The following is a 103,111-nucleotide window of genomic DNA, read 5'->3' as shown; positions in this document are numbered from 1 at the left end:
AAGATCGCCGTCGGGATCGGGTTCGTGTCCGCCGTGGTCGGAGAGATGGTCGGGTCCACGAAAGGGCTGGGGTGGTACGTCACGCAGTCCCTGAACCAATTCGACATGACCGGAGGCGTGACGTCGCTGATCATCATGGCGGTCCTGGCGCTGATCCTGTACAGCATCGTCGGGGCCATCGAGCGGCGCGTGTGCCGCTGGCAGGCCAGCTCCACCGCGGCGAGGACGGTGCCGATGTGAACCGGGTCCGTCCGACCGTCGCGCAGGCGGGCGGCCGCTCGCGCGCCGGCGTCGAGTGGCTGCTGCGGCAGGATGGGCGCACGGCCACGGTGATCGGGCCCCGAACGCCGCAGCCACTGCAGGCCTCCGTCGACGCTGTGGACGTCGCCCTCGATCACGCGATCCTCAACGACGTGGACGCGATCGTTCCCCCGGACTCGGCGTTCGCAGACGTTCGCGACACGTCCGGTTGGTACGTGGGCCCTCTGACGGACGCCGGCTGATACGCACGCGCTCGCCGCGGCGGCTCCATCGGTGGATCGGCGCCGCCGGGGTCCGACGGAAGGCCCCTCCGCGGCGGGCACGGGTGCCGGCGTCCCCCGGGGGTCGGCAGTCGGCGGAGCGGGGAAGGGTTTTCAGGAGGACTGGCATGGGTGACGAGACGATCGCGGCCCGGCTGGGCAAACTCGAAGACGAGCGGGACGTCGTACGAACCTTGTATCGGTACGGGCACGCCCTCGACTATGGGCCCGAAACCGCGTTCCTGGACGTGTTTACGGAACACGGCACGTGGACACGCGTCGCGGGGCGGAAGCCCGCCCGCAGCTTCGAGGGGACGCACGGACTGGCCCAGATGTTTCGCGATCACACGCACGCGCCGGAGTTCTATCACAAGCACGTGGTGGTCAACCCGCAGGTCGACATCGACGGGGATACGGCGACGGCGCTCAGCTACCTGATCTTCGTCAATGACCACCCCGACGGGCCGTACATCCGGGCGTTCAGTCGCTGCCGGGACCGGCTGGTGAGATGCCCCGACGGGCGGTGGCGCATCGAAGCGCGCAGGGCGGAACTGGAGTCCTGGGCGGACCGGGACTTCCCTCCGGCGCCGTGGACGACCCTGCCGCCGGAAGTCCGATAAGAACACGCCGGGTGGAGACGCGAATCATTCTCGACGCGAACAGGGGGAGTTGTAAAGATGAGTCAGCGGTCCGGCAAGCGAGCGGTGGTTGGCACGATCGATGCGGGCGGCGTGTACTGCTCCCGCGCGGCCGCGGGAGGAGGCTTTGTCTTCCTCGCCGGCACCGCGATGGACGAAACGGGGCGGCTGGCCGACGCCGCGAAGCCTGCACCGCCGTACGAGTACTCGGACGCCGCGCAGGCGCGGGCGCAGACGCGGTACCTCTTCGGGAGATACCGGGACCTGCTCCCGACGATCGGGTCCTCCATCCTCGACATCGCCCAGCTCGAACAGTACGTGAAGCTGAAGGTCCACACGGACGGGTACTTCAAGGTGGCCCTCGGGCCCGAGTTCATGGACAAGTCCCGGCCGGGGGGCGCGACGGCGGAGGTCGGGCGGTACGTTCCCGACGAGGCAGTCATCAGCATCACGGGTCTGGCGATCGTTCCGGACGAGGCCTCGGGGCTGACCAAGAGCTACCCCGGGCTCGATCCCTCAAAGCCTGCTGGCCAATTCCCCGAAATGGTCGCGGCCGGCCCGTACCTCTTCACGACGTACTATCCCACGGACAGCAAGACCGGGATCCATCCGTCCGTTCGGACGGAAGATTGGAATTGGCGGGGGAGCGAGATCCGCAACGAGGCCGAGTACGGCGTCGAGGTCATGAAGACGCGACTGGCCGCCGTGGGGGCGTCCCTCGCCGACATCGTGGACTACACGCTATTCTTGGCCGACGCCCGCGATCTCTACGAGTTCGACCTGGCCTTTGGTCAGGCGCTGGGCCAGCCCGCGCCGACCCGGACCGTCATCCCGGCACACGGATTCGCGAACCCGCGGCGAGAGGGCGCGGTCGGTCACGCCCAGGGCGCCCTCCGCATGGAGGCGCAGTTTAGGTGCCTGCGGCCCGGGCACGGCGGCGAGAAGGTCGTCGTTCCGGGGCCGGGCGCGGGGTTCGGGTATCAATCCGCCGCGATGCGCGCCGGGCCGCTCCTCTGGATGTCGAGCCAGGTCGCCGACCAGGAGCACCGAGGCGCCGGTGCCGCGCGGGAAATCACCAATATCTTTGAGAAGATTGACACGACGTGCCGGAACGGCGGCACGACCCTCGGAAATCTCTTGAGGCTTCGGGCGCTGGTGACGCGACCGGACGACGCGCTGGCTGTCTACGCGGCGCTGCGGCGCGCCGTGCCGAGCGATCCGCCGGCGGTGTGCGTCGTGGTCGTGCCCTCGCTGTACGTGAGTGGATGCTCGATCGCGCTGGATGCGGTCGCGTACGTCGACCACACGTGACCGCGCAAATGGACGGAGAACGACTCGGCGCCGGAGGGGCTCATGAGCATTGAGCTGACGGACGACCAGCGGCTGATCTGCGAGGCCGTGCGGGACCTGTGCGCCAAGTATCCGGACGCGTACTGGCGGACGCTGGACGAGACCAGCGCCTACCCCGACGCGTTCATCGAGGCGCTGTCCGCGGGCGGCTGGCTCGCCGCGCTGATCCCGGAGGCGTACGGCGGCACCGGCCTCGGGATCATGGAGGCGTCGCTGATCCTCGAGGAGATCAACCGCTCGGGCGGCAACGCCGCCGCCTGCCACGCGCAGATGTATATCATGGGGACGCTGCTGCGCCACGGCAGCGAGGCGCAGAAACAGCGGTGGCTGCCGGCGATCGCGTCGGGCGCGCTGCGGTTGCAGGCGTTCGGCGTCACGGAACCGGGCGCCGGTTCGGAGACGACGCGGATCCAAACCTCCGCGGTGCGGCGGGACGACCGCTACGTCGTGAACGGGCAGAAGGTGTTCATCTCGCGCGCGGAGCACTCGGACCTCATGCTGCTGCTCGCGCGGACGACCCCGTACGACGAGGCCGCGGACAAGACGCGCGGGCTGTCGGTGTTCATGGTGGACCTCAAGGAGGCCGTGGCGCGCGGGGCGATCCAGATCAAGCGGATCCGGACGATGCTGAATCACCACACGACCGAGCTGTTCCTCACCGACCTCGAGGTGCCGGCCGAAAACCTGATCGGTGAGGAGGGGATGGGGTTCCGCTACATCATCGACGGCTGGAACGCGGAGCGCATTCTAATCGCGGCGGAGTCGATCGGGGACGGGCGGTGGTTCATCGAGCGGGCGACGAAGTACGCGACGGAGCGCGTCGTGTTCGGGAAGCCGATCGGGGCGAACCAGGGCGTGCAGTTCCCGCTCGCGCTGGCGCACGCGCACCTCGAGGCGGCGAACCTGATGCGGTTCCACGCGGCGGCGCTGTTCGACCAGGGGAAGCGGTGCGGGGCGGAGGCCAACATGGCGAAGCTGCTCGCCGCGGACGCGGCGTGGGAGGCGGCGAACGCCTGCCTCGACACGCACGGCGGGTTCGGGTTCGCCGCGGAGTATGATGTCGAGCGGAAGTTCCGCGAGACCCGCTTGTACGCCGTGGCGCCCGTCAGCAACAACCTCGTGCTCGCCTACCTCGGCCAGCACGTGCTGGGCCTGCCCCGGTCCTACTGATTGGCCCGCCGCCGCGCGGGCACGCGGAGGGGAGGAACGGGATGACGCGGACGATCGCACAGGGCCGCTACTACGAGGACTTCCACGTGGGGGACGTGTACGAGCACCCGTACGGGCGCACGGTGACCGACGCCGACAACATCTGGTTCACGAACCTGACACTCAACACGAACCCCCTGCACTTCGACTACGCGTTTGCCGCGCAGACGGAGTTCGGCCGGCCGCTGGTGAACAGCTGCTTCACGCTGGCGCTCGTCACGGGGATGTCGGTGATCGACATCAGCGAGAACGCGTTCGCGAACCTCGGCTGGGACAAGGTCCAGCTGCCCGCGCCGGTGTTCGTCGGGGACACGCTGTACGCGGAGAGCGAGGTGCTGGAGATGCGCGAGTCGCGTTCGCGACCGACGGTCGGCGTCGTGCGGTTCCGCACGCGCGGCTACAAACAGGACGGCACCGTCGTGATCGAGTACGAGCGGACGATCATGGTGTACAAGCGCGGGCAGTCCCCCCGCCGCGCGCGTCCCCGCCCGACGGGCGCGGCGTAGCGCGATGCCGGGCATCCTGGACGGGGTCCGCGTCCTCGATCTCACACGGAACTTCGCCGGGCCGTGCTGCACGCAGATCCTGGGCGACCTGGGCGCCGACATCGTCAAGGTCGAGCGCCCCGGGCCCGGCGACGACACGCGGGACTGGCGACCGCCCGACTGGAACGGCGTCAGCACGTCGTTCATGGCCTTCAACCGCAACAAGCGCAGCCTCGCCGTGGACCTCGACGCCCCGGACGGGCAGGCGATCGTCCGCCGTCTCGCGCTGCGCGCAGACGTGCTGGTCGAGAGTTTCCGGCGCGGTAGCCTGGCGAAGCGGGGGCTGGACTACGAGCGCGTGTCCACCGAGAATCCCCGGGTCGTGTACTGCTCGATCAATGGGTTCGGTTCAACGGGGCCGCTCCGCGACCGCCCGGGGTACGACCCGGTCGTCCAAGCCTACTCCGGCATCATGAGCATCACCGGGGAGCCGGGCCGGCGTCCCCTCCGCACCGGACCGTCGATCGTGGACATCGGCACCGGGATGTGGTGCGGGCTGGCCGTGGTCGGTGCGCTGTACGCCCGGGAGCGAAGCGGACGGGGTGCGAGGATCGAGAGCAGCCTGCTCGAGACCGGCGTTGCGTGGGTCGGCTACCACTTGATCGGGTACTTCGCCACGGGCCGGGTGCCGGGACCGGTCGGGTCGAGCGCGTCGATGATTGCGCCGTACGAGGGCTTCGCCACCCGCGACGGGCACCTCCAACTGGCCGCCGGGAACAATGCGATCTTCGCTCGATTGTGCCGCGTGCTCGATCTGACGGAGTTGCCGACCGACCCGCGGTTCCGCACCAATGCGGACCGCGTCGCGCACCGCGAAGCGTTGCACGAGATCCTGGAGGCGAAGTTCGTCACGCGGTCCGCGCGGGAGTGGGAGGAGACGCTCTCGGCCGAGGAGGTGCCGTGCAGCTGCGTCCGCAGGCTCGACGAGGTCACGCGGGATCCGCAGGTCGCGGCCCTCAGCATGTTCCCGTCCGTGCCCCACCCGGCGATCCCGGACCTGCGGCTCGTCGACCAGGCGTTTCGAATCGACGGCGACCGGGCGGCGCGGCTCGACCCGCCCCCGAGCGTGGGCCAGCACACCGACGAGATCCTCGCCGACTGCGGGTACGGGGCTGCGGAGATCGCGGACCTGCGGGGGCGCCGGGTGATCGGATAGCGGCGTCAGGCCGCTCCGCCCCAGCGGATCGTGCACGCGCCCCACGTGTAGCCGGCGCCGAACGCCACCATCACCCCGAGGTCGCCGACGCGCACGCGTCCCGCCTGGACGGCCTCGTAGAGCGCGACCGGAATCGACGCCGCCGACGTGTTCCCATACCGCTGCACGTTGACGAAGAACTTGTCCATCGAGACGCCCAGTCGGACCGCGACGGAATGGATGATCCTGAGATTGGCTTGGTGAGGAATGACGAAGGCGAGGTCTTCCGCGGCGAGATGCGCGCGGCGCAGGGCCTCCGCCGCCGCCTTGGGCATCGTCTGCACCGCGAATTTGTAGACCTCGGGTCCGTTCATCGACAGATAGTGATCACCGCGTTCGACCGTCTCGTGCGACGCGGGGAGCCGGCTGCCGCCGGCCTTGAGGTTGAGATGATGCCGTCCCTCGCCGCACCCGCCGAGCGCGAACGACAGAAACCCGCTCCCCTGTTTGGCCGGGCGCAGCACGGCGGCACCCGAGGCGTCGCCGAAGAGCACGCACGTCGAACGATCACGCCAGTTCGTGATGCGGGAGAGCGTGTCGGCCCCGACCACGAGGACCGTCTGCGCCTGGCCGGACACGATCGCGCCGTGCGCGACGCTGAGGGCGTAGACGAAACTCGAGCAGGCGGAGGAGACGTCGAGGCACCCCACGGTGCGCGTCCCGAGCCGTTCCTGAAGCAGGCACGACACGTTTGGGAACGACATGTCGGGAGTGGCCGTGCCGACGATGATCAGATCGAGATCGCTGGGGCCGACACCGGCGGCTTCGAGAGCTTCCTTTGCCGCGCCGAGGGCGAGGTCCGAGGTGGCCTCTCCCGCCTCAGCGATCCGGCGTTCCTCGATGCCCGTGTGACTGCGGATCCACTCGTTGGTCGTGTTCACCGTGACGGCGAGGACATCGTTGGTCAGGACGTGCTCGGGAACGTACCGTCCCAACCCCACGATGGTGGATCCGGTCTCCATGAGCGGTGCCTCCGTCGTGCGTGCGTCTGGTCGGCGCCGTGACGTCGGGGGCACGGCTGCGTCCCGTTGGAGCCCGGCCGGGGCCGCGTCCTTCGGAGATCGTCACGCCCGTTCCGGCCGTCTCTCGGGCCCCGAAGCGTTTCGTCGGACAGCGCAGGCGCCGCGAATCCATCCGGAGCCCTTGGGCGCGTTGCGCGGCGGTGAGCTCTGACGCGTTCGGGCGGCGGAGAGCCGACCCCCACCAAATTCAAAGCGTATCGTATTTCGAGGACCCGCACAAGGGCTCGCAGGCGATCCGTGACAAACGCCGCGCGATGGCAGAGGAGCCGTTTGCCCCTCGCCAGAACCCAGGCGCGGACGGGCGTACGGAAGACCGCTCCGTTGGAGGGGAAACGTGAGCTTGTACTACGAGGACGTCGAGATCGGACAGGTGTTCGAGAGTCCCGGCAGGACGATCACGGAGGCGGACGTGGTCGCGTTCGCCGCGCTCTCGAGCGACTGGAACCCGATCCACACCGACGCGGAGTTCGCCAAGGCAACACCGTTCGGGCAGCGAATTGCCCACGGCAACCTCTGCATCGCGATCGCGATGGGACTGGCGGTTCGACTCGGTCTGTTTACCGAGACGACGATCGCGGTGCCTGGGCTGGAGTGGTCGTTTAAGGCGCCGGTTTTCATCGGCGACACCGTTCACGTCCGGATGCGGATCGCGGGGAAACGGCTGACGTCGAAGGGGGACCGGGGGCTGCTGGAGCGCCGGATCCAACTCGTGAACCAGCGCGGCGACATCGTGCAGGAGGGGACCGCGCCCCTGCTCATCAAGGTGCGGTCGCCCAAGAGGGAGGGGTGACGTGGATCCGCTGTTGCACGACCGGGTCTCGTTGATCACAGGCGCGGCGTCGGGGATCGGCCGGGCCGTGGCCCTGCGATTCGCGGCGGAGGGCAGCGACGTCTTTGTGTTCGACCTGAACGAGTCCGGAGCGCGCGAGACCGCGGACGCGGTGCGCGCGCTCGGGCGCCGCGCGGGCAGCGCGCGGGTCGACGTGTCCGACGCGGCGCAGGTCGAGTCCGGCGTGGCGGACGCGGAGGCGGCGTTCGGCCGGATCGACGTCCTCGTAAACAACGCCGGCCTCACGCGCGACTCGACGATCGCGAAGATGGCGGAGCCCGACTGGGACCTGGTGTTGGACGTGCACCTGAAAGGGACGTTCCTGTGTACCCGGGCGGTCGGCGCGCGGATGCGCAAGGCGGGGCGCGGCGCGATCGTGAACCTGTCCTCGATCTCCGCCAAGTTCGGCAACTTCGGCCAGGCGAACTACGCGTCCGCCAAGGCGGGGATCGTCGCGCTCACGAAGGTGACGGCGCGCGAGTATGCGCGCTATGGCGTGCGCGCCAACGCGATTCAGCCGGGCATCATCGACACCGCGATGACGCGTGTGCTCGGGGAAGAGGTGCTCGCGAAGCGCGCCCAGGAGACCCCGCTCGGCCGCATCGGGCGGCCGGAGGAGGTCGCGAACGTCGCACTGTTCCTGGCGAGCGACCTCGCAAGTTTCGTCACGGGGGTCGTCATCGAGGTGACCGGCGGGCGTCATATGTAGCCCGCGGCGGTCGCACAGGGCCCGGCCCGCGCGCCGGAGAAGGCTACGGCGGACGACTCACCCTTCCGCCGAGGTGCCCGGGATGGACGACCTGAACGCGTTGAAGACCAAGGTGTGCGCCGAAGTCGATGCGATGCGCGAGACGTTCGTCTCGCTGAGCCGGCGGATTCACGCAACACCCGAACTCGGGTTGCAGGAGCACCAGGCGGCGGAGTGGCTCACCGGGCTCCTCCGCGAGCACGGCTTTGCGGTGACGCAGTCGGTCGCGGGCATGGAGACGGCGTTCCGCGCCCAGGTGAAAGGGGCGCAGGCGCGACCCCACGTCGCGCTGATCGCCGAATACGACGCGCTCGCCGGCGTCGGCCACGCGTGCGGCCACAACCTGATCTGCATGGCGAGCGTCGGCGCGGGGGTGGCGCTGCACCGCGCGATTCCGAAACTGCCCGGCACACTCACGGTGCTCGGCACGCCCGCCGAGGAGACGATGGGCGGCAAGATCCCCATGGTCGACCAGGGCGTGTTCGAGGGCGTGGACGCGGCGATGATGTTCCACCCGTCGCGGAACAACTGGTGGGTCCGCGGCGCGCTCGCGGCGCAGGGGCTGACGGTGACGTTCCACGGGAAAGCCTCGCACGCCGCCGCGGCGCCCGAGAAGGGCATCAACGCGCTGAACGCGCTGCTGCTGACTTACCACGCCATCGACTCGCTCCGCCAGCACGTCACGAGCGACGTTCGCATCCACGGGATCATCACGAAGGGCGGCGACGCCCCGAACGTCGTGCCGGCGCTGGCCCAGGGCGAGTTTCTGGTGCGCGCAAACACCCGCCCGGCGCTCGTGGAGGTGATGGCGCAGGTCAAGCGCTGCGCGGAGGGCGCCGCCGCGGCGACCGGCGCGCGGGTGGAGTTTGAGCAGGGGCTCGTGTACGCCGAGCGCAACAACAGCCCGGTGCTCGCAGGATTCTTCGGCGAGAACATGGAGCGCCTCGGCGTCCACGGCGACCAGCCGCCCGCCCAGGGCGGCGTCGGATCATCCGACATCGGCAACGTCAGCCTGGTCGCGCCGACGATCCACCCGTACCTCTCGATCACCGACGACGCGGCCGGCCACACGCCGGAGTTCCGCGACGCCTCGACCTCCGAGCGGGGGTACGCCGCGATGCTGAACGCCGCCAAAGGCCTCGCGATGACGGCCCTGGACGTGATGTACAGGCCGGGCGCGGTGGAGGAGCTGTGGACGGCGTTCCGGGTGAGCCAGCGCGGATGATCGTGGCCGGCGCGGGGATCGTCAGGCGCTGCCCCGGCGTTCCACCAGGTAGAGCGACGCACGGCATCTGACACGCACCCGGAGGCATCCCGTTGGCCAAGGAATCTCTGTCCCGTCCCGCCCCGTCCACCACCGCACCGTTTCTGTATCGCCCCCTGCGCATCCGGGGCGTGACGCTCCGGAACCGGATCGTCGTCTCGCCGATGTGCCAGTACTCGTGCGAGCGCCGCGACGGGATCGCGACGCCGTGGCACCTCGTGCATCTCGGCACGCGCGCCGTCGGCGGCGCCGGGCTGGTGTTTACCGAGGCATCGGCCGTCACCCCTGAGGGCCGGATCGCTCCCGAGGATCTCGGCATCTGGTCCGACGCCCATGCGGAGGCGCTGGCGCCGATCGCGGCGTTCGTCACATCGCAGGGGGCCGCGGTCGGCATCCAACTCGCGCACGCCGGCCGCAAGGCGAGCACCGCGCGCCCGTGGGAGGGCGGCGGCGCCCTCACCGACGCGCGGGGCGGGTGGACGCCGGTCGGGCCCAGCGCGGTCCCGTTCAGCGACACCTACCGGACGCCCCGGGAGATGAGCGAGCGCGACATCGCCGGCGTCGTTCGGGCGTTCGCGGACGCCGCCGAGCGGTCGAAGCGGGCGGGGTTTCAGGTGATCGAGCTGCACGCCGCGCACGGCTACCTGCTGCACGAGTTCCTTTCGCCGCTGGCCAACCGCCGCACCGACCGGTACGGCGGCAGCTTCGAGAACCGGACGCGGGCGCTGCTCGAGGTCGTGGACGCCGTGCGCGGCGTGTGGCCGGAAGACCGGCCGCTGTTCGTGCGGATCTCGTCCACCGACTGGGTCGACGGCGGGTGGGACTTGGACCAGAGCGTCCGTCTGGCTGCGACCCTCGCGGCACGTGGCGTGGACGTGATCGACGCGTCCGGCGGCGGGATGTCCCCGGCGCAGCAGATCCCGCTGCGACCCGGCTACCAGGTGCCGTTCGCCGAGCGCGTCCGGCGCGAGGCCGGGGTCGCCACGATGGCGGTCGGTCTGATCACGACCGCGGAACAGGCGGAAACGATCCTGGCCGAAGGCCAGGCGGACTTGGTGGCGATGGCGCGGGAGCTGCTCCGAAATCCCTACTTCGCATTGCACGCGGCGGCATCGCTCGGTCATCCCGAGGGCGCCGTCTGGCCGCCGCAGTACGTCCGCGCACGGCCGTAGCCGGCGCGGCGCGGGGCGCGCGCCGCGAACCGCATCACGACAGGGAGGATCGCGCCATGCCGTCTTGGGAAACGCGCGGCATCGACAGTGTGCCGAGCCCGCGCACGGTTGAGGAGTCGCTCGCCCGGCTCGACGAGATCGTCAGGTCCGCCGGGCTCACCGTGTTTGCCCGTATCGACTTCAGCGGCGACGCGGCGCGTGCGGGACTCACGATGCGCCCCGCCCAGCTGCTGCTGTTCGGAAACCCGAAGGCCGGGACGCCGCTCATGGTGGCGGCGCCAAGCGTTGCGCTCGACCTCCCGTTGAAGGCGCTCGTGTGGGAGGACGCCGAGCGGCACGTCTGGATCTCGTACAATACGCCCGCCTACCTGAAAGAACGGCACAGCGTGCCCGACGACTTGATCGGGAACATCGCGGGGATCGCGGCGCTGGTGCGGCGCGCGGTCGCGTAGGCGTTGCGGGATCTATGCAGACGTTGACGACCCTGGACGACATCCGAGCCGCCCGCGCGGTCATCCACGGGCGGGTGCACCGGACGCCGCTCTTCACCTCGCGAATCCTCGGCGAGCGCGTCGGGGTACGGCTGTTTCTCAAGGCGGAGAACCTCCAAAAGACGGGGTCGTTCAAGCCGCGGGGCGTGCTCAATAAGCTGCGGCACCTGTCGGACGACGAGAAGCGCCGCGGCCTGATCACGATCTCGGCCGGCAATCACGCGCAGGCGCTGGCGTACGGGGCGGCCCTGGAAGGGTTGCGCGCGACGGTCGTGATGCCCGGTCACGCGAGCGCGACGAAGGTCGCGGCCTGCCGAGCGTACGGTGCCGAGGTGGTGCTCGGCGGCACCATGCACGAGGCGTTCGAGAAGGTGCACGAGTTGCGGGACGCCCGCAACCTCACGCTCGTGCATCCGTACGACGACCCCGCCATCATCGCCGGCCAGGGGACCGTGGGGCTCGAGATCCTCGAGGACCTGCCCGACGTGGACGCGGTCGTCGTCGCGATCGGCGGCGGGGGGTTGATCTCCGGCGTGGCCGCCGCCGTCAAGCTGAGCCGGCCCGGCACGCGCGTGATCGGCGTGGAGCCGGAAGGCGCGCCCACGCTCTGGACGGCCCTGCAGCACAACGCGATCACCCGCCTCGAGTCGGTGAACACCATCGCCGACGGCCTGACCGCGCCCGTCGCGGGGGAGTGGACGTTCGCCGCGGTGCGGCGGTTCGTGGATGAGGTGGTGCTGGTCTCCGACGCGGAGATCGGCGGGGCGACGGCGGCGGTGCTGCAGTACGCCAAGTTGCTCGTGGAGCCGGCCGGGGCCGCCGGGCTGGCCGCGCTCTTGTGCGGGCGGATCAGGTTCCCTGCGGGCGCCCGCGTCGCCGTCGTCTTGAGCGGCGGCAACGTGGACTGGAAGGTGCTGCAGAGCTTATTCTAGGGCGCGCGCCTAGGGGTGACGATCCAGGAACGCCGCGATCGCGCGCACGGCCCGGTCTGGAGCCTCCTCCTGCAGGAAATGGCCGACATCCTCGAGTTCGTGGGTCACCGCGTGCGGATACTGTCGCTGCCAGCTTCGCAGCACCGCGGGGGTCAGCACAGGATCCCGCATGCCCCAGAGGAGCAGCACCGGGATGCGCGCGAACGCGGCCAGCCCCGCTTCGATCCGCTTCATCTCCGCGTAGGATGGGTCGGTCTCCGCGACGGGAATGTCCCTCGTCCAGCACACGAGCGCCAGGCGCGACGCCGGGGTAGGGAATGGCGCGAGGTAGGCATCCAGGACCGCGGGCGTGAGCCGTTCGCGGTGATAGGTGGTTCCGACAAGGGCCGTCTCCACGTAGCCGTTCTTGTCGAGCACAAACCGTTCGCCTTTGCTCGACCGGATGATCTCGAGCAGGCGCGGCAGCGGCCCGCCGGGCCACGGTGCCGAGGCCCACGTGTTCATGAGAACGAGGCGCTTGATGCGTGCCGGATGCCGGATCGCGAATCCGAGCCCGACCGGCCCGCCCCAGTCGTGGACGACGAGCGTGATGCGGTCGAGGTCGAGCGCGAGCAGGAGGGTCTCCAGATTCGCCCGGTGATGTTCGAGCCGGTACGGATACGGCGCGCCGGGGACATCCGATTTGCCCATTCCCATGTGATCCGGCACGATGCATCGCGCGCGGCGCGCCAGCGTCGGGATGAACGCGCGGTACAGGTAGCCCCACGTCGGATCGCCGTGCAGCAGGACGATCGGCTCGCCCGCGCCCTCGTCGACGAAGTGCATCTCGAAGCCGTTGATCGTGCGGTACCGCGGCGCGAACGGGAACGCGCCGCCGAACGTGTCATCCGCGAGGCCGCGCATGCGCGTGTCGCTCCCTCCGGCGGCGGGGGTGCTCGTGTCTGCTCTCTTTTCAGGGTGGCGGGGCCGCGTCGCGATCGACCCTGAGCGCCCCGCAGCGTTCCCCCAGCCCGCCCGGTCTCGGCGCGTGCGACCCGGCGTCCGGGCATCGAGATCGCCCCGCCGTCAGTGGCCCATCACGCCGATTTCGAAGACCTGGTTGTAGAAGAGCAGCTTGCTGTCGAGTTGGATGTAGAAGAAGATTCCGAGTTGGCGATAGATGAGGATCTTGTTCTTGCGTGCGTTATCGACCGCGACGGTTGAGGGCGCACCCAGAGCCGCCCGCACCTCCGCTTCAGAGCTCCCGATGTGCACGTTCTTCAGGGTGGCAAATCGCGTATCGTTGAGCGCCCAGAGTCGATCCACCATTCCGCCCTTCGTCACCTCGGCGCCGATGCCGTCGTTCCGCGGGGGCTGGTACCAGCGTACGATCGTTGCGCCGCCGTTCTGCTGGTTCGTGCTCGCGGGTGACCCAAGAGCCGACCGCGCCTCCTCGACTCGCATCCCGAGTTTTGCCGCGCCGATGCGCTGCCCCGGCACGATGACGAAATGGTCCGCTGAAACCGGGACCGACGCCGCCGCCGCGGTCCGCGGTGGCGGCGGAGCCGGCGGTGCTGTCCGCGGCGGTGTCGGAGCCGGCGGTGGTGTCCGCGGCGGTGTCGGAGCCGGCGGCGGTGTCCGCGGCGGCGTCTGCACCTGGGTCGGCGCGGGAGCGGGTGGCGGCTCCTGCGGCGGGGCTGTGGTTGGGGAAGGCGGTACCGACGCTGCTGTTTTTGATGTTGCCGGGGCTGGTGTCGGTTGCCCCGGTTGCGGCGCCCCCGTTCCCCCCACGCCTCCTGCGGTGACCGATGGCGATGGAGCCGTTGAAGGCGGCGACGCAAGGACCAAAGGCGGCCGTGCAGGCGCAGCGGGCGGCGCAGTCGATGCCGGCTGCGGTTGCGCCGCGCGGCGTCTCAGGGCTTGAGCCAGAAGTGGCCTCGCTGCGTCCGCCGGAGCCGCATAGGCGGTCGCGGCATCCGTGCTCGGGAGTTGCCCGCGCACCACGCCGACCACGTGGCCGGCCAGATTGAGTATGGGCCCACCCTCGCCCCCGAGTCGCTGCTTGGGTTGGAACAGCAGTACCCCATCGCGAAAGCCCTTGATCGTCGCTTCCGTGACAAGGATCGCTTGGGCCTGTGTGTCCCTGTCCGGCGACTGCGTGATCAGGGCGGCGACCGAAGGGAAACTGAAGGCTAGCGCGTCGTCTCCCGCCCACGCCGACGATGCGTCGTCGATCTGCAGTGGCACCACCGTCGAATCCGGAATCGCCAGGATCGCGAGATCGCTGCTCGCATCAGCGGCGGCGATCGTCGGTTCCAGCCATGCCGATTGCGGGAACTTGACGCGGAGTTGGGAAGATCCGGCGACGACATGATACGATGTCACGGCGATCCCCCGGTCGATGACGAACGCCGCCCCCGAGACCGTGCCGGATGGATGATCTGCGAGGACGATCCCGATGCTCGGTCGGGCCTTCTCGACGATCGTTCTGAGGGCCGGAGTCGAGACCTGAGAAAGCCCGAAGGCACCGGCCAGAAAGCCGGCGAAGATCTCAAACAGCAATGGGATGATGCCTAGTACCAGTAGGGGCATGGGCTCCTCATTCTTCAGGCGAGTGTACTGCCCATTCCGTCCACTCCGTGCGTGTGCGAATTGCCCTCGGTGACTAGCTTATCGTACCGGTCTCTCGATTCCTCTCGGGTTGGATCGGAACCGCGACGGGTATTGTGTATTTCTGGGAGCACGCGCCATCCTCCTCGGCCAATCCGCCGGAGGGTGTCAGCGGGTCCACCGGATCGTCGGGCACGCTAGGCACACGGAATCGGTCGGATCAAACCCTGGTGTGATGGAATACGAGGTCCAAGCCGCTCCTGGGTCAACCCGCGACGACGTTGGCTCCCACAGGATCGGCTTCTCAGAATCCAGAACATGAGAGCCGGCGCATGCGTGCCGGACGATCAGGGCATGCGGCCGGCCGTACTCCGAATGCCTCGAGGAGCCAGCATGACCGACCTCGCTCTCTGCGTCGACGGCTTGATGGAGCGGGCGACGCGGCTGCTCGACCGGTTCTGCCGCCAACCGAGCGTCTCTGCGGAGGGCGTGGGGATCTCCGAGATGGCGGAGCTGCTGGCGCAGGAGATGCGCGGCCTCGACATCGACACGGCGGTGCACACGACGCCGGGAGCGCCTGTGGTCGTCGGCTGCGTTCCCGGAGGCGGCACCCAAACCCTGCTGTTCTACAATCACTACGACGTACAGCCGGCGGATCCGCTCGACGAATGGGTCACGCCGCCGTTCGAGCCGCGTATTCGAGACGGCCGTCTCTACGCGCGCGGGGCGACGGACAACAAGGGCAACATCGTCTCCCGGCTGATGGCGCTCGAAGCGCTTCGAGCGGCGGGTCCGCTGCCGTTGACCGTCAAGTTCCTGGTCGAGGGCGAGGAGGAGACCGGCTCGGCGCACCTGCCGGCGTGGGCCGCGGCCCACACGGCCCTGCTCGCGGCCGACGCGTGCGTGTGGGAGGACACGTTTCGCGACGAACCGGACGTCGCGACGATCACCCTCGGCAACAAGGGGATGTGCTACGTCGAGATCGAGTGCGACACGGCGAGCGTGGATTTCCACTCGTCGTACGCCGGCATCTATCCGAACGCGGCATGGCGTCTCCTGGAGGCGCTCGCGACGCTGCGCGGACCCGACGGGCGCGTCGCGGTCGAGGGGTTCTACGGCGATGTCCGTCCCCATACGGACGAAGATCGGGCGCTGCTCGCGAAGCTGCCCCCTATCGACATGGCGGGACGCCGCCGCACGTTCGGCCTGTCACACGTGCCGTATCCCGACGGCCGCGACGCCCGGAGGGCGCATCTGACGGAGCCGACGTCGAATCTGGCCGGATTCGAGGCGGGGTACCACGGCGCCGGCTCGAAGACCGTCGTCCCCCGGCGGGCGGTCGCAAAGGTCGACTTCCGGCTGGTGCCCGATCAGGATCCGCAGCGGGTCCTCGACGGGATCAAGGCGCACCTGGGGCGGCGCGGGTACGACGACCTCCGAGTCACCCTGCTGAGCGGGGCTCCGCCGTCCAAGACCCCGCCGGGCCATCTGAGCCGGACGATGGAGGCGGCGGCGCTCGCGGTCTACGAGCGCCCGGCGCAGGTGGAGCCCTGGGGTACGGGTTCGACGCCGAACTGGATCGCTTCCGAAGTGCTGGGCGTGCCGACCGCGGCGACGGGGGTGGGAATCGCCGGAAGCAACACCCACGGGCCCAACGAGAGCCTAGGTCTGGAGGACCTTCGGAAGGGGATCCGGTACATGGCCGAGATCATGCGCCGGTTCTGATCGACCGGCGTCGCGGGCGCCGGGCGTCGAGACGATCCGGTTCACGAGGAGGCGCGATGAAGATCACCGGTATCGACTGCCACGTGCTCCTCGACCCGGGCATGGACGTCGGCGCGACGAGCTCCGCACAGGACGACATCGTGGTGGAGATCCACACCGACGAGGGCCTCACCGGGATCGGCGAGGCCGACGTCAACCCCTGGATCGCGCGTGCGTGCATCGAGGCGCCCGGGACGCACACGATGGGGCTCGGCCTCCGCGAGATGCTGATCGGCCAGGATCCGCTCCAGGTCGAGGCGCTGTGGGAGCGATTGTACGTCGGCTCCGCGATGAACGGGCGGCGCGGCGCGGTCGTCCACGCGATCGGCGCGCTCGATATCGCGCTCCACGACCTCCGCGGCAAGGCCCTCGGCAAGCCGTGTCGCGAGCTGCTGGGCCCGGTGCGCGCCGCGCCGATCGTGCCGTACGCGTCGCTGCAGCCGGAGGTCTCCGAGTTCGACGCGTACCTTGAGTCCGTCGTCGCGTGGGCGCGCGAGGCGCAGCGTCGTGGCTTCACCGCGGCGAAGCTCGAGATCACGCCGACCGGTCCGTACGCCCACAAGGGACTCCGGGCGCCGTACGCGCGGATGGTCGAGCCGATCGCGGCCGTGCGCGAGGCGGTCGGGCCGGCGTTCACGATCATGGTGGACGTGCAGTACGCGTTCCCCGACGCCGAGACGTGCCTCGCAACGGTCCGCGGCTGGACGGACTACGACATCTTCTTCCTCGAGACCCCGCTGGCGGCCGACGACCTCAACGGGTACGCGCGCGTCAGCCGGGAGCAGCCGATTCCGATCGCCGCGGGCGAGTGGCTGGCGACCCGTTTCGAGTTCCTCGAGCTCATGGATCGGGGCCGGATCCGGGTCGCGCAGCCGGACGTTGGGCGGGTCGGCGGCCTGACGGAGGCGCGGCGCGTCTGCGACCTCGCCGGCCGGCGCGGCCTGGCGATCGTGCCGCACGCTTGGAAGACCGGGATCTCGATCGCCGCTGCGGCGCACCTCGCCGCGGTGACGCCCCACTGCCCCTTCATCGAGTTCCTCCCCGACGAGTTGTGCGAGTCCGCGCTCCGCCGGGAGCTGGTCCGCCGGGGACCGCGGATGGTGGACGGTGTGGTGCAGCTGCCGGACGCACCGGGGCTCGGCGTCGAATTGAACCGGGACGCGCTGGCGCGGTTCGAGGAGGCGGCGGCGAAAGCTGCGCGCTCGGCGGCGCAGGGGAGGGTGATATGACCGACATGCGCGCGATCAAACACCTGATCGTCCTGATGATGGAGAACCGGTCGTTCGACTACTACCTCGGAGCGTTGACCCTCGAAGGCCGGACGGACATCCACGGGCTCACGCGCCCGTTGCCCGCGGTCACGGACCTCGCCGGCAACGCCGTGAGCGCGTGGCAGATGGACGCGGCGTCCGTCCCCCCGGTGCTGGAGGTTCCCGATCCACCGCACGGGTGGGACGCCGCCCACGCCGACTGGAACGACGGAAAGAACGACGGCTTCGTCGTGCAGTACCAGCGGAATCCGTCGACGTCGACGGCCGACGCCAAGACCCCGATGGGGTACTATACCCGCGCCACGCTGCCGGTACTGTACGCGCTCGCCGACCGGTTCACGGTCTGCGATCACTGGTTCGGCTCGGTGCTCAGCTCGACGTGGCCCAACCGGAAGTACCTGCACTCGGGCAAGCGGGACGGCGACAACGATACCCAGACGCTGCCCCCGTTCCCGGGCTTTCAGACGACGCCGCTGTACCACGTGCTGGAGGACTGCCTCGAGGCGGACGGGTCCGGGCGTACGCTGACGTGGAAGTGCTACTTCTCGGATCTTCCGTTTCTCGCGTTCTGGTACCGGTTCGCGGCGAGCCACGGCAGCAACTTTGCGCACGTCGGGGACTTCGTGGCGGACTGCCGGGAGGATCGGTTGCCGACGATCAGCGTCATCGATCCGGCGTTCACGGTCGCGGACGACCACCCTGCGCACAACCCGCGGCTGGGGGAGAAGTTCATCGGCCTCGTCGTGGACGCGTTGACCAACAGTGAGAGCTGGGCGAGCAGCGCGCTCGTCATCCTCTACGACGAGAACGGCGGATTCTACGACCACGTGGCGCCGCCGCCGTGCTTCGAACGCCCGCTATCGCCGGACACGCCGCTTGGATTTCGCGTGCCGGCGCTCGTGGTCAGCCCGTACGCCAAGAAAGGTTGCTGTCATACCACGTTCGACCACACGTCGATCATGAAGAGCATCCACGTCCGATGGAACGTGCCGTTTGGGCCCGAGTTCGGCACGCGCTGGCAGGCCGCGCCCGACATCTGGACGGACTGCTTCGACTTCACCCAACCTGCGGTGCAGACCGGGACCTACACGGGCGCACCGATCACCGACATCAACTGGGGGACGGGGGTCCACGACCGGATGGTGAAGCCGCCCGATGTGCTGGAAGGCCTGCTGGAGCGCATTTTCCTGCTCCCGGAGCTCAAGGCACTCGACCGGCGGGCGCAGGTCTACGACACGCTGGGATCGTTCGAGCAGTCGGTGGTCACCACGAAGCGCATGACCGACATGACCCGCGGCCCGCAGCCGTAGCTCCGAGCACAGGCCTTCGCGCGCCGGGTCAACCGCGCGGAGCGCCCGCGTCTTTGGGCGCGCCCGGTGGCGGCGCGTCCAGCCAGGCGCGGATGACTGCGGCCAGGTGGGCGCGCGCCTGCCGTACGATCTGTTCTCCTTTTTCGAGCGACGCCTGGCGCACGTATCCGGCGTACCCGTCCCAGGGCGTAGGCGCGGACTCGACCAGCACGTAGGGACGGTCGGTCGCGAGGGCCGGCCGCGGCGGAAGCTCGGGCGCGAGGTCCAGCTCGACCGCGTCGTGGGCGAACGCCCACGCCGCCGCGGTCTCATAGGGACCGCCGTGCCCCCGGCCGCTGTGGCGCTCGAACATGCGCTGCGCGTCGGTCTCCGGCGGGGCGACCATCTGCCACCAGTTCACCAACAGCAGGCTCGCGGTGTGCTTGCCCGAGACCCACTCCATCGCGGCCCGCGCGACCGACATGTTGGCGTCGTGGGCGTTGAGCAGCAGCACCCGGACGAATCCGGCCTGGAGGATCCCCTCGAGCACGTCGCACAGGTACTCCAGCGCGACGCTGGGGCGGATCGCGACCGTTCCCGGATACCCGCGCGTCTTGCCGGGGCACGCGGCGTACGTGACCGCGGGGTACGCCACGGCCGTAAACTCGCCCTCGAGGGTCCCGGCGAACCCCTCGGTCAAGATCAAGTCCGTACCGAGCGCGAGGTGCGGCCCGTGCCACTCGACGCTGCCGAGCGGCAGGACGGCGAAGTCGGCGCGCCCGACCCACTCGGCCAGACGTCCCCCCGGAATGTGTGCGACCGCGTGCACGACGGCCATCGTGATGTGCCTCCCTCCGGTTCGCGCCGCACGGGCTCAGCCCATCGGCAGCGTGCCGTTTCGACTCGGTCCCCGCACGATCGTGAGCACGACCAGCACGATCAGGACTTGAAACACGCCGTATGCGGCCGCGGTGCCGAACTGAAACGAGTACAGCTCGTTGTAGATCGCGACCGACAGCGGCCGGCTCGCCGGCGTGTAGATCAAGATCGACGCGACGAACTCACCGACGCCCTGCGCGAACGCCAGCAACGCCCCGGCGAGCACGCCCCGGCCGATCAGCGGCAGCGTCACCCGCCTGAACGCGTACCACCAGGACGCGCCGAGGTTCGCCGCGGCCTCTTCAAGCGCCGGATCGAGCTGCGCCATCGTGGCCGACGTCGAGCGGAACACCAGCGGGAGGCCGCGGACGAAGTACGCCAGCGGCAGGATCCAGAACGTGCCGACGAGGATCCGCTCCAGGCTGAACACCGACGGCTGGTTGAACGCGGTGATCAGGTTGATGCCGACGACCGTGCCGGGCAGCGCCCACGGCAGCATCACCGCGATGTCCAGCAGCCCCTTGCCCCGGACGGCCAGCCTGGCGATCACGTACGCTGCGGCGACGCCCAGCAGCACGTCCCCCAGCGTCGAGAGCGTGCTCATGTCGAGGCTGTTGCGGATCGGCAGCCACGTCTGGCGGTCGGTCACCAGGCGCGCATAGTTCTCGAGCGTGTACACCGGCGGGAGGACCTGGACGGTCCAGGTCGCGTCCTTCGAGAACGAGATCAGGACCAGCACCAGGATCGGCGCGATCAGGATCAGGACGAGCAGTGCCGCGGCGGACACCACGAGTGCCCGCCCCATCGGGTGCCGCACCTCGGCGCGCGCCGCCGCCGTCCCCTTGGACAGGCTGCGGTAGATGCGCCGGCCCTGATACCAGCGCATCGCGATCAGGAACCCGATCGAGACCGCCGACAGGATTGTGGCCTGCGCGGAGGCGAGCGCAAGATCGCCGTTGGTCCGCGAGATGTAGATCTGCATCGTCATCGTGCGGTCCACGCCAAAGATCAGCGGCGCCGTGTACGACGCCATCGAGACCATGAAGACGAGGAGCGACCCGGCGACGAGCGCCGGGGTCAACAGGGGCAGGATCACGCGGGTCCAGACGTGCCAGCGGCCCGCGCCGAGGTTGCTCGCGGCTTCTTCGAGCGACGGATCCAGGCCGGCGAGCGCGGCAGCGGCGGCGAGGTAGAAGTACGGGTACATCGTAAACGTGTGGACGACGATGACGCCCACGAGGCCGCGCAGCGCGAACGGCGCGGCGTGGAGGTGGAAGATCGCCTGCAGGCCGCGGGGCACGATGCCGCTCTCAGCGTACAGGAACACAAAGGTGTAGACGCCGATCAGCGGCGGGAGCGCCAGCGGCACCAGCGAGACGATCTCCAGGGCGCGACGTCCGGGGAACTCGATCCGGTTCAGGAGGAACGCCAGCGTGACCCCGACGCTCCCGCAGGTGAGCACACTCATGATCGAGATCCACAGGCTGGTTCGCAGCGACTCGAGGTTGGCCGGGTGCAGGAGCGAGAAGAACGCGCGGTACTGCTCGAACGTGAACCCGTGCGCTCCGGTGACGCCCTCGCGGAACGTCGCGAGCAGCGGCAGGACGACGTAGCCGTACAGCGTCACGGCGACCGCCGCGACCGCAGCGTACGAGATCCACGGCGAGGCGGCCCGCGGGAGTGCCGGCCGGCCTGCGGCAGGCTCCATCACGACGCGACCACGTAGATCTGGGCCACCGCCAACCGGAGCGTGGTCCCGGCCGCGTACGCGTCCAGCCCCTCGCGCGGAAGCCAGACGGTCCAGTCGCGGCCGCCGGCGGCGACGGAGTACTCGGTGTAGGCGCCTCCGAACTCGTGGCGTCGCACCGTGCCCGCGAGCACGTTCCGCGTCTCGCCGGGCGCGGCCACACGAAACGCCTCCGGACGGATGGAGAGCAGCACCCGGGTACCAGTCGCCGGTCCGGGGCCCGGCCGCCCGTCGAGCGGGACCTCGAGCCGCAGCCCGTCGCCGGCGTCCACGGTACCGGAGCGTCCCGACGCCGCGACGAGCGTGCCCTGGACGAGGTTGTTCTTGCCGATGAACTCGGCGACGAACCGTGTCGCCGGGCGGTAGTACACTTCCGGGGGCGTGCCGATCTGGTGGATCTCGCCGGCGGACATGACCGCGATTCGGTCGGAGACCGCCATGGCCTCGGCCTGGTCATGAGTGACGTACACGGTGGTGATGCCGGCGGCGGTCTGAATCCGCCGGATCTCGGCCCGGGTCTCCTCGCGCAGTTTGGCGTCGAGGTTGGACAGGGGTTCGTCGAGCAGCAGCACGTTCGGCTGGACGACGAGCGCGCGCGCGAGCGCCACCCGCTGCTGCTGGCCGCCGGAGAGCTGGTCGATCCGGCGGCCCTCCAGGTGGGTGAGGCGCACCTGCGCCAGCGCCTCGCCGACCCGTCGCCGCAGGTCCGCCGCGGAGACGCGCCGGATCCTGAGGCCGAACGCGACGTTCTCGAACACGCTCAGGTGCGGAAACAGCGCGTAGTTCTGGAACACCATCGCGGTGCCGCGCCGGTTCGGCGGGACGCGCGTGACGTCCTGCTCTCCGAACACGATCCGGCCCGCCGAGGGCAGGAGGAACCCGGCGAGCATCCGGAGGATCGTCGTCTTCCCGCACCCGGACGGCCCGAGGAGCGTGAAGAACTCGCCCGGGGCGACGGCCAGGTCGGCGTCGCGCACGGCGGTGGTGCCGCCGGGGAACGTCTTCGTGACGTGCTCGACGGCGACCCTAAGCAGACGCCCGCTCCTTCCGCGTGGGCCGACGTCGCCGGCCGGCTAGCGCCCGCCCTTGCCCTTGATGTTCTGATCCCAGTACTGGATCCACTCCTGGTCGTGCGCCGTGATCAGGCTCCAGGGCACGTCCATCGTCTTGAGGCGCAGGGTCTTCAGCCACGCCGGCTGCGGCATCGATCCCATCGGCGTCGTCGAGATCTGATAGAATTCTGCGGTCAGCGCCAGGCGAACCTCCGGCGTGTACAGCAACTCCAAGAATCGGTCCGCGGCCTGCGTGTGCTTCGTGCCCTTCACCTCGGCGACGCCGTCCACGAGCACGGGCGCGCCGCTCTTCGGCATCACGTAGTCGAACGGCAGCTTCTGCTGTTCCTTCTCGATCAGGATGTCCTGCAGATCCCACACGCTCACGAGGCCCTCCTGGCGGGCGATCGCGAGGTAGAGGGCGGTCGGGTCGGCCGCGTAGGACTTGGTGTTCGCGTCGAGTTTGCGGAGCCAATCGTACCCGCGGTTCGGATTGTTGTCGACCTTGTAGAAGCGCGCGATCATCGAGTCGAAGATCGTGTGCATCGTCCCGGACGGCGCGACCCCGCGGATGATGATCTTGCCCTTCCACTTGGGATCGAGCAGTTCGTCCCAGTCCTGCGGCGCTTCGTTGGGCTTGAGCGCCTGGGAGTTGTACATGATGACCTCGGGCAGCAGGATCTCTCCGTACCACGTGCCGTTCGCGCCCTTGTCCTGGGCCGGGATCTGGCTCGCGAACGACGGCTTCGTCGACGCGAGGAGCCCTTCTTGCGCGGCGATCTCAAACGCCTGCTGCGTTCCACCCCACCAGATGTCCGCCTGAGGGTTGGCCTTCTCGGCGCGCACCCGCTCGAGTTCCTGCTGGGCGCCCATGTTCAGGACCTGGACGTTGCCCTTGTACTCCGGATACCGCTCCTCGAACTTCGCGACAACGTAGTCGAAGATCGCCTTGTCGCGCGCCGTGTAGATGATGAGCGTGTTGGCGGCCTGCGCCAAGCCGCCGGCCGGCACGGACACGACGAGCGCGAGCAGGAGCACGAACCCGGCCAGCCATCCTGTAGATCGATGACGCCGAATCATCAGAAGCCACCCCCCTGATTGTCTCGAGCAGACATGCGTTCTCCGACGGTCGATTGACGCTGCGGTTTTGTTGATGGGCCGGCGTCTGAATCGCATCTCGCCGATCCGCGTGTTCTGACCGGGTCCTCCACGCCGCACCTGCGCGCCGGCGCTGCGGCTTGACATTCAAGATCGGGCTCTTGTACGATCGGGATATACTTTCTTTCTATTCATAAGAAAGATATCCATCCATGCGACCCGTTGTCAAGAGCAACACCGTTGCCAGAGAGATTAACCGGCTCGCGGTGATCCACGCGCTCAGGGCGCGAGGACTGGTCTCGCAGGCCGAACTGGCCCGCATCACCACGCTCAGCGCCCCTACGGTGCTCCGCGTGATTCGGGGGCTCGCGGCCGAAGGCCTGGTGACGGTCGAAACCAAGGGGCGATCCAGCGGCGGTCGGAAACCGCTGCTGCTTCGGTTCAACGCGACGATGGGCTACGTCATCGGGGTGGACGTCGGCGGCAGCCACCTGGCCGGGGCGATCGCAGATCTCAGCGGGCGGGTCGTTCACACCGTCAACGTCCCGATTGTACTCGAAGGGTCGTCGCTCGCGGCGCAGCGGCTGTACGACGCGGTGCGAGCACTGCTTGACGCGAGCGGGGTCCCATCGACCCGCGTGCGGGCGATCGGCGTCGGGGTGCCGGGGGTGACGCGCGGCGGTGTCGTCGTTCATGCGCCCGCCGTCGGCTGGCGTGACGTCGCCCTCGCCGCCGAGCTCGAGACGCGCTTCGGCGCGCCTGCGGTGGTCGAGAACGACGCCAACATGGTCGCGCTCGGCGAGTTCTGGTTCGGCGCGGCGCAGGGAACGAGGAGTGCCGTGTGCGTCGTGATCGGCACGGGCATCGGCGCGGGCATCATTCTCGAAGGCGAGCTCTATCGGGGACGCCGCGAGGCCGCAGGCGAGGTCGGCTTCACCGTGTTCGACCGGCGGTACGTCGGGACCCCGTTCACCGAGTTTGGATGTCTGGAAACGTTCGCGGCGGGACCCGGCATCGCCCGGCGGGCGCGCCAGGTCGTGGCCCGCGGCGGCGGAGGCCGGATCGTGGAACTCGCCGGCGCCCCCGACGGAATCTCCGCGCTTCACGTGTTCGCCGCCGCGCGCGACGGGGACCCGGATGCGCGCGAGATCGTGGCCGACACCGCGGACGCGCTTGCGGTCGCAGTGGCGAACATCGGCGCGCTCCTCGATCCGGACATGATTGTCCTCGGCGGAGGCGTGATGCGGTCGGCCGATCTCATGCTCGACCGCATCCGCGCGCACGTCGCCGCGGCGCTGCCGGGCGGCCCGGCCATCGTTCGAGCGGAGTTGGGCGATCAGGGGACCGTGATGGGCGCGGTTGCGCGGGCGCTCGTCTTCGAGCCGGCGCTGCCCGCGGGGCCGGCGGAGGGTCGCGAGGGCGCGTAGCGAGGACGCACAGGGAGTTCCGGGGTCCCGGAGAACGTGTGCATGCAGCCGGGCCGCCCGGAGACGCGGCCGCCCCGCCTCGGAGGACGCAGTCGTGAGCGAAGGGGTATCCGGAAGCCGAGATCTCAGGGACCGCTATCGCACGGCCGTGCTCAAGCCGATCTTCGACGCCTGGAAGGCCGATCTCTACCCGGTGCTGATCGAGGCGAGCCGCGCGCACGTGGTCACGCTCGCCTCGGGCGGCGTCCTCACGCAGGACCAGGCGGCGCGGCTCCTCCATGGGCTGGAGGTGCTCGCTGGGGTCCCGCCCGCCTCGCTCGAATACGATCCCGACGTCGAGGACGTGTACTTCTTCGTGGAGCGCGCGCTCGCCGGGCGGCTGGGGGCCGACGTCGCGGGCAATCTCCAACTGGCCCGCAGTCGCAACGATTTGGACGCCGGCGCGTTTCGGATGATCGTCCGCGGCCGGCTCCTCGCGGTCGTCGATGCGACGCTCGGGCTCGGGCGGGCGGCCGCGACACGCGCGCGTGACGGCCGCGACGTGCTCCTGCTCGCGCGCACCCACGGCCAGCCGGCGCAGCCAACCACCGTGGGACACGTGCTCGCCGGGTACGCCGAAACGGTGCTCCGCGATCTCGCGCGCTACCGGTTCGCCTATGATCAGGTGAACCGGTCTCCGCTCGGCGCGTGCGCGCTCGCGGGGACCGCGTTCGCGTTCGACCGCCGCGACACCGCACGCCTGCTGGGGTTCGACGGGCTCGTCGAGAACACGTACGACGCCGTGGTGGGCGCCGATTACGCGCTCTCGGCGCTCGCGGCATGCGGCGTGGCGCTCGCCGGCGACAGCCGGCTGCTGGCCATGGTCGAGGCGTGGGGCACCGGTCCGCGGCCGCTGGTGACGATCGACCCGGGGTTCGTCCAGATTAGCAGCATGATGCCGCAGAAGCGGAACTTGGTCTTCGTCGAGCATCTGCGCGCGCGCGCCGCGCGCGCGGCGGGCATGCTGGCCGGCGAGATCGCGGGCGTGGCCGCGACCCCGTTCGAAGACGACAATCGCGCGACGTCGGAACTCCAGGCGGACCTCTGGCGCACGCTCGACGACGCGGCCGACGTCGCGCGCGTCCTCGACCTCGCGCTCATGTCCATGACGATCGGTCCCGGCGCGGCCCCCGAGGAGATCGTGGCGTCCGGGGCGACCGCGACGGAGCTGATGGACGCGATGGTGCGCCGGTACGGCACGTCGCAGCGCCAGGCGCACACCGTGGTGTCGGCGATGGTGCATCGCGCGCCGGATCCGCGGACGTGGACGCAGGAGTTGATGCGCGCCGTGACCGGCGACGTGCTCGGGCGGCCGGCGGCGTTCGAGACCGCCGAGCTGCAGGCGCTGCTCGACCCGCGCACGTTCGTCACGACGCGGACGAGCGTCGGCGGACCGGCACCGGAGAAGATCGACGCGGAGCTTGCGGCGGTCGGCCGGTCGCTGGACGACACGGAGCGATGGACCGCCGGGGCGCGGGAGCGACTCCACTCTTCCCGCGCGCTGCTCGAGACCCGGTGCGACGAGATCGCTCGGGGGCGGCCGGGCGGCTCGTGATCCCGCGCGCGGCGCCGGGCGCTCAGTTCGACCCCGCGATGGTGGACGGCACGTCGAAGACTTGGTAGACGAGCGTGTAGGTGACGCCGAAGGTCCGGTTCGCGCCGCCCCCGCCGTTGTTGTACACGAGATAGTTGAGGCACACGGTCGCCGGCGGAGCCTCCAGCGTCAGGGGCTTGATCAGCTGGCTCGGTACCGTGTCGTCGATCTGCGCGAACTTGTTCGGGTCCTCGGGCGGGATGCCCCGTTCCCAGGACAGCCAGGCGAGCATGTGCAGCGGGCGCTGGACATCCAACGTGACCCGCACCTCCGCGAGGACGGCGGCGTGGGGCGGCGGGTCTACGCACGCGCTCCCTTCGCGTTCCTCGTGTCTCCCCGGACCGATGCCGCTCCCCGAGTGCCCGAGCGTCACCTCCTTTGATGACGTGAGCGGCAACGGCAGCCGGCCGAGGGTCGGGGCGCGCTCCGCGAGCGGCTTCGCGAGATCGATCGGAACGGCGAAGTTGAAACTCTGGGCCCCGCGCAGCGAAGCGTCGACGATGCCGATCACCCGCCCGTCGGCCGTCAGCACAGGCCCCCCGCTCGCGCCCGGGTTGATCGCGGCGTCGATCTGCAACATCCCCTCCTGGGTGCGGAGCGCGCTCACGATTCCCTGCGTCACCGTCACGGTCGGGTGATCGGGCGACGAGAGCGGATAGCCGACCACCGCGATCGCTTGCCCCAGCTGGACGGCGGTGGAATTCCCGAGCGTGAGCGGAGAAACGCCTGCCGGCTGCAGGTCCGCGGCGCGGAGCAGCGCGATGTCGTGGTCGATGTCGATCCCGACGACATCCGCAGCGACCGCCGCCGCACCCGGCAACTGCACGGAGACCTCCGTCGCCTGCTGCACGACGTGCAGGGCGGTCAGTAGCACGCCCGGCGCGATCACGAAGGCGCTCCCGCCGCTCATCGGTTTCCCGTCCGCGTCTTTCGCAAGCACGAACGCCACCGACGGCGTCACTCGCGTAACGAGGTCAACAAGAGGCTGCGCACTGCTCCGGTCAGGAACAGTGCAGGTCACCAGCCAGCACACCGTCGCGAGGGCGAGCCACCGCCGCATCTCCGTCTCCTTCATGTCCCCTGGGTCCGGTGATGAGTTCGTGTTGGGGGCCGCCGACTCCTGATGGTGGGCGGGGTACGCGCGCCAATTCGTGAATACTCGTCGGGGCACCTAGCGACGGCACATACCGCCACGCTATCTCGCGATGCACAGCGACGGCGCGGCTAGGTGCGCCGTGTCGCTGAGGACCTTGAATAAGTGCCTCTGCGTCCTGCGCGGCTCCCAAAGGCTCCGTGGAAAGATCCGCAGGCCGGGGATCCATTTCGTCGACATCGCACCGCATGAGTCTTCAATCGGCCCTGCAACGGATGGCCGAGTAGGACTCTGAGGACAGACCGACCCGCGCAAGTGGTCCAGTGGTTTGCGTCTGATGAGCGTGTGCGTGAGAGGAAGGACACGTCCTACTGTAAGGTATCGCGGGACCCAACAGGGAAAAACAGGGGCTAGGGCGGCCATCCGGCGGTGGATGCGAGGGTCACGACACTACCCCCAACGCTTCTCTGTTGGAGAGCCTGTAGGCCTTGAAATGCCTGTCGAGTGTAAATATCCGCGACAGGCTCCGTGCTTCCGCAAGGGCAATGAGTGAGGCGTCGGCGAGGTCCATCGGCACATCCTGATACTTGTTTCATGAGCGCTGCCATGCGGCGTGTTTCATGATACGAGGCCTGGGCTATCTCGAGATCCCCACGGGTTACGAGATCCCACAGGATCGCTTGTCCCTTCGGGGGTTCGGCGTGCCCGAGCAAATACATCGCCTCGGTGAACGCCGGCCAGGTCGTCAGCATCGGGGCGGAAAGCCACGCGGCCTGCCTCACGCACGCATCGTGGTCACGGTCCTTCTTATCGAGCAGCGCGACGAGGGGGCTCGCATCCGTCAGGATCATCTCGTCCGTCGCGCGTGATGCTTCCTTGCGACGAGCTCCGTAAATACGCGCCCACTGTCTCGCGCCCGCAATTTCCCTGAGGATATCGTGCCGATCACGTCACCGAGGCGATCGCGTAGATTCGCCGACAGCCGAGCATCACAAGACTGTGCCAACGCCTGCCGGATAAACACCGATCGGCTCACGCCCGCGCGCGCTGCAGCTCGATCAATCTTGGCCTCTAGCTCGGCAGGGAGCCGCACGCTCCCCATGAGAGGCTCCTCCTACGACGGCTGACGGCCTCAGGCGCCTCCCACAGGCCGCGTCGTGCGCACCGGCGAAGTCGAGGAAAGGCAGGCCGATACCGGGACCGCGGCGGAGGGTCGGACGTGACTCAGATCGCACAGGAGCCGCTCTTCTATTGTGGCGACGACGTGCACCAGGCGAAGATGCGCAAGGTGCAGGATGCGCTCCGTCGCCGAGGACTTGACGCGTTGCTGCTGCTCAAACACGACGCGGTTCGATACGTGACGGAGTTCTACGCAAAGGGATACCGGCCTTTTCTCGATATCGAGTACGCGGCGCTGGTGCCGTGCGGGAAAGAGCCCGTCCTCGGGTTCACGGTCGCGGGGGAAGAGCGGCGAATCGCCGTGCGCAGCCGGGTGACCGACGCGAGGCGTCTGCCAGGGTTGCACGAGTGGCCGCACGCGCTGGCGGCGATCCTGACGGATTATGGGTTGACGGGCGGGCGGGTCGGCTTCGATCTGATGCCGCAGTTCGTGCACCAGGGTCTCCGCGACCAACTGCCGCGCCTGGAGTTGGTGGACGCCTCCGGGGTGTGGGTGGACCTGTCGGCCGTCAAACACCCGCTGGAAGTCGAGTTGATCGAACAGGCGCTCAGGATCGCGCAGGAAGGTACGGCGGCGGCCGCCGCGGCGGTCGCGCCCGGCAAGACCGAGATCGAGGTGTCCGCAGCGGGGGAGTACCGCATGCGGCTACTCGGGTCCGAGATGAACCCGTTCATCCCGGTCGTGGCCTCGGGCGCGAACGCGGCGATCTGGGAGCGCGTGGCCACGACCCGCCGGATCGGGTCCGGCGAGATGGTGATCCTCGACTTCGGATGTGTCCACCGCGGGTACACCGGCGACGTTGCGCGGACGATGATCGTGGGAGAGCCGACCTCGCGGCAGCGCCAGCTTTACCGCGCGGCGCACGACGCCCTGCGGCAGGCGATCGCCGCGGCCAAACCCGGCGTGTTGTGTTCGGACGTCGACCGGGTCGTGCGCGCCGCGGTGCGGGATGCCGGATTGGAGAAGTACGGCCAGCACTGGGCCAGCGGCCACCAGCTCGGGTTCGGATTGCACGGCGAGCCGCTCGTCGGACCCGGCGTCGATGTCCCGCTCGAACCCGGGATGGTGATCAGCCTGGAGCCGTCCCTGTACACGTACGACGACCTGTCCGTCGGAGGAGTCGAGCTCGAAGACACCGTGGTGATCACGGACACCGGGTGCCGCGTACTGACGAACCTGCCGTTCGACGAGAACCTCCTGCGTTGAGCGCCGCCCGTGCGTTATTCCGCGGGCATCACAAACTGGTAGGGCGGCTCGAGCGTCTCGGTGGCCTCCACCCGCTGCGCGGCCAACGCGGCCTTCACGAGCGTGAGCCGTTGAAAAATCGCCTCGGCGTCTGCGTCGGTCAGGGCGAGCCCCTGTGCCGCGGCCTCGGCTTTGAGCCACTCTTTCGTGAACGCCGTCATGCACGCACCTCCAGCATCGGGCGCCGCGTGTGCCACTCCGTGGACTGCTCGTAGGCGTGGCCGATCCGAAACAGCGTGCCCTCGTCGAACGCCCTGCCGACGAGCTGCAGGCCGACCGGAAGCCCGGCCGCGGTGAAGCCGCACGGGAGCGTGAGGGCGGGGTGGCCGGTCAGGTTGAACGGGATCGTGCCCCAGGTCGTTTCCGGCGGCGTGCGGTTCTGAACCTCGACGGGGATCCCCGCAAACGGCATCGTCGGGGTGACGATCGCGTCCACGCGCGCCAGCACGGCGTTGACCTCGCGGGTCCACACCCCGCGGAGCTGCGCGGCCTGCTGGTATTCGGCGGCGGTGAGGAACGCGCCCGCGGCGATGCGCTGGCGGGCCCGCAGGCCGTAGTCCGCGTACCGCGTGCGCAGGCGCCCCGCGTGCGCGCCGTAGGCTTCCGCGGCGAGCAGCGCCCAGCCGACGAAACCGATCTCCGTGGCCCGCGGCAGGTCCACCGGGACCGGCGTCGCGCCGAGGGCCTCGAGCTGCCGCAGCGCCGCGCGCACCGTCCGATCGACCTCGGGGTCGAGTTGGTCGTAGAAGTGCTGCTGCGGAATCCCCAGCCGGAGGCCTTTCACGCCGCGGCCGAGCTCGGTCGTGTAGTCGGGGACCGGCACCCCCGACGAGGTCGGGTCGTGCGGATCCGCGCCCGCGAGTGCCCGAAGCACGAGCGCGCAGTCGCCGACCGTCCGGCACATCGGGCCCACGTGGTCCATGCTGAAGCTGAGCGGGAACACGCCGTGACGGCTGACCCGGCCGTACGTGGGTTTGAGGCCGGCGACACCGCACAGCGCGCTCGGAATGCGGATCGAGCCGCCGGTGTCCGAACCCGTCGCGACGACCGCGAGACCGGCGGCGACGGCGTTCCCAGCGCCGCCGCTGGAGCCGCCCGAGTAGTGCGTCGTGCCCCAGGGGGTCCGGGCGGTGCCGAAGAGGTCCATCGTGCCGATCGCGAATTCGGTGGTGTTGGTCTTGCCGAGCACGATCATCCCGGCGTCCGCGAGCCGGCGGACCACCGTCGCGTCCGCCTCCGGGACGAAGTCGAGCATCGTCTTCGAGTGGCACGTGGTGCGCACGCCGCGCGTGAAGACGATGTCTTTGTGGGCGATCGGAAGGCCGTGGAGCGGCCCGCGGCGGCGCCCGGCGGCGATCTCGCGTTCCGCCGCGCGCGCGTCCGCGAGGGCGGACTCCCGGCAGACCGTGATGTAGCTGTGCAGCGTGTCGTTGTACCGGTCGATGCGGTCGAGCAGCGCCGTCACGATCTCGACCGGCGAGACCCTGCGGTGGGCGATCTGCTCGGTGAGGACAGTCGCCGGCAGGAAGCACAGCTCAGCGTCCACGGAAACCTCCTTGAGTCGCGTGCGGTCCTCGGATAGCGAGGTTCTCCGTTCGGCAGGACGGGTTCCTTCGCAGCCGGCGGCACCGTTCGCCCCCGGGCCATGAGAACACCGCCGAGGGAGAGGACCAGGAGTTGTTCGCGCGCCTCGCGTCGAACGAACCCACACGGGCGGCGCGTCGCCCACATCGCACGTCAAGGAGGATCCCGTGTCACAGGTCGAGCAGAGGCTCGCGGCGATAGGGCTCGCGCTGCCCCCCGCGCCAGCGCCGGTCGCGAACTACGTCGGCGCCGTCCAGGTCGGTGATCTGGTCTTCGTCTCCGGCCACGGTCCGGTCAAAGACGGAAAGCTCACGTACCGCGGCAAGCTCGGTCGGGACTTCTCCGTCGCCGAGGGGTACGAGGCCGCCAGGCTCGTGATGCTCAACGCGCTTGCGTCGCTGCGCGCCGTGATCGGCGACTTGGACCGCGTGAAGCGCGTCGTCAAGCTGCTGGGGATGGTCAACAGCACGCCGGATTTCTTCCAGCAGCCCGACGTGATCAACGGGGCGTCTGATCTGCTCGTCGAGCTGTTCGGCGACCGCGGCCGCCACGCGCGTTCCGCGGTCGGCATGGCCGTGCTGCCCTTCGACATCGCGGTCGAGATCGAGATGATCGTGCAGGTGGCGTAGCCCGCGCTGCGCCCGTCCGGGTCGCGTTACCCCCGGCCCGGTTCGAGCGCCGCGTGGATCTCTTCCGCGGCCAGCACCGTCTGCATCTGCACCGTGTGCGCGAAAACAAACAGCTCCCCGTAGATCGTCTCGTCGGGAAACTCCGTGATCAGGGTGAGCGGGGTCGGCGCCCGGTCGTCCTCGACGACCTGGCAGGGCACGTCGTGATAGACCGGGGAGGACAACTCGCCGGCGTGGGCGCGGTAGGTCTCGAGCTGGGTGCGGTTGAACGCGGCGAGGCCGGGCGCGGCCCCGAGCCGCTCGGTGAGTCGGGCCAGGAAGGCCGCCGCGCGATCGGCCCAGGCGCGATGGTGACGCAGGATCAGATAGAATCCCTTGGGCACGGCCCACAGGTCGAACCCGCGCGGGAGATACCCCGACATGGGACGCGTCCACTCGTGCGCAGGATACCCGTGCAGATTGATGTGCAACGCGGCGCCGCTCAGTTGCAGGGCCTCCAGCCGGGCCGCCTTCTCGTAGAGGGGCTCGTGCGACCGCGACTGCAGGTCGTCGCCGAGCGCCGTGTACCGGGCCGCGTGGTGCATGTGCCGCGGGTGCTGCGCGCAGAGCAGGCGGTGCAGCGCGTAGCCGTCCGGATTCTCCGACGGAATCAGCGCGAAGTGCGCGCCGGGTGTCGCGGCGAGGCGTCGGGCCGCGCGCAGCGCGCCGACCACCCCGGACGTTTCGTTCGCGTGCTGTCCCGCGGTCACGAGGATCGCCGGATGCGTCCCGGCGTGGTAGGTGCCGGCGACCGCGCGGCCCTGCCGCGACGTCGCGGAGAACCGCCGGCCTCCGAGTGCCGATAGCTCCGCCGCCAGCTGGTCGGCGCTCAACGGCCGGTCGGCCGTCTCGAGCGGGACCGCGGCCTGCGGCGGCGGCGTGGCCCTGAACGGCTCGAGCGCGACGCGCACCCGCGCCGCCCCGTCCGCGTACCGGATGTCCGGGATGATCTGCCCCGGTTGGGTGGTTCGATCGTCGATTCCCCGGCCGGCGCGGCGCTTGAACCACTCGAGCAGGGAGAAATAGACGTCCTCGTGCAGGGCTTCGGCCGTGCTCACGCACTCCTCGAGATAGGGCAACCGCTGTTCGGCGCCGGGGATGTCAGCGCGGATCACCAACTGCTCGAAGTACGGTTCCTGCGCGCCCCAGGGGTGTGCCCCGACCGCGGCGATGACCTTGTGGAAGGCCGTCTCGAACTCGGTCTCAAGCGGTCGATCCGCGTCCCCGGCGCCGTCGCGGGACCCGGTGATCCGCAGCCAGCCGGTCGGCGACAGCGTGCGTTCGCCGAGGTGGTCCTCCCGGACGAGGTTCGGGGCGAAGACCTCGTGGACGGTGGCGTTGCGGTCGCGATATTCGAGCTCGACGCGGTAGGACAGGGCGGCCTCGCCCGGCAGCCAGCGCGCGTCGGTCCCCTTCAGCAGCGCCGCGAGCGGGAACGCCTCGACGAGGAATCGCCGACCGTGCGCGGCGTCGTGCACAGGGTACCGGATGGTGGCGCGCCGCAGGTCGGCGATCGCCACGTCCTCCAAGAAGAAATGCAGGAGCGGCTTGTACGCGCTGCGTACCCTCGCGACCACGCCGGCCGCGGACAACCGCTCCTCGGCCGCACGGCGCTGCGCGGCTCCCTCGAAGACCCAGATCTCCACGCGGGCGCCCCGGAACGTGTCGTCCCGCAGCCGCTCCGTCACCTGATCGAGCGTCCCCGGGACGCGTTCGTCCAGCAGCACCGTCATGGCGGCCTCCTTAGCGGAACGCATCGCCGCCCACAGGAGCGTGGACCGGGCGCCCCCGCTACTTTCGCAGGGGCGCCGGGGTCTCCTTGGCGAAGCGGTTCCCGTCGGCCCACGCGTCCTCAATCCTCCTCGAGAGGTGTCGATCCATGGACGATCTGAACGCGCTCAAAGATCGTGTCTGCCACGAGGTGGACGGCCTGCGCGACGACCTCGGGGCGCTCAGCCGGCGGATCTTCGAGCACCCGGAGTTTCAATTCGAGGAGCGCCAGGCGTGCGCGTGGCTGAGCGAGTTCCTGAAGGCGAACGGGTTCGACGTCGAGACGAACGTCGCCGGGATGGAGACCGCGTTCCGCGGACGCGTCCGCGGAACGAAGGAGCGCCCGCACGTGGCCCTGCTCGCCGAGTACGACGCGTTGCGGGGGTTGGGCCACGCCTGCGGGCACAACCTGATCTGCACCGCGAGCGTCGGCGCCGCGGTCGCGCTGCACCGTGCCGCGCCGTCGCTGGCCGGCGTACTCTCGGTGCTGGGGACGCCGGCGGAAGAGGGCGGGGGCGGTAAGGTTATCATGGCGGAGCAGGGCGTCTTCGGCACCATGGACGCGGTGATGATGTTCCACCCGTCGCGGGCGAACTGGTGGGCGCGCGGCGCGCTCGCCTCCCGCCGGCTGACGATCAAGTTCCACGGCAAGTCGTCCCACGCCGCGGCGATGCCGGAGCGCGGGGTAAACGCGCTCAACGCGCTGATGCTGACGTTCCACGCGATTGACTCGCTCCGCCAGCACGTGACGAGCGACGTGCGCATCCACGGGATCATCACCCGGGGCGGCGACGCGCCGAACGTCGTGCCCGAGTTCGCCGAGGCGCGGTTCAGCGTGCGCGCGGCCACGCGGGCGGCGATGGAAGAGGTGCTGGTGAAGGTGAAGCGGTGCGCCGAGGGCGCGGCGATCGCGACCGGCGCCTCGGTCGAGATGGACACGGGCGTCACGTACGCGGAGCGCAACAACAACCCGGCGCTCGTCCGGTTCTTCGGCGAGAACCTGGCGCGCCTCGGCGTGCCGGGCGAGGAACCGCCGAGGATGGGCGGCGTCGGGTCGTCCGACATCGGCAACGTCAGCATGATCTGCCCGACGATCCACCCGTACCTCGCGATCGGGGACGGCGACCTCGCCGGGCACACGCCCGAGTTCCGCGAGGCGGCGGGCTCGGAGCGCGGCCGCCAGGCGATGATGAACGCGGCGAAGGGCCTCGCCATGACGACGCTCGACGTCATGTACCGGCCGGGGGCCGCGGACGAGGCGTGGAAGGCGTTCAAGGCCGATGTCGCCGCCGCAAACTGAGGAGCGCGGAACGTACGGAGGGGCACGCCGGGCGATCCCGGTGTGCCCCTCCGCGTTCGTCAGACGGACGGTCTGGGCTACGCTCTCGCGCGAGGAGCCGGCATCGGCGGCCGCCGCCTGTGCCAGTCGGTTGCCTGTTGGAACGCGCGTCCGAGATCGATCACGGTCGCGTCGTCGAACGGCCGGCCCACGAGCTGGACCGCCGCCGGCAGATCGCTCGCGCTGAACCCGCACGGGACGGACAGGCCGGGCAGGCCCGCGAGGTTCCCCGCGGCGGTGAGGGCTGCGTTTCCCTTGGCCGGCGGAAACGCCGACCCGCGCCTCGTCGCGCGCTTGCCTGCGCGCGCCGGGCGCCACTCCGGGTCGATCGGCTCGTCGATGCGCGGGGACGGGGCCGGGCGGGACGGCGCAAGGATGACGTCCACCTCGCCGAACAAGCGCGCGAACCCCTCCTGCAGCAGCCGCCGGACCCGCATCGCGTTGAGGTAGTCGCGGGCCGACACCTCGAGCCCCGCGACCAGGCCGATCGCCTGCCGCCGATCCGCGAGCTCCCACACACGCCCGCTTTCCACGAGATCCTGGAACACCGTCGACCCCTCGGCGCGGATGATGATCCGCGCCACCGAGTCGATCGGCAGCGGTGGGAGCTCGACCTGCCGGAGCTTGACGCCGAGGCCGCGGAACGCCCGCAGCGCGTCGTTCAGCGCCGCGCGGAGCGACGGCTGGGCGGTCTCTTCGAAATCCACCGGTGCGTATCCGACCCGCAGTTCCGATGGTTTTCGCGGCCGGCGGTTCATACGGAACCCCCGGCCGGCCGTTCCGGGATCGCGCGGGTCGGCGCCGGCGATCGCCTCCAGCACCAAGCCGCAGTCTTCGGCGCTGCGGCACATTGGGCCGAGCTTGTCCATCGTCCACGACAGCGCCATCGCGCCGTACCGGCTCACGAGACCGTAGGACGGCCGCAGCCCGGTGACGTTGCACCCGGACGACGGCGAGAGGATCGAGCCGGAGGTCTCGGATCCAATCCCGAACGGCACCATGCCGCCGCCGACCGCCGCGCCCGTTCCGCTCGACGAGCCGCCCGTCCAGTGGTCGCGGTTCCACGGGTTTCGAGCCGGACCGGTGAGGGACGCGGACGGATACCGGTACCCGCCGCCGCCCGCCAGCTCGATCATCGCGAGCTTGGCCGCGAGCACCGCGCCGGCCTCGCGCAGCGACACGATGACGGCCGCGTCGTAGTCGAACACCTGACGGGCGTAGGGTTTGGCGCCCCACGTCGTCGGCACGCCGCGCAGCGTCACGAGATCCTTCGCGCCGTACGGGATGCCCGTGAGGGGTCCGGCGCCGCGCCCGCGTCGCAGCAGGCGGTCGGCGTTGCGGGCCTCCCCGAGCGCGTGCTCCGGCAATACCCGGGCCACGGCGTTGTACCGCCGACCGACCGTGGACAGGCGATCCAGCGCAAGCCGCGTCAGCTCGACTGACGAAATGCGGCGCCGCCGCAGCGCCGCGTGCAGCTCGCCGATCGTGGCGAAGAGGGGGTCGTTCACGGCAGCGTCCTGAACAGCGAGGCCGGCTCGACCGCCATCGGGATCGGCGTGTTGCGGACGACCCGGCCGGACAGGGTCTGCAGCCGGATCACCTCGCGCAGTTCGGCGTGCCGCGTGCGCGTGGCCCGCCGTGCGGCGCGGCGGGTGCGCGACGTCGTGGCCTTCGATCGGGACGTGCGTCTTCGCGTTGTCATGGCACATCACTACCACGCGGCAACCGGGTTGTCCTGGGGCGCCCATGCGGTCCATTTCGGCAGCGCCGCCGTCGCGCAGGGCGCACGCGCGCGGTCGTTGAAGCGATCGGCGGTGGGCGCCTCGACCGCGGTCCGCGCTCGAGACGGTACCGAGGCGCGGCAGAAGATCACACGGGTGGAGCGACCGGCAGCGGTCAGGAGGAGAACCGACGTGTCCGACGTCGATCAGATCACGCGGCAGGTGGAACTCAAACGCGACACGTTCGTCGCTCTCGCGGACGAGATTTGGCGTCTCGCCGAGCTTCGGTTCAACGAACACAAGTCCGCGGCCGCACACGTCGCCGCGCTCGAGGAGGAAGGGTTCCGCGTCACGCGCAACGTCGCGGGGATCGAGACCGCGTTCGTCGCCGAATCCGGGAGCGGCGGTCCCGTGATCGGATTTCTCGGCGAATACGACGCGCTCGCGGGCTTGAGCCAGGACGCAGGCGTCGCGGAACCGCGCACCGCCACCCCGGGCGGGATCGGGCACGGCTGCGGCCACAACCTGCTCGGGGCGGGCGCGGCGCTCGCCGCGGTGGCGCTCCGCAACCATCTCATGGCCACCGGGATCAAAGGGACGGTACGGTTCTACGGCTGCCCGGGAGAGGAAGGCGGCTCCGGCAAGGCGTTCATGGCCCGCGCCGGTGCGTTCGACGACCTCGACGTCGCACTCTCCTGGCATCCGGGCAGCTTCGCCGCGGTGATGTCGCGCGGCTCGCTCGCGAACATCCAGGTCTACTATCGATTCCGGGGCCGCGCCGCCCACGCCGCCGGCGCGCCGCACCTCGGCCGGAGCGCGCTCGACGCGGTGGAGTTGATGAACATCGGCGTGAACTTTCTGCGCGAACACATGCCGTCGAGTGCCCGGGTGCACTACTCGATTACCGACGCGGGCGGCATCTCGCCCAACGTGGTGCAGCCGAAGGCCGAGGTGCTGTACCTGATCCGCGCCCCCGAAGTGGCCCAGGCGCAGACCCTGTTTGCCCGCGTGCGGAAGATCGCGGAGGGCGCGGCGCTGATGACCGAGACGGAGCTGGAGGTCGAGGTCGACAAGGCGTGCTCCAACCTCGTGCCCAACACCGTGCTCGAGCGCGCCATGGACGAGAACTTGACGCGCATGGGCGGCGTCGCATTCGACGCGCAGGACGCGGCGTTCGCCGAGCGGATCAGGCAGACGTTGACGCCGGACGACATCGGGTCCAGCATCGAGACGCACGGCACGCCGGCGGCCCAGGCCCACGGGCTGTACGGGTTACCGGTGCCGCTCGAAGGCCCACCGCGTCTGCTCAGCGGGTCCACCGACGTGGGGGACGTGAGCTGGATCGTGCCCACCGCGCAGATGTGGGGCGCCTGTTACGCGGTCGGGACGCCGTTTCACTCCTGGCAGATGGTCGCGCAGGGCGCGTCGCCCGCGGCACACAAGGGCATGGTGCACGCGGCCAAGGTGATGGCCGCCACCGGACTGGACGCGGTCCGCGACCAGGAGCTGCGGTTACGTGCGAAGGCCGAGCTTGCGGAACGCACGGGGGGCCAGGGCTACCGGTGTCCGATCCCGGACGATGTCGTGCCCGCGCCGCTCCGCCGCGCCCGTACAACCTAGAAAGTTCCGGAACCCCGCAGGGCACCCTCGGTCGCCCGGCTGTCGGACCCGGTGCCCATGCGGTCACCGGTGTAACGGTCGCGTCTCTGCGGGGAGGGACCCCCGCCGGCGCGACGAACCGTCTGCACGCGCTACCCGCACCGGCGGGTCTGCTCGGTCGTCTTCTCGTACGCATCGGGAGGTGTGGAGATGTCTGACGAGCGGCGCGACAGGTCCGAACGTCTGCCCCGGCGGGAACTCTTGCGCCGTGCGGCGATCCTGGCGGCCGCCGTCCCCGGGGCCGGCGCGGCGTTCGCGGCCGCACCGCCGTCGGCGTCGCTCGCGGCCGGCGCAGCGCCCCGCCGCGGCGGGACCCTGACCGTGGGGCTGGACTCGGACGCGACGACGCTCGACCCCGGATACAGCACCGCCGAAGTCGATCGTCAGATCTACTACGGTTTTTTCGACGGGCTGGTGGACGTTGATGCGCAATTGCGCATCGTCCCGAAGCTCGCCGTAAGCTGGAAACCCCTGAACGACACGACCTGGGAGGTCAAGCTCCGGCCGGGCGTCCGATTCCACGACGGAACCGTGTTCGACGCCCAGGGCGCGAAGGCGAACTTCGATCGCATCCTCGACCCCAAGGCGGGGTCCCCGCGCCGCGGGGAGATCCCCTACGTGGAGGCTGCGGAAGCCGTGGACGCCGCGACGCTGCGGCTGCACCTCACGGGTGCGTTTGCGCCGCTGCCGTACTCGCTGTCGGGGTTTTCCGGGTTGATGATCTCGCGGGCGGCGATCGACAAGTACGGGAAGGACCTCGCGAGCAACCCGATCGGCACCGGTCCGTTCTCGTTCGTGCGCTGGCTCAAAGGCGACCACATCGACGGCAAGGCGTTTGCGGACTACTGGCAGAAGGGCCGTCCCTACGTGGACGCCATCCGCTACGAGGGGATCCCCGATCCCGAGGTCAAGGCGAACGCGGTTCGGAGCGGCACGATCGACGCCACGGAGAACCTGCTCGCGAAGGACACCGGAGCGCTCCAACATGACTCGGGGCTGCAGATGTATGCGCGGCCGGGGTTGTCCGTCGCCTCGCTGCGTCTCCAGCTCGCAAAGCCGCCGTTCAACAACCGCGCGCTGCGCGAGGCCATCGGGTGGGCGGTGGATCGCGGGGCGATCAACCGGATCGTCTACTACGGGATCGGCGCGCCGGCCAGATCGTTCCTGCCGCCGACCGCGCTCGGCTACGATCCGGCGTTCAACCCGTTTCCGCAGCGCGACCTGGTGAAGGCCAAGGCGAAACTCGCCGAGGGCGGGCAGCCGCACGGGTTCGCCGTGCAGGTCCAGATCCTGAACAACCCGGAGATCATCCAGCTCGCGCAGGCGATCAAGCAGCAACTGGCCGATGTCGGGATCGATGCGCAACTCGTGACGCTCGACAACGGGACGCTGCTCGGCCGGCTGGTGGCCGCGGATTTCGCCGCGTCGATCATCACGTACTTCGGGACCCTCGATCCGTTCCAGGGGTTCAGCCGGTTCTTTCTCAGCACGAGCAAGCTCAACGTGTACGGGTACAAGAGCCCGGAGTTCGACGGGCTGCTGGCCAAGGCCGCCGCGACGGCGGACGCCAAGGCGCGCGCGGCGCTGTACTCCCGCATGGACCGGCTCGTGGGGACGGACCTGCCGTGGGTGTTCCTGCGGTACCCCGACTACACGGAGGCGCTGCGCACCCGCGTGCAGGGGTACACGTATATCCCGGACGGCGGGATGCGCTTCACCGACGCGTGGTTGACGTCGTAGCACGGTGACCCGCCGCCGGCCCCGAACGCGATGATCGTGTATGTCGTCCGCCGTCTTTTGGCGACGGTCCCGGTGGTCGTGCTCGTGACGGTCATGGTGTTTCTGCTGCTGCACATCACGCCAGGCGACCCGGTCGTGATCATGCTCGGCGAGGAAGCGTCCCCCGACACCGTGGCCGCGCTCCGCCACGCCCTCGGCCTCGACCAGCCGTTGCCGGCCCAGTACGGGACGTGGCTGTGGCACGCGGCGCACGGGGATCTCGGGGCGTCGCTGCGGACGCACGATCCCGTCGGCGCGCTCGTGCTCGCGCGCTATCCGACCACGCTCGAGTTGTCGGCCCTGGCCATGATCCTGTCGCTGTGCATCGCCATCCCGGCGGGCGTGCTCAGCGCGGTGCGCCGCAACTCCTGGCTCGACGTGCTCGTGACGCCGCTGGCGATCTCCGGGATCTCGATGCCGAGCTTCTGGCTCGGCATCCTGCTGATCTGGTTCTTCTCGGTGCTGCTGCCGTGGTTTCCGACGGTGGGGTTCGTGCCGCTCGGCGTCAGCCTCGCCGGCAACCTCCACACGATGGTGCTGCCGGTCGTGACGCTCGGCGCCGCCCTCGCCGCGATCGTGATGCGGATCACGCGCGCGAGCCTGCTGCACGTCCTGCAGCTCGACTACGTGCGCACCGCCCGCGCGAAGGGGGTGCGCGAGCGCGGGGTCGTGCTGCGCCACGCCCTGCGCACGGCGCTGATTCCCGTGGTGACCGTGCTCGGGCTGCAGACGGGGAGCTTGCTCGGCGGTGCCGTGATCGTCGAGACGATCTTCGCGCTGCCCGGGGTCGGGCGCCTGATCGTGGACGCGATCTTTGCGCGTGACTTTCCCGTCGTGCAGGGGGCGGTGCTCGTGCTGGCGCTTTCGTTCATCCTCGTGAACCTCGGGGTCGATCTCGTCTACGCGCGGCTGGACCCGCGGATCCGCTACCAATGACTCGCGCGCGCGGACGTGCACCTGGCGATCCGGCGGCCGCGGCGGTGGGGGCCGCACCGCGCGACGTCGGGCGCGGCCGCGCGTGGCGCCGCTTTTGGCGCTCGCGCCTGGCCGTGCCGTGCGCGGTCGTGGTCGCGCTCGCGATCGCGGCCGCCCTCGGCGCCCCGTACATCGCCCCCGGCAACCCCGTGCGCGGCGACCTGTCCGACGCGCTGCTGCCACCCTCGCCGGCCCACTGGTTCGGCACCGACGATCTCGGCCGAGACGAGGTGGCGCGCCTCATCTACGGCGCGCGTGTCTCGCTCGTGGCCGGGATGATCTCCGTCGGTATCGCCGCGGCGGTGGGGGTACCGCTCGGGCTCGCGGCGGGGTTCGCCGGCGGGCTTCCCGACGAGGCGATCATGCGGGCGGTGGACGCGATCTTGGCGTTTCCCGCGCTCGTGCTTGCGCTCGCGATCAGCGCCGCGCTGGGGCCGGGGCTCGTCAGCTCGATGCTGGCGATCGGATTCGTGACGATCCCCGCGTTCGCCCGTCTGACGCGCGGGCAGGTCCTCGCCATCCGCCACCTCGACTTCGTCGAGAGCGCCCGCGCGGTGGGCGCCGGCGCTCTCCGGCTTCTCGTCGGCCACGTGCTCCCCAACGCGCTCTCCCCGCTGGTCGTGCAGGCGAGTCTCAGCGTCGCGTTCGCGATCCTGACCGAGGCCGGGTTGAGTTTCCTCGGCCTCGGGGTCCAGCCGCCCATCCCGAGTTGGGGCTCGATGCTGCTCACCGGCAAGAACTACCTGACGACGGCGCCCTGGCTCTCGCTGGTGCCCGGCGCCGCGATCTTCCTCACGGTCGTCAGCTTCAACCTTCTCGGCGACGCGCTCGACGACGCCCTCGACCCACGCCGGACCGCAGGCAGCGAGCGCTCGACCTAGCGTGCGTCGCGCCGCCGGGACCAGGACCCGCCGCGTCTCGGACGAACTTGTAGTGGAAGTACTGTGACGTCCCACGGTCGTGGCGGGACGCCCGGGGAGGTTCGAGGATGCGGGAGCGCACGAAACCGAGCGGTCGGGCAGGGTGGATCGGTGCCGCGGCGGCCGCCGCGGTCATCTTGGTCATCGCCGGGGCAGGCGCTGTGGCCGCGCCGGTGACGGGCGGGACCCTGACGATCGGGCTCGAGGCGGATCCGACGATGCTCGACCCGCACGCGTCTGCGGCCGCGGCGACGTATCTGCTCGGTAGCCTGAATGTCTTCGAGAGCCTCCTGTACCAGAGTCCCGACGGCAAGCTCAATCCGTGGCTCGCGACGAGCTACCGCATCTCACCGGACGGCAAGACGTTCACGTTCGTCCTGCGGCAGGACGTGCGCTTTTCGGACGGCACGCCGTTCAACGCGGACGCGGTGAAGTGGAACTTCGACCGGATCGTGAACCCCAACTTCAGGGCCGGCGGAGCGCTGTCGAGTTTGGTCGGGTACACGGGCTCGACCGTCGTGGACGATCACACGGTGCAGGTGCACTTCAAGGACCCCTACGCGCCGTTCTTGTCGTACGTCGCCGGCGGCACGCTCGCCATCCTGTCGCCCAAGGCCACGGCCGCGCAGACGCCGCAGCAGACGCAGCGGGGTCCTGTGGGCAGCGGTCCCTTCACGGTGACCGAGTACGTGACGAACGATCACCTGACGTTCGTCAAGAACGCCGCGTTCACCCGTCGTCTGCCGTGGAGCGACCATCAGGGAGCGCCGTACCTCGACCGGATCGTCTGGAAGATCGTGCCGGAGGCCGAGACCCGCGCGATCACGCTGTCGTCCGGCGAGACCCAGATGATCTACGTCCTCGGGTACGGCACGTCCGGCTCGATTCTCACGCAGCTGCGGAAGGACACGCGGCTCGTCGAGGACACGCGCCCGTTCCCCGGGTCGGCCTACCTGTGGTTGATCAACGTCCGCCGCCCGCCGACCGACGACGTGCGGGTGCGTCAGGCGCTTCTGTATGGCATCAACCGGCGGGCGATCATCGCCTCGGTGTACCGGGGTCTCGGGTCGCCGGCGTGCGGCATGGTGAGCCACGTGATGCTGCAGGACCCTGGTGCCTGCGCGTACTATCCGTACGACCCGCGCAAGGCGGGCGCGCTCCTCGACGAGGCGGGGTGGAAGATGGGTCCCAACCACGTCCGCCTGAAGGACGGCAAGCCGCTCCAGATCGTGATCAACTCCCTGAATCTCGGCGGCGGCGACCTGCCCGACATCGAGCCGGTGCAGGCCCAGCTGCTGGAGCTCGGGTTCGACGCGAAGATCAAGAGCCAGGCGTTCGGACCGCGTACGGACGATAACTTCAAGTGCGCGGACAACTTGGGGACGATCTTCCTGCGGGCGAACGATCCCGACACGCTATACGCTCTATTCTCCACGGCGAACATCGGCACCAACTTCAACTGGTCGTGCTACTCGAACGCGGACGTGGACCGGTTGCTCGCGGAAGGGCGCAGCACGTTGGATCCGGCAAAGCGGCAGGCGGTCTACGTCCGCTTGGACCACATGCTGCTCGACCAGGCCGTGGCGATGCCGATGATGGACGAACTGTCGGTGTGGGTTCGCCGTTCGACCGTCCAGGGCGTGAAGTACAACTACTCGACGTTTCCCGCGTTCAGCGACGCGTACGTGACGAAGTAGCCCCATTAGTAGCCCCACCGACAGGCCCCTGCCGCCCGGGCCGATCCGGCCGCACGCCGCCCGGGCTCACGCATCGGCGCTCCCCCAACCGCGCGTCCGACGAAGAGAAGCGCCAGCAGCGCCGCGCCCAGATCACCGATCCCGCCGACCGCATGCCGAGTCCCGCGAGCAGCGGAGACATCCCGAGGATCGTCTGAAGGGAGACGCTGGTGATCAGCATCTGACCGTTCCATGCTGTCGGACGGGGTTATGCGGATCTCCAAACCGGCCAGATTGACAAGGCGCGATGGGTGCGATAACATATCATCGAACTCTGATGTATCATATGGCTACGGTATCAGGGAGACGCGGCGCGTGTCAATGCCGAACAACGGTGATACGGAAGCGATCGTGGACCCGCGGGCTCTCGCGCTCGCTCAGGCGCTCGCAGATCCGCTTCGGTTGATGATCCTCCACGCGTTGATGGGGGGGCCGGCGGCGGTGTCGGAGATCGTGTCGGCGACGGGCGAGGCGCAGCCGAAAGTGTCCAACCACCTAGCGTTGCTGCGGCAGCGCGGGCTGGTGCGGGCGACCCGCGCGGGCCGGCAGATCGTCTACGAGCTGCGCGACGCTTCGGTCGGCCAGCTCGTCGAATCGCTCTCTGCCGTTGCCGGGGCGTCGCGGCCGGCCACCCGAAGATCTGCGCCGATCGTCAACGCGCGGACGTGCTATGACCATCTGGCGGGCCGGCTCGGCGTGGCGGTCTTCGACGCGCTCGTCACGCGGCGGGCGATCGTCCCGCCAGATCCGTCCGGTGGGCCGGTCGAGCTGGGGCCGGCGGGCGCGGAGACGTTCGGTGCGCTCGGCGTGGATCCGCTGGCGCTGCGGCGGGAGCGGCGTCAGTTCGCGACGGCATGTCTCGATTGGACCGAACGGCGCCCCCACCTGGGCGGCGCACTCGGCGCAGCCCTGTGGGCGAAGTTGCTGGAGCGCGGGTGGGTGGTGCGCCGACCCGGCACGCGCGCCGTGATCCTCACGGAGACCGGCCGGCGGGCGCTGCACCGGACCCTGGGCATGAGGGCGGCTGCGGGGTAAGCGAATGACCCCGGTCCGTCTGGGCACGACGCTCCTGGTTCCCTTTCGCGTTGGCGCACTGATGCCGGACCTGTGCGTCGCCGGGGACCCCGAGGTGCTCCGCCCGGTCCTCCCCGAAGGAACGCCGCAGGAGCGTCTCGGCGCGCTGTGCGGTGCCGTCGCGGAGCGCATCGCCGCGGGCGGGGTTGGCGTCGCGTACGTCGGTGACTGCGTGCTCACGCTCGGCGTGCTCGCCGGGCTCGAGCGGCGCGGCGTTGCGCCGCGCGTGATCTGGCTGGACGCCCACGGAGACTTCCACACGTGGGAGACGACCCGGTCCGGGCATCTCGTCGGCATGCCGCTCGCGATGGCCGTGGGGCGGGGCGAGCAGACGATCGTACGTGCGGCCGGATTGACGCCGGTCGCCGAGGAACGCGTCCTGCTGGTGGACGCGCGCGATCTCGACCCCGGCGAGGACGACGCGGTCGCCGCGTCGCGCATGCGCCGCGTCACCGTGGATCAGCTTCGGCGAGCGCCGGTTCCGGACGGACCGCTCTACGTGCACCTGGACATCGACGTCGTGAACCCGGTGGAGATCCCCGCGGTTAACTATCCCGCGCCGGGCGGGCCCTCCGCAGAGCAGGTGCGCGACGCGTTGGCGCACGTCGCGGAGACGGGACGCGTCGCGGCGCTCAGCGTGACGTTGTGGGAACCGCGTCTGCCTGGCGCGAGTCAGTCGGCCGCGGCGGTGGCGCGCCTCGTCGAACCGTTCCTGGCTACGTCTCCTCCTTCGCCCGACGCTCGTCGAGCACCGCCTTGAGGATCCGGAACGCGTCGGTGGCGACCGGGAACCCGGCATAGAGCGCGACCTGCTTGCACATCGCGATGAGCGCCGCGGAGGTGACGCCGATGTTCAGGGCGCCGCGGAGGTGACTCTCGAGCCCGCGCTCCCGCCCCAGCGCGGTGAGGACCGCGCAGGTGATCAGGCTCCGGGTGCGCAGGTCGATCGTCGGGTCGCCGTAGACGCCGCCGTACGCACTCTCGAGGATGAACTCCGCGTACTCAGGGTCGAGCGCTCGGAAGACCGCGATCCTGCTCTCCCGGTCGGGCCACAGCGTCTTTCGGATCGCGATGCCGCGCTCACGCAGCTCGCGGTTCGTCACAGCCCCCCTTGACCGCTTCGCCGTCGCCGGCGCGGCGCGCGTCTAGCCGAACAGTCGCTGCTTGCGGAGAAGCGCCCGCAGGGTCGTCAGTTTCCCGATGTGATAGCCGCGGTGGACGCAGTTGAAGACGAGCATCTCGCCCACATTCGAGTAGTTCTGCCCCTCCACCGGCTTGCTGTAGTCGGCCGTCGCCGCGAGGTGGAGCAGGGCCGCCTGCGTGCCGTCGAGTGCTTTCCGGACGTCCGCAAGCGGCGGATAGGAGGCCCGGCCGCCGCTGCCCATCTTGAACAGATCCCCGTACGCGTCCGGGACCACGGACGTGCCGCCGGCCCGCTTGATGACGGCGGCGTCCACGAGCACCGTGTGCCCGAGTTGCCACGTGGCGCCCGTCAATTGTCCGGCGAGGACCTGCCCGGCCTCCTCGTCCGTCAGGTCGCCGACGCACCGTTGCAGGCGATCATATGTGGATTCGAGCCCTCTCCGTACTATTGATGCGGCATCCATGCGCTGACCGTCCTTCCCGGCGCCCCGCGACACACGGGCGCGCCTGCGTAGGTTCCGCGCCTGTGGTTCGCTGGGGATTGGCTCCGGACCCTGCCGGGCCCGGGCTCGGCGTCGCACCGTTCGCGGTGTTCCACCGTGTCACTCTTTTCACGGAGTGGGGCAGTATCCCGGAGGGATGGGGTTGCGGGGGATCGCGGGGTTGGTCGCGCTGGGGCTGCTGGCGGGCGCAGGAGTCGGGCCCGCCGCACCGGTGCCCCGCGCGCACGCGAGCGCCGTTTCCCAGGGGGTCGTGCGGACCGGCGGCCCGCTTCCCGCGGCCATAACCGCGGTCGTCGTCGTTCCGGTGGTGCCCGAGACGCCCGTCCCCGTGGTCGCGCCGCGTCCGCCGCACGGGCCGGACCCCGCGGTATTTCAGCTGGTCACGATGACCCGCGCCAACGGCACGTACCACTCCGTCACGGCCGGCACGGCGTTTTTCGTAGACTCCGACGGGAACGCGCTTACGAACAGTCACGTCGTGTACGCGGCGTATAAGGATCCGGCCCACTACCAACTGCTCGCGATCATCGGAGACGAGTTCTACAGCGCGGCGACGGTGTGCGCGAGCGTGCTGGCCGACGCGCCGGTCAACCGGCCCGTCCCCGTGCCGCTCGGCCGGGACGTGGCGCAGATTCGAGTCATCCCGTCCGTGTTCGAGTTCGACCGGATTCGGGATCCCCGCGCGGGCGTCATCTACCTGGCACACCGCTCGACGTTACCGCGATTCGCGTCGCTCACGCTGGGCAGCGCGCCCTCGGTGGGGGAGGCGGTGCGGGTCGTCGGCTACGGGGAAACCGAGAGCCCCACGGTCGCCGACGAGCAGTGGACGGCCACCGGCGCGGTGAGCAGCCTGGCCACAGCGGAAGACGGTACGCCCATCTTCGAAATCGTGTCGGAGAATCGCCCTCGGCCTGGCAACAGCGGCTCGCCGGTGCTGGACGATCAAGGTCACGTGGTCGGCATCTACACGTGGAACGTCGCCGAGAGCGCCACGGTCGGGGCGGCGATCGCGAGCGCGGCGCTCGCCCCCGCCTGTCCGTAGACGATCCGGCCGGCCCGCGCTACTGGACCTGTGCTCTGGCCGCCACCGCCCAGGTGTCCTCGACACGCCCGCGGCGTGTCGCGACGAGCCGTTCCGCGAGGTTGACCGTCGGACAGACATGGGTGGGAACGAGATGGACCAGGTCGCCGACCCGCAGCCGGCGCGCCTCCTCCGTGAGCTGCACGCGCCCGTGCTCCTCCCAGAGCTGGTCGACCTGGCAGTCCGGATAGTCCCGGAGGACGCCGTAGCTCCGGCCCCGGCTGCTGAACGGACCCGTCTCCGCGGTGAGCACCTTTGACCCCGCGTCGAGAATGGCCACGTCGCGGGACGGTCGGCTGATCACGCGCGCAAGTACCGTGAGCGCGCACTCCTCCGGTTTCGCCGAGCCCCACAGCACCTGTGTGGCATCGTTGAACACATAGGTCCCGGGCCGGATCTCCGTGATGCCCGCAACACGCGCCGCCGCGCGTCCTGTCGGGGTGGAGCCCACGCTGACCTCGTCCACCGGGATGCCGGTGGCGCGGAGCCGCTCGGCTTCCCGGACCATGATCTCGCCCTCTTCCCGGCCCGCCGCGTCCAGGTCGGGGCGGTACCCGCGGTACGTGAAGACGCCCGCGATGCGGAGGCCGCGGAGGTGCGCGACCTGGTTGGCCAGCGCGAGCAGCGGTTCCCCGGGCGCGGTGCCGCATCGCCCCAGGCCCGAGTCCACTTCCAACATCACGTCCAGCGTAACCCCGGCGTTTGCGGCGGCGCGCGCGAGCGGTTCGGCGCCGTCGACCGAGTCGACGCCCACGCGAACCCTGATCTCGCGGGCGAGGGCGAGCAGCCGGGGCAGCTTCGGTCCGCCGATGACCTCGTAGGCGAGGAAGATGTCCGCGATGCCGGCGCGGGCCATGACCTCGGCCTCGCCGATCTTCGCCAGCGACAACCCGGTCGCCCCGGCCGCCAGTTGGCGCTTCGCGATCTCCACGCACTTGTGCGTTTTGCCGTGGGGACGAAGCCGTACCCCCGCGTCCCTGGCGTACGCCGCCCACCGTGCGATGTTGCCCTCCATCCGATCCAGATCCACGATCAGCGCCGGGGTATCCAGCGTCTCGATCGCCTGCGCGGGTGCGATCACAGCCGACATCAGCGTGCCTCTCCGTTCCGGCCGTGGCGGGCGGCCAGCCACACGGTTTTGGTCGGCGCGGGGGTGCGCCGCCGCTGCGGGACCTCCGCCGGATAGCCGGCGTAGAGCATGCCGATGATGCGTTGGTCCGGTGCGAGCCCGAGAAACTCCCTCAGCGGGGCATACTCGCGAAGGCCGCCCGAGCGGAAGTAGGTGCCCACGCCGTCGCTCCACGCCGCCAGCATGACCGCGTAGGCGGCGCTGTACGTGGCCCACACGTCTTCCTCGCCGAGCTCCGGGTCGTCGGACGGCCGGCAGGCGAAGAGGATGATCGCCGGCGTGTCGGCCGCGGACGCGTAACTCTTGTCGAGTGCCGGCTGCGCCTCCGGGGCCTCGGGGTTCGGCAGGCGCGAGCGCTGGAACTCGCGCCGAAACTCCGCGAACCGGCGCTTCGCGTCGTCCTCCAGCACGTAGAACGTCCACGGCTCCGTGACGCGGTGGTTGGCCACCCACACCGCGGCGTCGAGCCACTTCTCGATCAGGGCGCGCGGGACCGGCTCCGGCTTCATGCGCGTGATGCTGCGCCGGTTCCGGATGACGCGCAGGACGGCCTCGCTGGCGCCGTGGTCTGTCGACACAGGGTCCTCCCGTGGGCGGGCGGTCGCGTTCCGTGTACGGTGCGATGTTGCTAGGCGGTGGTCGGCTGCACCCGCATGTGGTTGAGATGCTGCTTGACGATCGGTTCGAGCTCTTCCCACTCGATGGCCGTCTGGCGCCCGGCATCGAACTCGTGCAGCATCCAGTCGTGGATCTCCTGGAGGCCGGGGTCGTCCTTCGCGGGCTCGATGCCCATGTGCTGTTTGATCAGGAAGATCAGGCCGGCCACGCCGGAGTCCTTGGTCAGGGACACCTCGAGCGGCCGTCCGAGGAGGGTGGGCACGTCGAACGGCGCGTACATCCACCAGAACTTGTTCAACCCGTCGGCGTGGATGCCCGCGCGCGTGCGGTGGGCGTCGCGGCCGTAGAGCGGGTACTTGGCCGGCAGCGGCTCGCCCATCTCCACGTACAGCGTCGCGAGGCCGTTGAGCGCGGTGAAGTCGGGCCGCGCCTTCGGGAAATAGCCCATGCCGATCAGGTGCAGCAGGACCTGCTCGAGCGGCGCGTTGCCGGTGCGCTCGCCCTTGCCGAGGCAGGTGCCGTTGATCGCCCCGCAGCCCTCGCGGACCGCGCTCAGGCAGTTCGCGACCACAAGACCGGTGTCGTTGTGGGGGTGGAACTCGAGGTCCTCCGGGTGGAGCCCGATCTTGCGAAGCTCCCGGAAGATCTGCGGCACGCTGCGCGGGAGCGCGACGTCGTCGTACGGCAACCCGAGCCCCATCGTGTCGCAGACGCGAAACTTCGGCCGCCGGGCCGGCCCGTACGGGGCCGCCGTGTCCATGACCGTCTCGATGAACGCGAGCATGAAGTCCATCGAGGCCCGCGTCGCGTCCTCGAGGTGCAGCCTCGGACGGATTCCCGCATCCAGCGTGATCTTGACGGCATCGAGGTACGTGTGGGCGGCCTGGACGCGGCCGCCGGGCTTGAATTTGTGGAACGTGTGATAGTCGGAGGCGGACGCCAGCATGCCCGTCTCGCGCACGCCGAGCGTCTTGATCAGCTCAACGTCCTTCACCGACGCGCGGATCCACGTCGTGGGTTCGATGGGGGCGCCGCTCCGGTACCGCTCAAGTGCGCCTTGCAGCGCCGCGCGGTCGGACCCGCGGTAAACGAAGAACTCGGCCTGGCGAATCGCGCCCGAGTTTCCCGTGAACTGGCACAGCAGATCGTAGATCCGAAGCCCTTGGTCCGTCGTCAGCGGGAGTCCGCCCTGCTGGCCGTCGCGGTGCGTCGTCTCGGTCGTCCAGGCCTCCGCGGGCAGCGTCGCCGGCCGTTGCGTCCACAGATACTGCGGGAAGTCGTCCCGCGGGTAGCTCTCGAGGAAATAATCCGGCGCCTGCGGATCGGTGATCTTCGCCACGACACCCTCCTCGTCGCCGGCCGGTGTATCCGGCCGCACTCCCCGCGCGAGCGGCCTGCCAACCGCGCCGCGTCACATCTGTAGTATAGCGCCGGGCCCCCGCCGCCGCCAGGTGCGCCGATCAGTCCGCCGCCATTGCGTCGCCACCCGGCTGCGGGCGCCGCACGCCGCGCAGCACCAGCGAGAGCGGGAGGCACGCGAAGAGCACGATCGCGATGATGGCGAACACATAGTCGTATGCGACGACCTGGGACTGCTGGCTGATCAGGGCCTGGAGCGCCGCGAGCGCCCGCCAGTGCGCGGTGGTGGGATCGCTTCCCCGCGCCACGAACCCGGCCTGGAATGTCTGCCACCAGCGCATGAAGGTCGGGTTGTACGGCGAGGCGTACCGGACGAGCGCGGCGCTGGCGGTCTGAATCTTGTGGTCCAGTAGCGTGACCACGATCGCGGTCCCGAAGCTGCCACCGAGTTGCCGGACCAGGTTGTAGAGGCCGGCGGCGCTCTGCATCTGCGCCCGTGGGATTGCCGAGAGCGTCGCCGTGGACAGGGGCACGAACATGAACGCAAACCCGATGCCCTGCAGGACCTGCGGGACGAGGATCTGCAGCTCCGGCGTCGACAGGTTGAACCGGGCCATGAGCAGGCCGGACGCGCCGCTCAGCACCAGCGCGAACGGCAACATCAAGGCCGCGCCGAGGCGATTATAGAGGAGGCCGGCGATCGGCATCATGAAGACCATGGTGAGAGAGCGCGGCATCAGCGTGAGCCCCGCGCGGGTCGCGCTGTAGCCCAGCAGGTTCTGTAAGAACAACGGGAGCAGCAACAGGCTGCCGAACAGCGCGAGCCCCAGGATGCCGATGATCATCGACCCGGAGGCGAACGACACGTTCCGCAGAATGCGCAGGTTGACCGCGGGATCGGGCACCCGGAGCTCCCACGCGATAAACGCCGCAAGGGCGAGCGCGGCGACCACGGCGAGGACGACGATGAACGAGCTCTGGAACCACCCGTCCGTCTCGCCCTCCTCGAGCATGATCTGCAGCGCCGCGAGCCCGACCGACATGAGCGCGATCCCGATCCCGTCGATCTTCCGGAGCCCTCGCGCCCGCATGTACGGGGGATCTACGACGAACAGGTAGCCCATGATCAGCCCGAGGATGCCGATCGGGAGGTTCACGAAGAAGATCCACGGCCACGAGAGGTTGTCCGTCAGCCAGCCGCCGAGCGTGGGCCCGACCGCCGGTCCGAGCAGCACGATCATGCCGTACAGCCCCATCGCCTGTGCCTGTTGGGACCCCGGGAACGTCTCCCGCATGATCGCCTGCGCCGTCGGCTGCAGCGCGCCCCCGCCGAGCCCCTGCAGCACCCGAAACGCGATCAGCTGGCCGAGGTTCCGTGACAGCCCGCAGAGCACCGACGCGATCGTGAAGATGGCTACCGCGAGCAGGTACATGTTCCGGCGGCCGAGGACTGAGGCGACCCAGGCGGTGAGCGGCATGATGATCACGAGCGAGATCAGGTAGGACGTGATGACCCACGTGACCTCCTGCGTCGTGACCCCGTACGTGGACTGAATGTGCGCGAGCGCGACGTTGACGACGCTCGTGTCGATTGCGCCCATCATCGACCCGAACAGCACCGAGGCCGTGACCAGCCAGCGGTTCGCGCCGGCCGGCTGGTCACGGCCGCCGATAGTCGAGACGAGTGTTGCGCTCACGGGTCCGGCGTTGTCGTCTGATCGACGTGGCGCGTGTCGATCGTCACCTCTGCCGACAGGCCGATAGGCAGCTGCCGCCCGGCCGGAAACTCCGAGGGGTCCAGCGCGATCCACACGGGCACGAGCTGGACGACCTTGACGAAGTTGCCGGTCGCGTTGTCGGGCGGGAGGAGTGCCGTGGTCGATCCGGTGGTCGCGGTGATGCTGACCACGTGCCCGTGGAACACCTTGCCGCGGTAGGTGTCCACCGTAACCCTGACAGGGTTGCCGGGGCGTACGTTGCCGAGCTGGGTCTCCTTGACGTTCGCCACCACCCACAGACGGTGGTCGATGGTCACGGCCAGCAGTGGCTGGTTCGTCTGCACGACCGAGCCGATCTGCACCGTGCGGTTCGTCACCCAGCCGTCGGCGGGCGCCCGGATGCGCGTCCGGTCGAGGTTGACCTGCGCCGTCCTGACCTGTTCGGCCGCCTGCGCCGCCTGCGCCTGCGCGACGGCGAGCTGCTCCGCGCGCTGTCGGACGAGCGCGTCGCCCGCCTGGGCCTGTTGGACGTTCGCCTGGGCCTGGGTGATCTGCCCCCGGTTGATCGCGATCGTGTTCTGCGTGACCGTGACCTGCTGGCGGTTCGCCTGAGCCGATGCGAGGCTTGCCCGCGCCTGGCGGAGGCTGTCCTCCGCGGCCCGCATCTGCGCCAGCGCGGTCTCGTACGCGGCCGTGTCACTGTCCACCTGTTGCTGCGCGATCGCCCCCTGCGTCAGGAGCTGGCGATCGCGGTTGAGCGTCTTGCTGGCCGTGTCATAGTTGGCTCTGGACGACTGCACGTTGGCCTGGGCGGTCGTGACGCCCGCCTGCGCCTGCTCGACCTGTGCGGCGGTCGTCTGCTCGACCATCTGCAGTTGCGCGATCGACTGCGGCAGGCTCGGCACGGTGGCGGCGAGCGCACCGCGCGCCGACGACACGCCGGTGGTGTACTGCTGTTCCTGAGCCGTCAGCGCGGCCTGGGCGGCGTTGACCTGGGCCTCGTCGGCCGCGAGGTTCGCGCGCGCCTGATTGAGCGCCAGCCGATAGTCGGTGGGATCGAGCTCCACCAGCACCGTGCCGGTCTTCACATACTCGTTGTCCGACACGTCAATCTTGACTACCGTGCCCGCGACCTGCGAGCTCACGGGAGCGACGTCCCCCGAGGTCTGCGCGTTGTCCGTCCTGACGAGGCCGATGTTGTTCCGCCAGTAGACGACCGCCGCCACCACGATCAACAGCACCACCCCGGCGGCGATCGGCAGTGCCAGACCGCGCGCGCTGCTGCGGGGGGACGGCTCCGCCCGCGGGGGCGCCTGGCGCCCGTTGCCGTCTCGGGGTTGGGATCCGGCCTGAACCCGCACGGCGTCGCCGGACGACGTCGATTGCATGCCGGGACCGGTGGCCTCCCCCGCCTCCGTGCCGGTTCGGGTAGGTGCGTCGCTCATGATTTCTCCCTCGCGTGACCGCGTGCGTCTGGGTCGTCGTCCGACTGGTGCTCCGCCAGCTCGCGAAGCAACTGCTCATGCCGCGTGCTCAACCTGGCGAGGCTCTGCTCCACTTCCTCATGGAGCTTGGCGAGCCGAGCCATGCGTTCGTTGATGATGCGCACCCGGGTCTGGGCCAGGCTGGTCGCCTGTTGGACGAGCCCCAGGCGCGTCGCCGGATCCGTTGCCTGCTCGTAGGCCTGGCGCAGCTCGGCGCGCGCCGCGTCCGCCTGCAGCGTCTCTTTGATCTCCGCCAACGAAAAGCCGAGCAGCGTCTGCAACTCCTTGATCCGGAGCAGTTGCGCGATCTCGGTGTCGGTGAACAATCGGAACCCGCCGGCCGTGCGCCCGGATGGAGAGAGGAGACCCATCTCCTCGTAGTACCGGATTGCGCGGGGCGTCAGGCCGGTGCGCCGGACGATTTCCTCCATGCGGTAACTTGCAGGAGCGTCTGCCACCGCCTCCGGCCGTTCGACTCCGTTGGTGCCCGGCGGGCTAGATGCTTCCTCTATGCCGCTCATGTGGACGTTCCTTTCTCTCGCTACGAGATCTGTACGAGCTTCCCTTAACGTGGGACAAACAATCGGATCATAACACACTTTTCCGTGAGCGTCACATTTCGGCGCGCTTGTTGCCGAGGTGAGGGGACCGCCTTCCAATGGGCTCCAACACCATCTATTACGTAAACGGTAGTTATCGCTGCGGGCGTCCCGGAATGGGAAGGTCAACTATTGCATCGAACCTTCCGCTCATTGTCCGCGTTCTTCCCGGCCAGCTTGATCACGCTCGTCGTGGGACTTCTCTAGAGTTTCTGTTGCTAATCAAGAAACACGGCCGGCCGCCCGACAAAACCCAGTTGGGAGGCGGAACAAGCAAGCGTGTGGTCGATTCCGGGTATCCCGACCGTCATCACGTTCAGGCTGGCAGCCGGTCCACACCGACGACAGCCTCCGCCCACAGGCGGACGCTCTCGTACATACGGGACAACTTCGGAAGGATGCTGGTCTTGCGATTGGCCGGCCGAGTGACACGCTCGACCATTCTGCTGTCAACGTGGCGATCGCGCAGGCGGCTCGTCGACACGGACAGTCGCACACGCAGACCGAAGTGGCGCGCTGCCACGTCATCTGCGATCGGCCGAACGGCGCGAAGGTGTACGCCGAGCAGCCACTCGTCAAGAGCCGCAGTTGCCGGCGCGGCGGACGAGCAGGTGCGGGCCGAGTCATTCTCGGTGCGACCGCCCTCGAAGCCGGCGATTCGGACGGTGTATGCCGGCATCTGTAGTACGTCGACGACTGTGCGCGGTCGGGTTCGGCGATGATGCCGAAACTCGTCAAGGCGTTGTGGCAGTCGCGGGAGGAGGCGTTCCAGGGCGCGCCGCGCGGTCGGACGGTACGACGTGGAAGTGGTTGTCTTGCGAATCTCGAGACTCGTGACGCCGGTGCGCTCGACGCACAGGGTGGCGCTGGCAGGTCGACCCGAACACGGGTTCGCATCGGCGCGGGATGCAGGTTGCAGGCGTGTGCCCCTCGGGTATAGAATCGTCGGTACCGCTCCGCGGTATCATCGAGCCCACCACTTGGGGGGACCGAGCGTGCGACCGACTTGGAGAGGCTACATCAGCTTCGGCCTGGTGACGATTCCGGTCAAGCTCTACACTGCCACGGAGCAAAAAGACGTCCGCTTCCGTTTGCTGCACACCGAGTGTCACACGCCGATCAAGAATCAGCGGTTTTGCCCCCACTGCGACCGCACCATTGAGTGGGCCGATGTCGTCCGGGGCTACGAGGTCAGCAAGAATCGCTTCGTGGTCGTGACGGATGAAGAGATCGAGAAGATCCCGATGGACACGACGGGGAACGTCAACATCGCCGGCTTCGTCGAGCTGCAGGAGATCGATCCGATCTACTATGAACGCTCGTACTACGTGGTGCCGGACGAAGGAGGAGCCAAGGCGTTTCTGCTCCTCGGAGAGGCGCTGCGCGAGGTCAACCGTGTGGCCGTGGGCAAGGTCGTGATCCGGGAGAAGGAACAGTTAGTCTCGCTGCGCCCCTACGACGGCGCGCTCGTGATGAGCACGCTGTACTATGCGGACGAGGTCCGCGCCCTGTCGGGTCTGGACGAACTGCCGGTTGAGGCGAAGGTGCACCCCAACGAGCGGAAGATGGCGGTGCAGCTCGTCGAGAACCTCGCGATGGAGTTTCAGGTCGAAGAGTTCCGCGACGAGTACCGAGACGCTCTCCTCGCGATGATCGAGGCGAAGGGCAAGGGCGAAGAGGTCGCCTCACCCAAGGAGGCGGCGGCCCCGGGCAAGGTCGTGGACCTGATGGAGGCGCTCAAGCGGAGCGTCGAGATGGCGCAGGATCGCAGGCGGCCATCCGGAGCGTCCAAGGCGGGGCGCCCCGCCGCGCCGCAGCGGCGCGCCGCCGGCGGCATGCACGAGCGACCGCGCTGACGAACCAGAGGACCGGCGGCCCCGCGGGGCCGCCGGTCCTCTCACCAGTCGACGTTACGGTGTGGCGCTACTTCCACGTGGCGTAGATGGCCGCCCACTTTTCGTTCGGGGTCACCGTGACGCCCTGGAGGTGGCTGCTCGTCACCATGTAGAAGTCCTGGCTCCACAGGAAGATCCACGGAGCGTCCTTCCAGATCATCTGCTGCGCGTCCTTGTAGATCGCCTGGCGCTTCGCCGCGTCCGTCACGGTCTGCCCATCCAAGAGCAGCTTGTCCACCTGCGGGTCCTTATAGAACGTCGGCGCCAGCCCTCCGGGCGGCCACTGTCCGGAGTAGAACTGCCCGTACAGCTCGCCGTCGGCGTCGAGGTACTGTGTCGCCCAGCCCAGGATGAACATCTGCAGCGGGGTCTGGGCGAGCGGCGTCAGCATCAGGTGCACGTAGGTCGGCCAGTCGGACGTGCTGACGTTGGCGTGGATGCCCACATTCGATAGCTGTGCGGCGACGGCCTGGGCGAACTGATAGTCCTGAATGTACCGTCCGGTCGGCGTGCGGAAGTCGACCGTGAACCCCTGCGGGAAGCCCGCCTCCGAGAGCAGCTTCTTCGCCTCAACGGGGTTGAACGGCCAGCCGCCCGGCTGCAGACGCGTGTAGCCAAAGAGCGCCGGCGTCGTGGGGGACTCCAGCACGTGGCCGAGCCCGAACAGGACGCTGTGGATGATCGCGTCCTTGTTGATCGCGAAGTTCATCGCCTGCCGGACCCGGGGATCCTTGAACGCGCCCCACTGGTTGTTGAGCCCGATGAACACGTCGCGGTCGCTCGGACCGGACACGACCACGAGCGACGTGTCTTTCCGGAGCGCGGGGATGTCGGGCGCCGGCGGCTCAAACGCCATCTGCACGTCTCCTGCGCGCAGCATCGTCTCGCGCGTCCCGGCGTTCGGCACGACCCGGAAGATCACCGTGTCGAAGTACGGCTTCCTCCCCCAGTAGTTGGGGTTCTTGATGAGCGTGATGTGATCGCCGTGGACCCACTCCTTGAAGACGTACGGTCCCGAACCGGCGTCGGACGGGCCGAGCGGGAGCTTGTCGTTGCCGAGCTTCTTCACGGCGGTCGGCGACAGCATCTCGCCGGGCCCGGCGGCGAGCCGTCCGAGCAGCGTGGGGCTCGTCTTCTTGAGGTGCAGCACCACCGTGGACGGGTCGGGCGTGTCGATGCGGGTTGCGTCGATGTCGGTGAAGTAGTACCGGTTGGGATTGCGCACCGCCGGATCGAGCAACCGCTGGATGTTGAACTTCACCGCGTCGGCGTTGAAGTCGGTCCCGTCCTGGAACTTCACGCCCTGGCGCAGCTTGAACGTGTACGTCAGGCCGTCGGGGCTGACCGTCCACGATGTGGCGAGCTGGGGCGTGAGCTTCGTGTACTGCGGTTGTCCCGTCTGCACGCCCGAGCGCTCGTCGTTCGGCCAGAGCAGCGAGTCGAACATGTAGTCTACGATGTTCGAGATCGTGGTCGTGGTCTGACCGGCAGGGTCGAGCGTGTCGGCATCGATGCCGATGGCAACCGTCAGTGTGGTCGGCGCCGCGGCATGGCCGCCGCGAGGAACGGTGAAGAGCGTCAGGGCGACGACGCAGGCGATCAGCAACGCAACGGTAGGGCGTAAGGCCCATCGGTTCATGCGGCTTCCCCCTCCTTACGACTCGTGTTCCGCGGCGGGTCGTTTTTGGTGATTTCCTCGCACCCCGCTGCGCGAGGATTCTTAGGTACGCTCTGCGCGAGAGGAAATCCTCCGGCCCTGGCACCATCTGATCCCAGGCCCGCGCGCCCGGATGTCTGTGACATCTTACGCGCTCCCGCCGTCGGCGGTTCCCTGCCGGCGGCCCGCGGGAAGCCAGCGCAACAGGCCCCCGCGCACTCGATCGATACCATTTGTTCCATGCCACACGGGCGGAACTGTTGCGCGCGCTCGGGCGGACCGCGGAGGCCAGGGAGGCCGATTTGCGTGCAAGCGCCCTGACGGCCAACCCCGCGGAACGGGCGTTGCTCCAAGCGCGGATCGGGCCGGATGAGGAGCGCGAGGCGGTTGCGCCACCGTGAGCGCGCTCGCGGCGACGCGACATCGAGTCCGGACTAGGCAGCGCGGGACTGCCGAAGTAGAATAGGGGCGGTCCGGCGCGGAGGGGTGCGAGAGCCTGGCTGAATCGGGCGGTCTCGAAAACCGCTATACCCGCAAGGGTATCGGGAGTTCAAATCTCCCCCCCTCCGCCAAACTGAGGAGCAACCCCTCCGGCGATCGAACGTGCCCAATAGCGATCGCATGTACTTCACTATTTGGGCAGTCGCTTGGGAACCTCCGACCCGATGCCGCCGTTGTTGTAGGCGCTAGGGTGGTCGAGGATGGTGGGTGATCGCATCGCGTTTGATCACCCGGGTCTCAGGGATCGATGAATCGGGTATAGCCATACCGTGAGGAAGGAGGCAGCTTCGGCGTGTTCAGACAGCGCATCGCGGAGAATGGCTTCACGGTCATCGAGCGCCGAGTACCCCTCCCGATCATTGGAGTGCGGCGCCTGCGAAAGTATCTCTTGGCCTCCCTCATTGTCGTGATGTTGGGAATGGTCGCGTTAGGGTCTGCTAGGGCGCAGACCAGCGACACGGGAACAATCTACGTCTGGAATCGGTGGGGCGGCGATGCCCTCGTCCAAATCGGAGTCTTCGATGACAGTAGCCCGTATTCCCTAGCCAACTGTACTTTGCATCCTCAAGAGTGGTGCTCGATGGTCGTCCCCGCGGGATCACATACGGTTCGAGCCTACGATGTAAACAGCAAACTGCTCCTGGAAGCGCACGGCGCGGTGAGTGCAGGCGGCTGGGTAAGGTGGTGCGTTTCACCTAACCAACCGCAAGATGCTGAATGCCAGCGCTGGTACAATAGCAAGAGCCCATCACCCTGAGACAAATAGGGGATTTAGCGAGTCGTGATACGCGCCACGCGATAGCTTGCAACGTTTCCTTGGGTTATTGGCGCCTCAAAATTCCATGTTCCGCCCGGTTCGAGGTTCAGCGTGTTGGTCGTCGCGTCCCCAACTTGCGCGCCCGATGCATTATAGAGGCTGATTACCACCTCGACGTACGTCAGGGTCGTCGCGGTGTTGTTCTTCACCGTTCCGGCGATGCACCCATAGGACGAGTCGGTGCAACCGGGATGTGGATGCGTTTCGACGAGCGATACTCGTGCCGAATTTGTTCGCCCCGGGTCTTGTAGATGTATCGCGGGCATTGTCTGCAACACGCTTGTCATCCATTCGTGAAAATGATCGCCGGTCCATGTCCCGCGCATCGTGAGCGCGAATGCGCCGAGTATGATCAACAGAGTGGTCAACAAGCCTTTCATGACTGTACTCCCTCCTGGTTAGAGCCCCTTAGCCTCCTCCCGAAGTCGCGTCTCCGACGCGTTTGTGCCGTTTCTCTGCCTATGCCCAAATCTGCCATTCCCTGGTCCAATTTGCGGTCAAGAAATCGGCCCGGTCGACTACCCCGTGATCCCCTCCAACTTCATCGCGGCTGTACTGTACAGGAGCGTTGTCTTTCACCAATCACCTAAGGCATATTGTGTGCTTTGCTCGGCCAAAGCAGCGTCTCCATCGTATGTTGGGTGTCTTGACGTACGTTTCTTAGTGGGGTGGAAGCCGCCATTTACTTTGAGCGATGATTGCCGGCCGATGGCCACCATATTCCCAGATCATGACAAAAATGGGATTCGACTTGGCGGTTAGCGCGAACCGGAGCGAAGAAGCGGCGAGCACATCGCTTCGAGGTGATCCAATCGGCCGGTACGCTGCTCCACCGCTCGACAATCAACGCGCAGGGCCGCATGAACGATGATGATGACCTCACGCGACTGAAATTGGGGCATTCAGGCGGCAATCCTAGCCTGCCGGTCCACCAGTTCCAGTCAAGGGAAGCGAACGATCTGCCTCCAGAGAATCGATCTGTTGCCTCTTGAGAGGCGACGGGAACGACGGCGTACCTACTTGAGGATTCGTCCGAAGATATAGGTATCCAGGTATCTCCCGGTATCGAGGACAATGCCAGCTTTTCGCCTGCCCTCCAGCTGAAATCCATATCGCGTGGCCAGTCTGATGCTCGCGACGTTCTCAACCGCGATTTCAGCCTCGACCCGCTTGTAGCCTCTGTTTTTTGCCTCTTTCAGAACCGCACCCAACAACTTCGTCGCGATTCCTCGTCCAACATAGTCGTGATGGACCATCCACCCGAGCTCTCCCCTGTGTCTCGTCCTTCCGCGTTCCCTCGCAAAGAAGCCACAGTTCCCAATGATCCTATTCTTCTCGGCAACCGCTACGAACACGATCTCGTTCCTCTTGCGCTCCGAGTAGCGTTTGCGGAAACGCTCGATATCCTTCCTACTTCTGAGTCGCGTTCCAGTATATCCCAAGTGACCTTTTCGAAAACTCTCGTTCCAAGAAACAACGAATCCTTCGGCATCGCCTTTCCGCGCGAACCTAATCGAAATCGATGCTGTCGTCATGAATGCGTCGGCGAATGGGACACGTTCTTGATGTAGTCCGCCTCGACGAGCGCCGCGAGTTTCGCCAGTGACGACCGCCAACCGGCCTCGTTGTCGGCGGTCGACACGCCGCGCGGCAGCCCTTCGTGCACGCCGAGAACATCGGTGCCGCCGTCTGCATCGGCAAGCGTGATCGTGATCGTCATCTCGCCGCGCAGCGCCGGATCTGTCGTCTCGAACTCGACCACTTCGACAACCTGCTCATTCGTCGCGAGCCTCACGAAACGGCCGTGAAACGTGTCGGTGTGCGCGGTCGTCTTGCCGGCCCCGGTCGGCGCGTCGTGCGTGAGCGAGATCCGGAACGAGCCGCCGTCGCGGGGGTCGAACGCATGCACGTGGCTGGTCATACCGCTCGGCACCATCCACGTCGCGACCGCGCGCGCATCGAGAAGCGCGCGATAGACGTTCGCGCGGGGCGCGTTTACGCGGCGGCTGATGCGGGTCGAGTTCATGCTCGAACAGTAGCACGGGTCGTGCGCACAGGCAAGAACGTCGTCGCGAGGCGCGCCCCTGCCCCCTAGATCGTGTGCGAGGTTAGGAGGAGGGGGTGGGCTCGCCGTCTGACTGCCTCCACTCAAGGTGCTGCCGGCCCCATGCTCGAACGGCTTCAATGATGGGACGCAACCGGTTCTCGGTGATTGGAGATGCGATACTCCACTCGTGGCGGGACCTCCGCATACACGGCGCGACAGATCAGGCCCTCGTGCTCCAGACCGCGGAGCGTCGCGGCGAGGACCTTTAGGGAGATGTCGGGCATCAGCCAGCGTAGTTCATTGAAGCGGCGCATGCCGGAATCCAGCCAATACAGGCAAATCAAGCTCCATTTGCCGCCGATGGCGTGCATCGCCGCCGTGAGCGGGCACTTCGTCGGCAGAGACAGCGGCGACAAATCAGCACTGTTGACCGCCCGACGAGTGTCCATACGGTAAACTGGCTTATCCAAAGGTGCATTCTTGATCGGTTACGGCCGTTGCGCAATCGTGCTGGAGGAGGTATTAGCCGTGATCATAGAAATGCGGACCTACAAGATCAAGCCCGGGCTCCGCTCGCGTTTCCTTGAGATATTCCGCTCCAAGTCCATTCCGGCGCACGCAGACATCGGGATGAAGATCTTAGGTCCATTTCTTTCCGTCGAAGACCCCGACACCTTCTTCTTCATGCGCGGTTTTCCCGACATCGCTTCGCGTGAGCCGATGAAAGCGCGGTTCTACGAAGGGGAACTTTGGAAGGGCGAACTGGAAAACATCCTGATGCCGATGATCGAGCAGTACGACGTCGTCGTGGTGGAAGACGCAGACGGTCTGATTCATTGGTAGTAACACCGCCAAGGGGGACGTGACGGGCCTTCTCTCGGTCGAACAGCACGAGCGACGTCTAACCGTCGTCTGGCGCGGAAGGCCGCGAAGGGCCCGGAGGCTCGCGCATGGGCGCGACAGCGCCGCACGGGCGCGGCGAGGAAACGCGACATTCCGCGAACGGATCCTCCTGCGGGCGCGAATGATTCGCCGCCACCCGAAGACGGACGCATTCGCCACGCGTTTGGGAGGTCGCACTTCCCGCTACCGCGAGCATCCACGTACAGCCCCGCCCCGTCACCCAAACTCCGCCGGTTGCCGCCCATCACATTCCTGAGACGTCGGTAAAGAATAGCCCATGAGGAGCGGAGTCCGACGGCTGAGGCGCCGTCAACTCGGGCACGAATGATTCGGTTGTCTCGTCGACGCGCGGAGGCTGCTGTTGATGGTGAACGACATCGACACGTTGCACAGCAACGACGCATCGTACCGAAAGTTCTTTGAGGACGTCCCGATGGGGCTGTTTCGCACCACCCTCGCGGGCACCATTCTCGATGCGAATCCCGCGTTCTTGCACATGTTGAACTATCCGGACCTCGAGGCGCTGACCCGGGGGTGCGCGGCTGACCTGTACGTCGATCCGGGCGCGTGGGCCCGTTGGGTGGCGCTCCTCGAATCGACCGGCGCGGTCACCGATTTTGAAAGCCAGCTCCGGCGGCGCGACGGGGAGGCGATCTGGGTTCGGGCCAGCGCCCGCGTCGTGCGCGACGCCGCCGGTCGGAGTCTGTACGTCGAGGGAGCCGCCGTTGATGTCACGCAGCGGAAAGAGATCGAGAGCGTGCTGGAACGCCGCACGACCGAGGTCGAGGCGTTCCACGATCTCGGTCGGCTGCTGCGCGCGGCCCGCAGCGCGGACGAGATGTACCCGATCATTGTGCAGCAGACGATGCGCCTCCTCGCGAGCCAATACGGGGCGCTCCAGCTCCTCAACGAGGACCGCGACGCGCTCATCCGCGTTTACACCGCCGGCATTCCGTTCGACCAACGGTTCGCCGCCTCGATGGAGGACGAGTGGTCAGGGCACGTGATCAAGGTCGGCACCCCGTTTGTGAGCGGCGTGCCGATGAGAGAGACGGTCTCCGCGTCGGCGGACGGCGTTCGCGATCACGAGGTCGGGCCGGTCGCCGTCGTGCCCGTGCGCTCCGAGGATGAAATCATCGGGACGATCGAGCTGGGCCGCTCGACCACCCGCGGCAGCCACCCGTACACCGACGGCGAGGTGCGGCTGATGGAGAGCGTCGCGGAGATCGCCGGAACGGCGATCCGCCGGGCCGATCTCAACTACCACCTCGAGCAATCGTACCTCGACATGGTGCGCGCGCTGGCCCGCGCGGCCGACGCCAGGGACCGCTACGCGGCGGATCACAGCGAGCGGATCGCGTCCCGGGCCGCCGCGATCGCCCAGGCGCTCGGGTGCGAAGATCAGCAGGTGCGGGACATTCGCTGGGCCGGCCTCCTGCACGACATCGGGAAACTCGGCGTCCCCGACAGCATCCTCCAGAAGCCGGGGCCGCTCACGGAGGCCGAGTGGAGCATCATCCGGCAACACCCGTCCATCGGTGAGGACATCTTGCGGCCCGTCGACCGGATGCGGCACGTGGCGACCCTGGTCCGGCACCACCAGGAGCGCTGGGACGGGACGGGCTATCCCGACGGGCTCCGGGGCGAGGACATCCCGTTGGGCGCGCGGATCCTGGCGGTGGCCGACGCGTGCGGCGCCATCACGGACGGCCGAGGCCCCCGGGCGGGCCGCAGCTTGGATGACGCGATCACGGAGATCCGCCGGTGCGCCGGGACGCAGTTCGATCCGAACGTGGTCGACGCGTTTTGCCGGTTGGCCGGAGAGGGGCGCATCGACGGTCCCGCGGCCGACGGCGAGGAGTCAAGACCCGGGAGCTCGGTGACGCCGCCGCGGGAGACCGCGATCGCGCGGTCGCTCTCCCACGCGGAGCGCGTCGGGCGCATCATTCCCGCGATGGCCGACGTGGCGAAACGGCTGCTGCGCCCGCTCGATCTGGCGGTCGTCCTCGACGAGATCCTGGGGCAGATCGAAGAGATCTTCGGCTATCCGGCGTGCGCCGTGTGGTTTGCCGATGCCGAGACCCAGGAGCTGTACGTGACGGCGCAGCGGGGCTACGATCCGGAGGCGGTGAAGGATTTCCGGCTGCGAATCGGAGACGGGATCGCGGGCTGGGTCGCCAAGCACGAACGCGCCTACTACGCGCCGGACGTGGCCACGGATCCGATGTACGTGCCGGGTCCGGTCGGTGCGCGCTCCCTCGTCGTCTATCCGCTCGTGGTCGAGAGTCGAGCGATCGGGGTCTTGACCGTCGCGAGCCCCAACGTCGACGCGTTCCCCAAAGACATTCGCGCGTTCCTCGACGCGTTTGCCGCGCTCGCCGCGCTCGCGATCCTCCGCGCGCAGCGGGACGCCGACCTGCACCGACTCGCCCTGACCGACGCGCTGACCGGGTTGGGCAACCGCCGCGCGCTGTGGGACGCGCTGGAGCGGGAGATCGCACGGGCGCGGCGAAACCGCCACCCGGTGTCCGTCGCCCTCGTGGAGATCGACGCGTTCAAGCACATCAACGACCGCTTCGGACACCTGCAGGGGGACGTGGCGCTGCGCAAGATGGCCGACGTGCTGCGGACGCGAACGCGAGCGACGGATCTGTCTGCACGGTTCGGGGGCGACGAGTTCGTGCTGCTCCTGCCCGACGTGACGAAGCGCACCGCGGTGCAGGTGGCCGAGCGTATCCGATCCCACGTATCCGAGATCGTGCTCCGGGGCGACGCGCGGCTCACCGTGAGCATCGGGGTGGCGACGATGCCCGAGGACGGGGAGACGGCGGAGGCCGTCGTGGAAGGCGCGGACCGTGCCGCGTACGAGGCCAAACACGCCGGGGGAGACCGCGTGCACTGCGCGTGACCGCCCGGCCGGGAGGGAGCGGGCATGGCGGACGCGTCGTTTCGCATTCTCGGGATCCCCGGGAGCCTGAGACGTCACTCGTTCAACCGCGGTCTGTTGGTCGCGGCGCGGGAGGCGGCGCCTCCCGGCGTGGAAATCGCGATCGCCGATCTCGGCGCGATCCCGCTGTACCACGGCGACGTGGAGGTCGAGGGCCTTCCCCCGGCGGTGCGGGACCTGAAGGTGCAGATCCGCGGCGCCGACGCAGTGCTGATCGCGACGCCTGAATACAACTACTCGTTCCCCGGCGTGCTCAAGAACGCGATTGACTGGGTCTCCCGTCCGCCCCAGGAGAACGTGCTCCGCGCGAAGGCGGCCGCCCTCATGGGCGCGGGCGGCCGGTTCGGCACGGCGCGGGCGCAGCTCGCGCTGCGACAGGTGCTCGTGTTCACGGAGACCTACGTGCTGCCCAAACCCGAGCTCTACGTGCCGCATGCGCACGAGAGCTTCGATGCCGAGGGCCGGTTGACCGATCCGCAGGTGCGCGAGCAGCTCGCGTCGCTCATCACCGCGCTCGTCCGGTGGACACGCGCGGTGTCGGAGTTCGGCCGCGGGCGATAACGCGTGCCTGCGCGACGCCAAGATCGCGTTGCGCGCGCCGCGTCGCCGTGCGCGTCTTGACGAGTCGAACACCCACCCGTATACTGCATTCAAACTTCATACCGTGCTGGATGGGTGCTCCCGGTTCGCCGGGAGTAAAAGGGAAGTCCGGTGCGCGATCCAACGGGCGCGTGCGAAACGTGTCCGCGGAGCGCAACGCCGGCGCGGTCCCGCCACTGTAACGGGGAGTCGCTTCGCCGAGCCACTGGCTTGTCTGGGAAGGCGCGAAGCGGTGACGATCCGGAGCCAGGAAACCTGCCCACCCAGCTGCGTACGGCGACCTTCGGCCGAAAGGTAAGTACGCCCGCGGCACTCCTGCCGTGCTGGTCCCCGTGTCTTAGTGTGGGGACTTTTTTTGTTGCAGGGTGTGCCGCGAACGGGGGGGAAGAGGGATGTTCGTCCGTCATGTGCGCGCGCTCGGCTGTTCGCTCCTTCTGGTCGTTGCCATTCCGCTGCTCACGGCCGTACGCGGGCCTGCGCAGGAGGCCCCGCCCGGACCGCCAACGTTCCAACTGCCCGACATTGAGGTCGCAGGGAAGCGCCCGCAGCTGCCGTCCACGACGCCCGCGTCCGTCAGCGTGATCACCTCGGACGAGATCGCCGCGATGGGCGCCCTTACCGTCGCGGACGTGCTTCGCGTGCTCCCCGAAGTGTTTGTCAAGAGCTCCGGTGGGCCCGGTGCGCTCACGACGGTCAGCATCCGCGGCGAGGCGTCGACGCGGGTGCTGGTGCTCGTGGACGGCGTCCCGCTCAACCGGCCCGATCAGCAGTCGGTCGATCTCAGCACGCTGCCGATCCAGAACGTGGAACGCGTCGAAGTCTTGCGGGGCCCGTTCTCGGCCCTGTATGGGAGCTCCGCGCTCGGCGGCGTGGTCAACATCGTGACCCGGACGGCGCCGCAGACGTCGGTGTCGTCACGAGTGGGATCGTTCGGCGAGAGCGCGAACGTCGTCTCCGCCGGCGGCGCGATCGCGAATCTCACGTATCTCGTGCAGGGGATTCTCACCGGCAGCACGGGGTTCGCCACCGACAACGACTACAGCAACTCGACTGTGACGGCGAAGCTCCACTGGACCATGGGCGACGACGCCGGACTGACGCTCACGGTCAACCGGTTCTGGCACGCGGTCGGCACCCCCGGCGCCCTGCCGGCGAGTACCCAGGACCCGAACGCGCGTACGCTCGAAGGGCGGACGCTCGTCGACCTCGCGTGGCACAGCGGCAAGGCGGACGGTCCGGGCACCCTCCTTCGGGTCTACACGCTCGACGACGACATCTCGTTCATCTCGCCGAGCCTCGGCGGCGTCTTCACCCCCTTCGCGTTTCGGTCGGACGACGTGGCCCATGTGTGGGGCGCGCAGGCGCAGGTCGTGCTCGCGCCGCTGCCGGGCCATCTCCTCACGCTCGGCGCCGACTACCAGGGGCAGGCCACGGCGCATACCGACAACTTCCCGACCGCGTTCGGGAACACCGACACAGACCTCGGGCTGTACGTGCAGGACGATTGGCAGATCGGCCCGCGCGTCCTGCTGTCGGCGGGCGTCCGCGGGGACGTCTTTCAACTCTACGGCACGCAGGTGGATCCGCGGGCCGGCGTCGTCGTGCTGTTGAGCGACCGGCTGGCGCTGCGGGTGGGGGCCGGCCGGTCGTTTCGGGCGCCGAGCTTCGACGAACTCGCGCCCTCCTTCGGCGGCAACCCCAACCTGCAGCCCGAGACGGCGTCGTCGTACGACGCGGGAGTGGCGTACACGCTTGCGCCGGGGCTCACGCTCGCCGTGACCGGATACTACACGGACGCCACGAACCTGATCACGTCCGCGCCGCCCAATTTCGCGCCGATGAACGTCGGCCACGCGATCGTCTCCGGCGGCTCGATCGAACTCGTCGGCCGGATCAGCGACCAGTGGTTCATCCGGGCGAACTACACCGACCAGGACGCCCGGGACGCGAACACGAACCTCGACGTTGTGTACGCGCCGCGTCAGCTGGCCAACCTCGAGGTGACCTACGCCGCTTCTCCGGCGACGCGCGTGAACGTCATCCTTAGTTACGTCGGCGATCGGTTCAACGACCCGGCGAACACGCAGCTGGTTCCCGGATACTGGCTGACCTCGCTCACCGTCACGCAGCAGCTCGGCAACGGGTTCGCGCTGCAGGGCGGTGTCGCCAACCTGTTCAATGTTCCGTACCAGACGACGCTCGGCTTCCCGGAACCCGGCACGACCTACTTCATCGGCGCCACGAAGAGCTTCTGACGATGAGCCCCGTCGGGATGGATCTGTGCGCAGCGGCCCCGTGATCGCGGCCGCCCTCGCCGCGGCGCTCGCGGCTGGAGCGGGTGCTGCGGTGTGGCGGCACGCTGGCGTCCCGATCCTGCCTTTCACGGGCGCAACACCGGTCCCCCGGACCTCGAGCGATGCGCCCGGGCCGACCGCGCAACAGGAGGGCGACCGTCCGGCGGCGGGCAAGGCGACGGCGTCCTCGCCGCGTCAGGTCAAGGAGGTAATCCGCCGCCCGTCCGTGTCCGCACCGACGCGCCCGGCGGGCTCGCGTCGGCCCGCGGAGCAACACGGGACCGTGCGTTCCACGCAGCCGACCCCACCGGTCGGGGCGCGGGGGCAGCCGTCCGCGCCGCAGACCGCACGTCAGGCGACTCCGCCGGACTCCGGAGGTTCCGGGGGCGCGCGCGCCCCGTCCCAACCAGCCGCCGGCCCGGTGGCGAACTCAACGGCCCAGTCGGGAGCCCCGGGATCGTCCGGCTCCGGGGCTGCGGGCGGAGCGGAAGGGACCGGGAGCGGAACCGGCGTGAGCGCGACCGGATCCGCTTCGGCCGGCGCGCGGGAGGATGCGAGCCGTCCCGCCGCACGCGCGCCGATCCTCACCCCTCCGCGGGTGATCTCGACCGGGACGATGGCGTATCCCGGGGACGCCTTCCGGTTCACGGTGCGGCGGCAGGATCTCGGAGCGGCGCTTTCGGTCGTAGGGACGGAGGGGACGGTGGCGCTTCGCGTGCTCGTGCTTGCCGACGGCACGGTGCGGGAGGTCGACGCCGTGGAGTCCTCGGGCGCTGGGGTCCTCGACCGGTCCGCGATCGAGGCGGTTCGCGGATGGCAGTTTGCGCCGGCGACGCGCGACGGCGCGCCGATCGACGCGTACGTGACGCTGCGGATACGCTACGTGGTGCGCTGAGCGGCGGGCTCGAGCCGGCCGGCGCGGCGTTCGGCGAATCTGGCCGCGTGCCCGTAGATGGCGAAGAGCGCGAGCGAGTAGCCCACGTCACTGAGCACGGTGTTGCGGAAGAACGGGATCGCGGCGACGTACGACGCCACGAGCCCGGCGGGCGTATGCGGATACAGCGGTCCCAGCCACTCGCCGAAGTTGGTCACAACATAGAAGATGACCGAGGCCGCGACCGAGAACGCGACGACCCGCCCCGCGGGACGGCGCCCCCGCAGCGCGCGTCCGAGCAGCGCGATCAGCACATAGCTCCCGTACACCCAGCCGATCCCCGGGTAGAAGCCCAGCACCGCGTCGGACAACACGAGGGCGGCCAAGGGGACCGCCAGGCCGAGCGCCCCGGGAAGCACGGCACCGCCGAACAGCGCCAGGGCATCGATCGGCGCGAAGTTCCACGGGTGCGGCACGATCCTGAGCACGGCGCCCGCCGCGATGAGCGCGTACGGGAGCGTACCGAGCCAGGCTGCGTCGCGGCGTTGTGGTCCTGCAGGCTTCATGCGCACAGGGGTTCTCCCAGGCGCGGGGCGAATCCTTCGCGGGGAGGACGGGGTCCGGCACACGGATGGGCGCCCCGGCGCGCACACTCAGTTCAATCATGTCCTTTGTCTGCGTGATCACGGATCATACCTATGCGACGCTCGAGCCCGAGGAACGGGTGCTGCTGCCGCTCGGCGTGAAGATCGTCGTCGCGGAGTCGCACCATCGGGCGCACCAGCACGCCGCGCTCGCCCAGGCGGACGCCGTGCTGAATCAGCTGCTGCCGATCGATGCCGACGCGATCCGGGGGATGCACCGGTGTCTTGCGATCGTCCGGTACGGCGTCGGGTTCGACACGGTGGATATGGCGGCGGCGACGGAGGCCGGCATCTGCGTGGTGAACGTGCCCGACTACGGCACGCAGGAAGTCGCGCTGCACGCCATCACGCTCCTGTTGGTCGTGCACCGGCGGATCGCGCGGTACGACGGCGATGTGCGAGCGGGCCGGTGGACCCGCGGCCCGGACGTCGTCCCGGCGATCCACCGGCTGGCCGGACGCACGCTCGGCATCGTGGGGCTCGGCCGCATCGGCAAGACGGTCGCGGCGTACGCGGCGCCGTTCGGCCTGCACGTGCTCGCGTACGATCCGTACATCACGCGCAACGCGGCGATCGACGCCGGCGCCGTGCTCGTGGACTATCCGACGCTGCTGCGACAGTCGGATTTCGTCTCGTTCCATACGCCGCTGAACGCGGAAACCCGGCATCTGCTCGGCCCGGCCGAGCTGCGCCTCATGAAGCCGGATGCGGTCGTCGTGAACACGTCCCGCGGTCCCGTGGTGGACACGGGGGCGCTGGCGAGGGCGCTCCGCGAAGGGCGCCTCGCCGGGGCGGCCCTCGACGTGTTCGAGACTGAGCCGCTCGGAGCGGACCACCCGCTCCGGACCGCCCCGAACACGATCCTCACGCCGCACGTCGCGTGGTACAGCGAGGAGGCCCAGCTGACGCTGAAGCGGAGCGCGGCCGAGGAGGTCGCGCGCGTCGCGCGCGGCGAGTGGCCGCGGTCCGTGGTCAACCCGGAAGTGCGCGAGACGGCGCGCCTCCGGCCCAAGGCGTAGCGCTCGCCCCGGGGGAACTCTCCCCATTCTCGCGGCGTTACAATGGAAGGGGAGAGGGGTAGATCGTTTCTGGGTGACCGTGCCATGATGAAATCACTGACGGTGGGCCTTGGGATCCTGACCGTGCTCGCGGTCACGGCGGCGATGACGCCGACGGGGCTTGCGATGCTCGGCGTGCGTCCCTCGCAGGCGACCCCGGCGGTGTCGGTGATCGCCGATCCGCCCCCGCCGCCTGCGCCCGTCAAGGCGCCGGTGGCGCGCGTGGCGGCGCCGATCGCGCACCATGCCGCCGCTCCCCGCTCGGTCGGGGATCGAGTGGTCCGCACCGCCCCGCGTCCTGCGGCCGCCGCGCCGGCTTCGCCGGGGCTCGGGCAGGCCGGTATCGGCCAGGGGTTGGGTCAGATCGCCAACATCGCGAACATCCTGCTGAACCTTCCCCAAGTGCTGTCGCAGTCGCACGGGGGCGCGTCGGTGTCCTCGCCTGCTTCCGGTGGCGGCGGCGATCCTTCGTGGGCGCCCCGGCGGGACTGGCACCAAGACGGTCCCGACAACGCGCCGGGCGACAATCGACACTGAAATAGCTCGGCAGGCGCGTCGCGAGAACTGAGGAGCCGGGCCGCACGCCCGGCTCCCTGTCTGTCGGCGCGGCCGCCGCCGGCAGCTCAGATCGGGCCTCCGCGAAGGGGAGTCGTTCTGGGTGCCCCGGCGACGCGGCACGACATGCTACAATACTGCCGGGGTGATGGCGCGTGGCGCTCGTGTTTACGTTTCCCTGTGGACGGTGCGGCAAGCGGTACAGCGTCTATTATCCCAAGGCGTTCGTCTACTCGGTGTATGGAACCGGGACCCGCGCGCAGGGGGAGCGCGAGGACGCCGAAGAGATCGCGTCCGGGGCCGTAGACGCCGCGCGGAAGCGCGCCGAAACGTTGGGGAACATCTGGCTGGACGTGAGCCAGCAGCCCAAGATCACCTGCACCTGCGGGAAGAACCTCGATCTGAATCTCGCGAATCACCCTCGGGTGCCCGAGCGGAAGCGCGCGGCGTCGGTCCGCCAGACGGGGGTCATCGCATTCCCGAGCGCGCCCAAGCGACCCCCGGCTGCTTCGTCCTGAGCTCCTGAGGCTCCGACGCGACGATCGTCTGCGCTTCGAGGCAGGATCGGCGTCGCCGCTTGTGCGCCGTCAACGCTCCTGGTCAGGGACCGCGGATGCGAGTACCACCAGTCGGGTGATCTTCACGCCGCGCGGGGTCTGCTCCGCCTCGTATTCGACAGGCTCGCCCGGCTCGAGCCGGCGGCGTCCGGCGCGCCTGACGACGCGGCGGTGGACGAAGACGTCGCGTCCCTCGGCGTCGAGCACGAAGCCGTAGCCCATCCGGCTGTCGAACCACTTCACGGTGCCGCGTTCCACAGCCAGCACTATTGGACGGGTTCGTCCCGTCCCCTGGGGACCCCGTCCGCGGAACCGCACCGCCGCACCGCGACCTTCGGCGCCAGTCCGGCCAGGATGAGATCCACCGACCGGGCCACATCCGTGTGAATCACGAGGAGGTCTCGGCGCGAGACCTCCACGACGCACTCGAACGCGGGCGGCTCCGAGCGTTCCAGCGCGGTGTGCCGTTCGGATCCCCGCGCGGCGGCTTCCTCCGGCGACAGGGTCACCGGCCGGGGGCTGCCCACGAGACCGGCGAGGTCGGGGTTGAACACGACGTCGCGAAGGTGGCGTCCGTGCGCGGTGGCGACGAGCTGCACGCCACGCCGCGCGATCGTGCGGATCACCCGGGCCTCCGCTTCGAACCCGATCTCGTCCACGACGATCGCTTCAGCCCCGTGGTTGACGACCGCCTGCAGCAACACGCGCGCCTGCAGCGCGTCCGCGACGCCCGCCTGCGCGGAGTCGGGCAGCGGAATCTGCAGGCGGCGTGCGCCGCCGATCGCGGGGTGCGGGATCTGGCCGTCTCCGCCGATCTCGTTGCTGGTGTCGGCGATCATCGTTCTCCGGCCGAGGTCGCCGGCCAGCATCGCCGCGGCACTTCTCAGCAGCGTGGTCTTGCCGGCGCCGGGCCCGCCGACCACGAGGAGGCTCCGGCGGGCCGCCAGCAGGTCGGCGATCGGGCGCGCCGCGCCGGCGACCGTGCGTCCGGCCCGAAACGTAAAGCCCACGATCTCGTGATACCGGTCCCGAATGCATGCGATCCGGTGCAGCGTCCGCTCGACGCCCGTCCGGTTGTCGTCGCGGAACCGCGTGACGCGTCCGAGGATGTACTGCAGATCGTCGTAGCCAACTTCGCCGGAGAGCGTCACCTCGCGGCAGCCTGTTCGGAGGCGCGCCCGCGGAGGCCGTCCGAGATCCACGACGAGCTCTTCGAGCGCCTCGGTGTCACGTGGGGCGATCTGCGCGACGATCCATGGAGGGACGATCGCGAGCAGCGATTCGATCTCTCCGCCGGGAGGTTCGGGAGTCACAGATTCGTGGTCGGTGCCAGACGGTCGACGCCGGCGAACGACGGTTCGAACGTCAGCGGCAGGCGCGCGTCGCCCGCGTCGTCGGCGGGCGCGAGCGGGAAGAGCGAGAGGACCACCTGCACCGACCGCGCGGCGGGGTTCGGCGCCTCGATCACGCCGGTCTCCGTGGCACCGTGCGGCAGCGCGTCCGGCCGGCTCTGGTCCGCGCTTGCGCGCGCGAGCGCGTATGGGACCAGCCTGCCGTTCACGCGCACCAGCACACTCGTGGGCCGGATCGCAAAATCGCCATCGCCGTGATTCGTGATCTGGTAGCGTATCAGCACACCGTCGGGGAGCCGTGCGACCTGGAACACGGCGGTGACGTCTCCGATGGTCTGGCGCGCTTGAAGCACCGGGGCGCCCGCGGGCCGTTCTGCGATCGGGTCCGGGTGAGCCGGCTCACTCGGACCCGGGGCCGGTGAGGCCGCGCCCTCCGGGCCCGGGCGGCGTCCGGACGGTGTCTCCGGTGTCGGGATCGTCGAACCCGCCGGCGCACGCGATTGCGGCGCCGAGGCCGCGGCCGGCGGCGGCGACGGGCGGGGGGCCGCGGTTGGAGCCCCGGCAACCGGTGGCGGCAGCGCCGCCCGTCCGGACGATGTGGGTGGCGAGGTCGTGCTCGCGGTAGGAGGCGGCACCGCCGCGCCCCGCGCACCGGTGACCACGTACACGAGGTCGGCGGTCCGGAGCCCGGGGCCGACCTCGAGGTCCCACACGGTCGTCAGGTTGCCGAGCCAGACGACCATATTGGTCGCGCCGGAGGAGCCCTGCGGCTGCAAGATAAGATCGTAGACGTCCTGCCCGTGTTTGACTGCGGTGGCGGTGACCAGTCGCGGATCCCCGATGGCGACCGTGTCGATCCGACGATCGGCCCGAAGAACGGTGGCATAGCCGGGTTGCAGCCGAAGCGACGTCCGCGTGCCGGAGCCCGCATATACGGTCAGTGGGGGAGGTTGAGGGCCTGCGGTTGCTGCGGTCGCGGCGAGCGCTAGCCCCAGCGCCAACGCCGCACCCCTGGCGGCGCCGTGCGGCTTCATCCCCGTTCCTTCAGGAACTGCTCCATGCGTTCGGTGCCCCACTGCGAGATGTTGCGTCCCTCCATGAGCAGCTTGCTCTTGAGCCGGCGGATCTTGTCCAGTTCGAGCGGGACCGCGATTGCGGCCAGCATGTTTCGATCGACGCCCTTGAAGAAGCGAAGCCCGCCTGTCGCGGGCGGGCGCGTCCGGTGCGATGCTACCTCATCGTCCACCCAGGTGCGGATGACATCCTGCATCTGCCGTCCTTCGAGAATCAGACGCGCCCGAAACCGGCGGTGCAGTTCTTTGGGAACGTGGATGCCCATCTTCGCCTCGCCACGGGCCCGCGTGTCCCCGCCCGGCCGATCGCCTCGGCCGTCCCGCGCCTTCCCTCGCATCGGCGGCGCTCCTTGGTGTGAGAGTACACCCATCATAACATATGTCATTCCGAACGCCCCCACATCCAAGCGACACCGGGGGGACGCGCGAGGCGGATACGATCGCGCGGCGGCGATCAATGAAATCCGACCGTGGGCCTGACCCGCAGCTTGGTCGCGACCTCGCGGAGCCGCTTCAACATGTGCTCGTGCAGGCGGGCGACCTGCGTGACGATGACCTGAGGGTCCTCGCCGTTTTCGGCGAGGCATTCCATCATGGAACAGAAGAGGGCCTGGGGCAGGCGCGTCGCGCAGTCGAGAGCTTCTTCGACGGTCAGTTTGCCGGAGCGTTCGGCCCCCTTGACCTGAGCCCACAGCTTGTCAAACAACATGCGCGTCTCCCCGGTAAGTCCTGATCGGGCCACCTGCGAGCGCGGATGAACGGTGCCATCAGCCTGTCGGCGTTCAGTCGAGTACATCGTGCCTATGCCGACATCCTACCGACGTCCGACCGTCGGAGCAAGCCACGTCGCAAACTCGCGCAATTCACTCTGCCAACGGGACGATCAGCCAAGCAGCGCATGGGACGCGCCTGTGTGCGTTGAAGTATCATAGTGTCTCGGATCAGACGTGCGCAGCGGGCGGAGTGGATCGCAAGGAGGCGCTGACATGCGCGGGAGCACTAACCTCGTGACTGCGGACTGGTTGGCCGGTCGGCTCGGTGATCCGGCGATCGTGATCGCGGACTGCCGGTTCGACCTCGCAAACCCCGACGCCGGCCGGACCGGGTACATGCGAGAGCATATCCCCGGGGCCGTGTATCTCGACCTCGACACCGACCTGTCGGCCCCGAAGGCCGCCCACGGAGGACGCCATCCTCTCCCGGCGATCGAGTCGCTCGCGCGGCTGTTCGGACGCAACGGCATCGACGGGAGCACGACCGTGATCGCGTACGATGCCCAGAACAACTGCATGGCCGCCAGGCTCTGGTGGATGCTTCGCTACCTTGGGCACGACGCCGTCAGGGTGCTCGACGGCGGCTGGTCCGCGTGGCGGCTCGCGGGCCATCCCACCACCGCCGAGGTGTGCCCGGTCGCCCAACGCGTCTTCGCGCCGCGCGTGCGCGCAGAGATGCTCGTGGACATGGAGGGAGTACGCCGCCGTCTCGGCCGTCGTGACGTTTGCCTGGTCGACTCGCGCGCGCCGGAGCGGTATCGGGGCGAGGTGGAGCCTCTCGACCCCGTCGCGGGTCACATCCCGGGGGCCGTCAATCTGCCGTGGACGGAGAACCAAGACGACCGCGGGATGCTGAAGCCGATCGATGTCCTGCGGGAGCGGTTTGCGGCGATCGGATCGGAGCAGCCGATCGTGTACTGCGGATCGGGTGTCTCGGCGTGTCCGAATCTGCTGGCGATGGATGAGGTCGGGATCGGAAACGCCGTGCTGTATGCAGGCAGTTGGAGCGACTGGTGCTCGTATCCCGAGAACCCGGTGGCCAAGAAGGAATAGCTGTGCTACCCGCGGTCGTGGACCGCCACCCCCCGGATTCTGATTGCGGCCATTCAGGCCAGTCTGGTACACAGGGTCAATACCGGAAGTCAACTTCATGGACCAGGTCGGGCATCCCCACGCCCGGGCACGACGCCCAATACTTCTGAAAAGTGCGAGGCCCTCAGGATGCCTTCCTGGCACTAGGCATCAAGTACCGCACAATTATGACCGAAATGTTTAGTGTAATTCGAAGGAAGGTCTCGTAAATATGAGGTAATTTGACAAGGCTGTTACAACCTCATCATCCATCATCAGTGAGCCCGCCAGGAGGCCATGATCTTGACACTCGGCGAGAAGATTCGAGCGGCTCGGCTTGCCCGGAAACTCACTCAGGAACAGCTTGCCGGTCACGAGTTCACGAAGTCCTACGTCTCCGAGTTGGAGCGCGGAACCCGCACCCCGCGCGTGACGACGCTCAGGGTGCTTGCCCGCCGGCTCAACCGGCCGCTGTCCTACTTCCTCGACGGCGTTCCCGAGGAGCAGGAGTCCGAAGCGTTCCTTGGGATCGGGCTCGTGTATCTTCATGCCGGCGCGCGAATGGAGGCGCAGGCCGCGTTTGAGCGCGCGCTTGAGCTCGCCGCGCAGCAGGAGGACGAGACGCTCGAGGCCCGCATCGAACTTGCCCTGGCCGCGCTCGAGCACGATCTTGGACAGACCGGGCAGGCGTGGAGGAGGATCAACCGCGCCATTCACGTGCTCAGCCACACGGATGACCGGACGTTGTTGGCGAGGGCGCAGACGACGCTCGGCCTCCTGCGGCTGGACGGCCGCGACCCGTCGTCGGCGATCTGGGCGTTCGAGGCGGCGTTGCGGATGGCGGCCGAGCTGCCACAAGATCCCGCGCTGCTCGCCGATCTCCACGTCGGCCTCGCCGAGGCCCATCTGCAGCTTGGGCGGACCGACGACGCCGAGCGGGCGTATCGGGCGGCCCTCGCCGCCGTCGAACCGTTTCGGGATCCATCTCGCGTGGCGGCCCGCCACCTCGCGGTCGCGGCCGCGGCAGGGGGACGGTTCGAGGAGGCGGTCGAGCACGCCGGGAAGGCGCTGGCCGTGCACCACGTCGTCGGGTACAAACGCCGTCTCGCGGACATCCACCAGGCGCTGGGCGAAGCCGACGCGGCCGGCGGAAGGTGGGAGGCCGCGGAAGCGCACTACCGATGGAGCCTGGCGCTGCAGTCCGCGGTGGCCAACTGGCCCGGCGCCGCAGGGGTCCTCGGCGAGATGGCCGAGTCGATGCTCACCCGATCGCTCCCCGAAGGCGCGCGGAGCGTGGGGGAGACGGCGCTGGCGCTCCTCGCGCCCGACGAGGTCCCGCAGGACCAAGGACACAGCCTGCGCGTCCGTGGGGTGATCAACCGGTTGCTGAACCGCCCAGACGATGCGCGTGCAGCCCTTGAGGAGAGCCTCCAGGTGTTTGAGACGGCGGGCCGGTACCGCGATGCCAGGCTGGTTCGACAGGAGCTCGTGCTGCTGGCGATTGAGACGCGCGACATCGAGGCGGCGAAGCGGCACCTGAAGGCGCTGGAGCAGCCTCGACCGCGCCGGTCGGCGGGCGACCTGTGACGGCGGTCGCGGCTACTTCATCAGCGGGACGGCCTGTTTCGCGAAGTCCTCGACCGACTGCTTCGTCGCCTTGCCGATCAGCTGGTTGTCGAAGTTGTCGACTGAGATCGACGACCACCAGGGACCGACCCAGGTCGTGCCCCCGGTCTGGGTGATCTGCCCCTTGCCCTCGGGCTGGCCGAGGTACTGACCGCCGGCCACGTCCAAGACTTTCCCCTTGAGGTCGACTGTGGCGGACTGTTGCACCACGGTTGCCAGCAGGACGTAGGCGCTGTGGTACTCCCAATTGAACTGGTCAATCTGCCCCATGATGACGTACGCGGCCCCGAGGGATTGCCCGACCTTCTGGGCGTCCGCGATGTCGAGCACGCCCTGCGATTCAACCTTCGCGTCTTGGAGGGCGGCTTCCACCTGCTGCCGCGGGAGCACCCGAATCGAGGATTCGTCCCGCAGGCGTGTGATGAGCCGGTCGGTCACGACTTGGCTCGTGCCGCTCCATCCGTGCACCAGGTCCTCGAAGTCCACCACCGCCACGACCTTGCGGGCGTCCTGCGCAAAGCCTTGCGTGGCCGCGCACAGCACGACGGCGAGTACGCACGCGATCAGTCCGCGCCTCATCACAATCCCCCCAGTTCTCCTTCGGCGGGCGGTCCGTCGGCCGGCCGCCCGAGCGTGCTTCGGCCGGCCCACCCGGGCGCTTGGACTACTGAGTGCACGGCGGCATCGTGAGCACGATGTTGGCGCCGTAGTCGTAGTAGTCGATGGTCGTCGGCTGTCCGCTGCTTTTGTCCGAGACGATTCGCCTGGGCAGCCCGGTTTGCGAACCGACGTAGATCGTGTCCTTGCCGCCGTTCGAGGTGCTGATGTAGGTGTGAACGGGCGTGCCCTCGATGTTCGTGTCGGCGCCGCGCGAGACGTCGATGGTGCCCGATCCCTCGCGCACGGCCTTGTCTGGATCCGGGATCGTAAACGGCTGCCGGGGCGCTGCGACGGTGCACCGCCATCCGGTCGGCGCTCCCGGCATGTCGATCTTCGTGGCGGTCTTGCCGCCTGTGCTGATCATCTCCATGTTGCCGTTCGACGTATGAGCGGTCGTGTGAAAGCCGTTCGGCGGGGTGATCTCTACGACGGCCGTCTGGTTCGCTTCGAACGTAAACTTCATGCGATACCCCGGCAGCGCGAACAGCTTCTTGAAGGAGGCGACCACCTCGTCATAGGCAGCCCGATCGCCTTTGATCGTGACTTCCGCCAGCGCGGGCGCTGCGAGCAAGCACGCTGCGGCGACGGCCGCGGCCGTCCGATGTAGCCACGTGCGCCTTCCTTTCACACCCCACCCCCAGAGTCGGCCATTCCGAATGTAAGTTGTTCCCCAGTTCGCCGAATTTGGGACACATCCTCGGCGCCCGACGGTAGCGGCTGTTCAGTTTTGCGTCGGCGGGACCGCCGGCAACCGTCGGCGGGCGTTGGGGGAGAAGCCGTTCGCGAGGTGTTTGATCGGGACACCCGCCGGGATCGGCGCGTCCCCGCGGAAGACGAACCTCGCCACGGTATGAGGGGCATTCGAGTTCGGAATGGTGTGCTGAGCAGGATCGCCGGGGCCCGGTGCGGTCAACCCTTGACGCGCCGCCTCACTTCGCCGAGCAGGCTGTCATGGACATACAGGGTGATCGAGAGTGTACCTCGTTGAGAGGCGACGAGCACGTGATTCAGCTCGTTGACCGTGTTGACTCGCCAATGGGGGCCGGTTCCGACTCGGATCAGCCAGTTGACCTCTTCTTCGCTGCGGAAGTTGATCAGGGACGGGTCCCATGACCCACCCACACCGAGGTCCCAGAGGTGGAGGCTGCCACCTTGCGCCCTTACTTTGAAGAACTGTGACGTCACGGCCAGAAGGAATGCCCTCCTGGGTCAACTGAGATGCGGCGACCATCGAGCGTCCATGTATCTTTCGATCAAAGGAGTGGCAATCCTTCGCTGAAGACGAGCCGAAACTACGCCGTTTCTTCGCGAACATCTCGAATTGACCGGCGGCGTGAGTCTCGCAGGCCGGGCCCGGCGCCCGCCGCAGACGCCGGGCCCCCGCGCCTTCAGGCGAGCACGGGCTCGCGTCGAGTCCTCGCGGCGGCGGGCCTCGAGATGCGCATCATGTAGACGGGGCGGGTGTGGACATCCGCCCCACCGGTATGCTTGAGGCAGTAGACCGATACGACCTCGTCCCCGTACTTGGGAGTCACCTTCGTCTCGGCGCCACATTCGGGGCAGCGGAAGCGTTCCATCTCGCACCCTCCTTCCCGCTCTTTCTGAGTGTTACCCTAACATGCGACCATGAAGACACCGCGACAAACTCATGGAGAGCCGGTGCGGAACTTGCGAAGAACTCATGGAGGTCGGACCCGCACGCCCGCAGGAAGGATCCGAACACGTGGTGGTGAAATGCCCCTGCTTGATTGAGTGTCGGCGTCCCGTACCGTGAAGCTCGCGGGCCGGGCCGCCGCCTCCGGAGGACGCGAAGCGCATCGACATGCTGGACCGAGCCATGATCGTGCTGACCGTCGTCCTGGTCGCCGCCATCACCGGGGTGATGGCGTTTGCGCCGCCGCCCTCAGACCTGTCGAAACCGTGGATCGTCCGCTCGTGGCTGTTCCCGAGCCGCGCGCCCTCGGCTCACCCGCGCGCTACGCCGCAGCAGACGGCGGCCCCCGTCGCGTCACCGCCGCCGAGCGCCGGCGCGCCTGCGCCCTCACAAGTACCGGCGGGCGGAACCGCGTCGGCCAAGGTGACCGCCCAGCCGCCGGTGCCCGAGGCGGGGCGCTCAACGCGGACGCCGATCGTGCTGGTGTCGCCGCCGACCCCAGTGGGTCAGCCGGTCAACCCGCCACCGACGCGCTATACTGTTCAGGTGGGGGCGCTCCGGGATCAGGCGAACGCGGACCTGCTGGCCGAGCAGCTGCGTGCTCACGGATTCGCGCCCATCATGAGCAAAGACAGTCTTTATCGTGTGCGGGTCGGCGAGAGCTTGGACCGAGCGGCGGCGGATCAGCTCGCCTCGACGCTCCAGGCCGCGGGATTCGATACCTATGTGAGGTCGTACTAGCCCTGGGGCGCCGCCGCTACTGGCACGCCGGGTTCAACGCGACGCGGCTGATGCCGTACCCAAGCGTGTGATCGGATGGATCCATCCACGAGAGGATGCCCACGGCCTGATCCAGCGAGTTCAGCACCGGCGCACCGCTGTCCCCCGGTTCGACCCCCCGCCCAAACCTGATGGCCAACAGGGGCGTGCCGTCCGCGGCCAAGAGCATCCGGCTCACCGTTCCCTGCGCCGACCACGCGTACGGGACGGAAGAACTGATGCGCCCATACCCGAGGACGCGAACCGCGTCTCCCACACTGGGGTTCGCTCCGAGCTCGAGCGCCGGGAACCGGGGAAGCGCGCCCACGTGCGCGATGGCGTAGGGCGTGTTGTTGGTGCCGAACTGCGAGAAGGGAAACTGGGGACGGGTCAATCGAATCTCCGCGACGTCCCGGCTGGTCTCGACTCCGTGCGGATTCGCCTTCATTGGATCCTCGGGAAGTGCGGTGGCGCAGATGAGGCTCGCTCCGTAGAACTCCCCGTCGACCAACGCGATGAGTTGATACGTGACGGGCTGCGTGCGCGCCGGATAAACGACGTGGCTATTCGTCAGCGCCGTGCCGTCCGCGGAGATAAAGAACGCCGTCCCTTGGGTAACGGCGTAGTAGACGGTTTGGCTGCCGTGATAGCTCCCCGTGATGACGAACAGCTGAAATACGCTGGCCGAGGGAGACGGCTGTGCGCGGAGCGACGTGCCTCCCGCAGTTCCGGCCAGAAGCATGAGTCCGAAGATCACAGCGATGCCGCCCGCCCGCATTCTCACCCGTCCTTGTCGGCGCGTCTACGCGCAGGTAGCGCGTTCGTGACGTCTTCTGTTGAGCGTACTGAGCGGGCGACCGGAGAATCCCGGGACACCGCGATGCCCGCGGCCGACCCGGGGCGGCTGTTCCACCCTAGCGGTTCTTATACCCACCAAATGGTAATACCAGCGAGTGGGGTGGGGAATCCTCTGACCCAACGAAGGACCGCGTCAGAATCCGTTGATGCGGTCCGCGCCGTGAGCGCGCCGGTCGCCGTCTGACCGGCCCGGGAGGTCGTCGGGCGTCAGCGGGGACTGCTCGCGGCGGATGCGGCCACGTACTGCCCGGGGGTCACCCCGACGGCGCGCTTGAACCGGCGCGTGAGGTGCGCTTGGTCGTAGAACCCCGCGGCCGTCGCTGCGTCCGCGATCGGCACGCCCTGGCGCAGGAGCGACCGCGCGCGCTGCACCCTGACCTGCGTCTGGTACGCGTGCGGCGGAAGTCCCACCTCCCGGTGAAACGTCCGGCAGAGATGGAACGGACTGAGGGCCGACTCGCGCGCCAGCGTGACGAGCGAGACATCCTCGCTCGCATGTGCGTCGAGATACGCGCGCGCCGCTCGGACGGCCAGGTGCTCGCGGCCGATGCGCCGCGGGCTCGGGCGATCGACGGCGTGCCTCGCGACGAGGCGCGCCAGGGCCCGGATCAGCAGCGACTGCCGCTCAAGCAGCGCGGCGTCCGCCCGTTCCAGCGTGACGTGTAGGCGCCGGAGCGCGGCGGCGATCTCCAGGTCGTGCACTACATAACAGGGAAACCGCGGGATGTGCCCCCCGGCGCCCGCCAGATCGACCGCGACCGCCCTCAGCAGGTCGGCGTCGGGGTAGAGCGCGCGGTACTGCCACACCGTCCCGCGAGCGGGCTGTCCGGCATGGACCTCACCGGGGTTCACGAGGAGGATGTCGCCCGCACCCGCGACGTGCGACGTGCCCCGGCACGTCGCCGCAACGGCTCCGGCTTCGATGACGGCGATCATGAATTCTTCGTGCGCGTGGGGCGCGAAGGCGTGCGTCACGTAGCGCGCGCGGAGCAGTTCGAGACCGCCGAGATCCTCAGCCCGCCACAGGCGGGCGTGTTCGCGCATGACCCCTCCCGGGGCGATCGGCTGCGGTCCGTTCGCCACTGTAACAGGAACAGCAGCCGCGTACAAGACGAGGCGCGCGCGGGCCCCCTAGAATTGTGTGCGGGGTGAGGCCGGGACGGCGCGCGCTCATCTCTCGAGGGCGCGCGGGACCGAAATAGGGGGGTCGCGTCGTGCGTTCGGACGCCACCGGAGCTGGGGTCGATCTGCGGGGCCAGGTGGCCGTCGTGACGGGCGGAGGTCGCGGGCTGGGGCGTGCCTTCGCGCAGGCGCTCGCGGCGGCCGGGGCGGCGGTTGCGGTGCTGGCGCGCAGCGCGGACGAACTCGCGGAGACGGTGGCCGCGGTCGAGCGGGCGGGCGGACGCGCGCGCGAGTTTCGGGCGGACGTGACTGACGCGGCGGTGGTTCGGACCGCCATCGCGGCCGTGGAACAGGCGCTCGGGCCCGTTGATCTGCTCGTGAACAACGCCGGCGTGGCCGGACCGTTCGGTCCGTTCTGGGAAACGGATCCCGATACGTGGTGGCGCGCCGTGGACGTCAACCTGCGCGGGCAGATCCTGTGCGCGCATGCCGTCCTCCGGAGATGGTGGCCCGTCGCCGCGGGCGCATCGTCAACGTGGCGAGCGGAGGCGGTACCAGGGCCATTCCGTACATGTCGGCGTACGTCGCGGGCAAGACGGCGCTGATCCGCTTCGCTGAGTGCCTCGCCGTTGAGACGAGCGAGTACGGCCTCGCGGTCTTTGCCCTGGGGCCCGGGACCGTCATGTCGGAGCATTCGCTGAACTCGCCAGAGGGGCGGCGGTGGCTGCCGTGGTTTCGCACGATCTTCGACGAAGGACGCGATGCTCCGCCGGAGCGGCCGGCCAAGCTCGTCCTTTCGTTGGCTTCCGGCCGGCTGGACGCGCTCTCCGGGTGCTTCCTCACGATCGACGATGACGTGGAGGTCGCGCTGGCGCGCGCGGCGGAGGTGGAACGGGATAAGCTCTACCGGCTTCGGGTCCGACCCCTCGACACGCCGCCTGCGCCCGCGGCGCCAGACCACGCGCCGGCCGGGCGCTCGGCGGGGCTGATCCTTCGCGTCCACCGCGTCTGTGCCGCCTCGCGCGAGCGCGTGTTTCGCGCGTGGACCGACCCGAACGAGATCGCGAAGTGGTTCTTGCCCCCGACCGGCGCGCGCTGGATCCGCTCTCCGGAGGCCGACGCTCGGCCGGGGGGACGGTTCAGCCTGGATCTCACCCACGAGGAGAGACACTTCCACTTCTACGGTACCTACCGCGAGGTGAGGGCGCCGGAGCGGCTGGTCCTCGTGTGGGCGTGGAACACGCTGCCGATTTTCGAGGGGGAGGGTGACACACTCGTCACGATCGAGTTCACGGAGCGCGGCGCCGCGACCGAGGTCGTCCTGACGCAGGAGCACCTGCCGAGCGAGGCCGCCCGCGACGCGTTTGAGCGAGGCTGGGCGCGGTGCTTTGGCGAGATGGCGAAGCTGCCGCCGTAAACACCCCGCGCGAGGAGGGAACCGGCCATGGGATCCACGGCGCCGCGGCCCGGAGTGCGGGTGGCGTTCGCGGGCGCATTCGCCGGCGCGTTTGTGGATCGAGTGCGGGCGCACCTGGCGATCCCGTGTGAGGTCGTCGTCACAGACGAAACTGCGGTCGTTTCACGGATGCGCGAGGTGGAGGTCCTCGTCACCCTTGCGTTCACGCGCGAGATGGGCGATGCGGCCGGACGGCTGAGGCTCGTGCAGGTCCCTGGGGCCGGATTGGACCGGATCGATCGATCGGCGCTGCCCCGCGGCGCGTGGCTGGCCAATGCCTACGGTCACGAGACCGGCATCGCCGAGTACGTGCTCGGCGCCATGCTGTCGTGGACCTGTGGCTTCTGCCGGTTGGACGAGAACCTGCGGCGGGGCAACTGGGGCGGCAGCGGAATGGTGTCCGCGCTTCCTCGGGCGGATCTGTCGGGGAAGGTCCTCGGCATCCTCGGGTATGGGCGGATCGGGCGGTGCGTGGCGCAGCGCGCCCAGGCACTTGGCATGGCGGTGCACGCCGTCCGGCAGACACCAGGGTACCATGATCCCGCTGGGCTCGCGTTTCTCGGCGGGCCCGACTGGCTGGACGCGATCCTGGCGCGGGCCGACTATTTAGTAATCGCGCTGCCGCTCGTGGCGTCGACCCGCGGCCTGCTCGGCGCGCGCGAGCTGGAGTTGATGAAGCGCACGGCCGTGCTGATCAACGTGGCCCGCGCCGAGATCGCGCAGGAAGAGGCGCTCTATCGGGCGCTCGCGCGCCGCACGATCGCCGGGGCTGTGCTCGACGTGTGGTACCGCTACCCACGCGGTCCGGCGCCGACGCTGCCGGCCCACTGCGCGTTCCACGAACTCCCAAACGTCCTCATGACGCCGCATGTCGCCGGGTGGACCGAAGGCACGCTCGAGGCGCGCGCGCGGCTCATCGCCGAGAACATCCTGCGGGTCGCGAGGGGCGAGGCCCCGGCGAACATGATCGCCGGACCGGACGAGCTGCGCTGATGCCGCCCAGATCATCTCGCGTCGGCGCCGGTGCCGGGTCGTGCAAGCAAGAGCTGCGTGGCCTATGTGTTCAGCGGAGGGAGTCGGGGGATGGAAGCGTCCCGGAGCCGAGCGCCGGCGCGCATCAGCATGGCTTGATGGCAGTAGCCCGCCGAGAATCGGATGGCCAATTCGTCGTCGAAGAGCTTGGCGCGATCGACCGCGTCCGGACGCGCCCGGGATTTCACCCAGCTCTTCGCAAACACGGGCACCGTGCGCGCCAGGTTGTGCGGCGGTGCCGCGAGCGAGTACTTGGCGTGCAGCAGCGCGGTCGTGCGCCCCTGCCAGTACGCGCGGTCTCGGAAGGACCGTTTTGTGATGCGGGTGTCGGGGATCACGTGGGTCACGACCGCGTGGCCGCAGTAGTACACGCCGCCCCCCGCCCGGTGGATGCGCCAGCAGAGCTCGGTCTCTTCGCTGACGAAGCGCCGAGTCCCGGCCGGTCCGAGCGCCGTGTCGAAGAGACCCACGCGGGAGAGCGCGTCCCGTCGCACCGAGAAGTTCGCGCCCCACACGTCCCCGGGAAACTCCAGTCGGACGGTCGCTTCGCCTCGGTCCAGCGCGCTCAGATACGGCATCACCACCGGCGAGTGGGGGCTGAACCAAGAAGGGTACGTCTCCGGCAGTTGCACGGTGATTCTCCCGCCGACGCACCACGCGTCGGGGTGGAGGCGATAGGTTTCGACCAGTGCATCGAGCCAGCCCGCGTGGACCTTTACGTCGTCATCGATAATGGCGATGATCTCGCCCCTCGCCGCGGCGGCCCCCGCGTTGCGGGCCGCCGAGACGCCTTCTTCGCATTTGCGGATGTACCGCATGCGGCCGAGTACCGAGGCCGCGAGCGACTGCATGCGCGCGCCCGTGTCATCTGTCGAGCCGCTGTCGACGACGATGACCTCGAACGGGAACGCGGTCTCCTGCGCCAGGACGCTCTGTACGGTTGCGACCGAAGCCGCGGCGCGGTTGAAGACGGGAACGACTACCGAGTGCATCGCGGCTGCCTGGCGCGGACCGGCGCGGCAACGGAGGCGGCGGCAAACCTGCGGCGCCGGGCGCCTGAACGCTTGGAGTTCCATTCGTGTCGCATCGGTCTCCGCGGGGTCGGCACGATTATGAACTGAGACGACGTCCGTGTGGAGTCCTTCTTCCTATTTGTTCGCATCGTCGGAAGCGTGCGGCTGTGTTCCATATGTACCCCCGAACGATCCGGACAGGGACGTTGGGCGGATGTGTGTATGTTGGACAGAAGGGCCACCTGCCGCGCGCGCCGCCGGCGACTGGGATCGGGACGGGGATGCGCCTCTGAGCCACTCCGGGCAGAACGGGCAAATACTGGGATCACCCGATTCTCTTCCGTCTGTTCGCGAGGTAGCTTCATAATCGTGGCGGGGATGCGGACGCGGTTTCTGAGGGAAGTTGCGCTCGCGGGTCTGCCTGTGGATCCAGGCCCTGTCGACCCGGTGAGCGACGCCGAGTTGACCGCGCTGCCCGAACCCGCGGCGCGCTACCTGCGGTTCATGGGGGTCGTGGGACGCCCGCGCGATTGGTCCTTTCGTCTGGGGTTCACGGGCCGGTTCCGGACCAAGCCGAGCCAGGCGTGGATGGCAACCGAGGCATGGCAGTACAACAACCGCTTGGCGGTGGCACGCATCTTCCATATCAAGATCCGGTTCGGCGGCCGGGTGCCGGTGGTGGGTCGTGACACCTACCTGGACGGTCGAGGCCGCATGTTGATCCGGATGCTCGACGTCTTCACTATCGCAGAGGGGATGGGCGCGGAGTATGATATCGGCGAGTTGGTTACTTATCTGAACGATGCGGTGCTGATCGCTCCGTCGATGCTGCTGGTGCCCCAGGTCACGTGGGCTTCCATCGACGCGGGGTCCTTCGATGTCACGCTCACGGACCGCGGGCACACGGTCACGGCCCGGGTCGCCGTGGACGAGCGGGGGGCGCCGACGGAGTTCAGCACGACCGACCGGTTCTGCGCGGATCCCGACCATCCGAAGCAGTTGTTGCGCGCCCGTTGGACGACACCCGTCGCGGGGTGGGCGGTCGTCGACGGACGTTCATTGCCGAGTCGGGCGCAGGCCACCTGGCTCTTGCCCCGAGGGCCATTCACCTACGCCGACTTTCACCCTATTCCCGGAAGCCTCGCCTTCAATCTCCCGGGCGGGGAGTAGGGGCGCCGCTCCCCGCCCGCGTCCCCGGTCGTTCGTCAAGAGTTCACCGGAGTCGTTGCAAGGGGCGCGGCATGCTCCGTAGAGCACCTCAGGCCGGGGTACGCGATGAGAGCGCGCCTCCGAATTCATGTTCCAGCGCGTTACGGAGCTCACGCCCAGCCGCGTCCGCCAGCGCCACGAGCGGCGGACGCACCGTGCGCCATCTCGAGTCGCCCGACCACTGAGACAGCAGGTACTTTTGGGCCGGGATCGGCCCGTACTCCTGAACTTTCAGCCTGAGTTTCTTGACGCCCTCATGCTGCCGCTTGGCCTCCGTCTCGTTGCCGCTGTGGTACAGGGAAATGCTCTTCGCGATCTCGGTCGCGTTGATGTTCGCCGTGGCCGTGATGCACCCCGGAGCTCCGAGTGAAAGCGCCTCGAACAACGGGAGCTCCGAGCCCGGATAGACGATGAGCCCGGGCACCTCGGTCAACAGTCTTCGCGTATTGGCCCAGTCGCCGGAACTGTCCTTGATCCCAACGATCTGAGACGGGAACGCCGCACGAAGCCGCTGGACCAGCTCGATGGACAGCCCCACGATCGCGACCGGCGGGATGTGATAGAGGTAGATGCGGAGATCAGGCGACGCGACGCCTTCGATGAGGCGGGCGTAGTAGGCGAACAGGCCGTCGTCGGGGACGCCCTTAAAGTAGAAGGGAGGCAGTACCATGGCACCCGCGCAGCCGCGCTCCACGGCATGACGGGTCAGCCTGATCGTATCGGGGAGGTTCGTCAGACCCGTGCCCGGGATCAGCTTCTTGGGATCGACGCCGCGATCGATCAGGTAGTCGAGCGCCGCCATCCGTTCTTCGATGCCGAGCGACAGCGCCTCACCCGTCGTGCCGAATGGGGCGAGCCCGGCGCACCCCGTCTTGAGCAGGTGCAGCGCATGATCGGCGAACAGCTTCTGGGCGATGCTGAGATCCTGGTCAAACGGTGTCAGTGTGGGTGCAATCACGCCTCGGATTGGCTCAAGCCGGCCTGCCATCGACGACACTCCCCTTGTGCCCGGCCTCGCGGTGCGACCGCAATACCTTCACTTCCGGTCCGGGCGTTCTTCGGTCACGAAGAGGGTTCGATCTCGGCACCCGATCCCCTTGACACCCGCGCGGCCAGCATCGCGAGCAGATCTTCTGCTCGTTCGGCCGGAGCACGCGCGTGACGTGACAACGTGACGGCGTGGATGCGGCTCGATGTGGCGGTCGGTGCGGCGCGCACACACACTGGGCAACGGCGGATCTCGGACGCTCGGCCCGGTCGGTCACCTCGATCGACGCCCGGCTTGGGGAACCTTCAGTGAAGCGGCGGCCGGGTGTATACTGTGGCCAGTCGGCAACCGGAACCGATCTCGACTTGGCTGCCATCGGGGTTGAAGCGACGCGGCAGTGAGGTGCATCGATGGATGGGGAACTCTCGGGACAGGTCGTTATCGTCACCGGCGCAGGGCGCGGGATCGGGCGCGCGGTGGCGGCTGAACTGGCCGCGGCGGGCGCGCGGCTCGTGCTGGTGGCACGGACGAGAGCCGATCTCGCACTGGCCGCGCAGGAGATCGGCGGGGATAGGGCGACCGTGGTTGCCGGCGACGTCACTGACGAGGCCACCGCAGCAGCTGCGGTGGCCCGTGCGCAAGAGTGGGGAGGCCGGCTCGACGCTCTCGTGAACAACGCCGGCATCGGCTGGCACGGACCGACTCACGAGATGTCGGTCGACGCTTGGCGGCGGCTCATGGAGGTCAATCTGACGGGCGTCTTTCTCTTTACCCGGGCGGCGCTGCCCGTGATGCTGGCCCAGCGGCGCGGGCACATCGTCAACATCGCCTCCGGGGCGGGGCGCCTCGGGATGGCCGAGAACGCGGCGTACTCCACTTCAAAGTTTGGTCTCATCGGGTTTACCGAGTCGGTCGGGCTCGAGGTCCGGGGGAGAGGCGTGAAGGTGAGCGTGGTCGAGCCCGGATCTGTGCAGACGAGATTCTCGGAGAGTACCGCGCGGCGGGACTGGGCGCTGCGGCCCGAGGACGTCGCGGGAGTGGTCCGGGCCGTCCTCGCCACCGGGCCGAACGTTTGGATCCGCGAAGCGTTCGTCACGCCGTTGCAAGTTCCGAGAGCGTAGGGCGCGGGCCACTCAAAAGCACATTCCAGATGACCCTGTGCCGCGAACAGGACCGATGGCAAGTGGCGGCCAACTTTTCGCGAGACGGTCCATCTCCCTTAGGAAGGACGCACTCCATGGCGGTATCGGCGACACTGCGAAGACCCATGGCTCGGATGTGCGCGGCCTTGTTGCTAAGCGCGGTGCTTGTCCTGAGTGGCGTCGGTGCCGGACAAGCCGACCCGAATGCGCTTTGGAACATCGTGCACAACAAGTGCGTTCCGAACGAACAGCAAAGCGGGAAGCCCGATCCCTGCGTCGCCGTGGACTTGAGCGGTGGAGAACAGGCGGGCTACGCTGTGTTGAAAGACCTTGTTGGGGCGACGCAGTTTCTCCTGATTCCGACGGCGCGCGTTACCGGCATCGAGAGTCCGGCCGTCATTGCCCCGAACGCGCCCAACTACTTCGCTGTCGCCTGGGAATCACGTACGTACGTTGACAAAGTGTTGAATCGGACGATGCCGCGAGACGATATTTCCTTGGCGGTGAATTCGATTTCCGGGCGTTCCCAGAATCAACTGCACATCCATATCGATTGCGTCAGAGTGGATGTCCGCGACGCGCTGCATAGATATGAAGCGACTATCCGGGATCACTGGGCGCTCTTCCCCGTGCCGCTCGCGGGGCACCGCTACCTGGCTATGAGCGTGGAAGGCGAACAACTCGGTCAGGCAAATCCCTTCAAACTGCTGGCTGACGGTCGGCCGGTGGCAAGAGCAGATATGGGGGATCAAACACTTGTGGTCGTGGGAGCCACTCTTTCCAACGGCCACGCCGGATTCATCGTGCTAGATGACCGCGCCGATCCCGCACGAGCAGACAAGGGGAGCGGTGAGGACCTCCAAGACCACAGCTGCGCCGTAGCAAGGTCCTGATCGCGGGCTCGCATGTGCGCCTTTGACAGTCGACGCGGTGCTTTGCCATAATATGATCTACCCGCGGAAGCGGGGTGCCGGCGGGCGGTTAGCTCAGGGGTAGAGCGCATCCTTCACACGGATGAGGCCGCAGGTTCAAGACCTGCACCGCCCACCATCGAATCCACTGCGCCCGACTGCACCCTGTGACCTTCGAATGCGCCCAACGGAGCCCCGAACTGGTGCAAGATCGGTGCAGAGTCTTCCGGCCGGAAACTATCCGTTGGGTGGTGGTAGGCGTGGAGCGTGAACGTATGCTTTGATCGCCAGTTAGCTCGACATGTGTTTTCAAGTGGTTCCTGACGGCGAGCAGCTTGGCATACCCCAACACCATGCTGTATGGGCTCCCTAATCTCCCGCGAGAGCACGATGCAGCCGTTCGCGTGCCAAGGCCATTCGCTGGGCGGTCTCCGGCAGGTTCGTTTCTAGCTTTTGCAACGCCGCATCAATGCGTTCCCATGTCAGACGATCTCGTGCTGCGGTCACAGCGCGCTCCGCCACATCCAGTGATTCAGAATCACTCCAGTGTAAGAACGCAGCGATCCGATCGGCTATGGCGTCTTCGAGATGGAGGACGTGCACGGTGCCATTGGGCGTCGAAATCTCGGCAAAGTCGTACACTGGCTGTTGATCGATGTAAGGCCTGTCCGCGACGAAGTCCAACGAATAGCCCGTATCAGGATGAACAAAGACCCGCCCGTGCGGGCGAAAACCAAGTTCGGTCAACGCAAGGGTGATCCTACGCCGATCGATGCCTGACGTGGCAGCAAAGTCAACATCCATCGAAGTATACACGTTGGGAACGTGCACCGTGATTGCGCTACCGCCGACAACAACAACCTGCATGCCATGAGTTCTCAAATGTACCGCCACGACCGCCGCCACTTCGACCAATGACATCGAGGCAAATTTCATAGTGGCTTACCCATAGCACGCGGACGTCGGCGGAACTTTGACCAACGATCTGAGTAGATGGGCATCTCGCTCATACGGAGCAGCAAAGCATACAGCTCATTCTTGGCGGGGAAAGTTGGGTTCAATTCTACAATCCGCGTGTTGCCCATGCGATTGGTGACAACGACTCCTGCTTGCTCAAGCGAAGCCACAGCGCGTTGGGTTTCGATGACCCGCCGGCTTAGAACTCGGGCGATCTCAGAGATATACGTGCGGCCAAGTCGCCCTATCGTGACTAGGGTATCCGTGCGGTTGGCGGAACCAAAGAGCCTATCCTTCATGCACGTATTATAGCAGATTTGTAGCGAGACTAATACAATTAAGTAGTATGGTAATTGTTCCCCATTACCAAAAGACTGTACGAACCATGATGAACGTCAAGGATGCAGCTGTGTTGAGGATAGCACGAGGGCGTATGACAAAAGCTATCGTTTGCGAACGAGCAGCCCATGCGTCTTGGATGCAGGCGCGTGCCTTCGGCTACCAAGGTAGAGGCCAATCTCAAGGGGTCCCGGGCCTCTTGGCTCCTCGATTGTACAAGACGTCCATCCAGTTCCACAGACGTTCACGCCATAGAGCTCATGCCGGTTATTCCTTATTCGTCGGTTTCACTCCATAACGTGACTCCCACTGCTGAATCTGACCAAGTCCCATCAGCTCATTGAATTGGCTCCATGAATTTCGCGACAACGATCGCGCGACTCTTCAATGAGGCCTGAAATGCGCGGAGCCAGTTCCCTTCGTCGTCGATGATCTTTCGATAGTCCCCAAAGTCTAAGTAGTCGGTTGGCGACCCAGTGAGCGGAGAAAGCCACGGCCAATCAGACTCGTCTCGCTGACGTCTCTGCTCGGCGCGCCTCCTGACGTCGGGCGGGATCCGCGCTCCACCCACCAATCCGCAGTGAGTGCCGAGAGTTTCGCGATGATGAATTGGCGAATCGCGCGTTCCAGATTCTCGATAATCTGTCGAGGGTCTTCTTTCGGCGACTCGGGCTCTCGCGCCGGTGTGGGTTCCCCCGACGCTGGTCTGGGACCCGACGAACCGCACACGCGGGGTCTCTCAAGATCGAACAGGCCAAAGAGTTCATCCTCGGTCAGCGTCGGTTTCGAGAGGTTCCATCAGTCCACAGGCTGTCTCTCTCACCAGTAGGACCGTGGATATCGAACGTGTATTCGAATTGACGCCATGCGAAGATTCACGGTATGAATACTGTCGACAGACGACTGCCTACTGGTGAATCTCCTATGGCGTCGCACACCCTGGAAACATCGATCGACTTTCATATATCTGACCAAAAGACAGTCGGTCAGCAAGTCTATGAAGAACTGCGGCAACGCATCGTCCACGGTCGGTTGCGGCCCGGGCAACGCCTCAACGAAGCACGGATTGCTCAGGATATGGGCATCAGCCGAGCTCCCGTGCGCGAGGCCGTGCAGCGCCTACGACAGGACGGTTTGGTGACTACCAAACCGCGACACGGGCCGGTTGTCGCCGAAATCACTGCCGCGGATGCTGCGCATCTGTATCGCCTGCGTAGTGCGCTGGAAGAACTCGCGGTGGTGTTGTTTATCGAGCGCGGGGCGCAGGGTGCGCTCAAAGAACTCGAAGACGTTGTCAAAGCGATGATAGAGGCCGGTCAAGCCGGCAATTTGGCGCAGATGGTCGAGCAGGACGTACGGTTTCACGAAGCACTGTGCGAACACTCCGGGAACCCTCTGTTGAGCCGAATCTACCAAATGATCAGCGCGCAGTTTCGCATTGCGGCCATTCAGGACGATGCGCGCACGGCCGAACTGTCGGAAATCGCCCGTGCTCATGCCGAGCTGCTAGAGACGATCGGGCAACGGGACGTTTCTGCAGCGGTTTCCCGGCTCCGCGAGCACATCCTGAGCACCCTTCCGAACCTTGTCTCCCGGCTTAACGCCCAAGCGGCAGAGCGTACTCCGTGACGGTCGCACAGGCGGCGGATACCGGCATCGAATGTTCCCCCTCAATCCGCGGTCGAGACGACGCTACCCGCGGCCTCTACAGCAACGGCGACAACTCGCAAGGAGGTTCTCTGAGCGAAGTTTCATCGTCCATCATGGCTCAGCATGCTCTGCACGTGCGCGATGAAGGTGGTCGCCGTACTTTCTTCGTTGCGTGGTTCCCCTACTGACGACGCGCATAGGAGGTGGTGGCACCGACATTTCGCAGACTCGCTTCGCGTCATTCTCGCATTGATAGAGTCAATACTCGAGATCTACGCACAAAAACGGGGGGTGGCTCGTGGTCAGTGACAAGATCAATCGGCGCGGTCTCTTGAGCGCGGCTGCAAAGATGGGCGTTGGGGTACTGACCGTGGGATCTCTGGCCACTTTCTTGCCGTACGGCGAAGCGGCTGATGACTCGCTGGCCCGAGCGAGACGTCAAGGGTTCTTGCGCGCGGCGTTCATCAATCTGAAACCCCTGTCGTATGTCGATGACAAGACCGGGAATTTCACGGGGAGCGGTCCCGCGGTTGCCGGCGCAATCCTCAAGAAACTGGGGATCCGCAATCTCGACCCGGTGCTGATCGAATTCGATGCGATCATCCCCGGTTTGCTGGATCGTCGATGGGATATGTCGGCATTCCCCTTCTATATCACCCCGGTGCGCTGCGCGCAGGTGGCGTTTACGAACCCTATGGCGCAATATCGAGAAGGTGCCCTGGTAAAAGCGGGCAACCCTCACAATCTCCATAGCTACACCGATCTGGCCAAGGATCCACAAGTGAAGGTCGGGATAGGAACAGGTAACGCCGAGATCGACTGGGCCAAACAGTCGGGAGTGAAGCAAGACCAGATCGTCCTGTTCCCCGAGGAAGCGCTCGGCATCGAGGCACTCAAAGAAGGCCGCATCGATGCGTTTCTGAACGGCGATCTCAGCCTCGCAATCGATATCAAAGACTACGGCGGCGCAGGCAAACTCGAACTGGCCAAGCCCTTTACCGGCCCGATCGCCAAGGGGAAGGAAATCATCGCGTACGGCGGTTGGGCCATGCGCCATCAAGACGTCACCCTGCTCAACGCCTTCAACACGCAATTGGCGGTAATGCGGAAGAGCGGTGAGCTGCAAAGCCTTCAGGGCCCGTTTGGTTACCCGCCGGATTCCCAGCCTCCGATCGGTCTCACGGCGAAGGATCTCTGCCCGGGCGCCGCGTGGGGTAGCGGCTATCAAGTGGTGAAGTAAGCAGGGAAGCGAGGCAGGGCGATGACCGAGACGTTCGGGGCGCTCGTACCCGGGGTCAGTCCCATCGTTGTTCGCTTGCTGCTCCAAGGGATCGGTATCACGGTCTTGACTACGGTCTTGAGTGCGCTGTTGGCCGGGATTGTCGCCTTTGGCGTCGGGCTCGCGCGGCTATCACCCATCCGCGTCGTGCGGGTCGTGGCGGCGGCCTATGTGGAGTTCTTCCGTGGGACCTCGGCGCTCGTGCAATTATACTGGGGTTTCTTTATCCTGCCCTACATCGGGATCCCGCTCTCCCCCATGCTAGTGGGGATTGGCGTGCTGGGCTGCAACGCGGGGGCCTACGGCTCGGAGATTGTGCGCGGGGCGATCCTCGCCGTTCCCCGCGGTCAATGGGAAGCGGCGTCGGCGCTCAGTCTTTCTCCACCGCTGCGGATGTTCAAGGTCATCCTTCCACAGGCGCTGCCGACCATGATGCCGTCGTTCGGCAACCTCGCCATCGACGTCATGAAGGCGACATCGCTCCTGTCACTGATCACGGTCACCGACTTGACTCGTGTGGTCAGCCGGCTGGCCGTGATCGGCAGCTGGTCGTTCTCCCTCGGGTATTCCGTGATCCTGGTCGGCTACTTCTGCCTGTCCTTGCCGCTCATCTTCGCTACGCGACTCGTTGAGCGCCGCAGCCGACAGCACATGCCGGAAGTCACGAGGCCATAACGTGGACATCGGGTACCTGTGGCATTCGGTCCCGCTGTTGCTGCGAGGGCTCGTCGTGACCCTCGAAGCCACTGGCCTCGGCATGGCGATCGCGAGCATTCTGGGGCTGGTGATCGCCGTGGTCAGGCTCCTGAGAGTGCCGGTCCTGGCGCGGATGATGGACGTCTACATCCTGTTTGTCCGGAGCACTCCGCTGCTGGTCCAGCTCTTCTTCCTATTCTACGTCTTGCCGTGGTACGGGATCACGCTAAGCGCGTTTGCGGTTGGGATGTGGGGACTCGGCATGCACTTCGCGGCGTACACGGCCGAGGTGTATCGGGCGGGCTTCGAACAGGTTCCAAAGGGCCAGTGGGAGGCGGCCCGGGCGCTCAACCTCGGTCCGGGACACACCCTGGCACTCGTCATCTTCCCGCAGGCGCTGCGGCCCATCGTGCCCGCGCTCGGGAACTATCTGATTTCGATGTTCAAGGACTCGAGTCTCCTTGCCACGATCACGGTGTATGAATTGCTGGGCGTCACACGGCAGTTAGCCGCCGAATCGTTTCAATACACCACACTATTTACGGCGATGGGTGCTATATACTTCCTCCTTGCTTATCCATCGTCGCTCGCGGTGCGTTACGCAGAGCGGCGTCTGCGTCAAGGCCAGAACTGATGACGGCGATCGCGCCCTCTGCCGTGGACACCTTGGTTCGCCTTCACGCGGCCAGCAAATCCTACGGATCGCACGTGGTGCTCCACGCTCTCAGCCTCGAGGTGCCTCGCGGTCAACGGTTGGTAATCATCGGCCCGAGCGGATCCGGGAAGACCACCATACTGCGTTGTCTGATGACGCTCGAGCACCTGGACGCCGGTACCATCGAGATCGAGGGCATCGGGGTTGAGTACGGGCCCCGGGTCGACCCCGCCGCGGCCCCATTTGCGCGGCAGCTGCGCGCGATGCGCCGCAAGGTCGGGATGGTATTCCAGCACTTCAACTTGTTTCCGCACATGACGACGCTGGCGAACGTTACCCTGGCGCCGTGTTGTGTGTTGGGCACGGCAAAAGTGGAGGCGGAGGCGCAAGCCCGCGAGCTGCTCGGTATGGTCGGGTTGGCGGACAAGACGGACTCCTACCCGCATCAGCTTTCCGGCGGCCAGCAACAGCGTGTCGCCATCGCGCGGGCACTGGCGATGCGCCCCAAGGTGATGCTGTTCGATGAAGTCACCTCCGCGCTGGATCCGGAACTGGTCGGCGAGGTGCTGAAGGTCATCCGCCAGCTTGCGCACGACAGCGGGATGACTATGCTCATCGTGACGCATGAGATGGCGTTTGCGGCGGAGATTGGGGATCGGGTCGTATTCATGGACAACGGTCGTATCGTCGAGGACAATCCACCCCAGGTTATTTTCAAGAATCCCGCGAACGACCGGACCCAACAGTTCTTACGCATGCTAAGCGACCGGTAGGCCACCAGTTTGAGGAAGGAGTGATGATGGTGTCGACGGGCAAGAACGACGAAGGGAAGATCATCACGGTGTGCGGCCCCATCCGCCCGCGGGATCTCGGGGTCACGCTGAGCCACGACCATGTGCTAGTCGATGCGTGGGGGATGACCCGCGGATTCGAAGACTACGCCACGATCCTCGACGATCCCGAACTGGCCATTGGTGAACTGAAGCGGTTTCGAAGCGCAGGGGGGCAGGCCATCTGTGACCCGACGACAGATGGCATTGGGAGAAACCCTGCAGCCCTCAAACGTATCAGCCAGGAGACAGGCGTGCACATCGTCATGGGCGCCGGGTGGTACCGGGAACGCGTGTATCCGGCCTACGTGTTCGAGGAACAACCCGACCGTTTGGCCGACCGTCTTGTCAAAGAACTCACCGAAGGCGTGGACGGTACCGGTATTCGTCCGGGCTTTATCGGAGAGATTGGCACCGAGCGCGGGCACATTACGCCCGCACAGGAGCGGGTCTTTCGCGCGGCGGCTCGAGCGCAGCGTCGCACCGGCTGTGCGATCATGACGCATACGACGCACTGGGGAGAACTGGCGCTGGAGCAACTGGATCTGCTCGCGGAAGAGGGAGTACCGCCCAGCCGGGTGATTGTCTCGCATCTTGGGGACCGACCGGGGGTACGCTGGCTGCTCCCGATTGCACAGCGGGGCGCCTGGATCGACGTTGACAACCTTGCGTTCCTCGACTACGCGCCGCTGTCCGTGCGCGCCGACAATGTGGCGGCGCTCTTCGAGGCTGGCTTTGGCTCTCAGATCATGTTGAGCAACGACATCTGTCGGATCGACCAATGGGGATTCTACGGCGGGTGCGGGTACGACAACGTCATCACGAATTTCTACCCACTCTTGAAAGAGCGTGGCCTCACCGAGCAACAGATTCTGACCATGACGGTCACGAATCCGAGCGAGGCGTTCGCCTACGAGGCCAACTAAGTTGCATTGTCTCACAGTGATTCATGTTACGGTGTTGATGCCACGCCGCGCAACGGACCCGGCCAAAGATGCGCAGGGAGCAGTCGAAACCGGCGGTTCGACGGGTGCAGTCGCCCGGCACTCACGTCGGCTGCCGGGAGGTCGGCAGCGGCATGTCGATTTATGAGCAACTCGGCGTAAGAACGATCATCAACGGGGTGGGGCCCGCGACCCGGCTCGGGGGCACCTTGATGGAGCCCGAGGTCCTGGCCGCGATGAACGAGGCGGCCCGCGCGTTTGTCAAGATGGACGAATTGCAGGATGCTGCGGGCCGAGCAATCCGCGAAATCACCGGAGCGGAGGCGGGCTACGTGACGTCGGGGGCCGCCGCAGCCTTGGCCTTAGCGACCGCCGCGTGCATCACTGGTGTTGACCCCGTTAAGATCAACCGGTTGCCGGATACCCAAGGAATGAGGAATGAGGTCATCATCCTGCGCGCACATCGATATGACTACGATCATGCGATCCGTTCGGTCGGCGCGCAGTTGGTCGAAGTTGGTTTTCCCGACTTGACCTTTCCCTATGAGCTCGAGACTGCGATCACCGACCGGACGGCGGCGATCGCCTATTACCCGGTGCGCTCGCGGCCCGGACTCCCGTTGGTGGACGTCTTGCACATCGCTCACCGCCATGACGTTCCCGTCATCGTCGATGCCGCATTAGAGGTGCCGCCGGTTCAAAATCTCCAGGCCTATGTTCGCCTGGGAGCGGATCTCGTCGCGTTCAGCGGAGGGAAGGCGATCGGCGGTCCCCAAGCGAGTGGATTTGTTTGTGGCCGAGCGGATCTCATCGAAGCGGTTGCGCTTCACCACCAGGACATGGACGTGAGACCGCAAACCTGGACGTACCGTGCCAAGATGGAATCCGGCCACCTGCAGGGCCCGCCACACCATGGCATTGGACGGTCCATGAAGGTCGGCAAAGAGGAAGTGGTCGGTCTCATCGCTGCGCTACGGCGGTATGTGCGACTGGATCACGTAGCGCTTCGGTCAGGTTGGCTCGAGAAACTCTCACGGATTCAGAAGGAGCTGCGCAACACACACGGGCTACACGTCACCATCGTGGAGGCTCCCCCGAGCGGCATGGACGTTCCATACGCAGTTGTGAAACTCGATGAGGTCGTGCTCGGCGTCACCGCCTACCAGCTTCTTGCCCGGCTCCAAGAATGTGACCCTCCGATTTGTCTCAATGAGGAGTTGGCGTGGCAGGGAGCGGTCGCCATCAGCCCGATGACCCTTCGCGATAACGAAGAGGTCATCATCGCTCGTGCGATTGCTCGCGCTGTCTCCAGCGGAACGCGTTGATGGTGCGCCGAGCCGTCAACAGCGCGTCACCCAAATCGGCGCTCCGGCGCCTGCGGTTTTCTGATATGTGTCGGTCCAGGAGCCGTGATTTGCCCAGGCGTTGATTCTTAATAGTGCGCTAGCTGACTTGGGAGGAGAAAGGCGATGCGTCCCAAAGGTGTGGGCGCGTTGGTTACCGGAGGCGCTTCAGGGCTGGGGAGCGCGACCGCGGTTGCGCTTGCCGCCGCGGGGGCACGCGTGACGATCTTGGATCTTCCTTCCACTCGTGGCCCGGAGCTGGCACGCGAGGTGAATGGGCGCTTCGTCGATGGGGACATCACGAGAGATGCGGATGTCCGCCGGGCCGTTGAGGAGACCGCAGGCTTGCGCGTCGTTGTTCATTGCGCCGGTATCGCGCCGTCCGGTCGCATCCTTTCGCGAGACCGGCCGATGCCGCTTGAAGACTTCCGTCGTGTCGTAGAAGTGAATCTTACGGGCACGTTCAATGTCATGCGAATTTGCGCTGCGGCCATCGCCAGACTGGAGCCCACCGAGGGCGAACGCGGGGTGATCATCAACACAGCGTCGGTCGCTGCTTTCGAGGGGCAGATTGGCGATATTGCCTATGCGGCCTCGAAGGCCGGGGTCGCCGGGATGACGATTTGTGCGGCGCGCGACCTGGCGTCCGTGCTGATCCGCGTGGTGACGATTGCGCCCGGTCGCTTCGACACTCCGTTGGTGGCGGCGGCGCTCTCTCCGGAAGGACGGGCGAAATGGGCGGATCCGGTGCCGCATCCTCGGCGGCTCGGTGATCCTCGCGAATTCGCGTCTCTTGCGGTGCACATCGTCGAGAATCCGATGCTCAACGGTGCAACCATCCGTCTGGACGGCGCTTTTCGCATGCCGCCGCGCTGAGCCGCGTGGCGGTCATCGAAAGGAGCGGTTGCCCCCGGCCCCTCGGGTCGGCCAGACGGGTGGAGAGCTTTAACGCTGGCGAAGGCTCGATGACGATGACTTGATCCCGGAGGATGGTTGCCTGTGAACATCGGAACCTTCCTGAGCAAAGCCGCCCGTGCGTTTCCCGATAATGTTGCCACCGTGTTCGGAACGCGGACGGTGACGTATGCGGAATTCAACGCGCGTGCGAATCGGCTCGCGAACGCACTGCGCCGGCTCGAGGTCCAAGCTGGGGACACCGTTGCCATTCTTCAGTCCAACCACCCGGAGACCCTAGAGGCCATGTTCGCCAGCTTCAAGGCTGGGTGCGGAGCTGTTCCCATTAACTTTCGTCTTCACTCGAACGAGTACGCTTACATCATCGATCATGCGGAAGCCAAGATCGTTATCTGCTCATCTGAGTTCAATGAAGATCTCCTTCGACTCCGGGATCGGTTGCCGCGAGTGCGACATCTCATCACGCTATCGGGCGCCGGTGGCGATCTTCTTGACTATGAAACGCTCGTCGACGGGGCGCCGGATGTATGGAACGATGCAACAGTGGGGCCCGACGATCTCGCATGGCTCTTTTACACGTCGGGGACGACTGGCCGCCCAAAGGGAGCGATGTTGACCCATCGAAACCTCATCGCCATGAGCATGAACTTCTACGCCGACATGTGCCCGGGTTTCGGTCCCAACGATGTGACTCTTCACGCCGCGCCGCTCTCGCACGGCAGCGGCCTCTACGCGATACCAAGCATCGGGAAGGGCGCGAAGAACGTCATTCTTCAATCACGATCCTTCGATGCGGAGGGTGTTCTCCGGAACATTCAAGACCATGGCGTCACCAATATGTTCGTCGCGCCGACGATGCTTAAGCGCATGGTGGAAAATCCGGCTCTAGAAAGATTCGATCACCGTTCGCTGCGCGCATGCATCTACGGCGGGGGCCCGATTCTACTGGAAGACCTCAAGGAAGCGATAAACAGCCTCGGGCCATGCCTCGTTCAACTCTACGGACAGGCAGAGTCTCCCATGACGATCACCTACCTACCTCACCGCGACCACGCCTGTGAGACACCAGATCAAATCCGTCGCCTCGCCTCAGCCGGTTTTGCCCGCACGGACGTCGAGGTTCGAATAGTTGGATCCGATGGAGAAGCCGTGCCGACGGGCGTAATGGGCGAGATAGTCACTCGGTCGGATCTCGTCATGAAGGGATACTGGCGGGATCCTGAGGCCACGGCGACGGCCATTCGCGAGGGTTGGCTCTTCACAGGCGATGTCGGGTACATGGACGTGCACGGTTATGTCTTCATCATGGATCGCGCCAAAGACATGATCATCAGCGGTGGCGAGAACGTCTATCCGCGCGAGATCGAAGAGATTATCATTCAGCATCCGGCAGTGCGGGAAGTGGCCGTAGTAGGTGTGCCGGACCCGACATGGGGGGAAGCGGTCAAGGCAGTGGTCGCTGTTAAGCCGGGAATGTCTCTTACGGCGGCCGAGATTATCGCCCTCTGCGCGCGGTCGATTGCGAGCTACAAGAAGCCAAAATCAGTCGAGCTTGTCGAGGAACTGCCGAAAAATGCTTACGGCAAGGTGATGAAACGGGAGCTTCGAGCCCAATACTGGAAGAACGAGCCCCGCAGAGTCTGACCGAATCAGCGGATTCGGGTCATGTGTCTCGAGCTGGACCGAGGTACGCGGTAGCAGGCCGTTAGTAGGCCCGCTTGGAGGCGTGATTTACAAGGCCTGGCGCGTCGAACCGCTCCTTGACACGGAAGAGGTCCGAGGTTCAAGCTCTCGGATGGCTCGACGCTGGAAGGAGATGGTGGTCGATCCGACAGGCTCTCCGTTGGGCGTCCTTATGGTGTGCCGTCGACGAGCACATTGCTATTCCTTTGCCAATCCGTGGGGACCCGTACTGCCGTGTCTGGTTGCCCTGCCACACGGGCTGCCGCCAACAAGAGTCGCGGGAAGCGGGTCTACCGCTCTGGCATTAAGTCCGTGCACGCATCCTGCTGCCGGGAAGCAGACACCAACCCGATCCAAGTTGCGATAGGAACGGGCGAGGGCTAGTTCTCCAGAGGGAAACGACCGGTGCAAGATCGGTGCAAGCCGAGCACATGCCGGGAGGCCCGGGGGCCTGTCCATCCTGTTGGGCTTTCTCTGATCCTTGATTTTCAAGCGTCTTCAGGCTGCTTTGAATTCTTGGTTCGTCGCCGCCCCGCTGGTCTGGGGCAGGTTCAAGATCTGCACCGCCCACCAAACGCTTACTACATAGGGGCTTCCATACGATGTAACCTACAATCGCAAAGCCCGGGGATCAGGCGCATACCGAGGCCGCCGCCTCAGTCTCCAACAAATAGTTGGGTGTTGCGGGGCTCGCGACGACGAGAGAAGTGTTGGGCCGGGAGTACGGGCT

Annotated in this window: 95 protein-coding genes, 2 tRNA genes and 1 riboswitch; of the genes, 58 read left to right on the top strand and 39 right to left on the bottom strand. The window is 67.7% G+C overall.

The window, feature by feature from the left end; genetic code table 11:
• From VKZ50_10805 to VKZ50_10775, 7 genes are all read left to right on the top strand, one after another.
• The coding region (locus VKZ50_10805) for an ABC transporter permease subunit (protein HLJ60210.1) at positions 1-240 on the top strand (240 nt) is incomplete at its 5' end.
• Complete coding sequence (locus VKZ50_10800; protein HLJ60209.1) at positions 237-503, top strand: hypothetical protein; 267 nt, start codon at positions 237-239, stop codon at positions 501-503. The genes VKZ50_10805 and VKZ50_10800, both read left to right, overlap by 4 nt.
• Before the next feature lie 146 nt (positions 504-649).
• The gene (locus VKZ50_10795) at positions 650-1,141 is read left to right on the top strand and encodes a nuclear transport factor 2 family protein (protein ID HLJ60208.1); all 492 of its coding nucleotides are present in this window, start codon (positions 650-652) and stop codon (positions 1,139-1,141) included.
• A 57-nt stretch (positions 1,142-1,198) separates the two neighbouring features.
• Positions 1,199-2,470: a hypothetical protein gene (locus tag VKZ50_10790; GenBank protein HLJ60207.1), complete on the top strand. Its 1,272-nt coding sequence runs from the start codon at positions 1,199-1,201 to the stop codon at positions 2,468-2,470.
• 42 nt (positions 2,471-2,512) lie between these two features.
• Complete coding sequence (locus VKZ50_10785; protein HLJ60206.1) at positions 2,513-3,679, top strand: acyl-CoA dehydrogenase family protein; 1,167 nt, start codon at positions 2,513-2,515, stop codon at positions 3,677-3,679.
• 41 nt (positions 3,680-3,720) lie between these two features.
• Positions 3,721-4,224, top strand: a complete 504-nt coding sequence (locus VKZ50_10780) for a MaoC family dehydratase (protein ID HLJ60205.1) — start codon at positions 3,721-3,723, stop codon at positions 4,222-4,224.
• Positions 4,225-4,228: 4 nt separating this feature from the next.
• Complete coding sequence (locus tag VKZ50_10775; protein HLJ60204.1) at positions 4,229-5,419, top strand: CoA transferase; 1,191 nt, start codon at positions 4,229-4,231, stop codon at positions 5,417-5,419.
• A gap of 5 nt (positions 5,420-5,424) precedes the next feature.
• Here the strand turns inward: VKZ50_10775 and VKZ50_10770 are convergent, their stop codons facing one another.
• Positions 5,425-6,420: a beta-ketoacyl-ACP synthase III gene (locus tag VKZ50_10770; protein HLJ60203.1), complete on the bottom strand. Its 996-nt coding sequence runs from the start codon at positions 6,418-6,420 to the stop codon at positions 5,425-5,427.
• A gap of 394 nt (positions 6,421-6,814) precedes the next feature.
• On the opposite strand from VKZ50_10770, the gene VKZ50_10765 reads away from it, so the two are divergent.
• The 6 genes from VKZ50_10765 (at position 6,815) to VKZ50_10740 (ending at position 11,916) form a co-directional block, all read left to right on the top strand.
• Positions 6,815-7,270: a MaoC/PaaZ C-terminal domain-containing protein gene (locus VKZ50_10765; protein HLJ60202.1), complete on the top strand. Its 456-nt coding sequence runs from the start codon at positions 6,815-6,817 to the stop codon at positions 7,268-7,270.
• 1 nt (position 7,271) lies between these two features.
• On the top strand, positions 7,272-8,018 hold the full coding sequence (gene fabG / locus VKZ50_10760) for a 3-oxoacyl-ACP reductase FabG (protein HLJ60201.1): 747 nt from the start codon (positions 7,272-7,274) through the stop codon (positions 8,016-8,018).
• Positions 8,019-8,100: 82 nt separating this feature from the next.
• Positions 8,101-9,282 (top strand): M20 family metallopeptidase, encoded by a 1,182-nt coding sequence (locus VKZ50_10755; protein HLJ60200.1) that lies wholly within the window; start codon positions 8,101-8,103, stop codon positions 9,280-9,282.
• Between the two features lie 92 nt (positions 9,283-9,374).
• Positions 9,375-10,493 (top strand): NADH:flavin oxidoreductase/NADH oxidase, encoded by a 1,119-nt coding sequence (locus VKZ50_10750; protein HLJ60199.1) that lies wholly within the window; start codon positions 9,375-9,377, stop codon positions 10,491-10,493.
• Between the two features lie 56 nt (positions 10,494-10,549).
• Positions 10,550-10,945, top strand: coding sequence for a DUF302 domain-containing protein (locus VKZ50_10745; GenBank protein HLJ60198.1), 396 nt, complete (start codon positions 10,550-10,552; stop codon positions 10,943-10,945).
• A gap of 14 nt (positions 10,946-10,959) precedes the next feature.
• Positions 10,960-11,916 carry a threonine/serine dehydratase gene (locus tag VKZ50_10740; GenBank protein HLJ60197.1) on the top strand — a complete coding sequence of 319 codons (957 nt, stop codon included), beginning with the start codon at positions 10,960-10,962 and terminating at the stop codon, positions 11,914-11,916.
• 9 nt (positions 11,917-11,925) lie between these two features.
• Here VKZ50_10740 and VKZ50_10735 read toward each other — a convergent pair whose 3' ends face one another.
• Positions 11,926-12,819, bottom strand: a complete 894-nt coding sequence (locus tag VKZ50_10735; protein ID HLJ60196.1) for an alpha/beta fold hydrolase — start codon at positions 12,817-12,819, stop codon at positions 11,926-11,928.
• Positions 12,820-12,981: 162 nt separating this feature from the next.
• On the bottom strand, positions 12,982-14,487 hold the full coding sequence (locus VKZ50_10730; protein ID HLJ60195.1) for a trypsin-like peptidase domain-containing protein: 1,506 nt from the start codon (positions 14,485-14,487) through the stop codon (positions 12,982-12,984).
• Positions 14,488-14,898: 411 nt separating this feature from the next.
• Here VKZ50_10730 and VKZ50_10725 point away from each other — a divergent pair, with 411 nt between their 5' ends.
• Genes VKZ50_10725 through VKZ50_10715 form a run of 3 tightly spaced genes read left to right on the top strand, consistent with a single transcriptional unit; the run spans position 14,899 to position 18,850 of the window.
• The gene (locus tag VKZ50_10725) at positions 14,899-16,230 is read left to right on the top strand and encodes a M20/M25/M40 family metallo-hydrolase (protein ID HLJ60194.1); all 1,332 of its coding nucleotides are present in this window, start codon (positions 14,899-14,901) and stop codon (positions 16,228-16,230) included.
• A gap of 56 nt (positions 16,231-16,286) precedes the next feature.
• Complete coding sequence (locus tag VKZ50_10720) at positions 16,287-17,498, top strand: mandelate racemase/muconate lactonizing enzyme family protein (protein HLJ60193.1); 1,212 nt, start codon at positions 16,287-16,289, stop codon at positions 17,496-17,498.
• Positions 17,495-18,850, top strand: a complete 1,356-nt coding sequence (locus VKZ50_10715) for an alkaline phosphatase family protein (protein ID HLJ60192.1) — start codon at positions 17,495-17,497, stop codon at positions 18,848-18,850. Before VKZ50_10720 ends, VKZ50_10715 begins: the two co-directional genes overlap by 4 nt.
• Before the next feature lie 28 nt (positions 18,851-18,878).
• Here the strand turns inward: VKZ50_10715 and VKZ50_10710 are convergent, their stop codons facing one another.
• From VKZ50_10710 to VKZ50_10695, 4 genes are all read right to left on the bottom strand, one after another.
• A complete protein-coding gene (locus VKZ50_10710) occupies positions 18,879-19,667 on the bottom strand; it encodes a creatininase family protein (protein ID HLJ60191.1) in 789 nt (262 codons plus the stop codon).
• Between the two features lie 36 nt (positions 19,668-19,703).
• On the bottom strand, positions 19,704-21,416 hold the full coding sequence (locus VKZ50_10705; protein HLJ60190.1) for an iron ABC transporter permease: 1,713 nt from the start codon (positions 21,414-21,416) through the stop codon (positions 19,704-19,706).
• Positions 21,416-22,432 (bottom strand): ABC transporter ATP-binding protein, encoded by a 1,017-nt coding sequence (locus VKZ50_10700; GenBank protein ID HLJ60189.1) that lies wholly within the window; start codon positions 22,430-22,432, stop codon positions 21,416-21,418. The genes VKZ50_10705 and VKZ50_10700 overlap by 1 nt, the downstream gene beginning before the upstream one ends.
• A 96-nt stretch (positions 22,433-22,528) precedes the next feature.
• The gene (locus VKZ50_10695) at positions 22,529-23,587 is read right to left on the bottom strand and encodes an extracellular solute-binding protein (protein ID HLJ60188.1); all 1,059 of its coding nucleotides are present in this window, start codon (positions 23,585-23,587) and stop codon (positions 22,529-22,531) included.
• A gap of 230 nt (positions 23,588-23,817) precedes the next feature.
• Between VKZ50_10695 and VKZ50_10690 the strand changes: the two genes are divergently transcribed.
• The gene (locus tag VKZ50_10690) at positions 23,818-25,032 is read left to right on the top strand and encodes an ROK family protein (GenBank protein HLJ60187.1); all 1,215 of its coding nucleotides are present in this window, start codon (positions 23,818-23,820) and stop codon (positions 25,030-25,032) included.
• A gap of 94 nt (positions 25,033-25,126) precedes the next feature.
• Positions 25,127-26,626, top strand: a complete 1,500-nt coding sequence (locus tag VKZ50_10685; protein HLJ60186.1) for a lyase family protein — start codon at positions 25,127-25,129, stop codon at positions 26,624-26,626.
• Positions 26,627-26,648: 22 nt separating this feature from the next.
• Here VKZ50_10685 and VKZ50_10680 read toward each other — a convergent pair whose 3' ends face one another.
• Positions 26,649-27,725, bottom strand: a complete 1,077-nt coding sequence (locus VKZ50_10680; GenBank protein HLJ60185.1) for a S1C family serine protease — start codon at positions 27,723-27,725, stop codon at positions 26,649-26,651.
• A 1,252-nt stretch (positions 27,726-28,977) separates the two neighbouring features.
• On the opposite strand from VKZ50_10680, the gene VKZ50_10675 reads away from it, so the two are divergent.
• The gene (locus VKZ50_10675; GenBank protein ID HLJ60184.1) at positions 28,978-30,144 is read left to right on the top strand and encodes a Xaa-Pro peptidase family protein; all 1,167 of its coding nucleotides are present in this window, start codon (positions 28,978-28,980) and stop codon (positions 30,142-30,144) included.
• A 14-nt stretch (positions 30,145-30,158) separates the two neighbouring features.
• Here VKZ50_10675 and VKZ50_10670 read toward each other — a convergent pair whose 3' ends face one another.
• Positions 30,159-30,344, bottom strand: a complete 186-nt coding sequence (locus VKZ50_10670; GenBank protein HLJ60183.1) for a hypothetical protein — start codon at positions 30,342-30,344, stop codon at positions 30,159-30,161.
• On the bottom strand, positions 30,341-31,729 hold the full coding sequence (locus VKZ50_10665; protein HLJ60182.1) for an amidase: 1,389 nt from the start codon (positions 31,727-31,729) through the stop codon (positions 30,341-30,343). Before VKZ50_10665 ends, VKZ50_10670 begins: the two co-directional genes overlap by 4 nt.
• A 205-nt stretch (positions 31,730-31,934) precedes the next feature.
• Here VKZ50_10665 and VKZ50_10660 point away from each other — a divergent pair, with 205 nt between their 5' ends.
• The gene (locus tag VKZ50_10660) at positions 31,935-32,396 is read left to right on the top strand and encodes a RidA family protein (GenBank protein ID HLJ60181.1); all 462 of its coding nucleotides are present in this window, start codon (positions 31,935-31,937) and stop codon (positions 32,394-32,396) included.
• 26 nt (positions 32,397-32,422) lie between these two features.
• Here the strand turns inward: VKZ50_10660 and VKZ50_10655 are convergent, their stop codons facing one another.
• Positions 32,423-34,168, bottom strand: a complete 1,746-nt coding sequence (locus tag VKZ50_10655) for a peptidase M14 (GenBank protein ID HLJ60180.1) — start codon at positions 34,166-34,168, stop codon at positions 32,423-32,425.
• A gap of 146 nt (positions 34,169-34,314) precedes the next feature.
• Here VKZ50_10655 and VKZ50_10650 point away from each other — a divergent pair, with 146 nt between their 5' ends.
• On the top strand, positions 34,315-35,505 hold the full coding sequence (locus VKZ50_10650; GenBank protein ID HLJ60179.1) for a M20 family metallopeptidase: 1,191 nt from the start codon (positions 34,315-34,317) through the stop codon (positions 35,503-35,505).
• Positions 35,506-35,582: 77 nt separating this feature from the next.
• Here the strand turns inward: VKZ50_10650 and VKZ50_10645 are convergent, their stop codons facing one another.
• Complete coding sequence (locus VKZ50_10645) at positions 35,583-37,052, bottom strand: amidase (protein HLJ60178.1); 1,470 nt, start codon at positions 37,050-37,052, stop codon at positions 35,583-35,585.
• Here VKZ50_10645 and VKZ50_10640 point away from each other — a divergent pair.
• The 7 genes from VKZ50_10640 (at position 37,014) to VKZ50_10610 (ending at position 46,168) form a co-directional block, all read left to right on the top strand.
• Positions 37,014-38,885, top strand: coding sequence for an amidohydrolase (locus VKZ50_10640; protein HLJ60177.1), 1,872 nt, complete (start codon positions 37,014-37,016; stop codon positions 38,883-38,885). The genes VKZ50_10645 and VKZ50_10640 overlap by 39 nt on opposite strands.
• A gap of 189 nt (positions 38,886-39,074) precedes the next feature.
• Entirely contained in the window at positions 39,075-40,664 is a 1,590-nt protein-coding gene (locus VKZ50_10635) for an ABC transporter substrate-binding protein (GenBank protein HLJ60176.1), read from the top strand.
• A 30-nt stretch (positions 40,665-40,694) separates the two neighbouring features.
• Positions 40,695-41,639 (top strand): nickel ABC transporter permease, encoded by a 945-nt coding sequence (gene nikB, locus VKZ50_10630; GenBank protein HLJ60175.1) that lies wholly within the window; start codon positions 40,695-40,697, stop codon positions 41,637-41,639.
• The gene (locus tag VKZ50_10625) at positions 41,636-42,559 is read left to right on the top strand and encodes an ABC transporter permease (protein HLJ60174.1); all 924 of its coding nucleotides are present in this window, start codon (positions 41,636-41,638) and stop codon (positions 42,557-42,559) included. Before nikB ends, VKZ50_10625 begins: the two co-directional genes overlap by 4 nt.
• Positions 42,560-42,666: 107 nt before the next feature.
• Positions 42,667-44,295 (top strand): ABC transporter substrate-binding protein, encoded by a 1,629-nt coding sequence (locus tag VKZ50_10620; protein ID HLJ60173.1) that lies wholly within the window; start codon positions 42,667-42,669, stop codon positions 44,293-44,295.
• Positions 44,296-44,655: 360 nt separating this feature from the next.
• Positions 44,656-45,369: a metalloregulator ArsR/SmtB family transcription factor gene (locus VKZ50_10615; GenBank protein ID HLJ60172.1), complete on the top strand. Its 714-nt coding sequence runs from the start codon at positions 44,656-44,658 to the stop codon at positions 45,367-45,369.
• Between the two features lie 4 nt (positions 45,370-45,373).
• Complete coding sequence (locus tag VKZ50_10610) at positions 45,374-46,168, top strand: arginase family protein (GenBank protein HLJ60171.1); 795 nt, start codon at positions 45,374-45,376, stop codon at positions 46,166-46,168.
• On the opposite strand, the gene VKZ50_10605 is transcribed toward VKZ50_10610, so the two are convergent.
• Positions 46,125-46,511 (bottom strand): carboxymuconolactone decarboxylase family protein, encoded by a 387-nt coding sequence (locus VKZ50_10605; GenBank protein HLJ60170.1) that lies wholly within the window; start codon positions 46,509-46,511, stop codon positions 46,125-46,127. The two genes, VKZ50_10610 and VKZ50_10605, sit on opposite strands and share 44 nt — an antisense overlap.
• A 42-nt stretch (positions 46,512-46,553) precedes the next feature.
• Entirely contained in the window at positions 46,554-47,015 is a 462-nt protein-coding gene (locus VKZ50_10600; GenBank protein ID HLJ60169.1) for a DinB family protein, read from the bottom strand.
• A 181-nt stretch (positions 47,016-47,196) separates the two neighbouring features.
• On the opposite strand from VKZ50_10600, the gene VKZ50_10595 reads away from it, so the two are divergent.
• Positions 47,197-48,096, top strand: coding sequence for a serine protease (locus tag VKZ50_10595; protein ID HLJ60168.1), 900 nt, complete (start codon positions 47,197-47,199; stop codon positions 48,094-48,096).
• A gap of 19 nt (positions 48,097-48,115) precedes the next feature.
• Here VKZ50_10595 and VKZ50_10590 read toward each other — a convergent pair whose 3' ends face one another.
• The 6 genes from VKZ50_10590 to VKZ50_10565 all read right to left on the bottom strand — a co-directional run bounded on the left by VKZ50_10590 (position 48,116) and on the right by VKZ50_10565 (position 54,964).
• Positions 48,116-49,225 (bottom strand): alanine racemase, encoded by a 1,110-nt coding sequence (locus tag VKZ50_10590; GenBank protein HLJ60167.1) that lies wholly within the window; start codon positions 49,223-49,225, stop codon positions 48,116-48,118.
• Positions 49,225-49,842 carry a nitroreductase gene (locus VKZ50_10585; GenBank protein ID HLJ60166.1) on the bottom strand — a complete coding sequence of 206 codons (618 nt, stop codon included), beginning with the start codon at positions 49,840-49,842 and terminating at the stop codon, positions 49,225-49,227. Before VKZ50_10585 ends, VKZ50_10590 begins: the two co-directional genes overlap by 1 nt.
• A 50-nt stretch (positions 49,843-49,892) precedes the next feature.
• Positions 49,893-51,221: a pyruvate carboxyltransferase gene (locus VKZ50_10580; protein ID HLJ60165.1), complete on the bottom strand. Its 1,329-nt coding sequence runs from the start codon at positions 51,219-51,221 to the stop codon at positions 49,893-49,895.
• Between the two features lie 121 nt (positions 51,222-51,342).
• Positions 51,343-52,938: a DHA2 family efflux MFS transporter permease subunit gene (locus VKZ50_10575; protein ID HLJ60164.1), complete on the bottom strand. Its 1,596-nt coding sequence runs from the start codon at positions 52,936-52,938 to the stop codon at positions 51,343-51,345.
• On the bottom strand, positions 52,935-54,404 hold the full coding sequence (locus VKZ50_10570) for an HlyD family secretion protein (GenBank protein HLJ60163.1): 1,470 nt from the start codon (positions 54,402-54,404) through the stop codon (positions 52,935-52,937). Before VKZ50_10570 ends, VKZ50_10575 begins: the two co-directional genes overlap by 4 nt.
• The gene (locus VKZ50_10565) at positions 54,401-54,964 is read right to left on the bottom strand and encodes a MerR family transcriptional regulator (GenBank protein HLJ60162.1); all 564 of its coding nucleotides are present in this window, start codon (positions 54,962-54,964) and stop codon (positions 54,401-54,403) included. The genes VKZ50_10570 and VKZ50_10565 overlap by 4 nt, the downstream gene beginning before the upstream one ends.
• A gap of 1,073 nt (positions 54,965-56,037) precedes the next feature.
• Between VKZ50_10565 and VKZ50_10560 the strand changes: the two genes are divergently transcribed.
• On the top strand, positions 56,038-56,898 hold the full coding sequence (locus tag VKZ50_10560; protein HLJ60161.1) for a Ku protein: 861 nt from the start codon (positions 56,038-56,040) through the stop codon (positions 56,896-56,898).
• 67 nt (positions 56,899-56,965) lie between these two features.
• Here VKZ50_10560 and VKZ50_10555 read toward each other — a convergent pair whose 3' ends face one another.
• Positions 56,966-58,576 (bottom strand): ABC transporter substrate-binding protein, encoded by a 1,611-nt coding sequence (locus VKZ50_10555; protein ID HLJ60160.1) that lies wholly within the window; start codon positions 58,574-58,576, stop codon positions 56,966-56,968.
• A 498-nt stretch (positions 58,577-59,074) separates the two neighbouring features.
• On the opposite strand from VKZ50_10555, the gene VKZ50_10550 reads away from it, so the two are divergent.
• Positions 59,075-59,166, top strand: a tRNA-Ser gene (locus tag VKZ50_10550).
• 700 nt (positions 59,167-59,866) lie between these two features.
• On the opposite strand, the gene VKZ50_10545 is transcribed toward VKZ50_10550, so the two are convergent.
• The 4 genes from VKZ50_10545 to VKZ50_10530 all read right to left on the bottom strand — a co-directional run bounded on the left by VKZ50_10545 (position 59,867) and on the right by VKZ50_10530 (position 62,408).
• On the bottom strand, positions 59,867-60,292 hold the full coding sequence (locus tag VKZ50_10545; protein ID HLJ60159.1) for an FxLYD domain-containing protein: 426 nt from the start codon (positions 60,290-60,292) through the stop codon (positions 59,867-59,869).
• Between the two features lie 636 nt (positions 60,293-60,928).
• Positions 60,929-61,447, bottom strand: coding sequence for a GNAT family N-acetyltransferase (locus VKZ50_10540; GenBank protein HLJ60158.1), 519 nt, complete (start codon positions 61,445-61,447; stop codon positions 60,929-60,931).
• Positions 61,444-61,938, bottom strand: coding sequence for an SRPBCC family protein (locus VKZ50_10535; GenBank protein ID HLJ60157.1), 495 nt, complete (start codon positions 61,936-61,938; stop codon positions 61,444-61,446). The genes VKZ50_10540 and VKZ50_10535 overlap by 4 nt, the downstream gene beginning before the upstream one ends.
• 155 nt (positions 61,939-62,093) lie before the next feature.
• Positions 62,094-62,408 (bottom strand): helix-turn-helix domain-containing protein, encoded by a 315-nt coding sequence (locus VKZ50_10530; protein HLJ60156.1) that lies wholly within the window; start codon positions 62,406-62,408, stop codon positions 62,094-62,096.
• 79 nt (positions 62,409-62,487) lie between these two features.
• Here VKZ50_10530 and VKZ50_10525 point away from each other — a divergent pair, with 79 nt between their 5' ends.
• From VKZ50_10525 to VKZ50_10505, 5 genes are all read left to right on the top strand, one after another.
• The gene (locus VKZ50_10525) at positions 62,488-62,802 is read left to right on the top strand and encodes an NIPSNAP family protein (protein ID HLJ60155.1); all 315 of its coding nucleotides are present in this window, start codon (positions 62,488-62,490) and stop codon (positions 62,800-62,802) included.
• A gap of 424 nt (positions 62,803-63,226) precedes the next feature.
• Entirely contained in the window at positions 63,227-65,770 is a 2,544-nt protein-coding gene (locus VKZ50_10520) for a diguanylate cyclase (GenBank protein HLJ60154.1), read from the top strand.
• A gap of 24 nt (positions 65,771-65,794) precedes the next feature.
• Entirely contained in the window at positions 65,795-66,370 is a 576-nt protein-coding gene (locus VKZ50_10515; protein ID HLJ60153.1) for an NAD(P)H-dependent oxidoreductase, read from the top strand.
• Positions 66,371-66,465: 95 nt separating this feature from the next.
• A riboswitch (cobalamin riboswitch) is annotated at positions 66,466-66,687 on the top strand.
• Positions 66,688-66,801: 114 nt separating this feature from the next.
• Entirely contained in the window at positions 66,802-68,664 is a 1,863-nt protein-coding gene (locus VKZ50_10510; GenBank protein ID HLJ60152.1) for a TonB-dependent receptor, read from the top strand.
• A gap of 550 nt (positions 68,665-69,214) precedes the next feature.
• Complete coding sequence (locus VKZ50_10505) at positions 69,215-69,598, top strand: energy transducer TonB (protein HLJ60151.1); 384 nt, start codon at positions 69,215-69,217, stop codon at positions 69,596-69,598.
• On the opposite strand, the gene VKZ50_10500 is transcribed toward VKZ50_10505, so the two are convergent.
• Positions 69,583-70,143, bottom strand: coding sequence for a DUF6580 family putative transport protein (locus tag VKZ50_10500; GenBank protein HLJ60150.1), 561 nt, complete (start codon positions 70,141-70,143; stop codon positions 69,583-69,585). The two genes, VKZ50_10505 and VKZ50_10500, sit on opposite strands and share 16 nt — an antisense overlap.
• Positions 70,144-70,241: 98 nt before the next feature.
• On the opposite strand from VKZ50_10500, the gene VKZ50_10495 reads away from it, so the two are divergent.
• The 3 genes from VKZ50_10495 to VKZ50_10485 all read left to right on the top strand — a co-directional run bounded on the left by VKZ50_10495 (position 70,242) and on the right by VKZ50_10485 (position 72,352).
• A complete protein-coding gene (locus VKZ50_10495; protein HLJ60149.1) occupies positions 70,242-71,240 on the top strand; it encodes a C-terminal binding protein in 999 nt (332 codons plus the stop codon).
• 84 nt (positions 71,241-71,324) lie between these two features.
• Complete coding sequence (locus VKZ50_10490) at positions 71,325-71,816, top strand: hypothetical protein (protein ID HLJ60148.1); 492 nt, start codon at positions 71,325-71,327, stop codon at positions 71,814-71,816.
• 173 nt (positions 71,817-71,989) lie between these two features.
• A complete protein-coding gene (locus VKZ50_10485; GenBank protein HLJ60147.1) occupies positions 71,990-72,352 on the top strand; it encodes a hypothetical protein in 363 nt (120 codons plus the stop codon).
• A 69-nt stretch (positions 72,353-72,421) separates the two neighbouring features.
• Here VKZ50_10485 and VKZ50_10480 read toward each other — a convergent pair whose 3' ends face one another.
• From VKZ50_10480 to VKZ50_10460, 5 genes are all read right to left on the bottom strand, one after another.
• On the bottom strand, positions 72,422-72,634 hold the full coding sequence (locus VKZ50_10480; GenBank protein ID HLJ60146.1) for a cold shock domain-containing protein: 213 nt from the start codon (positions 72,632-72,634) through the stop codon (positions 72,422-72,424).
• A 23-nt stretch (positions 72,635-72,657) separates the two neighbouring features.
• Positions 72,658-73,704 carry a hypothetical protein gene (locus VKZ50_10475; GenBank protein ID HLJ60145.1) on the bottom strand — a complete coding sequence of 349 codons (1,047 nt, stop codon included), beginning with the start codon at positions 73,702-73,704 and terminating at the stop codon, positions 72,658-72,660.
• Positions 73,701-74,777 (bottom strand): pilus assembly protein N-terminal domain-containing protein, encoded by a 1,077-nt coding sequence (locus tag VKZ50_10470; protein HLJ60144.1) that lies wholly within the window; start codon positions 74,775-74,777, stop codon positions 73,701-73,703. The genes VKZ50_10475 and VKZ50_10470 overlap by 4 nt, the downstream gene beginning before the upstream one ends.
• Positions 74,774-75,154 carry a hypothetical protein gene (locus VKZ50_10465; GenBank protein ID HLJ60143.1) on the bottom strand — a complete coding sequence of 127 codons (381 nt, stop codon included), beginning with the start codon at positions 75,152-75,154 and terminating at the stop codon, positions 74,774-74,776. Before VKZ50_10465 ends, VKZ50_10470 begins: the two co-directional genes overlap by 4 nt.
• 116 nt (positions 75,155-75,270) lie before the next feature.
• Positions 75,271-75,525, bottom strand: coding sequence for a hypothetical protein (locus VKZ50_10460; protein ID HLJ60142.1), 255 nt, complete (start codon positions 75,523-75,525; stop codon positions 75,271-75,273).
• Positions 75,526-75,802: 277 nt separating this feature from the next.
• On the opposite strand from VKZ50_10460, the gene VKZ50_10455 reads away from it, so the two are divergent.
• Positions 75,803-76,642, top strand: coding sequence for a sulfurtransferase (locus tag VKZ50_10455; protein ID HLJ60141.1), 840 nt, complete (start codon positions 75,803-75,805; stop codon positions 76,640-76,642).
• A gap of 315 nt (positions 76,643-76,957) precedes the next feature.
• Positions 76,958-78,247, top strand: coding sequence for a helix-turn-helix transcriptional regulator (locus tag VKZ50_10450; GenBank protein ID HLJ60140.1), 1,290 nt, complete (start codon positions 76,958-76,960; stop codon positions 78,245-78,247).
• A gap of 12 nt (positions 78,248-78,259) precedes the next feature.
• On the opposite strand, the gene VKZ50_10445 is transcribed toward VKZ50_10450, so the two are convergent.
• The 3 genes from VKZ50_10445 to VKZ50_10435 all read right to left on the bottom strand — a co-directional run bounded on the left by VKZ50_10445 (position 78,260) and on the right by VKZ50_10435 (position 80,523).
• Complete coding sequence (locus VKZ50_10445; GenBank protein ID HLJ60139.1) at positions 78,260-78,865, bottom strand: CsgG/HfaB family protein; 606 nt, start codon at positions 78,863-78,865, stop codon at positions 78,260-78,262.
• Positions 78,866-78,950: 85 nt separating this feature from the next.
• Positions 78,951-79,574, bottom strand: coding sequence for a hypothetical protein (locus tag VKZ50_10440; GenBank protein ID HLJ60138.1), 624 nt, complete (start codon positions 79,572-79,574; stop codon positions 78,951-78,953).
• Between the two features lie 760 nt (positions 79,575-80,334).
• Positions 80,335-80,523, bottom strand: coding sequence for a hypothetical protein (locus tag VKZ50_10435; GenBank protein ID HLJ60137.1), 189 nt, complete (start codon positions 80,521-80,523; stop codon positions 80,335-80,337).
• Between the two features lie 245 nt (positions 80,524-80,768).
• On the opposite strand from VKZ50_10435, the gene VKZ50_10430 reads away from it, so the two are divergent.
• The gene (locus tag VKZ50_10430) at positions 80,769-81,341 is read left to right on the top strand and encodes an SPOR domain-containing protein (GenBank protein ID HLJ60136.1); all 573 of its coding nucleotides are present in this window, start codon (positions 80,769-80,771) and stop codon (positions 81,339-81,341) included.
• A 16-nt stretch (positions 81,342-81,357) separates the two neighbouring features.
• Here VKZ50_10430 and VKZ50_10425 read toward each other — a convergent pair whose 3' ends face one another.
• Positions 81,358-82,137, bottom strand: a complete 780-nt coding sequence (locus VKZ50_10425; GenBank protein HLJ60135.1) for a serine protease — start codon at positions 82,135-82,137, stop codon at positions 81,358-81,360.
• 287 nt (positions 82,138-82,424) lie between these two features.
• Complete coding sequence (locus VKZ50_10420; protein ID HLJ60134.1) at positions 82,425-83,261, bottom strand: AraC family transcriptional regulator; 837 nt, start codon at positions 83,259-83,261, stop codon at positions 82,425-82,427.
• A gap of 170 nt (positions 83,262-83,431) precedes the next feature.
• Between VKZ50_10420 and VKZ50_10415 the strand changes: the two genes are divergently transcribed.
• From VKZ50_10415 to VKZ50_10405, 3 genes are read left to right on the top strand one after another with little or no spacing between them, the layout of a single operon-like run.
• The gene (locus VKZ50_10415) at positions 83,432-83,944 is read left to right on the top strand and encodes an SDR family NAD(P)-dependent oxidoreductase (GenBank protein ID HLJ60133.1); all 513 of its coding nucleotides are present in this window, start codon (positions 83,432-83,434) and stop codon (positions 83,942-83,944) included.
• Complete coding sequence (locus VKZ50_10410; protein ID HLJ60132.1) at positions 83,842-84,756, top strand: SDR family NAD(P)-dependent oxidoreductase; 915 nt, start codon at positions 83,842-83,844, stop codon at positions 84,754-84,756. The genes VKZ50_10415 and VKZ50_10410 overlap by 103 nt, the downstream gene beginning before the upstream one ends.
• A 27-nt stretch (positions 84,757-84,783) precedes the next feature.
• On the top strand, positions 84,784-85,788 hold the full coding sequence (locus VKZ50_10405) for a 2-hydroxyacid dehydrogenase (GenBank protein ID HLJ60131.1): 1,005 nt from the start codon (positions 84,784-84,786) through the stop codon (positions 85,786-85,788).
• Positions 85,789-85,850: 62 nt separating this feature from the next.
• On the opposite strand, the gene VKZ50_10400 is transcribed toward VKZ50_10405, so the two are convergent.
• Positions 85,851-86,819 (bottom strand): glycosyltransferase, encoded by a 969-nt coding sequence (locus tag VKZ50_10400; GenBank protein HLJ60130.1) that lies wholly within the window; start codon positions 86,817-86,819, stop codon positions 85,851-85,853.
• Positions 86,820-87,218: 399 nt separating this feature from the next.
• On the opposite strand from VKZ50_10400, the gene VKZ50_10395 reads away from it, so the two are divergent.
• Positions 87,219-88,010, top strand: a complete 792-nt coding sequence (locus tag VKZ50_10395; protein HLJ60129.1) for a DUF6544 family protein — start codon at positions 87,219-87,221, stop codon at positions 88,008-88,010.
• A gap of 88 nt (positions 88,011-88,098) precedes the next feature.
• On the opposite strand, the gene VKZ50_10390 is transcribed toward VKZ50_10395, so the two are convergent.
• Positions 88,099-89,037, bottom strand: coding sequence for a dihydrodipicolinate synthase family protein (locus tag VKZ50_10390; protein HLJ60128.1), 939 nt, complete (start codon positions 89,035-89,037; stop codon positions 88,099-88,101).
• Between the two features lie 410 nt (positions 89,038-89,447).
• Between VKZ50_10390 and VKZ50_10385 the strand changes: the two genes are divergently transcribed.
• The 3 genes from VKZ50_10385 to VKZ50_10375 all read left to right on the top strand — a co-directional run bounded on the left by VKZ50_10385 (position 89,448) and on the right by VKZ50_10375 (position 91,229).
• Entirely contained in the window at positions 89,448-90,158 is a 711-nt protein-coding gene (locus VKZ50_10385; GenBank protein HLJ60127.1) for an SDR family oxidoreductase, read from the top strand.
• A 116-nt stretch (positions 90,159-90,274) separates the two neighbouring features.
• Positions 90,275-91,072 carry a CDP-diacylglycerol diphosphatase gene (locus tag VKZ50_10380; GenBank protein HLJ60126.1) on the top strand — a complete coding sequence of 266 codons (798 nt, stop codon included), beginning with the start codon at positions 90,275-90,277 and terminating at the stop codon, positions 91,070-91,072.
• Between the two features lie 82 nt (positions 91,073-91,154).
• A tRNA-Val gene (locus tag VKZ50_10375) sits at positions 91,155-91,229 on the top strand.
• A 230-nt stretch (positions 91,230-91,459) separates the two neighbouring features.
• On the opposite strand, the gene VKZ50_10370 is transcribed toward VKZ50_10375, so the two are convergent.
• Positions 91,460-92,026, bottom strand: a complete 567-nt coding sequence (locus tag VKZ50_10370; GenBank protein HLJ60125.1) for a hypothetical protein — start codon at positions 92,024-92,026, stop codon at positions 91,460-91,462.
• Positions 92,027-93,310: 1,284 nt separating this feature from the next.
• Between VKZ50_10370 and VKZ50_10365 the strand changes: the two genes are divergently transcribed.
• The 9 genes from VKZ50_10365 to VKZ50_10325 all read left to right on the top strand — a co-directional run bounded on the left by VKZ50_10365 (position 93,311) and on the right by VKZ50_10325 (position 102,342).
• Positions 93,311-94,015 (top strand): GntR family transcriptional regulator, encoded by a 705-nt coding sequence (locus VKZ50_10365; GenBank protein ID HLJ60124.1) that lies wholly within the window; start codon positions 93,311-93,313, stop codon positions 94,013-94,015.
• Positions 94,016-94,334: 319 nt separating this feature from the next.
• Complete coding sequence (gene ehuB, locus VKZ50_10360; GenBank protein ID HLJ60123.1) at positions 94,335-95,276, top strand: ectoine/hydroxyectoine ABC transporter substrate-binding protein EhuB; 942 nt, start codon at positions 94,335-94,337, stop codon at positions 95,274-95,276.
• Between the two features lie 21 nt (positions 95,277-95,297).
• Positions 95,298-95,990: an ectoine/hydroxyectoine ABC transporter permease subunit EhuC gene (ehuC, locus tag VKZ50_10355; protein ID HLJ60122.1), complete on the top strand. Its 693-nt coding sequence runs from the start codon at positions 95,298-95,300 to the stop codon at positions 95,988-95,990.
• 1 nt (position 95,991) lies between these two features.
• Positions 95,992-96,645, top strand: coding sequence for an ectoine/hydroxyectoine ABC transporter permease subunit EhuD (gene ehuD, locus VKZ50_10350; GenBank protein ID HLJ60121.1), 654 nt, complete (start codon positions 95,992-95,994; stop codon positions 96,643-96,645).
• Complete coding sequence (gene ehuA, locus VKZ50_10345) at positions 96,645-97,439, top strand: ectoine/hydroxyectoine ABC transporter ATP-binding protein EhuA (protein HLJ60120.1); 795 nt, start codon at positions 96,645-96,647, stop codon at positions 97,437-97,439. Before ehuD ends, ehuA begins: the two co-directional genes overlap by 1 nt.
• A 23-nt stretch (positions 97,440-97,462) precedes the next feature.
• Positions 97,463-98,422 carry a hypothetical protein gene (locus VKZ50_10340; GenBank protein HLJ60119.1) on the top strand — a complete coding sequence of 320 codons (960 nt, stop codon included), beginning with the start codon at positions 97,463-97,465 and terminating at the stop codon, positions 98,420-98,422.
• 104 nt (positions 98,423-98,526) lie between these two features.
• Positions 98,527-99,765: an aminotransferase class V-fold PLP-dependent enzyme gene (locus tag VKZ50_10335; GenBank protein ID HLJ60118.1), complete on the top strand. Its 1,239-nt coding sequence runs from the start codon at positions 98,527-98,529 to the stop codon at positions 99,763-99,765.
• A gap of 144 nt (positions 99,766-99,909) precedes the next feature.
• Positions 99,910-100,659, top strand: a complete 750-nt coding sequence (locus VKZ50_10330) for an SDR family NAD(P)-dependent oxidoreductase (protein HLJ60117.1) — start codon at positions 99,910-99,912, stop codon at positions 100,657-100,659.
• 123 nt (positions 100,660-100,782) lie between these two features.
• A complete protein-coding gene (locus tag VKZ50_10325) occupies positions 100,783-102,342 on the top strand; it encodes a long-chain fatty acid--CoA ligase (GenBank protein HLJ60116.1) in 1,560 nt (519 codons plus the stop codon).
• Positions 102,343-103,111 lie beyond the last annotated feature (769 nt).

This window comes from bacterium, from assembly GCA_035295165.1.
Classification (GTDB): domain Bacteria; phylum Sysuimicrobiota; class Sysuimicrobiia; order Sysuimicrobiales; family Segetimicrobiaceae; genus JAJPIA01.
This window is presented reverse-complemented; position numbering and strand designations above follow the sequence as displayed.

Excerpts from the sequence above, each read along its gene's own strand:
- VKZ50_10795 (HLJ60208.1), top strand. The coding sequence starts at position 650 with ATGGGTGACGAGACGATCGCGGCCCGGCTGGGCAAACTCGAAGACGAG.
- VKZ50_10790 (HLJ60207.1), top strand. The coding sequence starts at position 1,199 with ATGAGTCAGCGGTCCGGCAAGCGAGCGGTGGTTGGCACGATCGATGCG.
- VKZ50_10785 (HLJ60206.1), top strand. The coding sequence starts at position 2,513 with ATGAGCATTGAGCTGACGGACGACCAGCGGCTGATCTGCGAGGCCGTG.
- VKZ50_10780 (HLJ60205.1), top strand. The coding sequence starts at position 3,721 with ATGACGCGGACGATCGCACAGGGCCGCTACTACGAGGACTTCCACGTG.
- VKZ50_10775 (HLJ60204.1), top strand. The coding sequence starts at position 4,229 with ATGCCGGGCATCCTGGACGGGGTCCGCGTCCTCGATCTCACACGGAAC.
- VKZ50_10770 (HLJ60203.1), bottom strand. The coding sequence starts at position 6,420 with ATGGAGACCGGATCCACCATCGTGGGGTTGGGACGGTACGTTCCCGAG.
- VKZ50_10755 (HLJ60200.1), top strand. The coding sequence starts at position 8,101 with ATGGACGACCTGAACGCGTTGAAGACCAAGGTGTGCGCCGAAGTCGAT.
- VKZ50_10745 (HLJ60198.1), top strand. The coding sequence starts at position 10,550 with ATGCCGTCTTGGGAAACGCGCGGCATCGACAGTGTGCCGAGCCCGCGC.
- VKZ50_10740 (HLJ60197.1), top strand. The coding sequence starts at position 10,960 with ATGCAGACGTTGACGACCCTGGACGACATCCGAGCCGCCCGCGCGGTC.
- VKZ50_10735 (HLJ60196.1), bottom strand. The coding sequence starts at position 12,819 with ATGCGCGGCCTCGCGGATGACACGTTCGGCGGCGCGTTCCCGTTCGCG.
- VKZ50_10730 (HLJ60195.1), bottom strand. The coding sequence starts at position 14,487 with ATGCCCCTACTGGTACTAGGCATCATCCCATTGCTGTTTGAGATCTTC.
- VKZ50_10725 (HLJ60194.1), top strand. The coding sequence starts at position 14,899 with ATGACCGACCTCGCTCTCTGCGTCGACGGCTTGATGGAGCGGGCGACG.
- VKZ50_10720 (HLJ60193.1), top strand. The coding sequence starts at position 16,287 with ATGAAGATCACCGGTATCGACTGCCACGTGCTCCTCGACCCGGGCATG.
- VKZ50_10715 (HLJ60192.1), top strand. The coding sequence starts at position 17,495 with ATGACCGACATGCGCGCGATCAAACACCTGATCGTCCTGATGATGGAG.
- VKZ50_10710 (HLJ60191.1), bottom strand. The coding sequence starts at position 19,667 with ATGGCCGTCGTGCACGCGGTCGCACACATTCCGGGGGGACGTCTGGCC.
- VKZ50_10705 (HLJ60190.1), bottom strand. The coding sequence starts at position 21,416 with ATGGAGCCTGCCGCAGGCCGGCCGGCACTCCCGCGGGCCGCCTCGCCG.
- VKZ50_10695 (HLJ60188.1), bottom strand. The coding sequence starts at position 23,587 with ATGATTCGGCGTCATCGATCTACAGGATGGCTGGCCGGGTTCGTGCTC.
- VKZ50_10690 (HLJ60187.1), top strand. The coding sequence starts at position 23,818 with ATGCGACCCGTTGTCAAGAGCAACACCGTTGCCAGAGAGATTAACCGG.
- VKZ50_10680 (HLJ60185.1), bottom strand. The coding sequence starts at position 27,725 with ATGCGGCGGTGGCTCGCCCTCGCGACGGTGTGCTGGCTGGTGACCTGC.
- VKZ50_10670 (HLJ60183.1), bottom strand. The coding sequence starts at position 30,344 with ATGACGGCGTTCACGAAAGAGTGGCTCAAAGCCGAGGCCGCGGCACAG.
- VKZ50_10655 (HLJ60180.1), bottom strand. The coding sequence starts at position 34,168 with ATGACGGTGCTGCTGGACGAACGCGTCCCGGGGACGCTCGATCAGGTG.
- VKZ50_10650 (HLJ60179.1), top strand. The coding sequence starts at position 34,315 with ATGGACGATCTGAACGCGCTCAAAGATCGTGTCTGCCACGAGGTGGAC.
- VKZ50_10635 (HLJ60176.1), top strand. The coding sequence starts at position 39,075 with ATGTCTGACGAGCGGCGCGACAGGTCCGAACGTCTGCCCCGGCGGGAA.
- nikB (HLJ60175.1), top strand. The coding sequence starts at position 40,695 with ATGATCGTGTATGTCGTCCGCCGTCTTTTGGCGACGGTCCCGGTGGTC.
- VKZ50_10625 (HLJ60174.1), top strand. The coding sequence starts at position 41,636 with ATGACTCGCGCGCGCGGACGTGCACCTGGCGATCCGGCGGCCGCGGCG.
- VKZ50_10620 (HLJ60173.1), top strand. The coding sequence starts at position 42,667 with ATGCGGGAGCGCACGAAACCGAGCGGTCGGGCAGGGTGGATCGGTGCC.
- VKZ50_10615 (HLJ60172.1), top strand. The coding sequence starts at position 44,656 with ATGCCGAACAACGGTGATACGGAAGCGATCGTGGACCCGCGGGCTCTC.
- VKZ50_10610 (HLJ60171.1), top strand. The coding sequence starts at position 45,374 with ATGACCCCGGTCCGTCTGGGCACGACGCTCCTGGTTCCCTTTCGCGTT.
- VKZ50_10600 (HLJ60169.1), bottom strand. The coding sequence starts at position 47,015 with ATGGATGCCGCATCAATAGTACGGAGAGGGCTCGAATCCACATATGAT.
- VKZ50_10590 (HLJ60167.1), bottom strand. The coding sequence starts at position 49,225 with ATGTCGGCTGTGATCGCACCCGCGCAGGCGATCGAGACGCTGGATACC.
- VKZ50_10570 (HLJ60163.1), bottom strand. The coding sequence starts at position 54,404 with ATGAGCGACGCACCTACCCGAACCGGCACGGAGGCGGGGGAGGCCACC.
- VKZ50_10565 (HLJ60162.1), bottom strand. The coding sequence starts at position 54,964 with ATGAGCGGCATAGAGGAAGCATCTAGCCCGCCGGGCACCAACGGAGTC.
- VKZ50_10555 (HLJ60160.1), bottom strand. The coding sequence starts at position 58,576 with ATGAACCGATGGGCCTTACGCCCTACCGTTGCGTTGCTGATCGCCTGC.
- VKZ50_10545 (HLJ60159.1), bottom strand. The coding sequence starts at position 60,292 with ATGAAAGGCTTGTTGACCACTCTGTTGATCATACTCGGCGCATTCGCG.
- VKZ50_10540 (HLJ60158.1), bottom strand. The coding sequence starts at position 61,447 with ATGACGACAGCATCGATTTCGATTAGGTTCGCGCGGAAAGGCGATGCC.
- VKZ50_10535 (HLJ60157.1), bottom strand. The coding sequence starts at position 61,938 with ATGAACTCGACCCGCATCAGCCGCCGCGTAAACGCGCCCCGCGCGAAC.
- VKZ50_10530 (HLJ60156.1), bottom strand. The coding sequence starts at position 62,408 with ATGGACACTCGTCGGGCGGTCAACAGTGCTGATTTGTCGCCGCTGTCT.
- VKZ50_10520 (HLJ60154.1), top strand. The coding sequence starts at position 63,227 with ATGGTGAACGACATCGACACGTTGCACAGCAACGACGCATCGTACCGA.
- VKZ50_10515 (HLJ60153.1), top strand. The coding sequence starts at position 65,795 with ATGGCGGACGCGTCGTTTCGCATTCTCGGGATCCCCGGGAGCCTGAGA.
- VKZ50_10510 (HLJ60152.1), top strand. The coding sequence starts at position 66,802 with ATGTTCGTCCGTCATGTGCGCGCGCTCGGCTGTTCGCTCCTTCTGGTC.
- VKZ50_10500 (HLJ60150.1), bottom strand. The coding sequence starts at position 70,143 with ATGAAGCCTGCAGGACCACAACGCCGCGACGCAGCCTGGCTCGGTACG.
- VKZ50_10495 (HLJ60149.1), top strand. The coding sequence starts at position 70,242 with ATGTCCTTTGTCTGCGTGATCACGGATCATACCTATGCGACGCTCGAG.
- VKZ50_10490 (HLJ60148.1), top strand. The coding sequence starts at position 71,325 with ATGATGAAATCACTGACGGTGGGCCTTGGGATCCTGACCGTGCTCGCG.
- VKZ50_10470 (HLJ60144.1), bottom strand. The coding sequence starts at position 74,777 with ATGAAGCCGCACGGCGCCGCCAGGGGTGCGGCGTTGGCGCTGGGGCTA.
- VKZ50_10465 (HLJ60143.1), bottom strand. The coding sequence starts at position 75,154 with ATGCGAGGGAAGGCGCGGGACGGCCGAGGCGATCGGCCGGGCGGGGAC.
- VKZ50_10460 (HLJ60142.1), bottom strand. The coding sequence starts at position 75,525 with ATGTTGTTTGACAAGCTGTGGGCTCAGGTCAAGGGGGCCGAACGCTCC.
- VKZ50_10455 (HLJ60141.1), top strand. The coding sequence starts at position 75,803 with ATGCGCGGGAGCACTAACCTCGTGACTGCGGACTGGTTGGCCGGTCGG.
- VKZ50_10450 (HLJ60140.1), top strand. The coding sequence starts at position 76,958 with ATGATCTTGACACTCGGCGAGAAGATTCGAGCGGCTCGGCTTGCCCGG.
- VKZ50_10445 (HLJ60139.1), bottom strand. The coding sequence starts at position 78,865 with ATGAGGCGCGGACTGATCGCGTGCGTACTCGCCGTCGTGCTGTGCGCG.
- VKZ50_10435 (HLJ60137.1), bottom strand. The coding sequence starts at position 80,523 with ATGGAACGCTTCCGCTGCCCCGAATGTGGCGCCGAGACGAAGGTGACT.
- VKZ50_10430 (HLJ60136.1), top strand. The coding sequence starts at position 80,769 with ATGCTGGACCGAGCCATGATCGTGCTGACCGTCGTCCTGGTCGCCGCC.
- VKZ50_10425 (HLJ60135.1), bottom strand. The coding sequence starts at position 82,137 with ATGCGGGCGGGCGGCATCGCTGTGATCTTCGGACTCATGCTTCTGGCC.
- VKZ50_10420 (HLJ60134.1), bottom strand. The coding sequence starts at position 83,261 with ATGCGCGAACACGCCCGCCTGTGGCGGGCTGAGGATCTCGGCGGTCTC.
- VKZ50_10410 (HLJ60132.1), top strand. The coding sequence starts at position 83,842 with ATGGTGGCCCGTCGCCGCGGGCGCATCGTCAACGTGGCGAGCGGAGGC.
- VKZ50_10405 (HLJ60131.1), top strand. The coding sequence starts at position 84,784 with ATGGGATCCACGGCGCCGCGGCCCGGAGTGCGGGTGGCGTTCGCGGGC.
- VKZ50_10400 (HLJ60130.1), bottom strand. The coding sequence starts at position 86,819 with ATGCACTCGGTAGTCGTTCCCGTCTTCAACCGCGCCGCGGCTTCGGTC.
- VKZ50_10395 (HLJ60129.1), top strand. The coding sequence starts at position 87,219 with ATGCGGACGCGGTTTCTGAGGGAAGTTGCGCTCGCGGGTCTGCCTGTG.
- VKZ50_10390 (HLJ60128.1), bottom strand. The coding sequence starts at position 89,037 with ATGGCAGGCCGGCTTGAGCCAATCCGAGGCGTGATTGCACCCACACTG.
- VKZ50_10385 (HLJ60127.1), top strand. The coding sequence starts at position 89,448 with ATGGATGGGGAACTCTCGGGACAGGTCGTTATCGTCACCGGCGCAGGG.
- VKZ50_10380 (HLJ60126.1), top strand. The coding sequence starts at position 90,275 with ATGGCGGTATCGGCGACACTGCGAAGACCCATGGCTCGGATGTGCGCG.
- VKZ50_10370 (HLJ60125.1), bottom strand. The coding sequence starts at position 92,026 with ATGAAATTTGCCTCGATGTCATTGGTCGAAGTGGCGGCGGTCGTGGCG.
- VKZ50_10365 (HLJ60124.1), top strand. The coding sequence starts at position 93,311 with ATGGCGTCGCACACCCTGGAAACATCGATCGACTTTCATATATCTGAC.
- ehuC (HLJ60122.1), top strand. The coding sequence starts at position 95,298 with ATGACCGAGACGTTCGGGGCGCTCGTACCCGGGGTCAGTCCCATCGTT.
- ehuA (HLJ60120.1), top strand. The coding sequence starts at position 96,645 with ATGACGGCGATCGCGCCCTCTGCCGTGGACACCTTGGTTCGCCTTCAC.
- VKZ50_10340 (HLJ60119.1), top strand. The coding sequence starts at position 97,463 with ATGATGGTGTCGACGGGCAAGAACGACGAAGGGAAGATCATCACGGTG.
- VKZ50_10330 (HLJ60117.1), top strand. The coding sequence starts at position 99,910 with ATGCGTCCCAAAGGTGTGGGCGCGTTGGTTACCGGAGGCGCTTCAGGG.